Raw genomic sequence first — 115343 nt, 5'->3', positions numbered from 1 at the left:
CGGCACGCTGACCTCCGAGCTGAACAGGCCGACTTTAACAAACTCATGAATTGGATCGCCCCAGTCGCAGCGGTTGAAGTCGATAATTCCCGAGAGCTTGCCGTTGTTCACAATTAAGTTGGCAGGATGAAAGTCATCATGCTGAAAGCAATTCGGTCTATCGTGCATCAGATGCAGATTAGCGTCAATAAAGCTCAGCAGCTGCCACTCCTGCTTAATCGTCGCGGCGCAGCGGGCATAATCCAGTCGATAGCACTGATGTTTTGCCGTCATCCGTTCATTCCAAGTGGCTATCGTATCAGGGGCGTAAATCCGGTGAATTTTGAACAGCTCCCGCCCAGCCTGAACACCGATATCGAATTGCTCCTGCTCCGATATTAGCGGCAGCGCATCCTTAGCCTCATGCCCGTCGATAAACGATACAACCATGTAGCCTAACTCGAGCTCCGGCAGGACGCCTATTTCAATTGGGCGGGAGCAGTTGATCCCCTGCAATTCCATCCGTTTCAGAGCCTCAAAATCGGACCGCTTGTTCGAGCTTACTTCAATCGGGTAGATTCGAAGGATGTACTGCGGCTTCTCTTCGGCATTAAAAATGATATATTTATCGTCATTGGAATAGCCCTTATCAATCTTCTCCATTTTGGAGCACTCAGACAGAGCCGCAATTTGAGATTTAAAATCATCCCATTGCAATGCTCCTTGATTGTTTAGACGTTTATTCAGGCCGTTCATCCTTTAACCTCCGGCGAATGGATTTTCTGGCTGCAATTCAGCAGCTTACACCATTTATTTTGATCAGCAACCTTATATATCCTTTAATTGCTTGTTCTAATAATCAAATATTTCTAAGTATGGTATATTGAAAATAATCACATTAGCGAGGTGAAACCGATGAAATGGGAAGAGATTGCCCATCTTTATCCAAGCCGCTTTGTATTGATAGAAGCAATTAAAGCTAGTTCCAGTAATCAACTCCGCCAAATAGAGGACATGGCGATGATTCAAGACTTCGACAGTCCCCAAGAAGCTTGGCACGGATATAAGGATTTTCATAAGCGATTTCCTTCGCGTGAGCTGTATGTATTCCATACAAGTCGAACAGATGTAGAAATCGTACGAGAATTTTTTTCAGGTGTGAGACAGCGTACTTGAAAATTCGACTTCATCATGGTCTTCCCATTGTGTCCCTCACTCTAACCCATAACAATCAGCTTGTTTCATTGCCCAATGAACTATTCGATACGGGATGTGCTGCGACGATTTTTGACACTGATTTGCTTGCTCAAATTGGCATTCACATCGATTTTATTCAAGGTCGAGCAATACGAATGTATGGGGTTGGAGGTACAAGTGAACTTTGTTATGAACAGATCATTCCTCGTTTGTACATTGATCAGATTCAATTAGACTCATTCCCTATCCAGCTCGGCGCTGTTCAAGACTCTTATGGTTTTGACGGCATACTAGGAATTGACTATATGATAAAAGCCAAGTTCAAAGCAGACTTTGGAACCATGCAGCTATCCTATTCGTAACCACATTTCCTTTGTCATGCTGAACCTGAGGTCACATAAAAAACCGTTCCCTTGGTGGGGAACGGTTTTCCGTTTATAAAACCTATTCGAAGTAAATCGCTTTGCCCGTGCGGGACGATTCGTAAATCGCCTCCAAAATTTCCGAAACAACGAGCGCTTGCTCCGGCGTAACGACCGGCTCGGTGTCGTTGATTACGGCATGAATCCAAGCGCGTGCTTCCAGCTCGCCCGGATCTTCGGACGCGCCTTCGTAGAAGGCAACGCCGCCGCTGCTTAGCTCAATTTCCTTCACGTACAGACGAGCGTTATCCTCGCCGTTGATGCGCAGGCCGCCCTTCATGTCGGCGCCGGCTTTAGTGCCGCTCAGGGAAACCTTTGCTTCGTCAACCTCTAGGGAGTTAAGCGCCCAGCTGGACTCCAGCACGATGGAAGCTCCGTTCTCCATCGTAATCATCGCAAAAGCGGAGTCCTCTACCGTGAACTTAGCCGGGTCCCAAGGGCCCCATGCGTTTGCCGCGTTCTCTTTTTGCGAAAGCTTATGGTACGCGCGTCCGAGTACGGCCTTCGGCTTGTAGTTGTCCATCATCCACAGCGCAAGATCAAGCGCATGCGTGCCGATATCGATGAGCGGTCCGCCGCCTTGTTTGTCTTCATCGAGGAAAACGCCCCAGGTCGGCACGGCGCGGCGGCGAATGGCATGTGCTTTGGCAAAATAAACTTCGCCCAGCTCGTCGCGCACGCAAGCGTCCTTCAGGTAACGCGTATCGCCGCGGAAACGGTTTTGGTAACCGATGGTCAGCTTTTTACCGGTACGTTTAGCCGCTTCCAGCATACGGCGCGCATCTTCAGCCGTTTTGGCCATCGGCTTTTCGCACATGACATGTTTGCCTGCCTCAAGCGCAGCAATCGTAATATCAGCATGGGAGTCGTTCGGCGTACACACATGCACAACCGTAATGGACGGATCGTTCAGCAAATCCTTATAGTTTTCATAAATGGCCGCTTCCGGGGAGCCAAACTTGCCTTTGGCCTCCTCAGCGCGCTCACGAACGATATCGCAAAACGCCGCCATCTCTGCTTCTTGTACTTTAGCCAGGAACGGCATATGTTTGCCATTGGCGATTCCGCCGCAGCCGATAATGCCTACGCGAACTTTAGACATGTGATTTCCTCCCGAATTTTCATATGTGGATACCCATTGGTTTTAGGTCTACGCTTGAAGCGGATAGCTACAAACACTAGAATAAGTATAAGAGAACCGATCGGCTAAAATAAGCTTCTTTCTAGCGCTGCTTTTATGCGATCTTGGTATATGGAGGCCGTCCCATTTGGAAGTTTATAATGAAAAGGTACCTTATGAAAACCCTCTTTTGTCCTTGCGGATTTTTCGGCCGCAGCGTGAACACAATCTGCTGCTCAACTGGCACTACCATCGCGAGCTGGAGCTGCTTTACATTATAAGCGGCAGTTTGGAGGTGCATGTGGAGGAGGAGCGCTTCCACCTGAATGCCGGCGATGTGGCCGTAATTGGTGCCAATCAACTCCATAGAGACCGGTGTTCATCCGAGACATTGGACTATATCGTGCTTCAGTTTGACCTGGAGCAGTTTTTTGATCACAGTACAATGCCGTACATGCGCTTTTTCATGGAAACGAACCATCCGCTCAGCCAGGTTAACTATATCTTTCAGGATTCACCGCTCGTCAAAGAAGAAATCGGCCTGATTAGCAAAGAAATTCTTGAAGAGGCCACGACCAAAAAGCTCGGGTACGAGCTCGCCGTCAATTTATTGCTGAAAAAAATTCTGCTCCTGCTGCTGCGCAACGACACACGCCAAATTTTGACCGACCAGGACGATTTTGACCGTCTGCGGCTGAAGCCGGTGCTGACGTTTGTTGAGCAGCATTTGACCGACCGGATTCAGGTGGAGGAAGTGTGCAAGCTGGCCAACATGAGCTATTATTACTTCGTCAAGTATTTCAAAAAAACAATCGGGTTAAGCTTCACGGAGTATGTAAATTACAGAAAAATTAAATGGGCGGAACGTATTCTGCTGACAAAAGACCTTAGCATTTCGGAGGTTGGCGACCGGATCGGCATGCCGAATATGGCTCATTTTTATAAAATGTTCAAAAAATACAACGACTGCTCCCCGAAGGAATTCCAGAAAAAAATGCTCTCATGGGGACGCAATTAACGATATTAATTAAAAGCCGGACTTTCCATTAGAGGAAGTCCGGCTTTAGTTTTTGCAATTCGGGAGCGGCTTAGCCGGCCCCGATTTTTTTGGGCATGACCAGCTTGTAGCCGACACCGCGGATGGATTCAATACAGACCGAGTTGGCGCCGAGCTCCAGCTTTTTACGCAGGGAGCTGACATGCACGTCCACCGTCCGCTGGCCTCCGATATAATCGAAACCCCACACAACGTTCATTAAATCGTCCCGCGTAATGACCATACCAGGCCTCTGGATCAGATAAAGCAGCACCTCAAATTCCTTCGGCCGTAAAGGAACCTGTTCTCCGGCGAGTATGACCTCGTAACGCTCGGGGTAGATGGAAAGGTCCCCCGCCGTAATCACTTTGTCCTGGGACTCAGCCTGAGTGGGAATGGTATGTCCTGACCGTCTCAGAACGGCGGAAACTCTCGCCAGCAGCTCTGCAACGCCGAACGGCTTCGTAATATAATCATCGGCTCCGTGTTTAAGCCCCTGCACGACCTCTTCCTCCGCCGTGCGTGCCGTCAAAATAATAACTGGCGTTTTGACTCCGTTTTGCCGCAGCTTGCCAAGCACCTCAAAGCCGTTAATTCCCGGCAGCATAATATCCAGCATGATCAGATCGTAGCTGCGCTGGATGGCCGCTTGCAGCCCTTCTCCTCCATGGTCGCAAACAGTCACGTCGTAGCCTTCCTGAGACAAGTTGTAGGAGAGCAGCCTCGAAAGAGTCGGCTCATCCTCTATGACAAGCACTTTGTGCGACATTGCCATTCGACCTCCAGCTTTCGGAAACGGAATTCCGTTTCCATATTCGTAACCGGCAGCAGGCTCGTCCCGCCTGCCGGTCCCGTCCGCATGCAGTGCATGCAGCTTGAACAGATTTATTTTAACATGATGAAACCGTAAACGGGGCAATTACCTTGCAGCTTCTGCCGAATCATGGCTGAATGACCGGCAGCTCCAGCGTAAATACCGTCCCCACGCCAAGCGTGCTGTCTACGGATATCGTTCCTTTGTGCAGCTCAACCAGATGTTTCACGATCGACAAGCCAAGCCCGGTGCCTCCGCTGATTCTTGATCTGGCTTTGTCTACCCGGTAAAAACGCTCAAAAATGCGCGGCAGGTCCTTCTTCGGAATGCCGATCCCAGTATCGCTGATGCGGATGCGTACAATCTCGACTCCATCCTCACGGAGCGCAACCGCCGCCGCTATGGATACATGGCCGCCTTCCGGCGTGTAGTTGATGCCGTTTTGCAGCAAATTTACGATAATTTGGCGCAGCCGGTCCTCATCCGCCTCCAAAAACAGCCCGCCCGGTATCGAGGCTTCCAGCGAGATGGATTTTTTGGCCGCCTCCTGATCCATAACGGCAATGGAACGATTCAGGAACGCGGACAGATCGACCGGGGACATCTGCAGCGGCACCCGCCGCGACTCCACCTTGGACAGCTCCAGAATATCGCCGATTAGCCGGTTAAGGCGTTCGCTCTCATCATAAATAATTTGCATAAACTGCTGCGACATGACCGGATCATGCACCGCTCCGCCAAGCAGCGTCTCGGCAAAACCTTTAATGGCCGTCACAGGCGTTTTCAACTCATGGGACACATTCGCCACAAACTCGCTGCGCATCCTCTCCAGCCTGCGGATCGCCGATACGTCCTGCAGCACGAGCAGCACGCCGCCGTAACTGCCGTCGCTCTGATATACCGGCACTAGGTTCAGCTCCAGCAGCCGCTCTTCCGGAAAATAAAACGTGATCTCTTCATGCAGCGGCTCCTGCTTGTCCAGCGCCTGCTGGATGAGCTGGGACAGCTCATACTGCTGTTTGGCCTCGCTGAAATGCCGTCCGACCATCTCGCGGTGCTCAAAGCCAAGCACTTCCTCCGCCCGCCGGTTAAGCAGCACCATGCGCCCTTCCGGGCTGATCATGACAACCCCGCTGGTCATATTGTCGAGGACGCTGTACAGCTGCGTTTCGTTTTGCTGAATGCGGTTCATCTGCACCTGAAGCCCTTCAGCCATCGAATTGACCGCTGCACCAAGATCGCCGATCTCATCCCGGCTGCGGATGTCGACGCGCACCGTGTAATCCATCGCTTTAATTCGCCGCGCAGCCCGCGTTATTTGCTCCAGAGGCCGGGTAAGTCCAAGCGCAACCCTATAGCTGACCGCTGCCGCAAGCAGGAACAACAGGAGCAGACCGGCGATTAACACCGTCCATAACTTGTTCACGCTGCCTTCGACGGAAGCAAGGCTGTACGAAAGGCGAATCAGATCGGAGTCGGATGACGCCGGACTCGCGGCCATCGCGACATAGAGCATATTTTGCCGGATCGTATCGCTGTACCGGATCGCTCTGCCCGTGCCTTCCGATTTGGCCTGTTTAACCTCGGACCGGTCCAGATGATTGTCCATTGAGTTCGGATCGGAATCCGAATCTCCCAGCACCTTGCCGTCCTTGCGGATAAACGTGACCCTCGCTCCGGTAAGCTCTTTTAGCTTGTTGGCTTGCTCCTGGAAATAAGTCATCGCTTCGCCCTCGCCGGGAAATTTCCACTGCAAATGGGCGTTGATGACCTGCATCTCGCGCAGCATGCTCTCCTCGAGCGCGGCGATATGGTTGTCTTTGTACGTTTTGCCCATTATGAGTCCGGCTGCCGTTACTGACAAACCAATCATAACGATCATAATCCAGGTCAAGCGAACTCGAAAACGCTTCATGCCGGCATCTCCCCGCTGTCTAATGCAATCTCCACTTATCGTACATCCAGCCTATTTGGGGCGCCATACGTGTATTGTAAACTTTATGTAAAATTTCATTCGCTTCTAGCGGAAAATCAGTGCCGGAACCCGGCAAATCCAAGCCTTAAAGCCCGTACCATTCTCTATGACTCTTCATACTTTGCTTATAAGCATTAGGAGGGATCATGATGAAATATGGGATGGTTTTAATTTTATTCATTTTGTTAGTTACGATTCTGCAAAGCTTACAATCAGAGCTATTCCGCTCTATTGGAAATTCCAACAGCAGTTCCAGCAATTCTGCCGTATATTTTATTGTAAATGGAACCGATTTCCTTAATCTTGTTTACGACAAGTCCGTTCCTAGCGGTCTTACGCCCAATAATGGCGCCGTTGTCATCCCCCCTGTAAGCTCGAACATACTGGACTTATCGAAATATCCCGGAGTAACTTTTACGGTAAGATATAATGCGTTTTACCTTGACGGTTCTCCGGCAGGAGCTCTCGAGTTTGCTTTAGCGAACGAATCTAGATTTGTAGATGTTAAACAGTATCCCCCGTTTACTTGGCCCGTAGTGGGCTCCTATTACCTAACGCTCTATATGGTGGTTCCTCGGTTTGGGGCGTAGCATTGGTTCTTAGCGTTACTGCTGCGGCATTCTTGCCTTCCACATTGCGGAAGACAGCGCAAACACCCTCAATCCTACAATTGAGGGTGCGCTTGCTTGCCGTTTGCCGCAGCGGCATTGGTTCACCGATTATTTGGCATCCTGAGCTAGAGCCCAAACCCGAAAGGAAACTCCTCCGACAGAGCCATCGGCAGCTTGCCGCTCGGCTTCAACTCGCCGGTCAGCGCCTTGGCGACAGAACGGAGCGCAAGCGGACGGGATTCATATACCGCCAAGAAAGCTTGCACCTGCGGATAAAGATTAATGTCCAGCGGATTGCGAATGGACACGGCGATGGTTTTTTCCGGCGCAAGCTTCATCAGCTGTTCCGCAGCCTGCCGCTCGAGCGGCTGCTTCGACGCGTCGTAGCTGACAAATACGATGCGGTCGTACTGCTCCAATCCGTCAAAAAGGCCGTCGCCGGTCATGGACCGCTCCTCGACGTTTGGCAGCTTTTTGGACAGCCATGTGCCAAGGGTTCCGTCGCTTGAGAGCATCTCATCCGCTACCGAAATGGCCTTGATTTCCGGCCAAATGACCAGCGTGCGTCCATCGGCAGACAACGGCAGCAGGCCGCCTTCATTTTTAACCAGCGTTACGGAAGCTTCGCTCCAGCGCTCAGCCGCTGCCTGATGCTCCGGCGTAGCGAGGCGCAGCGCCGTCTCTTCCCATGGAAGCAGCGGCTCGCCAGCGCTCAGCTTCGCTTTAAGCGCAAGAATGCGCTCCAGCGATTCGTTCAGCCGCTCTTCCGTAAGCCGGCCCTCTTCGACCGCCTTTGTTACGGCATCCAGCGCAGCCAGCTGCTTTTCAAACGTATGGCTGACCAGCACCAGATCCGCTCCGGCCGCAATCGCTTTAACCGCGCCTTCCGCCGGTCCGTAATACCGGTCAATGGCATCCATTTCCAAACAGTCGGTCACAATAACACGGTCGTATCCAAGCTCTCCGCGCAGCAGCCCTGTCAGCACCGGCTCGGACAGCGTGGACGGAACTCCGCTTGCATCAAGAGCCGGCAGGCAAATATGCGCCGTCATAATAACGTCTGTACCTGCGGCGATTGCAGCTTTAAACGGCGGCAGCTCAATCTCCTCAAGACGTTTGAGGTCATGCGCAACAACGGGCAGCTCATGATGGGAATCGACGCTTGTATCGCCATGGCCCGGAAAATGTTTGACTGTAGCCGCAACACCAGCGGACTGATAACCCTGCACGGCTGCAGCGCCAAGCTCCGACACCAGCTCCGGCCGGTCTCCGAAGGAACGCACGTTGATGACCGGATTATCCGGGTTGTTGTTGACGTCCAGACAAGGAGCAAAGTTCAAATTAACGCCTAACAGCCGCAGCTCCGTACCGGAAACACGCGCCGTCTCATAAGCCGCGTCCCGCGAACCCGTTGCGCCAAGCGCCATATTACCCGGCATGAGCGTCACGCCGTCCACGATACGGGCGACCATGCCGCCCTCCTGGTCGATGCTGACGAGCAGCGGCGGACGTCCCGCCTTGGCTGCCGCCTCATGCAAACGGCTGGACAAGTCATGAACCTGGCGGGCATTTTCTATGTTGCGTGAAAAATAAATCACTCCGCCTAAGCCGTGATTATCGATCATCGTTAAAAACTCTGTTGAAGGCAGTTTATCTTGAAAACCGAATACAAACAGCTGAGCGGCCTTTTCTTTCAAAGACCAGTTCGCGTATACGTCCCGGTAGGTAGTGTTTTTGCTCGTCGACATGTTGTTATGTCCGCCCCTCGTCACAAAATAACAAAAGAATAACAGAATTGTAGCAGCACCTAAAGCCGGAATCCAGAATTTGATTCGGAATCGTCGTTTCCTCTAGCAAATCAAGCGATTTCAGCGAACACTGACCTTCATTTTGTTAGGTAACCATCCCACTAACTCGGATTTTGTTAGGTTATCTATCCTAAAATCAAACCGTTGAGTTCAGCTCACCGAGCTGCTGAAGTCGGGTACGGAAATCAGTCGGATTTTCACCGGTATACTTCATGAACACCTTCGTAAAATATCGACGTTCCGAATATCCGATTTCCTTGGAGATTTGAGCGACGCTTTTACTTGTGTTCTGTAACAGCTGCTTCGCTTTTTCCATTCTCTGGCGCGTCACATACTCAATGAACGTCTCGCCGTAGGTTTGCTTAAACAGCAGACTGAAATACGAGGTGCTTAACCCGGCTCGGGTAGCCGCCTCCTCCACGCCAATGTCGCGAAACAGATTGCGGTCAAGGTACGATTTGGCCTCCGCCATCGTCCGTTCGGACTGTTTCTTTTTGTCGCTCGAACCTGCCATTCCCGCGTCAGCCGTTTGACGGATCACGCTCAGCAAGTCCTTGGCGCTGATCCGGCGATCGAGCTTGCGCCATAACGCTTCCTCTTGTTCCTTGCGAAGAAGCTGCATCTCCTTCATCTCCCGCATCAAATGCAGAGCGAAATAATGAAGCACCGGCTTGATCCTCCCCAGCTCGGGAGTTCCGAGAGCCTGCAGCCTTGCCGACAGCAGCTTCATCTCCTCATTTACATCCTGCGCATGCCCGTGCTTCAGCGCTTCGAGTATCCGCTCCGAGCCAGACCATATGACCTCATGAGAATCGTTATGAAGGGAGCTTTCTTTCGCAAAAAAGCGAATTTGTTCCGCCTCTGGATCTAGCTGCATGGAGCGGTGGACGCGTTTATACGCGGTAGACAGCCCTTTTATATCAACAAGCTCGCCCCATACCCCAGCATGCAAGTCAAGCTTTACATGACTGCGGACCTCTCCGAGCAGCTTTTCGATCCACATCCTAATCTCGTCCCGGTCAAAGCGGCGGCCCTCCTTCATCTCGGCCAACAGGCACCATTCTCCGTCCCGCATCTGAATGACAGCATGGCGAAGCCCTGTTTTTCGGGCGGATTCCCGCACAACATTGGCCACTGCAAAATTCCACAACTTACGCTCCTTGTCGCTCCATTCTCTCCAGTCCTTGGCCTCTTCGGCTCCGGCATCCATATCCAGAACGAGCAGCAAATAGGAGCAGGCAGCACGGTCTTGTTCGTCATCCGCCATCAGCCAATGGTTATGGGAGACATCCGTATAGTCCTTCAAAACGTCGAACAGAACTTTTTCATTCGCTATATCAAGCACGGCATTCAGCTTCACACGCTCGTCCTGCTGCTGCCGCTGCCTGGTGCGGCGGCTGTTCATTACCCGGGCAATAACGCCGGTCAGCTCATCGTACGGAATCGGCTTTAACATATAATCCTGAACTCCATATTGAATTGCCGTTCTGGTGTAACTGAAATCCTGATATCCAGATAACATAATAATATCAATATCCAGCTTCAGCTCACGAATTGTTTTGACCAGCGTCATGCCGTCCATGACCGGCATCCGAATGTCGCAGAGCAGCAAATCCACTTCGCCGCCCTGCAGCAGCTCCAGCGCCTCGCGCCCGTTTTTGGCTGTTGCCCCCACCTCCAGGCCTAACATTTCCCAAGGTATGACCTTTTCCAAATTGCGCGTAATATGCGGCTCGTCGTCCACAATCATCACTTTGCCGGTCATTTGAGCTCCCCCTTATTGCGCGGTATCGTGCAGCGGATCATCGTACCCTCACCAGGATTGCTGCATATCATCAAGCCGTAATGGACTCCGTAATGAATGCTCAGCCGGTCCGCGACATTTCGCAGGCCAAGCCCGCTGTGCTCTCCGTCTTCCATCGGGCTCCAGCGCTCATCCTTTTTGCCCTCGGCGATGCGCAGCAGCGTCAGCCCGTCCATGCCGATGCCGTTATCCTCCACGGTCAATACAATCCGGGACGGCAGCGCCTCGACACGGATCCGAATGACACCTGGCCTGTCCAAGCCGTCAAAGCCATGCTGGATGCTGTTTTCAACGAGCGGCTGCAGCGTAAGCTTCAAAATTCTGTGCTCCAACACTGCCTCGTCCACCTCCAGCTGGTAGGAAAACAGATCTTCGAACCGGTATTTTTGGATATCCAAATAACTGCGGACATGCTCCAGCTCCTCGTACACCGTTATTTCTTCCTTCTGGTGCATGCTTGTCCGGAGCAGCCGGCTTAACCGGCGGACCATCTGCATGATTTTGGCGCCTTCGTTCTGTGCGGCCAGCGCATTGATCGATTCCAGCGTATTAAACAGGAAATGCGGCTTTATCTGCGCCTGCATCAGCATCATTTCCGCCCGCTGTTTACGAATCTGCTCCTCGCGCACCTCGTTCAACAGCTTGCCTAACCGCTCCGTCATGCTGTTAAAGCTGTTGGCGAGCAGCACCGTCTCGTCCTTGCCATGAACCGGAACACGAATATCGAGCAATCCCTGCTCCACAAGCCGCATTTTGCGGACGACCCGGATGATTGATTTGGCGACGCGGTTTACAAAAAAAACGTTGAACAAAATGGCGGATAACAGGCATATTCCGGTAATGAGACTGACCCACTTCATAAACGCAACGTTTTCGCTCATTAAGGAGCTCCATGGCTTGGCGGAAACGAGCATCCAGTCATTGATGCCTAACCAATAACAGGACACAAGGCTGTCCGTCTGCAAAAAGTCTGCCCGTCCGCTGATGTAAGGCTGGCCGGGTTGCGCATGGGCAAAGGTTTCGCCGCTAAGGCTAAGCCCGTCCATTTCCTTCTCGCTGTCCAGCAGAACAAGCCCTTCGCGGTTGATCATATAATATCTCGTTCCGTCCGGAACGCTGCCCAGAAAATCACTCAATATCTCATCCACGCCAGACGACTTGAACTGAGTGACCATCAGTCCGAGGTCGTTGAGGCTTTCGAGGTCTTTAACCAGCCGCAGCTGTGTGAACAGCGCAAATTCATTGCCCGTCAGCTCCTGCTGCTCATACGGCCCGATCCAGAGCGGCTTGGCATTTCGGCTAACCGCCTCCGTGTAAGCGGCTTGCTGCTGCAGCTTTTCATAGCTGAGCGGCTTGAACGAGGTCGGATCGTTGCGCGTCGAGCGAAATAGCGTGCCGTTGTTGGCATAAAGCGCAATATAACTGATGGCCGGATTTTGAAACAGCAGCGGGCCCATTTCCTTTTCGGCCAGTCCGATCGTAATGAGCGAGCCCGCTCCTTCGCTGGGAACGGCATTGATTTTGAGCGTCCGCTGCACAACGGAGCTGGTCAGATTGGCATCCGTAAGCCGGTCCATCTCGTCAAAAAAATTCGTGATGTTTCGGCCGACGGCATTCATCGTCAGTTCGGTTTGTTCGTTGTACTTCTTTTCGATCACGTTTTCGTAGTACAAAAAGGACACCACGCCCGATGCGGCTACCGGCACAACGATAAACAGAATGAAAGCGAGCAGCAGCTTCGGTCTTAAATTCACGGCTCTATTCGGCTCCTCTCTCGTTCTCCCACTGCGCATCCCGGTCCGCTGCTGCGGGCTCGCTGTCCTGAAGCTGCTGCAAGCGCTGCACGATCTGCTCCGCTGTCTTAACCCCGCCGATCAGCTGCTGAAGACCGATGCCGATTTCCGCATTGATCCGAGGCGAAAAGATGGAATCAAAAGCCGGAAAGGAACGGGTGGCATTGCCCGCCACTTGAAGCACCTCGGAAATAAGCGGGTCGATGCCGGTGTAGTCGCTAAGCTTCATGGACGGCAGTGTTTTATCCTCAAGTAAAATCCGCTTTTGCACATTCTCGTTAAAAAAATTCCGTATAAACCGCTCCACCATGCCCTGCTGCTCCGTGCTTAGATCGGAAGAGAAGCCAAAACCGTTGGAATAACCGGCATTCAGCGCTCCCTGATCTCCTTTTCCGCCTGGAACGGACGGAAAGCTGAAATAACCGATCTGATGCCGATATTGACCTGCTTCATCTCCGGTCAAACCCGCCAAATCCCAGGTGCCGGTAAACAGCATCGCCGCTTTTCCGCTGAGCAAATCCTTCAACTGCTGTTTCTCCTCCTGCCCTAGCGCATCCTGCGGAAAATATCCCTTTTCCACCAGCTCCGCATAGGCCCGAAAGCCGGCTAAAATATCAGGGTCGCTCCACTTCGCCGTTCCCGAGACAATGAGGCGCAGCTTGTCCGTGCCCGCGTAACGGTCCATAATCGTATTCCACATCATACCGGCCAGCCACGGGTCCTTCGCAGACAAGGCAAACGGACTGTAACCGGCCTGCTTGATCTTCTCGGAAACGTTCATCAGCTGCTCCCAGGTTACCGGTATGCCAAGGCCCAAATCCCGAAAGATCTGCTTATTATAAAAAACCGCTTCGCTGTAACCCCCGAAAGGCAAGCCGTACACCCGGCCGTCTACCGTAAACTCATCAAGGCTGTGGAATTTCCCGTCGATTCCAAGCTTATGGATGATTGGCGTCAAATCAAGCAGCCGTCCCGCCTTCACATACAGCTTGATGTCCGATCCGCCAAATATTTCGAATATATCCGGTGTCGAGCCGGTTGCCATCTCCGCTTTCAGCTTCTGATCCCGGTTAATGATCTCGTCGATGCCCTCCAGCTGAAACTTCAGCTGCGGATTGTCCCGCTCGGTTTGATTCAGCACATCCTGCAAAATGCCAAGCCGCGCCTTGGCCGATTGCTTGATCTGGGTATGCCGGATCGTAAGCGTGACATGGCTCATTGTATTCTCCGTTTCTCCCCGGTTTTGCCCGTCTTCCTGTTGTGTGCCGCTTCCACAGCTGGCTGCAGTTATGGCGGCAGTCAGCGCAAGCAGCGCGGACAGGCTTTTTTTGCCCAATTGTGCGACCCCCTTGTCTGGCAGCTTCTGCTATTCTTTTATTATAGACAAACCCTTTGCCGCTTACAGGTTGAAAAATAAACTGTCAAGGGATAGATTTCTCTTGTTTTGTCGCATCAAAAAACCGGCCTCCTGTAAAGGAAGCCGGCTGCTGTAATCTCACCGGTTATTGTCGGCGCATGCGGCTCGCCGCTTGAGACACCGCATCGTAAAACAACTGCCATTCCGGCGGCCTTTCGGAGCCGCTCGCTTGCAGATCTGCCTCGCTGCTTGGCACGTTCGCAGGAGTCGGCGCTGCTGCGGCGGAGTCTCGCGGTTCCGCATCCCTTTTATCCGGATCGGCTGCAGGTTTATCCGCTACTGCCGGCGTTGCTTTCCCCTTATCCGCCTCGCTCGTTCTCTCCATGCCAAACCTCCTTTGCCCTGCGGTTGGTCATTTAACTGTCCAGCCATTCCCGCCGCAGGGTGAAAATCTCCCGCAGCTCATCGTTGGACAGCTCTGTGATCCACTGTTCCGTCTGGCTTACGACCTGATCGTTCAGCGACTGCTTCCGCTCAATCATTTCGTGAATCCGCTCCTCCAGCGTACCGAGCGTTACGAACTTGTGCACCTGAACCTGTCTGCGCTGGCCGATGCGGAACGCCCGGTCGGTTGCCTGGTTTTCCACAGCGGGGTTCCACCAACGGTCAAAATGGAACACATGGTTCGCTTCCGTCAGATTGAGACCCGTTCCGCCCGCCTTGAGCGACAGGACAAACGCGCCGTGAGGCTGGCTAGGATCTTGGAATGCAGCAATCATTTCGTCGCGCTTCGCTTTTGGAACGCCGCCGTGCAAATATGGCACCGGCAAGCCCATCTTTACCTGCAATGCGCTTTGCAACGCCTTGCCCATATCAACAAATTGCGTAAAAATAAGCGCGCGTTCACCCTCGGCGGCAATTTCCTCGCACATTTCCAGCAGCCGAAGCAGCTTTGCCGAACGGTCCGGAGTCCATAGTCCGCTCTCCCGCTCCTCGCCAAGCAGCAGGGCAGGATGATCGCATACCTGTTTAAGCCGTGTAATCGAGGCAAGGATAAGGCCGCGCCGCTGCATTGGTCCTAACGTATCGAGCTTCTCCAGCAGATCCGATACGATGCCCTCGTAAAGCGCTCCTTGCTCAGCCGTAAGCGTTACATAAACCTGGCCTTCGTTTTTCTCCGGCAGCGACAGCTGAATGGCCGGGTCTTTTTTGAGGCGGCGAAGCATGAACGGCTTGATCCGGCGCTGAAGCGAGGCGATTTTATCCGTGTTGCGCTCTTTTTCAATCGGCAGGATAACGGCGCGACGGAATTCAGGCAGCGTCCCCAGATAGCCCGGATTTGTAAAATCGTAAATCGACCACAGCTCGCTGAGCCGGTTTTCCATCGGCGTGCCGGTAAGCGCAATACGGTGCCTGCTGCGCAGATTGCGGATCGCCGAGGACTGCTTCGTGTAGATGTTTTTGATATTTTGCGCTTCGTCCAAGCAAAGGCTTTCCCATTCAAGAGCGCCCAGCTCTTCTTCGTCCAAAGCCGCAAGCGCATAAGACGTGATGATCAGATCCGCCCCTTCGGCAAATTCCCGAAACGCCCTTTCCCCTCTGGCGCGGCGGGGGCCGTAATGAAGCCTGACGTCCAGCCCCGGCGCGAACCGCTGCAGCTCCTTTTCCCAGTTGCCGATGACCGAGGTCGGACAGACGAGCAGTGACGGCTGGCCTTCGGAGATTCCGCCTGCCTCTTTAATAAACAGCAGGTAAACCGTGAACTGGATCGTTTTGCCCAAACCCATGTCGTCCGCCAGCGTGGCTCCAAGCCCGAAGCGGCGCAGAAATGCGAGCCAGGAAACGCCCTGCAGCTGGTAGGGGCGCAGTTCTCCCCTAAAGGTTGACGGCACCTGCACAAGCGGCAGCTCAGCCGTGTTTTGCAGCTGGTTCATCAGCTGCTGCAAATGCCCGTTCAGCTCTACTTCAGCCTTCAGCAGCTCTTCGCCGTCCTCGGCTTCATCCGAGAGCGTAATGCCGCCCTGCAGATGCATTTGCATAATCTCCTGGAAGCTGAGTCCTTTGCGGCCGCCGTTTTTTTTCATCCAGCTCTTGATACGCGAAATATCCTCAGGATGCAGATGCACCCATTCCCCGTCGATTTTGATCAGCCGTTTATTTTGAGCGGCAAGCTCCATGAATTCTTCCTCGGTCAAATCCGCGCCGCCCAGGGCAAGCTTCCAATCGAATTGCACGATTTGCGATAAGCCGAACATCGGCTGTTCCGCCGAGCCCGCAGCCGAACGAAGCTTCGCCTTGAGCCGGACTCTTCGTTTCCGCACGTTTTCCCACCAGCCGGGAAGCAGCACAATCGCACCCGCGTCAAGCAGCTTCAGACTTGCCTGCTCCAGAAACTGCCAGGCCTCCTCGTCTGCCAGCTGCCGCTTGACAGTCTCGCCGTCTGGCTCAACCCAATCCGGCAGCGCCTGTTTCCATTTGCGTTCTTCCCGCTCCAACCGTTCCTCCAAGAGAGCCAGCCAATCCTCCGGGAGCCGCAGCACCGAACCCGCAGCCGGACGCCAGCTGCCGGGGCGGCTGCCCCGGTCAAGCGGAATCCACCCGTCCTCGCCGGAGCGTCCGCGCAAAGCAGCCCGCAGTGACCAGACCCCGCTCTCATCCGGTTCGGCCAGCTGCAGGGCAATTCGGAACGGGAACGTATCCTGTTTGAGGCCAATTCCGATATACCAGTCCTCTTCATCCGGCGATCGGCGCTCCAGCGCAGGTCCGATCGAGCGCTCCAGCGCAGACCAAGCCGCTCTAATATCGGCATTTGCAGCAAGCAGCGCCTCTACAGATGCGCTTAGCCACTCGTTCATCCAGAGCTCAATGTCGGAGGCGGCATCCTTAAAGCGCCATTTGCGGTCGCCATCCTTCCAGCCCGACCAATCCGGCTCGAAGCTCCCCTCCGTCAGAGCATTCATGATTCGCTGTGCTCCGCTTAGAAGCTTCGCTGCGGATTCCGCCCATTCAACCGCCAGCATCCGCACCGGCTGCGGAGAACACAAATAATCCAGCGCCAGCAGCGGCTCAATCAGCATTTTACGCCCTTTGCCAGGCTCCTCTGCATCGGTATACTCTATGTCGCTTCCGAACCAGGATGGCTCATGCCAGGCAAACAGCAGGTCGCGGAGCCGAGCCTCCAGCTCGCCCGCATCCTCGGTCCAAAGCGTAATTCCGGCTCCGTTCCAGCTTCCTTCCACTACGATCGGTTTTGCTGCAGAAAATCCCTTCATCATCTCAAAAGCGTTCCTTTCCGCAATTCTTCCTGGAAGGCTCTCATCCGCTGATACTTGATAACCGTCCGCTCCAAATAGTTGTTCCACGCTTCGGTCCGTTTTTCTGCTCCGTATAATTTCTCCAGCTTTTTCAGCTGCTTGACCGCCATCCGGTAGCTTTGCCGGTTGCGAAGCGCAATCCAGCCCTCAATAGCCTGATGATAAAGCGGAATGAGCACGGAAGGAGCCCGCTTGGCAATCAGCCTCATATCGGCCGGGTCAAGCTCATCTGGCCTGAGTCCCATTGCCAGCTGCAGATCCGCCCATTCTTCAAAACCGCCCTTCTCCAGAAGCAGATCAGCCAGCTCCATATAGGAATAGGGCAATTTATCCATCATATACCGCTGCCATGCCGGATTATTCCGCTGGGCCAAATCCGCTTCCCGGCAAAGCCCGAGAAACGGCTGCAGCAGTCCTCCGCGTTTGCCGTCGGCAATCGCATACAAATAGTCCATCCAAACCTCAAAATGGTCCCAATCGCCGGATTTTAAACGCTGACGGGCATAATCAAGCGCAAGATCAGAAGCATTCTCAGGAGGAATCTGGCGCAGCCGCTCAACCGCTTTGCGGTCCTCCCCATGAGCCGCATCCAAATAAGCAAGCGCAGCTAGCGGAAAATGACGTTCACGCCCGGCCGGCTCCTGTTCCTGGGCTTTGCTCTGCGGCTCAGTCTGTTCATCCGCTCCTGTTGTCAGAAGATCAGCGGCCGTGAGCTTCGTTTCCAGCTCCAACCGCTCCGCTCTGCGCCACTCGTCATTGCCCAGCAGCACTGCCGCAAGCCCGAAATACAGCTGATTCCAACGAAACAGCCTCGAGTCCTTCTTTCCCGCTTGGCTCCGCAAATAGTCGGTCAGCTCCGCCTGCCAGGCCAGTGAGGCTTCGTCCGTAGGCGATGGGTCCAGCTGAGCGGCAAGCGTATAATAATGCTCAATCCATGGCTCCGCCATCCGGGTAAAGCTCATTTCCTGATAATAACGGCTGAAGGCGTCCGACAGCTTGAGCGCACGCTCAGCCTGCTCCAGTATGAACAAAATCGCGTACATCCAGTGATAATGCTGGAGCGGCTTGGGCCAGTCTCTCGCTGAGCCCTTGAGTGCGGACAACACCGGCTGCAGCGGATGCAAGGTATGACGGCAGCCTTGCCAGGTGTGGCCGTATTTCCGTTCCATCCAGGCCATCCACTCCTGCGGAGAGTCGCTTTCCGTAAGGCCGGAAGCAGAAACCGCAGCTGCGGCCGGCTGGTCCTGCTGTAGTTTTTCAATCCGGCTGACGGTCACCGGCCCGGCTCCGGTCAGTCTTTCCATCGCACGCTCCGGTTTACCGCCCGACTGCTTTATTGCAGCAAAGTACATGGCCGCCATATGTTTGCACCAGCCGTTGTACGGGCAGCTGCAATCATTGTCGTCAAATTTTAGGCCAAGCCTGACTTTGTAGGGTTTATTTCCCGTTACAACGCCAATGAGCAGCGATCCCGCCATCTGTACGGGAGAAACGTTGTCCCGCGCGGCATAGTCCCAGCCGCGCTGGATGATTTCTTTACGCGTATAATCGCTGATTTTCCGCTCCAGCTCGTTCAGAAAAGATTCCGAGATCCCGTCCGCTCCCATTGCTGTCCTCCGCTTCTCTGTTTCGGCATTCTTACCATTATACCAAAAAACACGGCAAGCGGACTCGTGCAGGGTGAATTAATACAAATGAAGCTGAGGAACGCAAGGCAGAACAAAAAAACCAGCTTCGCTTTGATGCGCATGCCGGCTTTTCTGGGATAAACATATCGGAACCATTCTGAATGAGCTATAAAGACCTTAAACGCATCTTAGAAAGCAGCGCCCAGCGCCGTTCCTGGCGTCTTTTGTATTTGGGCAGCATCCGGTACAGGCGCAATCCTTCCTCAAACGCTTGTTTGGCCTCTCCGCTGCGCTCCAAGTCCTTCAGCAGCAGTCCCATTCGATAATAACCTTCGCAGGAAGAAGATTGAATTTGGGAAAAGGTCTCGAGATGGCGAAGCGCCGCCGCTTTGTCACGGTCTGCTTTCAGAGCAGCCAACCGGAGATGGGGCTGTCCGTATTTGACGCGCGGATTTAGCTCAAGCGCTTTTTCAATTGCAGCCTCTCCTTCTTGGGGCTTGCCGGAGTAAAGCAGACTCGTCCCGTAGTCATCCCAAAATTCAGCTGATTCCTCCATCACGCCGGACTCTTTAAGCGGCTCCAGCGTTTGCAGCGCGATATTAAAGTTTTTGCGCTCTAATAGCAGTCTCGCCAGCTCCATACGCGAGCCGCTGTTGCTCGGATTGGCATCCAGCTCCCGGCGCAGCGCGGCGATACGATTCCTTCTGCGGATCGGCTTTGTCACGCTTGGCGTCAGCCCAACGAACCGCCGGTCAAGCAAATAAATAACAATCAATATTACTAACAGCGCAATAAACGGATTGCCGAGCAGCGCCCATAACAACCCGAATAAAAGCACGAGCCTCACGGAACCAGCTCCTTTCTTTAACGGCATCAATCATCTAATCATAGCATGATTAACCCTCCTAATAAAAGGAATTATTGGAAGCTGTCCAACCTTATTCGCCCATATTCCATTTTTCTGCGCCCAAATCGGAAATTGACCGCACCCCTTGGGGGAGCGATTCATAATATAAGTTGACTGTATCCCTTAACCTTGTTGTAACCCACAAAAACCCGTGCAAGGAGGGGTGACGAATTGAAAGGCTCTGACCACAAAAATAAATTTTTGCTGACTCACCGGGAGCGTGAAGTTTTCGAGCTTTTAGTCCAGGACAAAACCACACGAGATATTGCGGGCCAACTGTTCATAAGCGAAAAAACAGTCAGGAATCACATATCTAACGTTATGCAGAAACTTAATGTAAAAGGCCGCTCGCAAGCCGTAGTTGAACTGATTAAGCTTGGAGAGCTGACGATTTAGTTCGGATAGCGCTCTTGATAAACCTTCCTGTACCGAATGCGCCTGGCGTATTCGGCGGGGAGGTTTTTTAATGGGAAGGAAAAGAACTGCGGGGCTTTTTGCACGGAAGATCCTCTGCATTCAGGTCAGCTGCCGGAGTCCGCGCCTCTTTCTTTTGAATATAAATACATAGAACAACACTCATAGTAGTAGGAGGGAAGCGGTATGGGCCATATAACGGGTACCAGCAATGATCAGGGTTCCAATATCGGAGTGATCTTAGTTTTGTTTCTATTGCTCATAATCGTTAAATGTCCTTTTTATGTCATTCAACCCGTTGATGAATCTTATTCCCTAACGGCTAATCCTGGATTTTATATTACCAATAACACGAGCAATATCCGGTTAAACGTCACCCTTCTCACAGACAGCGCGTCTCCCCCGACCCCCACCTCTATTCTGATTCCAAATGGCGGAGAGAACCGAATCGAGTTGTCGGGTCAGCTTTCACTAGGAAAGACGTTAAGAGGTTCGGTCAGATATAACGCAGCTTTATCGAACAGCTATATTTCAATTGGCAACCTTTCATTCACGCTTGAGCAAACACTCACAAAGGTTGGCTACGACACCTACTTATTTTCCTCCATCACCGGCATTTCTTCTACGGCTCCGGTCCGTTGGAACACGACCTCCACTCGCTTGACGATTGTAGATGCTTAAACAAAAAAACGGCAGGTTCCGCTCATGAGCGGAACCTGCCACAAAGACTCTACTGGGAGGAACACAGATGAAAGCTGATCAGACGGCTATGATATTGATTTTATTTATTTTACTCGTTCTTGTTACTTGTTTTCAGCACATTCCCTTGTCCAACAAATCCGGAGTTGCCAGCTTGCAGTTGACTACGGGCTTCGACATTGTGAATATAAGCAGCATCACTCTATTTGTTAATTCCCTCCAAGGAGATGCCGGATATCCTACCCCTTCCAGCATTCTTTATTCAGAAGAAGGAAAAAATACAAATCATTTCGAGCTGAACATTAAAATATGGCAGTCTACCTCCGCCGATGTCGAATACATTGGAGCTGCCGGCGCAAAACTTTCATTCAAGATGAGCAACCCGTCTTCCTTTACAGTCCGGAATGCCCGTTTCACCGATGTAGCAACCTCCGGACCGATTAGGACGGTACAATACGGGTCCAAATACCTGCTCATTAGTGATATCTAAAAATACGTGCATGAAAAAAAACGCAGATCCCGCTCAAGGGCGGAACCTGCCTGAGTAGGCCATTTCGGCCTGACACTGGATTCTTCACTTCACCGCTCCAGCCACAAGTCCCGAGACAATATGGCGCTGAGCGAAAATGTATACAAGCAAAACAGGAACAATCGTAAACATAAGCCCTGCGAACAGTGGCCCCCACTCCGTTTTGTACTGCATCTCCACCTGCATAGCGGCAAGGCCGATCGGCAAAGTATAACGGGTTGGATCGTTGACAAGTATAGTCCCGACGATATACTCGTTCCAAATGTCCAGTACGTTGATGATACCCACGCTGATTAATCCAGAACGGGAGAGCGGCAGCATGACGCGGAAAAAGGTGCCGAAGTATCCCGCGCCGTCGATAGCGGCAGCTTCCTCCAGCTCTTTCGGCAGCGAACGGAAAAACCCGATGAGCACAAATATTCCGAACGCCAGCGAGTTGGATGCATAAACGAGGATGAGACCGAGCGGATTGTTGGTCAGTCCCAAATCATTGATCAGGAAAAAGAGCGGAATTAGCGCCAGGCTGAATGGCACCATCATCGACGAAATATAGATTAGATATAAAACCCGGCTGCCCAGAAACTTGTAACGGGCAAGCGTATATGCCGTCATTGAGGCCAATACAAGGCCAAGCAGGGTCGCCCCCGCCGTAACAAGAATGGAATTGCCAAAGTATTTTCCGAAATTATAGTTGTTCCATACATAACTGAAGTTGGCCCATTGAAGCGGCAGCTCCGGCAGCGCCCATGGCATATTGAAGTAAAACTGCTGATTATCCTTCAGAGCATCCGTGAACGTCCATATAAGCGGATAAATAACTGAGACGCCCCATAAAATGAGCAATGCCATAAAGACGGATTTGATTACCGGATGTACCGTGCGTTGCACCATTCCGCTTCTCCCCTTTCAATTAAGCTTGTACTTTAGCTGACTTCCACGTGTTCCTTGCGCAGAAGCCATTGCAGGAGAAGCGTGGTGACGAGCGAGGTGGTCAAAATCGCTATGCCGATGGAGGCGCCGTAGCCAAAATGCGCCTGTCTGAATGCCTGCTGGTACAAATACGAGCCCATAACCTGAGTCGAATTGTCCGGCCCTCCGGCCGTCATAATCGTCACGATGACAAACGAACCGTTTAGCGTGGTCATCATGATGTTGATGACGGAAATTTTCATCTGCTCCCAGACGAGCGGCATCGTAATATGCCTGAACTGATGCCATTGCCCTGCACCCTCTATATTGGCGGCTTCATAAAGCGACTCCGGAATATTCGTAATTGCGGCAATAAGCAAAATCATATAAAAGCCGATGCCGGCCCAGATCGTAGGGGGCAATAGCATCCAAATCGTATAGCTTTCAAAGCCGAGCCAGTTAATCGTGACCGGCTCTTTTGTGAACAGCGACAGAAATCCGTTCAGAAACCCGATCTGCGGATTGTAGATAAATCCCCACAAAACACCGATGACGACAACGGACAATACATTCGGAATGAAAAAGATCGAGCGGAAAAACGCGGCTCCCCGGATACGCAGCCGTGTCAGCGCAACGGCGAAAAACGTGGCGATGATCATGATGCCGATTACTTTGCCCGCGACCAGGAAATAATCGTTGCCGATGGCCGTCAGCATGATCGGGTCCTGAAGCAGATCCTTGAAGTTTTGCAGCCCTACAAAGTCTTTGTTTTGCGACATGCCGGACCAGTCGTAAAAGGAATTGTACAGCGCCTGCAGGATCGGATAGATCGTAAACAGGCCAAAGTATACAAAGGTCGGAACGATAAACGCCGCTATAAACAGCTTGCGCTGCAGATTGGCTCCTCCCAGCTTCATGTCAAGCTCACCGCCCTTAAGTTGTGCTATCGAAAAGCATCCCCGGAAGCGTCCGCCCCCGGGGATGTTTCTTGACCGGTTTTGTATAGGTTCGAAGCTGCTTACTTGTTTACCTTCTCAACAACCTTCACGACGCGGTCAACCCAGCCTTGAGGATCGATTTTGCCGATCGTTAATGCAACCGTAGCATCCTGCATCGCTTTGTCTACGTCCTGATTAAACGTTACCGTAGGCACAACGACCGTTGTATCCGCCGTCAAGTAAGCCGCGGCTTGTTTAACGAAGTCTGGCGCGCTGGAGCTGCTGATATCGCCCTTGATGTTGGAAGGCGCGCCGCTTAGCTCGGCAAATTTGGATGCTTGCTTGACGGAGAAAATGAACTGCAGGAACGCTTTAGCCGCTTCTTTGTTTTTCGCGTTTTTGGCGATGGCCACCGTTGCGGTCGACGTATTGGCGACGACTTTATCGCCCGCTTTTTGCGTAACGGAAGGAATAAAGCCGAATTTGAAGTCAGCCGGAACGTCCTTGCTCATCTCATTAGGCAGCCACAGGCCGTTTGGAATGTAGGCGTCTTTGTTTTGCAGGAATAACATCTGGGAATCCGTATGATTAATTGATGCAGACGCTTTGTCGATAAATCCTTTGTCTCGCAGCTCGACAACTTTGTTCAGCGCGTCCAGCACCACTGGCGATTTGAACGCTTCCACCTGGCTGTTGCCCATATCCTGCAGCAGCTTGTAGTCGTTGCCGTTTGCCGATACGATCGCCGGGAACAGGAAGGAGCTGTTGATGTAGTAAGGGTATTTGCCCGTATGAATGAACGGGGTTGTTCCGGCCGCTTTGATTGCTTCGGAGGAGCTCATGAACGTATCCCAGTCCGTCGGCTCCGTCCAGCCGTTTTTCTCGAACAACGCTTTATTGTAGAAAATGCCCCATGAGTTCAGAACCAGCGGGATGTTATACATTTTCCCGTCATATTGAGGCGGCTGTTGGGCTAACAGATCGAGAATTTTAACGCCGTCAACGTTTGTCGCCGTCTGCATCCATTCCGTCAGATCCTCCAGCTGGCCGTCCTCCGCCATTTGGCGGTCGTTCAGCTCCGGTCCGTCGATGTATACAAAATCAGGCGGGTTGCCCGCGATCCATTTCGGTTTGTTTTGAGTGTTAATTTGAGGACCGGCCTCTTCTTTGATGTTCAGATCGGGATTGGCCGTTTTGAAATCGGCGATAACCTGTTTCCACCATTTGTCGCCGTATCCGCCGACGAAATACTGAATCGTAAAGTCACCTGTCAGTTTTGACTCGCTGCCGCTATCCGGTTGAGTGTTTTCCGCTGCCGTATTCGATGCCGCGCTTGGAGCCGGTTCGTTAGCCGCATTGTTGCTGCCGCCTCCGTTATTGCCTCCGCAACCTGCCAATACAGCCAAGGACATTGCAATTGCCAACGCGCCTGCTGCTGTCTTTTTTACGGTAAACGTCATCTGGCATAACCCTCCCTTTCATTTCTCGTCCGAAGTCCGGATTGGACTGTATCCCTGCACCGGCCCGGCTTCTAGTTGTATCTTAATCGGAATCTCGAATCGTCTCTATGGAATATCTTCCATAAAATCTTTAGAATTTTATGATTTAATCAAAACATCCGGCCTCGCTTCGAGACCGGATGTCGGTGCAATCGGTACGTTAATTTCGCTACCGGTATCTGTTATCCGCGCCCTCCGCTACCGATTGAAGCTCATCCAGAGCCTTTTGCGGCGAGTAACGCCCCTCCAGCACCGCGCTTCCCAGGCTTCGCGCCGCATCGATTACAATGCCCCAACGCTCCTGCTCCACCGGGAAAAAGTGAGCCTCGGACAAATCGGTCAGGTCGGCTTGAATACCCGGATAATTGACGGCTAAAGTAAGCTCACCGGTACGCGTCACCGGCAAAAAGCCTTCGTTTAAGACCATTTGGGTATAATAGCTGTCCTCATACAGAAATTCGATGAAGGAAGCGATTGCTTTCGGGTCGCTGTGTGCGGTTTTAAACGAAACGAGCACATCCTGTACGCCAAAATGGAGCGGCGGCATGCCGTCCTTAACCGGGATCGGACTTCTGCCCCACTCCAGGTCCGGAAACTCCCGAACTGCAAAAGAACTAAAAAAATTGCCGGAAATCAACATGCCGAGCGTTCCCTCACCGACAAAACGCTGTTTGTCTTCGCGGGTCGTCATCCAAGGCTCTTCGTCGGTGAAATTGGCTTCATACATGAATTTGAGCATTTCCAGCCCTTCTACGTTAGCAGGCTGATTGATCGCCCATCGCCCGTCCTTCAGCCAGCCTCCGCCCGCCCCAAAGAAAAAATAGCTCAGATAGCCGGCAATATCGTCATCCGACATTCCAATGCCAAAGCCGTTTGCCTGAGTCTCGCTGCCGATTCGGGCCGCCGTCTGTTTCAGCTCCGACCAAGTGGCGGGCGGCGCTTGCACTCCTGCCTGTTGAAACAGCTTTTTGTTGTAGTAAAGGCTGCGGACGGACGCCACATAGGGAATGGCGTACTGCTTCTCCCCAATGCGGTCCAGCTTCACCAAATACGGCTGCAAATTGCTTCGGAAGGAGACGGGAAGCAGCTCTTCGAAATCGTTCAACAGACCTTGCTCGACCAGATGGGAATAGTTGTACACATTGAGCAGATCGGGAGGATCGTTCTGGGCCAGCATATTGGTATAGATGCCGTCCATAATGTCCCACCCGACAACCTGAAGCTCAACATTTATCGTTGGATTTCTCGATTCGAATTCACGTACCAGCTTTTCCAGCATCGGCTTGGTGAGAGGACTGTACTCCGCTGCCACAAATTTGATCAGCGAGCCTGGAGGGCTGTCAATTGGCGGAGCGTCCGCCGGCAGGGAGCAGCCGCTTGTCACCGCCAATAATAGAAATCCCGCCAAAGCTACCGTTCTTCTTTTCGAGGCTGTCAGCCCGATGGCAAACCTCATCGCCGCTCCTCCTCTCCTTGATGATGGTTAATACACAAACGGGAAGAGCAGCTTTTGATGTTCCGGCTCATACATATTCGCCGTTGTCACGGTTGTGGAGGGGATGTCCACCATTTCAGACACCTTGCGGCCGTCGATAAGAGCATCTGCCGTCTGCACGCCCAAAAAACCCATGTTAAACGGATTTTGCACGATCAGCGCATGCATCTGTCCTCGCTCCAGCAGTTGAATTTCCGGAATCGAGCTGTCGAAGCCAATCAGCTTGACGCTATGCGTAAGCCCGACCTCCGCTAGCGCTCTTGCCGCGCCGCTGACGCCAACATCAGTAAGCGCGATAACGCCGGTTATATCGGGATAGGCGATCGTGAGCGATTTTACCGTCCAGTAAGCCTGCTCCTCCGAGCCGCCGACATGATACAATCCCAGATTGAACGCTTTGCCTGGAGCGAGCACCTCCTGCACTCCTTGGGCTCTTTGGCTGGAAACGACGGAGATTTTATCGTTGGTAATCAACGCGTAAACAGGTTTTTTAAGCTGCCCCGGCCCAAGACGGTTCGCCGCCTGGCGCCCTTCCTCGATATGATCGCTGGAAACATAGCTGTCGAAGGCATTTTCCAGCAGCGGGGTGTCCAATATGACAAGCTTGATTCCGTTCCTGCGGCATTCCGCAAGCTCTTGCTTCAAGCTGTCTTCCCAAATCGGGGACAGCACAATAGCGGCCGGTTTCCGGGCAATCGCCTTTTTCAGCAGCTTGCGCTGCGCCTCGGGGTCCTCCTTGCCGAGCGGTCCGTACAATTCAAGCGGAACGTTTAGTTCCTTTGCAGCGGACAGAGCTCCTGAGTGAACGGTTTGCCAGTAGGAATTGTTGATGTCATTGGTTTTCATAATGAGCGCAATTCCGCGTTTTGCAGAGTCCGGTTCATCCTCCCGGAGCCCCGACCAGACGACCAGCATAACCATAAGGAGCAGCAGCAGCGGCAGCCACAGCTTTTTGCTTCCCATGTTCCACATCCCTCGTTTCCTTTAGCGGACTTTCGGAATTTTGATCGTCACCGTTGTGCCTTCGCCCAGCTCGCTCTCCATGGAGACGCCGTAAGCCGGTCCGAACGTCAGACTGATCCGCTCGTTCACATTGCTTACTCCGATGTGATCGCGGCCGTCATTGTCCCGTGCGGCTGAGCTCATCAGAAGCTGAAGCGCTTCCTCGCTCATCCCTTGTCCGTTGTCGGAGACGCGGAACAGAATATGATCCTCGGACTGCTCCGCCGTAATCGTAATCATGCCGCTTTCGGGCAGGTTTTTGATGCCATGATAAATGGCGTTTTCCACGAAAGGCTGCAGCAAAATACGCGGCGTCCGATAGAGATGCAGCTCGCGCGGAATATCAATACGGTAATCCAGCTTGTCCCGGTAGCGCATTTTTTGAATTTGCAAATAACTTGCAATATGCTCCTGCTCAATGCGGATGGACACCAGCTCGTCGTCCTTGGCAATGCTTGCCCGGAACAGCTTCGCCAGCGCCGAGGTCATCCGCACAACCTCTTCGTGTTTTTGCTGCTCCGCCATCCATATGATCGAGTCGAGCGTGTTATAAAGAAAATGAGGATTTATTTGCGATTGCAGCAGCCGCAGCTCCGTGCGCCGCTTCGTTTCTTCGGTTTGAATCCGCTCGTCCATCAGCCGCTGAGTCTGACCGACCATCATATTAAATGCCCGTCCCAGCTGGCCGATTTCACTCGTTTTCTCCACTTCGGCCCTGACCTGGAAATTGCCCCGTTCGACCTGCCGCATAACCGATTGCAGTCTGCGGATCGGCCTCGTTATGCGGTGGGTGAGCAGAAAAGAAATGAGGATGGTCACCGCAAGCGCGGCAGCCGCCCAAAGCAGGAACGAATTCCGCATCTGATCGCGATTGGCAATCAGCTCGTTCTGATAAGCAACGCCGACGATTTTCCAGCCGAAATTGCTATCCTGAACGGAATAGATTTTTTTGCTGTCCCCGTCCTCAACAACAAAGCTGTTTTCCCCGCTCGACATCACCCTGCCGATCGGCTCCGTGCGCAAATTGCTGTATAACAGCTGCTGCTGGGGATGATACACAACGTTTCCCTGACCGTCGACGATAAACACATAACCTTTGGATCCAAGCTTGACCCCTCGGCAAATTTCGTTAATTACGTTAAGTTTAAGATTGACGAGCGCGATGCCCTGTCCCGATAAGCTGCTGCTGTTTTTGAGCTCCCGGCTGAGCGACACGACCCACTGGTAGTCCCCCTCGACAACATTTTGCACATGCGGAGACGAAATGAAGGACTTGCCGCCGGCCAAAGTCGCCCCCTGGTACCATTCCTGATCTTCAAGCTGCACATTTGGATTCAGAATCATCTGTTTGCGGTCGGATACGTTGCGCCCGTTATACCCAAACACCATAATGGACGCGATATCCTTGCGCATATACATCAGTGACTGGAACAGGCTGGAGATGTTTTTTTCGTAGGTGTGAACCTCTTCCCGGCTTATGAAAGGATTGTCTGAAATATAATATTTGACGTCCTTGCTGGTGAAAATAAGGAGCGAGATGTTTTCCATGCTGTCTATGTAGGACTGGATATTTTGGCCGACCTGTTGAATAACCTCTTCCATATAATCTTCCGAATTCGTGAGCACCGCATCTTCGGACAGGCTGTAGCTAATCCAGCTTGTCACACCGATCGCGATCAGAATGAGGATGGAAAAGGCAACTGAGATCCAGCCATGAATCGTGTTCAACCCATTAAATCGGCGCCGCAGCCATGCAAGAAGGCCGACCCCGCCGCGTCTCATCGGTTATCCTTCGTTTGCAGCTCGCGATATTCGCGCATCGTCTGGCCGACATGTTTTTTGAAGCACAGACTGAAATAGTTGGGGTCGCTGTAGCCGACTCGAGCGGCAATTTCGTAAAATTTCAGCGAGGTATCTTCAAGCAGCTCCTTCGCCTTGGTCATCCGGTAACGGGTTAAATATTCGACAAACGTCTCGCCAGTTTCCTGTTTGAACATTTGACTGAAATAGCTGGTGCTCATCATCACGTAGCGGCAAATATCCTGCAAGGATATGCGCTCCTCCGCGTAATTTTCTTCTATGTACAGCAAAGCCCTTCCGATCTGGCTGCGGTTCAGCCGGTTGCGGTGGTCAGCTGCCGCAAGTCCAGCGGCTGAGGCGACGCCGGATAACCAATCGCCGACCTCGTCCAGCGTTCCAAGCCGGTACACCTCGGTAAACAGCACCGGACTTCCGCTTTCCAATCCGCCATCGCCAACGCCAATTTCCTGCATAATGCTCATCATCTGCACGAGCGCCTTTTGGATTTCCAGCTGGCAAGCCTGAAGCGGCGCGCGGGACTGCCTCAAGCGCTCCACAAATCGGCCGATCAGCTCCGTAATTTCAGGAGAGGCTCCCGATCTGAGCGCAGCGCCAAACGAACGGCTCCATTCCTCTCCCATGGCAGGCGTTGAAGCAAAGGCGCCTTCTAAATCGATAATGCTGAGCACGCGGTTTTTGCCGTACTGAAATCGGTAATCGAGCGCTGTTGAAGCGCTGCGGTAACCGTCCGGAAGCTCCTCCATCGTTTCGGCCGTCCTGCCGATTCCGGCTGTCACCGTATAACCAAGATAACGTTCGATTCCGTAACGCGCTTCCTCCGCGATTCGGGCCGCCCGCTCGTGCAGCAGCTCAGCCGGGCCCCCGCTAAAAATGGCCGCAATCCGGTCCTCGCGAGTGCGGAATACCGCGCCGTGCTCGCGCTGCACAATTTCCTCAATAATGTTGTAGCCTGCAAAACGCAGCAGCTCCCGGTCCGGCTCGGCATCGGAACGAAGCGTATTGTCGTCGTAATCGAACAGAGCTACAAGCAGCGGAGCCTCCAGCCGCGGCAGGCCAAAATAATCAAGCCGCTCGTTCGCCGCCTTTGCTCCCGCGCCGTGTACGGCAAGCCGCTCCAGAAACCTTTCCCGCAGCAGCGGGAGGCTTTGGTTGAGCTGGCTTCGCAACCGGCTGAGATCTTCCTTTTGCCGCTTCTCCTCATCCATTTGTGCGCGGACCCGGTCAAGCAGCTCTCTCGTTTCAAACGCGGTAATCGGCTTGAGAATAAAGTCATGCACCTTGAGGCGCAGCGCCTGCTGGGCGTAATCGAATTGGTCGTAACCTGTGACAATAATAATTTTAATGTAGGGAAATTGATCGGCGATTCTGGCGGCAAGCTCGAGCCCGTCGATATGCGGCATATTGATGTCTGTAATGACCAGATCCGGCTTTAATTGCTGAACCGCTTCCAGCGCTTCGCGGCCGTTCGTACAGTCGCCGATCAGCTCAAAGCCGTGGCGGTTCCAGTCAATTGTATTCATCAGGCCTTCGCGGAAGACGGCTTCATCATCGGCAATAATGAGCTTGTACATGCTGCTGCCTCCTGGCGAAAAATTAGATTGGTACCGCTTTCGGCCCATATGTCATTCATACTGATAGCACTTGCTGTTTTTGTCAATGATAAGGGGGATGGCGGGCTTATTGCTCAGAAGCATTATACGAAAAAGGAAATTCCGCTGCGCCCAAAGGCCGGCCCTCCGATCGCTGTTGACCTCGGATTCCTCTGAATTTGTACCGCTTAAGCGGTGGGATTCCGACGTCAAAGGCGAACGCTGCCGCTTCTACGGGCTCGACCTTTGGGCTCCGCTCCACCTTTTTCGTATAATGAAGACAGCAAAAAGCCGCCTGCTGGGAGGCGGCTTTTTGGATAAGCTTGTGCGCTAGCGCAAAGCTTATTCATAAACAGAGTAATGATAAATACTCCGGTAGCTTACTTAAAAATGTGAGCGTCGCGGCCGCTCAGTTTTTTGGCCATACCGTTGCTGCCATCGTCAACATTCGGGAAAATACGGTCAACCATGGCGTTAAATTCAGCCATGTAAGTTTGAATGGAATTGCCTTGGTTAGCATCGTTGTGGTATCCCTGCATCCGGCTTACAAATTCAGGATTCGAAGACACAAACACTTTATCCACGCCCGGCATAGCCTTGCGGACTACATCGGCTACTTGAGCTTTGAACTGAGAATTCAGCTCCCGGTCCATGTAAATATTGTTGTTGTCGGACAAACCGTTCTCCAATTTTCCGCGGTTGTTTGTAGCGTCGCTGGTGCCGTATGAATTATAACCGTTGGAATAGGATTTGTAGCCGTTATTGTTCGAACGGTCCGCCATCCCGTTATCCAGCATATCGTTCATACCGCGTTCAAGAGATTTTAAACCTTTGTTCACACCTTCGCCAACCCGGTTCATTCCGCGTTCGACCGTGTTTCCGGCCCGGTTAAGGCCGCGCTCAACACCGGTTTCCAGGCGATTGACGCCACGGTTCATGTCTGCTTCCAGACGGTTGACGCCGCTGTCCATGCGGTTATAGGTCCGGCTTTTCATCGAGCTGTTGCCGACGCCCATCCTTCCCGTATCCGATGCGCTCATGCCTGAGCGGGTGCTCTCAACAATGCTGTTCCCTTTAAGGCCGACCGCAACGTATGCATTGTCGTTCGTCGTCATGACGTAGGCATCACGGACGCCAGGGATTTTTTTGATGGAAGTCGCGATATGGCCGTCCGATTGAAGACGATAATTTTTATGATTGCCGATAATGTTGTTTCCGTTAAGCTGAGTGCCGTTTTTACGATGCATTTCATTCATGTTGTCGTCGGCAAAACGTTTATCCAGCAAACGGTAATTGCCGACATTGTTGTTGCGGATATTTTTGTTGCCAAGCTCGCCATGGTTTGCTCCGCATCCTGCAAGGGCCGTAGTCAGAACAACACTGGCAGCAAGCACTTTCCAGGGATGTTTCATTCAAAAACCTCCATGTAATGAGCGTCCGCTCCACTGCGGGATACGGCTCTTTTAGCTTCACCATGGCGGTATCGGGTTATCCCGGACAAAGCTTGGCAAACGAGCAAAGTTTGCCCCTTATCCCAATGGCGCGATGAGGAACTCGAACTCGTGATTTTGATCGGATGGAATACGGAATTCAGCATGTACCGGAGCGCCCCAGCTGTCGTCTCCGCCGACGCCAAGCTGTTTGCCGGCGACAGTTACGACGGTGTAATGAACGTCGGGCAGCTCCCATGAATGCGTCGCGTTTTCGAGCTCCATCGCCGTATACGGGGAAATATTGCATTCCACCGGTTCGGCGGACGAGCGGATCTGGAACCCGCGTCCCTGTTCGTCTTTTACCGCAACACGGCGTACGCCAGTCCGGTTGCCCGATTCCTGCGGCACGAGATAACGCGAAGGCAGCTCCATCACCGCACGGCTGAACTTGCCAAGGCGAGCTCCATGCAGGCGATCCGAGTAATTCTCCTCTGGACCCATCGCATACCATTCCGTTTGGCCGTAATCGGCATAGGTTTTGAAAGACAGAGCCACAATCGGCAGATCCGGCAGCCCTTCCGCTCCTTTGTAGGCTGCATGCACCTGTATGCTTCCGTCGGCGCGGACCGTGTAGGCTGCGCTAAGCTCTACCCCCGGAACGGTGCTGAATTCGTACCGGTACGTAATGCGGAACTGATTCGGCTCTACAGACGTTTCCCGTCCCAGGCAGCGGCGTGCCATGCTGGCGCCAAGCCATACACCGTGCGTGAAGGCGTATCCCGTTCCTTTATCATTGTCGGTCGCGGCCCGCCAAAACAGCGGCTGCGGCGGCTCAGCAATAAGTTCGCGGCCTCCGTAACGGAGCGATACGAGCGTATTTTTCTGCTTGGAAAAAAGAACTTCCCAGCCGTCGCCGAATACGCCATAATGCACATCGCCTTCAACAACGCGAAGCTGGCCTGCCGGGAGAAGCTGCGCTTCCTTCGCTTCTACATTGTACACAGTCTGTCCAAAAGCAACCTCATGTCCCGCATCCGCCCACAATTCCGCCCGCTTCAGCACAAGCGCCGCTTCGATAACGTATTCGCCTGGAGCCTGCTCGCCATTCGGCAGCTGAATCGGCACTTCGTCTTCAGCGCCAGCCGGAACGGACAGCTCTGTTTTTCCGGAATAAAGCAGCTCGCCTTCAAGGAGCAAACGATAATGCAGCTCCAAATGATCTGTGCCGGCGAACAGGCTGGCGTTACGGACGGTAACCGATGTTTTGCCGGGCTGGAGCTTGTAATTTTGATACAGGAACTTAACCTCCTGCATCTTCGGAGTCACGCTGCCGTCGGCATGCACGATGCCGTTGCCGCAAAAGCTGTAGTCCGTCGGCCGGTCTTCAAAATCGCCGCCGTAAGCTAAATATTCCTTGCCGTAGCGGTCCTTGCGTATAAGCGCCTGATCGATGTAGTCCCAAATAAAACCGCCTTGGTACATCGGATATTTATCTTCAAGCTCGGTATACTTATGCATACCGCCGATGGAATTGCCCATCGCATGCATATACTCGCAGCTGATGTAAGGCTTGTCGGGATTCCCGTTCAAATAAACCTCGATATCCGCCGGTTTGGCATACATGCGGCTTTCCATATCGCTTGTCCCATTATAAGTCCGGTCGTGGAAGACGCCTTCATAGTGTACAAGGCGGCTGGAATCGCGCTCGCGGAAATAATTCGAAACATTGAACAGCACCTTGCCGCCATGAGACTCGTTGCCGCATGACCAAATAACAATCGAAGGATGGTTTTTGTCCCGCTCCAGCATCGATATGGCGCGATCCATGACAATGTCCTGCCAGTTTTCGCGGCTGCCGGGCAAAATCCACGGTTCGCCTACTGCACCGGCCCAATGCCAGGAGCCGTGCGTCTCCAGATTCATCTCATCAATGACGTATAGGCCGTATTCGTCGCAAAGCTCATACCATAACGTCTGGTTCGGATAATGCGAGGTGCGGACCGCGTTGAGATTGTTTTGCTTCATTATTTTTACGTCGCGAATCATATCCTCACGGCCGATTGCCCGCCCGGTGCGGCTGTTGAATTCATGACGGTTAACGCCTTTGAATACGATCCGTTTGCCGTTCACCAGCATTAGCTTGTCTTTCATTTCGAAGCGGCGGAAGCCAGGCTTCTGCGTTATTGCCTCAACCAGCTCACCCGACGCGTTGTATACGGAGATCAGCAACCGGTACAAATACGGCTGCTCTGCGCTCCACGGCTGTACCTCTCCAGCGTCAAGCACAGCAGATACAGCTTCGCCCGACAGCTCCAAACGGCCGCTTTCCGTTACCGTATTCCCGTTTGCATCACTCAGTGTGAGCCGTGCATATGCACCCTCCAGCTTATCGGACGGATCCATTTTCAGCTCTGCGCGAAGCGATCCTAGACGGTAGCTGTCGTCAAGCTCTGCCCGAACGAATAAGTCGCGGATATGAATTTCCGGTACTGTATACAGATAAACCTCGCGGAAAATGCCGGAGAAACGCCAAAAATCCTGATCCTCCAGCCAGCTGCCGGTGCTGCGCTGATACACCTCTACAGCAAGACGGTTTTCGCCGCTGCGGATATATGGCGTCAGATCAAATTCCGAAGGCGTAAAGCTGTCCTCGCCGTAACCGACAAACTCTCCGTTCAACCATACGTAGAAAGCGGATTCAACACCTTGAAAAGAAATATAAACAGGCTTGCCGTCCATATTGGCCGGGAGCTCAAAACGTTTCACATAACTGCCAACCGGGTTATGTTCCGGGAGCTGCGGAGGCCGCGCGCTGTCCACGCCATCCCATGGATACATCGTATTGACGTATTGCGGTTTGCCCCAGCCCTGCAGCTGGATATGGCCTGGCACCTGAATAAGCCCCCAGCCCGAAGTATTGAACTCTTGCTTATAAAAAGCCTCTGGCCGCGAGCCTGGATTGTCCGAATAGTGAAAGCTCCAGCTCCCGTTTAAGCTATGTCTCAATCTCATTGGAGCGCCTGTCTCCGCTTCCTCAATCGTCTCGTAGTAACGATGGTCGGAATGCGCGTCCAGCCGGTTCACTTTATAAATGGACGGATCAGAAAGCCAGTCTAGCAAAGGAGTGTGAACGGTCATTTATACATCTGCTCCTCTTACAATGAAATGGGTTTCAACAAACATAAGGTTCGTTTCCATCGTAGGCAGTTCGGCGTCAAAATACAACCTTTATTTTTTAACAAACTCTTGATTGGCTTGACGGCTAAGAGGCGGAAGAGTATGCTTGATAAAAAAATTAGAACCAGGTACTAATACCAGATAACAAGGAGGTTATTCTATGAGCGTATCACACCACAACGGCGGAGCTAAATTCCAAACCTCAGCGGTGATAACAGCAATTGGAGCTTATGTCCCTCAGCGCATTCTGACTAATGCCGATCTGGAACAAATGGTCGATACAAATGACGAATGGATCGTGCAGCGAACGGGCATCCGGGAAAGAAGAATTGCAGCGGAGGGCGAGTTTACGAGCGACCTTTGTTTTGCCGCCGTGCGGAATATGATGCAGCGTTACGAGGTCACGGTTGAGGATGCAGACTATATTCTCGTCGCAACAGCGACACCGGACACGTTTTTTCCGCAAATGGCGGCGCGCGTGCAGGCGGAGTTTGGCATCCGTGCAGCAGGAGCGGCGGATATTGCGGCTGCCTGCGCCGGTTATGTTACTGCGCTGCAGATGGCGGGCGGTCTGATTGCATCCGGGGCATTCCGCAAAATTCTCGTGATCGGCGCCGAGACGCTTTCGAAAATAACGGACTACACCGACCGCACGACCTGCATTCTGTTTGGCGACGGCGCTGGCGCTGCTCTTGTAGAAGCAGGAGCTGAGGGCAGCTCTCCTTCCTGGCTGAGCGCCTTTGCCGCTACGGACGGCTCCGAGGGACATCAGCTGTATCGTTCCAGCCTGGCGGACCGAATCGGCGGCCACCCGATCGATCCGAGCGGCAAGCTTGTCCAGAACGGGCGCGCCGTCTACCGCTGGGCGATCAGTAAGGTTCCCGACAGCATCAACAGCTTCCTGGAGACATCAGGGGTAACGCCTGCGGAGGTGGACTGGTTCGCTCCGCATAACCCGAACATGCGCATACTGGAAGTCGTCAGCGAAAAAACGGGCATTCCGCTCCAGCGTACCGTCACAACTTTGGCCCATACCGGCAATACCTCAGCTGCGTCCATTCCAATTGCTTTAAGCGAAGCGGTGCTGGACGGTCGTCTGCGCGCCGGACACTTAGTGCTTCTGCATGGCTTCGGCGGCGGGCTGACTCAATCGGGATTGCTGCTGCGGTGGGCTATTTAACAGCGGCTGGCGTTCGGCTGCGGGCTAATAAAAAAGTGGGCTAGCGGCCTCCGGCACTTGTCTCTGCCGGCGGAGAAGCGATTTTCATATTATAGGGAAGTGAGCTTTTCCGAACAAAACGAGGTGAATGCCGGATATGCTGCCGAAAGTTACGGTTGTCATACCGTTTTACAATTGTCCTTACATTGCGAGTGCAATTGAAAGTGCGCTCAACCAGACCTATCCCAACATTGAAATCATCGTAGTTGACGACGGTTCTACGAAAAACCAGCAGCTGATCAAGCCGTACCGGTCCAAAATCAATTACTTGAGCAAAGCGAACGGCGGCACCGCCAGCGCGCTTAACTACGGCATGCAATGTGCCACCGGCCAATACGTGACCTGGCTTAGCTCCGATGATCTGTTTACTCCCGATAAGGTGGAGAAGCAGGTCCGTTATATGGAGCAGAAGCAAGCTCAGTTCAGCTTCACGGACTTTCATTTGATTGACGAAAATGGAGTCATTACGCAGACATGCGCAACGATGAAGTTTGCGACAGAAAAAGCTTTTGTCGCCGCTATGCAGGACTACTGCCCCGTCAACGGCTGCACGGTCATGATGCTGCGCCATCTGATTCAGTCGCTCGGCTGGTTTAATCCCAGCCTTCCGTTCACGCATGATTACGACTTATGGGTGCGGACCACCTTAAACGGCGTCGGCATGCATTATATTAACGAGCCGCTGACGCTGTACCGGCGCCATTCCGAAATGGGAACGATCAAACATACTTCCCGCATCTGGCCCGAATTTGAATCGGTCCGCGCCTATTATCGGCCCAAGCTGCGGGCGAAGCTCGCCCACATGCGGGATTGAGGCTTTCACTCTTAACGCAAAGGGCGTTTGAGCGAGTGCAAATCTTCCTCTGCTTGAGCCATGCACTGCGATAGAAGGCTTATTGCATCCTCGATCCCTTTGTTATACAGGTACGGGGCAAGCTGGGTAATCAGATGGTCAAGCAAGCCTTCTGCGGCAATCGAGCCTATGTTCAGATCCAATTCATGGTTAGCGTAGTCCTGTAAGCTTTCCGCAACAATTTGTTTCTGCTCCAAAGGAATTTTAATCGGAATCATGCTTTGCCTCCTCTAATTTGGGGATAGTATAACCATATCATAATCGGACCTCGCTGAGGCCGCCCCTGCTTGGATTGCCTGAGGCAAATCACATGGGCGGCCTTTGCCGCGCAGGGAAATGCAGAAAAGGATTAGCGCCTATTATGCCGAACTACCGATAAACAGGTTTAATATTGAAAGGAGACTTTACATATGACAGACAAGCTAGAGCCCATTTTGGATCAACTGACTTCGATTCGGAGCTTTACCTTGAAACAATTGGAGGGGTTAAACGAGGAGCAAGCCGACCTCATCCCTTCCGGCTTCCGCAACTCCATCCGCTGGAATGCCGGGCATATTTACGCCGTGCTGGAGCGTTTTGCCCTTCAGTCTCCCCAATTGCCGATGCTGCTGCCGGACGGCTTCAAGGCGCAATTTGAGTTTGGCACTTCGCCAGCGGACTGGCAGGAGACGCCGCGTGTTCCTTCTTTGCCAGAGCTAAAGGAGCTGCTGTCCGAGCAGCCGGAGCGGCTTAGAACAGCGCTGGACGGCAGACTGGACGAGCCCGTCCCTCCTTATACGACGTCAACCGGCATTACGCTATCAACACCGAGACAATTTTTGACGCTGGGCCTGTATCACGAAGGCATGCATTTCAGCGTAATCAAGCTGTACCGCCGTCTGCTCGGCTGTTAGCCGTCTGTCCGGCAGCAGCATTTCAAATCAGGCTGACTCCAGCCTCATGCGATAAGATGATTGATGAAGGGAGAAGTTGAAATGAACTATCGGATTGAAAAAAGAGACGCCTTCTCCATTGCCGGTGCGTCCATCGTTGTAAGCTGTGAAAACGGCGAAAATTTTCGGCGCATTCCGCAGTTTTGGCAGGAGAGCGGACCTAACGGCACGATTGACCGGGTGCTTGGCTTTAATCCCGGCGCTCCATTAATCGGAGCCTGTACCGATTTCAAAATGGTTCCCGACTCCGCGTCCGACAAGGAAGGAGGCACGCTCTTACGCTACATGATCGCAGTAGAAGCTCCCTCCGGAACGATTGCCGAGCCGTATGAGCATAATGGAGCCGAATACGTCGAGCGTGAGGTTCCGGCCTCCACCTGGGCGGTATTCACCGCAGTCGGCCCTCTGCCGGAATCCATCCAATCCGTTACCCTACGCATTTACTCCGAATGGTTCCCTTCTACAGGGTACGAGCATGCGGGCGGGCCGGAGCTTGAGATCTATCTGAATGACGGAAGCTCTGGCGGAGACGTAATTAGCGAGGTCTGGGTTCCAATCAAGATGAGCGAATAGAACTCCAGCGATCATAAAGTCATCAAGGCAAAATAACTTGTTGACAAAAAGAATCCCATCCTAATGCGGATGGGTTAGATTTCTTAGAATTTAAGATATTGTGTTGCTTTTTTCCACCAATAAAGTTATATTCTCATTATGAGGCTCTGTCTTCTCCGAACGCTTAAGTTCCACTTAGGCCATTGACGTAGGAGAGATGGGGCCGCTATTTTTTTGTTTTTTTGAGTATTCAGGCATTATTCTAAATTCACTGGGAATAAAGAGCCAATGACGATACGGATGATTCCATCTATCAGCAAGATCAGTTATGCCTGTCGAAACTCCGACGTTAAATCCTGGATAAATTCCCCGTATTCTAGAGTTAATATATTTGTATAACTTTTCTTTCGCAATGGTTTTCTTTCCCCTAAGTCTTTGCCCTTCTGGTTTAACTAAATGAAGATTATTAAGCTTGAAATACATTGACCCCAGAACTATGTCCATTAATTGCATAATCTCGTGATTATGAGACCTGACCTCTGTTACGTCTTCTTTATTAATCTTTATATTCGCCATACTAAAATCCCTGGTATTAGGGATATTCGTAATAAAATCTTTAAAATCAGAGGCCTTTTGTTTTGAAACTGGTAGTTCATCGAAATATATTCTGAGTTTCACTGGGAGAAAGGAGTTAGGATTACAGTATTTCAGTCCAAAGGCATGTTTAAAAAATTGATAATAAAGTAATTCATACTCTTTAGCCCTTTGATCTAAAGAAAGGTTGGTAGGTTGTCGGTAGTTTTGAGTGAACATGATACGAATTTTTACAATATCTTGTTCAATCAAAGTAAAGAAATAATCCATTAAGGCAATGTATTTTTCCAAATAATTTAGAGTTACCTTGCCCCATTTAACTTCTCCCAAACAGTTTAGTTCACTTTTCAACGCTTTTATCGATTCGGTTACTTTATCAATGTCTGTGGATCTGATGAGTGCACCACCATAGAAGTTGCCAAAATACGCTCCCTCGTCGTTTGACTCATCCATGTAGATTGTGTATTCCATAGTATACCGTCCCCCCTTTCTTATCCTAATTACCGAAATCCATTTTATCTAAACTCAGGGCTCTTTATATGAAGCTTAATGTATCTTACTCGTTATTGGCAATATCAGGTTGAAAAGTATTGAATTTTACACATATTGTTCATCAAAAAGAGCGATGAGCCACTCAATGCCATCTCATTTATCTTAAACTATATACAAATCTGCACCCCTTTTATATCGCTGTTTGGCTGTCTAATTAATAATCCAGTGAACTAACTTGAACTATTGAAACATTATTGTTATGGCTTACTAAATTCAAATACATCAAACGCCGCCGGGCGATGTCCCGGCGGCGTTTGATGTATTTTATAGCAGACCAAAGGAATGCAATCGCTTCGGAAAAACTTAACCGGCTCCTCGAGCCTCCGCCCCTCGTTTACGCCTCCCCGTAGCCAGAAACACTCCTGCCAAAATAACCGCCAGGCCAGCCAGCAGGTTCCAATGGATGGCCTCATCCAGCAGAAAGTATCCCCATATAATTGCGCTGGCCGGTACCAAATAGGTTACCATGGTCGCAAATTCGGGACTGCCCTTCTGGATCATGTAATAGAACAGAACATACGCGATGCCGGAACCGAAAGCTCCGAGACCGATCAGCGCCCCGGCAAAAGCATAAACACCGCCCGTTGGAACATCGATTTGCAGCCCGTCCATCAGGACGGCGGGAATAAGGCTGAGAACCGTCGCACAGAGCAGCGTGCCAAACGTAGACTGATACAGGCTCAAGCTGGACAGCCGTTTAGACAGCTGGGAGCCGATGCCGTAACACAACGTCGCTGCGAGCATACAGACAAAACCAAGCCCGTCTACAGTAATAAAGGTTGCCGGGTTCACGCCTAATAAGATCATCATGCCGACCAGAGAAAGCAGCATCCCTGCCCACTGCCTTCGTCCAGCCGTCACATGGAAAAACAGCGTTCCGACTACGATGGTCCAGAGCGGAGTTGTTGCATTTAAGACCGACGCAACTCCGCTGGTTATTCGCGTTTCGCTGAAAGCTATGAGCGCCCACGGCACGGCTGTATTAAAAGCCGCCATGACAAGCACCGGCAGCCATGGTATATCCCGCAAGCCGAACGGCTTGCGAAAAATCAACATGATTAAGCTAATCGTCAACAGCCCCGTTGCTCCGCGCAGGAATGCGATCGTCCACGGACCGGACGACTCCAGCAGCAGCTTGATAAAAAAGAAAGACCCGCCCCAAATCAAGCTGAGCAAAATCAACGCCATATACAATCGTTTAGCCATTTCAAAAACACCTTTCATACAACAGCCCCGAACCATCACGGCCCGGGGCAATTGTAGGCTATCGCTTAGGAAAAGAACGTCCACGAATCGAACCATTTCAGGAAGGTGTCCGCATACTCTCTGCTGATTGTCAGCCCGGTTAATACCGGATAGAACATGACGAGCAGCAGCGCAGCCAAGCCGAGATACCCCCATGTAACCGCCTTTGCCCTCTGTCTGCCGAAGCGGTCCGGCAGCTCCATAAGCACATAAACGATGCACAAAATCAGAAACGGTACGGTCGCATAATAGTGGTAAATAAACGTCAGCCGCGGAATGCCGACCCAAGGCAAATACTGCGACAGCAGCCCGATGCTGACAATTTGCATGGCGCGGTGTTTTTTGCGCAGCGCCGCTGCAAATGCCGCAATCGCACAAGGGATGCCCGCCCACCAGATGAGCGGATTGCCCAGACTCATGATGCTGGCGATTTGACCTTGCTCAAGCCCGGAGCCGCCATAGTACCAGATCGGACGGCGAATGATCGGCCATTCCCACCAGGTGGATGAGAACGGATGCGTAGCGACCAGCTTGGAATGGTAATCGTACATGAACTTCTGGAATTTGACCACGTTGATCAATCCGTGGCCTGGCCCCGGAACGAGCATGAACGGGATATAGGTCAGCACATAGATGACCGCAGGGACGCCGACGAAAAACAGGAAGCCTGCTCCGATCATGAGCAGCGGAACCCGCTTTTCGCCCGTCTCGTTTGCGTTCGCGTTCTGCGACGATTTCCAGCGGCGGTACATCGACCAGAAGAACAGCACGGCCAGCCCTGCGCCGGAGTATACGCCGACCCATTTGACCGAAGCCCCAAGCCCGAAAAAGACACCGGACAGCATAAACGGCAGCAGCACGCGACTCAGAGCCGTCCCGGGTTTATTGCGCTGGACAAACCGGTTCATAAAGTGGTAACTCATGATGATAAACAGCACTGCGTAGGTGTCCACCGTGCCGATCCTCGACTGGACAAGCGGCATGAAGTCCAGCAGGATAAGTCCGGCCGCCAGCAGTCCCGCCTTGCGGGAGCGGAACAGCCCGCGCGCCAGAGCATACATCGCCGGAATAAGCAGAATGCCCGCTATGCCCCCCATTACCCTCCAGCCAAACGGATTCATCCCGAAGATGGAGATGCCCGCCATAATGATGACTTTGCCGAGCGGCGGATGAGTCGTTTCGTACGGCTCAATCCGGTAAAGATGCTCAAAGGCGGTGCGCGCATGATAAATTTCATCAAAATACATGCTGTTGCGGTAAGACGGCTGAGCCGGGACAAGCTTCTGCTCATCGAACAGCGTGGAGCCGGAGCTGTCTTCAAAAGCCATCGTGCGGCCCTCCGCATCAATAACACCCGCTTCATAGAGCGTTACGCCCGGCGTTCCGGTAATACGCACCGCTTTGATAAGCTGGCCGTCCACACCGACGGATTTCCACTGGAACACGGTGCCGCCGTCGAGCTTTTGCTCCGCCGGAGCGCCAAAATTCACGCCATCCGCTGACAAGGAAACGTTCACTGTGCCGGAGCCGATGCCCGCGTAAAGCATAATATGGTCTACAGGCTTGGCCTCTCCCTGCAGCTGCACCGTCACTTCCCGGTTTTGCCCGTCAGGCAGCCAAGGCGTAACAGGCGCTTTGGCATCGCCGAGCTGCCAGAACATCATCACGGCATAAACGGCGGCCAGCAGCAGGACAGGCAGCCATTCCTTGCGCTTCGGCACAGAAGAAATCTCATCTTCATAATCAGCCGGCTCCGTGTCGGAGCTGCCCGGGCGATTCCCTTCTGCCGCTCTGGCGCCAGCTCCCTCAGGCGCAGGGTCCGGCAGCCGCCAGCGGCCGTCTGCCGTGAGTGCCAGCGAGCCTAACGTTCCGCCCCGCAGCAGCTGCCAGACGATGAACAGCGTCAGCGCTCCGGCTGCGAGCTGCAGCGCCGATACACTCACCATCAGGCTGTCGCCGTTGGCGCGGTAAAAGTTCTGCTCGATGGCATCCTTCAGCACCGGAGCGGTATTCGCCAGCACCGTCAGCGTCAGTCCGCCGTACAGCGCCAGCAGCCTTTTGCTGCCGGAAACGAGGAACGCGGCCAGCGCAAACGCAAGGGCGGGATAAAGATACCGCTCATGCATGCCGGTTTTGAGCAGGAAAACGAACAGCGCTCCGGCAAAGGCAGCCAAATACATGCCCTCGCGGCCCTTTTTCCAGCAAATTAAACCCATAACCGCCAGCGCGACAATCGCACCGACGTTGCCCCAGGTCGACAAAGACAATCCAAGCCATGTTTTCGCCGTATCAATGCCGTTCAGACCGAATAGCCCGTACACATTAAACGCATTAAGCGTTGCGTAGGGATAGGACTGGAACATCGCCTGATAGTGATGCACAATCCATAACGGCTCGCGACCAACGGCAAATGGCAGCAGCATTATCAGCGCTGTGGCAATGCCCGCGCCGGCCGCCTTCAGCCAATCGGATAACCGGCGAGTGCGCAGCAGCGCAAACAGCAGCAGCGGCAGGAACAGCACCGCCTGAGGTTTCACAAGCACCGCAACAGCCAGCCAGGCTGCCGCCGGCGCGTACTTGCCGCCGGAAAGAGAGCGTACGGCAAGCAGGACAAGCAGCGTCATGACGGAATCGACCTGCGCCCAGAGCGCTGAGTCAAGCCAGATCGCCGGACTGAATACGTACAGCGCGGCAAAAAAGACGCTGAGCCGCGTTCCGAAGCGGCTGCGGGCCAGATCGTACAGCAGCCAAGCGGTGATAAGATCGGCAATCAGCGCAGGCAGCTTGACCAGAATAATCGCTGCGCCGCTGCCGTAGGCCAGGCCAAACACGCTTTTGAGCATGCCCAGCACCCATAGGACATAGATGTAGCCCGGCGGATAATCCGCAAAAACGTCATCGCTGAAAAAGCCGTTCAAGCCTACCGAATAGGCGCGGTCCGCCCAGATCGCGAAGTCTGGAAAATCGACCGGATGCCCCTGCATCGTCGGCGCCAGCGCAAGCCGCAGCAGCAGCCCCGCTCCAAGCACAATCCAAAGAGTGCGGCGGGATGAACCGATTTCCTGCATACGCAGCGAGTTGGCCCATCCGCCAGCAGCCTGCTTGGAGTAGAGCGCGCTCCAGGCCATCCATAACAAGCCAAGGAACAAAATTCCGCTCAGCACGGAGAACGGGATCAGAAAACCGGGAGCTTTCGGAGCGCCTGTTTCTTCGCCTCCGCCAGCAGGCGGCGCGGATGCAGGATCAAAGGAGATCACCTTTGCTCCTTCGGGCGCTTCCGCAGCTTCCATCAGCGATACATTTGCAAACTCTCCCGTGCCGGTTGCCTCGCTTCCGTATCCTCCAACACGAAGCAAAACGTCCAGCTCCGTCTGTGAAGCGCCCGTCTTTCCGTACACCTCCACCGTCTGCCAGGAACCCGCAGTATCATAGAGGGAGTCGGACGTCTCCATAACGCCAAGCACGGAAAGATTGACGCCGGTTCCGCCCGCAGGCACATCGGAAGCCCGGACGAGAGCGCTCAGCTTGTACAGCTTGTCCGGCTCAACGGCGGCGCGCTGCAGCCAGCGCGCATCATTGGGCTGCGCATTGCTCACGCGGACAAAGCTGGCCGGATCCCCTCCGCTGCCTTTTTCCACGGACCACTTTGTTACAGCCTCGTCCAGACGGTAACCATCCTTGCTCCATCCCTCCGGGAGCCCGTCCTTGACCGATGCAAAGCTGCCGTTTCCGAGCAGCTCTCCCGCCGCATACACGGGCTGGCGGCCCGTCAGCACCGATACCGCTAGAAGCACAAGCGCTAGAGCAATTGTGATGTACCTAAGCTTCAACTCGTTCTACCTTCCTCTCATGGCGGCATAGCTAGTTAAAGATTAGCATATCCTGCATGCTGCTGGAAATGTTCGGTTTTAGGGATTTTCTTTGATTTTTATAATACGCGTAAAAAGCCGGGCCCCTCTGAGCGAGGAGCCCGGCTTGATGCACGAATAAAATTGACTTTCCTTCTATTATGGAAGAACGGTGAAGCTGAACATTTGCGACCACTCGTTTGCGTCCGTGCTTTGCACGAGAATCGCTCCGTCTGAACCGTTGCCCGCATTGCCGAGCACTTTGCCGCTATAGCGGTTAATGAGCTTGTAATAGCCGCCGCCTGCCGGCAAAATGCTGAACTGCTGGCTCGTTGACGTGCTTGGCGTGTACTGGATTACCTGCGTGCCGTCAGCAGTAGAGGCGCTGAGCGACAGATTCAGGTTGCTATTTACATTGCGGATGTTGTAGTAACCGCCGCCAACGGAGATGAACTTCCAGGATTGGCCTGCCGCTCCGCTGTACGTGCGCTGCTCCATCTTGGCGTTATTCGCCGTCGAGCCGCCAACGATGCCCAGAGCTTTGCCCGGCCAGCGGATCGAGATGGAATAGGTTTTTGTTTCATCAACCGGGCTTGGCGCTGTCGTCCACGTACCAGCCGCAGCGTCCAGCTGCCATGCGCCATAGCCGTTAATCGTCGGTTTATCATTGGCGTCGAAGGACAGCGGATACCACTGATTGCGCCCGATTCCCGTGCTGCCGCCAAAGTTGTTCCAACGGTCTCCCATGTACACGTAAGCCGTTCCGGACGTGCCTTCCACCGGAAGCACCTGGTCGATTTGCGTATCGAAGGAGTTGCCGGAGCTCGGGCTTGTGCCGGCCAGCTGCTCTACATTCGACCACGTTCCGGTCAGGCTAGTCGTTGTATAGTAGTAGGTTTGGCTGGAGCCCCAGCCGTTTGTCGCTGAAGCCATCATGATATACTTTGAGCCGTACTTGAACAGCGTTGTCGCTTCTTTATGCGGAGAGCCGGAAACGAAGGTTTTTGTGTTCGCTGCAAGGCTCAAGTAATTGGAGGAAAGCTTGGTGATTTGCAGGCCGCTGTTGTAGCTTACCGGGAAATAGTCGATCGTGAAGGTAATGTAAGTGCTGCCGTCGGCATCCGTGAAAATGGAGCCCAAATCGCCCATGCTGTAACCGCTTGGCTTAGCGACAAAATTGTCGAACGTGAACGGTCCTGCAGCGCTGCTGCTTGTGAAAAACGCCAGCTTGTTCCGGCCGTTGCCGTCTGAATTGTTCCACTCGATCAGCATGACGTATTTGGAGGTGGAGCTGTTGTAAGCAACTACGGGACGGCCAATCCATTGTGATTCCGTAAATTGCGTCGTCGTCGTATCTCCGATCGCATTCAGCTTCGGATTAATCGTGCTGAAGTCAACGACTGAATTCGGATTCGAGCTATTGGTCTGTTTCGTCCAGTTTTTCAGGTCGGTGGACGTATACAGCTTGACTCGTTTCGAGCCGGAGACGGAATAGTCCATGCCGTACCAGTAGTACGTTCCGTCTTTTTTCATCACAAAACCGCCCTGATTCCAAATCACGTTGCCGTCGGTATCGTTCCAGTTGGAATTGTTCACGATGTCTACCGGAGCCGCCAAAGCAGGAGTTACGAATAGCGCTGTAATCGCCATAATGAAAGCGGTTACCAAAGTGATAATTTTTGTAGGCAGCGTAAAGCCGACCGTTCTTGTCATAATGAGCTGACACCTCTTCGTTCGTATTTTTAAATAGCCGATTACTCCATGCCTTCGTTTTGCTAATTGCCCCCTTTCGACTCTTTGTTAAGCGCTTTCATAAGCTGAGCATAGAGTATCACATTTGCCCTTGACGCATGGACCCAATTAAGGCAGCACAGTAAAGCTGAAGTTTTGCGACCATTGATTCGTGTCCGTCTCCTGTACGATAATCGCGCCCTCAGCGCCGTTTCCCGTGTTGCCGAGCACCTTTCCGCTGCCCCGGTTAACCAGCTTGAAGTATCCTCCGCCTACAGGCACAATGCTGAATTGCTGGCTCGTCGACGTGCTTGCCGCATACTGCGACACCTGCGCGTTTTCTGCTGTGGAGGCCCCAAGCGTCAAGTTCAGTCCGCTGTTCACGTTACGGATGTTGTAATAACCGCCGCCTGCATCGATAAATTTCCACGATTGTCCTGCCGCCCCGCTGTAAGCGCGCTGCTCCAGCTTGGCATAGTTGGCCGTTGAACCGGCTACGATGCCTAAAGCTTTTCCAGGCCAGCGGTTGGAGATGGAGTAGGTTTTAGTCACGTCCACAACGGGCGGAGCAGGGGTAGCGCTCCATGTTCCCGCCGCTGCATCCAGAATCCAGCTGGCATGACCGTTAATCGTCGGTGCGCCGTTGCTGTCAAATGTAAGCGGATACCATTGATTGCGGCCTATGCCCGTGCTGCCAGCAAAACGTCCGTTCCAGCGGTCGCCGAAATAAATGTAAGAGGTGCCTGACGTGCCTTCAACAGTTAATACCTGGTCAACCTGCGTATCGAACGAGTTGCCTGAATAAGGACTTGTTGCGCAAACGTAAGGGTTAGCCCAGGTTCCGTTCAGACTGGTAGCAGAATAACACCAGGTTTGGCTGGAGCTCCAGCCGTTGGTCGTCGAAGCCAGCATAATGTACTTGGAGCCCCGTTTGAACAAGGCAGTAGCTTCTTTGTACGGACCGGTAGAAACGAAGGTTTTGGTCACCTCGGCGATGTCCATGTAATTCGAGGTTAGCTTGCTGATTTGCAGCCCGCCGTTGGTGTAGGTGTGATCGATCGTGTACGTAATGTAGGTGCTGCCGTCCGAATCGGTAAAGATCGTCCCGAGGTCGCCCATTTTGTAGCCGCCCGGCATAGCGATGTATTTCTGATATTGGAACGGTCCCTGCGGTGTATCACTCGTGAAAAAGGTAAGCTTTCCGCGGCCGTTGCCATCTCCGTTGCCCCATTCAATAAGCATGACATATTTGGAGGTTTGGCTGTTGTACGCGACGACCGGACGTCCGACCCATTGCGTTTCAGCAAAGCGCCCTGTCGTCGTATCGCCGATTGCGTCAAGCTTAGCATTAATGGTGCTGAAATCAACGATCGAGTCAGGAGTCGTTGCGTTTGTCTGTTTCGTCCAGTTTTTCAGATCAGTGGACGTGTACAGATTTACTTTTTTCGTATTGGGAATTTCATAGTTCATGCCGTACCAGTAATAGGTGCCGTCCTTCTTAAACGTAAACCCGCCTTGTGCCCAGATCGGATTGCCGGACGTATCGTACCAGTCCGCATTGTTCACAATCGTTTCGGGAGCGGCTTCAGCCGAACGTGCGGCAACGAGCATAGACAATACAATCAAGAAACCGGTTACTAAATAAAAAGCGTTCTTCCGGAATTGGTTTGAAACGGTCATTTTGTCACTCCTATGCATCATGAGATTTTGTTTAATATCCATGAAACCGGTTACGAAAATGGCCGTACCTGACTTTCGTTTACTTCAACTACACCTCTTTCACTTCAAGCTGCTCTCTCTCTGCAGATGCAACAACTATTCTCCTTATTGCCTTTCCATGCATCCCCCCTGCCGCCAACTTAAAAATAGAGCGTTTTCACTCAAAGATTACCACAATAAGCTAAAATTGAACAATGCCTTTCCGTCGAATTATAAAAAATTTACTAGTTCTTCACTGGCGACTTTGTTGCATAAAACCGGCCTTTCCTGGGGAACCCCGAAAAGGCCGGTTTTATGCATTGATTTTACGATTAAAGCGCCGTGAAGCTGAAGTTTTGCGACCATTCGTTAGCGTCGGCTTCCTGGACGATAATAGCTCCGTCCGCGCCGCTGCCTGCATTGCCGAGCACCTTGCCGCTCGCGCGGTTAACCAGCTTGAAGTAACCTCCGCCTACCGCCACAATGCTGAATTGCTGGCTCGTTGACGTGCTTGGCGTATACTGGGTTACTTGCGCTCCGTTTTGAGTAGAACCGCCAAGCGTCAAATTCAAACCGCTGGTCACGTTGCGGATGTTATAGTAACCGCCGCCCGCATCGATGAACTTCCACGATTGTCCTGCCGCTCCCGAATATGTGCGCTGCTCCAGCTTGGCGCTGTTGGCGGCAGATCCGCCTACAATTCCAAGTGCTTTTCCAGGCCAGCGGTTGGAGATGGAATACGTTTTTGTAATGTCTACTGGAGCCGATGTGCTCCACGTTCCTGCTGCAGCATCCAGCGTCCATTGCGCATAACCGTTAATGACCGGCTTTCCGTTTGCATCAAATGTAAGCGGATACCATTGGTTGCGACCAACAGCCGTGCTGCCGCCAAAACGCCCGTTCCAGCGGTCGCCGAAGTAAATATACGAGGTGCCGGAAGAGCCTTCAATTGTCAGTACTTGGTCAACCTGAGTGTCAAACGAGTTGCTCGAGGACGGGCTCGTTCCGCAATAGGACGGCGCCGCCCATGTTCCGGACAGGCTCGTTGCCGAATAACACCAGCTCTGGCTGGACGTCCATCCGTTTGTTGTGGAAGCAATCATAATATACTCGGACCCGCGTTTGAACAGCGTTGTCGCTTCCTTGTAAGGGCCGGTCGATTGCAGCGTTTTTGTTACTTCGGCGATGCCCGTGTAATCCGAGGTCAGCTTGCTGATTTGAATGCCGGAGTTATACCACGCCGGATTGTAGTCAATTGTATACGTAATGTAAGTGCTTCCATCTGTATCCGTGAAAACAGAGCCAAGATCGCCCATGTTATAACCGCCCGGCATGGCGATGAATTTCTCATACGTAAACGGTCCCGCTGCAGTGCTGCTCGTGAACACCGCCATTTTATTGCGACCGTTTCCGTCTCCATTGCCCCATTCAATTAAGATGACAAATTTTGAGGTAGCGCTGTTATAAGCGGCTAACGGACGGCCAATCCACTGAGTTGGCGCATAACGAGTTGTCGTCGTATCTCCAATTGCGTCCAGCTTTGTATTGATGCTGCCAAAATCAACCACCGAATCCGGGTTAACCGAGTTCTCTTGCTTCGTCCAGTTTTTCAGGTCCGTGGACGTGTACAGATTTACTTTTTTCGTATTGGGAACCTCATAGTTCATGCCGTACCAATAATATGTGTTGTCCTTTTTCATCATAAAGCCGCCTTGAGCCCAAATCGCGTTGCCATTGGTATCGTACCAGTCAGAGTTATTAACGATGTTGACCGGAGCCGCTTTAGCGGACTGAGCAAAAAGGAGCATCGACACCAAAACGATGAAACCGGTTACTAAAATGGCCAGGCTTTTAGGATATTGTGTACGCTGTATGGATATCATTCTCATTACACCTCTTTTAGATATTTATAATGGTAATAATTTATTTCTATAATTAAAAAGCCGACTGCTTCTTAGCCCTACCACCGCCCTTCAAAGCTTGTATATAAGCGCTTTCATATGAATAAAATATCGAATCTTGTCGAAAATTGCGGCTAGGTTTCTACTTTATCACATCAAAAAATTAATTGGCAAGAGGTAAAATCAAGATTTTATCAATATCAAAATAGTTCTATGACGTTTTGTGAATTAATAAAATCCGATTGCATCGCGTATTCTAACGGTTAGCTAATGCAGATTGGAAAGGAGCTGAACGTTGTGGATACTGCTGTGCTTCTCGAATATTTATGGGTGCTGGTCGTTCTGATCGGCCTTGAAGGCATACTTGCCGCCGACAATGCGCTTGTCATCTCCATCATGGTCAAACATCTGCCGGAAAAAGAACGCAAAAAGGCGCTGTTTTACGGGCTTGCCGGAGCGTTTGTATTTCGATTTGCCTCGCTGTTCATCATTTCCTTCTTGGCGGATGTTTGGTATGTACAAGCAATCGGCGCGGCATATCTGCTGTACATTGCGATTAGCCATATGGCAAAACGGCTGTTCGTCAAACAGAAAAAACATAAACAAGAAGCGGAGAAAAAACAGGAAAACTTTTGGGTCACTGTGCTAAAAGTAGAGCTTGCCGATCTTGCCTTTGCTATCGACGCGATTCTGGCCGCAGTTGCGCTGGCCATTACCCTTCCGGCCACGACGCTGCCGCGCATCGGCGGCCTGGACGGCGGACATTTTTCGGTCATTCTCGCCGGCGGCGTAATTGGCCTTGTTATTATGCGTTTTGCCGCTTCTTATTTTGGCCGGCTGCTGGAAAGGCGCCCCGGCCTGGAAACGGCGGCATTTGCCATCGTTGGCTGGGTTGGCATTAAGCTGGCCGTTTATACGTTGTCCCACCCGGACGTTGGCGTGTTTGCCAAAACGTTCCCCAAAAGCGCCGGCTGGAAAATTACGTTCTGGGGCGTTTTGATTCTCATCGCTCTGTGCGGCTGGTTTCTTTCGAAGGAAAAAACAAATCCGCAAAGCGGTGCGGAGCCCGGCACCGTATAAACGACAAATAGGCGGCTCTGGATCATGTCCAGGCCGCTTTTATGCTGTTGCTGAAGCCGGAATTAATGGCCGTTCCGGCAATCGTCCAGCGTATCCTGCACCGACTGGCGCAGCGAATAAACCGGCTGCCAGCCGAGCGCCAGCAGCGCGGAAGTGTCCGCAGCGGCAGGCGACGGCGCGCCGCTTGAACCGATTTCCAGCAGCAGCAGCGTTGCAGCAAGCTCCCCGTACATGGCTGCGAGCTCGCCAAGCTCCGTCATTCGCCCGCTGGCCATTGCGTAACTTTGACCAGCCATTCCGCGCTCCAGCAGTAAGCCGTATGCACGCATGGCATCCCGCACATCCAGAAAATCACGGGACTCCGTAGCGGAGGATAAGCGAAAAGCCGGAGGCTGCGGCGTTCCAAGCGCTGCCGCCTGCTCGCAGTCCGACGTATATCGCGCCAGCAGCCGGTTCAATCCGGCGGAGGGGCCGGGCCCGATGAGATTGGACGGCACCGCAACGATTACGTCAAGGCCGTACAGGGCATGCCAGCTGAGAGCAGCAGCTGCCTGCAACGATTTGCTGAGGCTGTACGGATGGGCAGGCCGGGGGACTTCGCCCTCCTGCAGGGAGACGCCGAGCATTGACCCGGCAACGACGATGCGGCAGGCGTGATCCGACATGCGAACCGCTTCCAGCAAACGCAGCGTCCCCATCAGATTTACCTCCATATAACCGGAAGGGTCGGCCCATGACGGCCCCGCCGTATTTAATCCGGCTAAATGCAGTACAGCGTCGGGCCGCGTCTGCGCGATCGTCTGGCGAATGCCGCCGCTGTCGGACAGGTCAATCGGCTCGATATGAACGAGACCGGATTCACAAGCGTCTCCGAACCATGCCGGCGCTCCGCCAGGTTTAGACCAGAATGGCTGGCTGCCCGGCCGTACGCCCGCGATGACCTGCCAGCCTTCCGACACAAAATAGGTGACGGCATGGCTGCCGCAAAAGCCGTTTGCTCCCGTCACGAGCAGCCGGCGGGCTGCTGCGCGGCCTGCACTCGGCTCTGCGTGTTTGTTCATGACTCCCCCGCCTTTCTCCAGCCGGAGCTAGCTCCGTCCCCATGCCGCCAGCTCGCGCACCATATCCGGGATGCTTGGAGCTTTATAATCCCAGTCGCTCCGCACAGCGCTTAGCGTACGGTCTATCGCCGGTTCGTGCGCAGGCACAATCGTAATATCATCCCGATTGTAGGCTTCCTTGAACCAGTCCAGCATTTCCAGCTTGCTTGCCGGCGCTTCCGCGAGCAGATGCACCAGTCCGCCAACGTCCGGTTTGCCCGCTGCATACTCCACCGCTTTGGCCAGCTCCAGCGTTGTTACGCCATTCCAATAAACGCGGCTGTAACCGGATACCTCGCCGCTTTGAGCGAGAAACCATTTTAACAGGCCAATCCCTTTGGGACTGCTGTCAGGCCCGATTATTGAGGTGCGAATTGTCAGATGCCGCGGATCCCGAACCTCGCCAAGCGCCTTGGACCGGGCATACACCGAAACGCCGTCCGGCCTGTCTTCCTCTGTATAACCGCCCCTGTCGCCCAAAAACACGCAATCGGAGCTGATATGAATCAGCCTCGCCCCGTTCTCGCCTGCGGCAAAAGCGAGCCAATGCGGCAGCAAGCCGTTCAGCGTATACGCCTCAAGCGGATGCTGCTCCGCGTCCTGGTTCAGCTTGCCGACGCAGTTCACGATCAGTTCCGGCTTCACCTGCTCCACCAGCGTAAGCACCGCCTCCAGATCGGAGGCGTCGAGCGGCAGGGAATCGTCCCTGCCGTCGCGCGTAGTCCAAACCAGCTCGAAGCCCTTGCGGCCGCGAAAATAGCCTACTAACATCGAGCCGGCCATACCGCCTCCTCCAAGGATGAGCAGCTTCATTTCAGAAAGCCGCCCCTTTGCAGCATCGCCCGGATCTGCTCTTGATCCATCAGATTTTCGCTGGAGCAGAAGCTGTCGAACGCCACCTCGTCATACGAGCTGTAATGCTGTTTCAACCCGGGAATATCGAGCGGAGGCAGAATAACGAGATATTCTTTATCATATATGACCGTGCTCTTGCTTTCGAACTCGGTCAGCAAAATTTCATGCAGCTTTTCGCCGGGACGGATGCCCGTTTCAATTACTTCGGCTTTTATGCCGATGTCTTCCATCAGCACCTCTGCAAGGTCCTCGATCCGGCAGGTCGGCATGGTCATGACGAATATTTCGCCGCCAAGGCTCTCCTCCGATGCTTTGAACAGCAGCGAAATCGCATCCTGCAGCGTCAGGAAAAAACGCGTCATGCCGCGGTCGGTAAGCCGCACCTGGCCTTTTGTTTTAATCTGATTCGTAAACAGATGAATGACGCTGCCGTTAGTGCCGAGCACATTGCCGCCGCGCACGCAGACAAACTTGGTGTCCGTATTCAGCAGGTTGGCGTATACGATAAGCTTTTCGCCGATGGCTTTGGTCATGCCGTAAAAATTCGACGGGTTCGCCGCTTTGTCCGTAGAGATATAAATGACTCGTTTTACCTTATTCGTTGTGGATGCCTCGATGACATTTTGCGTGCCAAGCACATTGGTTTTCAACGCTTCATAAGGATGCTCCTCGCACACCGGCACATGTTTGAGCGCCGCCAGATGAAAGACATAATCCACACCATGCGTCGCTTTGGTCAATGCGTCCAAATCGCGGATGTCGCCGATGCGGAACGTGAGACGGGGGTCCTCAAACATCCGGCTCATCGAAACCTGAGCCGACTCGCTGCGCGAGAAAACAATAATTTCCTTTGGATTTTGCGGCAGCAGCTGTCGTACCAGCTCATATCCCCATGAACCGGTTCCTCCCGTGACGAGGATCCGAGAATTTTCAAACATTCCATTTCCCTCCAAGCAAAAATTTCACTACGATGTCTGAAACGTCTGTCGCCTCGTAGCCTGCCGGAATACTCCAGCTTGCGGGCAAAGCCGTCATAACGTCAACGGCCGCCGCGATATTGTCTGCCTTCAAGCCGCTTACGGCATTGCTGCCGCAATCGACCGTCTCAGGCCTTTCCGTCGTATTGCGGATCGTGACGGTCGGCACGCCGAGCAGGCAGCATTCCTCCTGCACCGTGCCGCTGTCGCTGACCGCGCACCAGGCGCTGCGTTCAAGCGCCACGAAGTCAAAAAAGCCGAAGGGCTCGTGAAATTCCACCAGCGGATGCGGCTTGACGCCTGTTCCGCCGCTGTCGATGCGTGATCTGGTGCGCGGATGAATGCTGCAGATCAGCCTTTTTCCATGCCGCTCCGCAATCCGGTTCAGCCCTTCCAAAATGCCGTCTAAATGCAGCGGCACGTCAACGTTTTCCGCCCGGTGCGTCGTTACCAGCAAGTACTCCCCCGCCTGCAGTCCGAGCCGGTTCAGAATATCGCTGGCATCGATCCGGCTGCGGTAAAAGCTCATGACCTCATAGATCGGGTTGCCGGTGCGCACGATGCGGTTTGCAGGAAAACCTTCGCGCAGCAGATTGTTTTTGCTGTATTCCGTGTACGGCATGTTGATGGTCGAGACCGCATCGATAATGCGCCGGTTTTTCTCTTCCGGCACCGTCAGGTCGTAACAGCGGTTGCCGGCCTCCATATGAACAACGGGAATGCCCATCCGCTCGGCGACGATGGCGCATAAAGCGCTGTTCGTATCGCCGAGCAGCAGCACGACATGCGGGCGCTCTTCCTTGAGCAGCCGCTCCATCTCGCCGAACATGCCCGAGAGCTGTCCGCCAAGCGAATGGCTGCCCCCGGCCATAATATGATCCGGCTTGCGCACGCCCATCTCCTGAAAAAACACATCGTTCAGCGAAGCGGTGTAATTTTGTCCGGTATGCACGAGAATGTGCCGGTCGGCAAGCCGGTCCAGCTTGCCGATGATGAGGCTGAGCCGGATGATCTCCGGCCTCGTGCCAAGCACAGTCATCACCCGCATAGGTCATCTCCGCCTTTCTCTATGTTTGCCTTAAAACCCGGCGTTTACCTTCTGCTGCGGCCCTTGCTGCGGCCTGGCGGTTTGGCCGCCGGGCGGGCCCGGCTGGCCGAACGCCGCCGCTTCGCGGCTCCGCCAGCGCCTCCGCCGGGCCTGCCGCCTCCCGCGCGGCGGCCCGCTCTTCGCGCGGCAGGCGCCCGCCGGCCCGGCGAAGCCTGGCGCCGAGCGGCCCGGCCCCGCGCGCCTGCTCCGCCGCTTCGCCTGCGCCGGGCCGGGGCGCCGGCGGCGCTGCCCGCTTCCGCGGCGAGCGGCTCAGCTCGCTCGAAGAGCGCCAGCACGCTCTGCGGCAGCGGATGCTCCTTCGCAGCGCCCAAGCCAGCCGCGATCCGCTCGCGCCGGCTGCGCAGCTTCCGCAGCTTCCAGCCGCGCAGCTCGTAGCGGGCCTTGCCGCCGCTGCCGTATACGAAGCGGGGCTTCGGCTCGCCGGCCAGCCCCAGCCTCTCCAGGCTGGCGGCCAGGCGCTGGCGGTACGCCTCCCGGCCGAACAAACTTCGGGCGGCTTCCCCATTGCGGCCGCCGATCGCCAGACGCAGCGGCGGGTTCAGGCTGAGTCGGCTGACCCGCTCCGCCAGACCGGCGCTATCATGCGGCTGCAGCAGCCATTCCGCATTGCCGGTCGCGTGCATAATTTCCTCCAGGCCGCCGGAGGAATACGCTACGACCGCTTTTCCAAACAGCATCCCTTCCAGCGCCGTCATGCCAAATCCCTCTTCAATCAGACTCGGCACAACGAGAATATCCATGGCGGGATAAATCGCGGCAACATTCCGTTCAAACGGAAGCCAGCGAAAGCGGCTCTCCAGTCCGGCGGCTGCCGTCCGGCTTCTGCACCGCTCGTAATATTCCGGAAGAACCGGATTGCCAACAACGGCAAATACCGTTTCAGGACTCGTTGCAGCCGTTAGTTGAGCCATATCCAGAAATTGGTCCACGCCTTTGTTCTCATATAGATGAGAGGCGATAAAACCGACGAGGCAGCTGTTTTCCGATAAACCAAGCTGGGCTCTGCGGCTGCTTCGGCTAACCTCCCAAGCTGCGGGGTTCAGCTCGGCCGCATCGATTCCGGGATAAAGTACCTCGGCTTTTGCTTCCAGCAAAGGGCGAATCCGCCTTACCGGAGCCAGCGTTGAGGAGGAGATGCCGATAACGCGGTCCGCGTACTGCTCAATCAGCGATAGCGTGTGTTTTGTGCCTTCCGCCGTCCTCATCGTTTCCGTCAGGCACCACACAACCGGTATTCCAAGCCGGCTTGCGGCAACCGCCGGCAAGGGATGAACGCAAGTATTCACCCAAACCGCATCTGGCCGAAGCTCAGCCAGCAGCCGGTACAGCGTCAGCATCCCATAACCCCGCATGCCGGCTTCCACCTCGCGGCGTATCGTCGGCAATCCCTGATACATGGAGTAAAAAATCGGCACATTCCCCGCCGCTCTCACCTCAATGCCCGCTGCGGCCGCCCGTTCGGACAACATGCCATGCTCTGGAACGACTAGCACGCAGCTCGCCATGGCGGATAGCTCGATGACCGTTGCGAGCAGCAGCTTTTCGGCGCCGGTTATCGCTTCAGGGCTTCCGATATGCGAGAAAAACAGCAGTTTCGGTCTGAAATTCATCTCAGCGCCTTCCTTTCTGCCAGGCCGAATCTGCCATCCGTCAGCTGAGCCGTGAAGGAAACATGACGGTAAGCATGTCGGTCAAGCGGTGACCGTAGGTATGTTCTCTCATCGTCCGGTACATTCCGCGCAGCGCTATTTCCTGGCGTTGCTCCTCATGGGCCAGATAATAGTCGATTTTGTCGATCAGCTCCCTCGCGGAAGCGAACGTATCCAGATCAACGCCCGGTTTATAAAACCGGGGCAGATCGTTGCGGATGTCGGTCAGCTGCAGCGTTCCGCAAGCGGATATTTCAAACGTGCGGGGATTCGGGGAAACCGCCGTCAGGCCGGCGCTGTTGTAGTTGAAGGAGTGATCATCATGAGCGCGGTGCATGTTAATGACGATTTTAGCGCCGTTGTACGTGGCTGCCGTTTCCGCTGGTCCCATCCATTTGCCGGAGCGAATCTGGGATTTCAGCCGTTTGTAGTCCCGCAGACGATCCCACCATAAGCCCGAAATAAACACGCTGCGTTTCAAAAGATAGGGGGTAATCTCGTTAAAAAACTCCACGCGCTTATGATAGGCGGAGCCGATAAAACAAACCTCCCGGCGCTTTGCCAGCTCGGGATTGCGCGGCCGGAATTCTGCGGGATTAACTCCCAGCGGCAAGTAATGCGCATTGGCGCAGCCCATGCTTTGGTAAAGCTCGACCGCGTTTTTTTCCAGCGTGAACACATAGTCATAATGAGGGGCCAGAACCTTTGTAATGTCGGAGTAGTAGGGATCGTCAGTGAACCAGATCGCCGTCGGAATTCCAAGCGCCCGGATCGCATCCACCTGCTCTACCGGAAACTGCAGCCCATCCAGCACGATTACGGCATCGGGACGGAGCGACTTTGCCTGCTGAACAACCGGCTGATGCGTGTCAGTCATGCTTAGTTGCGCCGTCATGGAACGAAGCGTCCCGGAAATAGCTGCGTCAAGAGGCGAATACGGGTATCCCTTTGCTGTAGCCACAAACAGGACATGGATCGGAAATACCGGCGGCTTAAACGCCGACTTATCCAGCCCGACTTGGCATTTGCCGTACCATCGCCCATGCTCTAAGCCGGCATTAAACCCCGCTTGACGGCTTCTCTGCACATCCCTGGCCGGCAGCATGGCGCCGCGCCGTCCCGCAGTTTCCTTAGCGCTGCCTGTTCGGCGCACTTTGCCGCGCAAATTAACCGCCAATGTAAGCCCTCCTTCTCAGGTTCATCCGATTCCGGCTTCGCGCACAAGCGCCCCACTACAAACCAAGCTGATTCAGCAGCGCTCCCACTCGGCTGACGAAGGTATGCTCCCGCATCGTTCTCAGCATGCCGCGCACTGCGATCGCTCTCCGCTCATGCTCGTTTTCCAGAAAATAGTTGATTTTGGACACCAGATCCAATGGCGTTTGGAAGGTGACAAGCTCGCGGCCAGGCGTGAAATACCGGGGAAGATCATCTCTCACATCTGTCATCTGCAGCGTGCCGCATGCGGCAATTTCGTACGTACGCGGGTTGATGGAAGCGCCGCGCAGACCGGCATCATTGTGGTTATCGAGACCGGGATTCGTCGTGCGATGGACATTCAGCACAATTTTGGCCCCGTTATAAAAGTTGACCGTCTCTTCCACCGGCATAAAGCCTTGGCGAATCCAGCGTTTGTACCGTTTGAACTGCCTCAGCCTCTGCCATTCCCCGCCCGCAATGACAACACGGCGTCCTTCAAGCGACGGCAGCACTTTGTTGAATAGAGCGATCCGGTTCCAGAAGCCCTGCCCGACAAAACAGATGTCGCTGCGGTACTCTCGTTCCACCTGTTTTGCTTTGAACAGCGCCGGGTTTACCCCAAGCGGCATGTAGCTGACGTTAGCCGCGCCAAGACTTCGGTAAAAGTCCACTGCCTCCAGCTCATGCGTGAAAATATGATCGTACACAAGAGCAAGCTGTTTCGTTTCCCGCGAAAAATAGGGATCGTCGGCAAACCAGATTGCCGTGCGGATTCCCATTGCCCGGATCGCGGAAATTTGGGCCGCTTGATTGTCCGGGAATACGTGCAGGCCGTTCATGACGAGCACCAGATCCGGCCTCATTTCGGCAGCAGCAGCCTCCATACCGGACGGGTGCACCTGATGAACGGTTCCGGCATGCTGCTGGAGCGCATCCATCACTCCCTGATCAATGGCCGGAAAACCTTGCGGCACATACAGGATACGGAGCTCGCGTTTAGCGACAATAGGCTGCGCAACCGTTGCGGCCGCGCTTTGACAGGCTCCATCCCTTACCCCGTCGGCCCATCCTTCTGCGTAACTAGCCTCCAGACTGGACTTCGGTTTGATAGACCTCTGCCTTGCCATGCCACATGTCTCCTCTCTTCCTCATCCACTGTATTCCTCTGCTGCCGCGCCATTGTGGTCTCTTGTCCGTTGCAGCTCAAAAATGGCGAATGACCAGCCTTCCAAATCTATGGATGAATCAGCTGACAGCCCAATCCATGTTTAGCGGAGAAAATGCATCAAGGCTGAGTCTCGTATGCGAACTGAAGACCTTCCTCGTAGCCTTGCACAAAACCGATCTGATACCCTTCGGAATAGGCTTGCTGAAAGCCGCCCTCGAAGCCGGATCCCTTGGTCTTGCGGGCAGCCGACCGAGCCGTCGTTCTCGCTGCCCCCGCTGTCTTTCCGGCAGCTCCTCTCGCCAATGCTCCTGGTTTGCCTGCGGCTGCTCTGCTCTTCTGTCCAGGCTTTCCGGCTTCAAGTCTTTTGACTGGCTTCACGGACGAAGCCTTGTTTGCTGCGCGAGCGGCCGCAGCTCTGCCGCCTGCCCTGGCTGCCGGTTTGCCTGCGCTTTTTGGCGCTGAACGCTGTGGCTTTGCTGATTTTGCCATCGCTGTTCCTCCTTATCGATTCGAGCCGATTGCTTCACAAGCGCTGCTGCAGCTTTGGCGGCGGAATGATCGGCAAACCGGCAGGCAGGCCGATCTCGTCCTCTTCCGTTAAACTGCGTGCTGGAGCTTTACCGTCCAGCGCCCATCCTTCGATAGCCCGCCGGTTCAGGAAGCGCCGCAGCCGGCCGCGCTCCACGTAAGCCGGTGCTCCGTCCGGCAGCAGCACCAGCTCAGGCGGCTTGCTGCAGCTAAGGTGTTCGGTGCTTTTCGCTTCGGCAGCTGTTTCGTCTGTTTGCACGGTAATTGCTTCGGGTGTATCCGGCAGCGGCTGCGCTGCGGCATCCCCGTGCCAGCGCAGGGCGGCATGCTCCGCCTGCACCGGCTCCGGCGATATCGGCAACCGGCGCAGCAGCGGCATCGCCAGCCGTACTGCTGGCAGAGGCCAACTGCCCACGATTCGCCAACGCCTGCCGTTCTCCAGCCACCATATCGTGCCGTCGGCTCCTTCCGCTGCGACGCCGCCGGGATACAGCTGCAGCTCGCTGCCGGCGTTTGATTCCTCCTGCCGGGAAAATTCGTCGTACGCCAGATTTTCCGCATGCTCCCATTTGGCATAAAAATATCTCCGGCTGCCCAGCACGAATTCCTCCAAGCGGCGGCCAAAGCTGCGAGTACCGCTGCTTCCGTACTGATGAATAAACGCATCCCCGGCGATAATCAGCCGCTGCCCTTGCAGCCTCGCTCTAAGCCCATAATCGCCGTCCCCATAATCGCCGTCCCCATAATGGCCGCTGGCAAATTCCTCATCAAAATACCCGATTTCCTCCATCAGCTCCCGGCGCATCAGCATGCAGAACCCCATCAGCCGGTCCGTTTCACGCCAGCTGCCGGGGTTGGGCAGGTTACGCTTTGCCGACCATTGCCGCATTGCGGCAATCGTCCGGTAAGGAGCCCGCACCTGCTGCGGACCGCTAACAAGATTGGTGACAGGTCCGACGATTCCGGCATCAGGAACCCGCTCCAGGCAAGCCGTCATGTTGTCCAGCCAACCGGCCGTAACGAGCGTATCGTTATGGAGCAGCAGAAGCCGTTTGCCGCGTGCCATCATCATGCCGCGGTTCACAGCCCCGGCTAACCCCATATTTTGCTCCAGAACACGCCAGCGCAGCTTGCCGAAGCCCAGTTTGCCCGACAGCCCGGCAAGCATTTGCCCCGTCCCGTCCTGCGATCGGTTGTCAACAACGATAATTTCAAAGGGCTCCGGCGTATGCTCAAGGATGCTTTGAATGCACTGGTATAAGTAAACGCGCTTGTTGTATGTGGGAATAATAATGCTTGTGCCCGGCCAAGGCGTTCCGAATGATTGGCGGCCGGCCTCCATGCCTTGCTCAAAACCGTCCCGCCTGCCCTTCTGGCGCTGGAGCTCCGCCTCGCTCCTGACCGGCTTGTTCTCCTTTGCAGTTCTCATGTATCTGCCTCATTTCCGGCGGAAGCCCGTTTTTTCATCCAGCCTGCGGCCTCGTGCAGCGAGTCAAATGTTCCCGCATCCATCCACCAACCGGATAACCGTCTGTAAAAGAGCTTCGAGCGACAGGCGTATACGTTGTTCACATCGGTGATTTCCAGCTCTCCACGGCCGGAAGGGACCGTATCGGCGACGATATCAAACACGCTGCCGTCATAAAAATAGATGCCTGTCACGCAGAAGGACGTTGCCGGATAACAAGGCTTCTCTTCGATCCGCATGATTTTTCCGTCCTCCAGCACAGGCACTCCGTAGCGGTGCGGATCGGGCACCTCCTTAAGCAGCACCATCGCCGTCCCTGTATCCTGGGCCAGATGCGCCTCGACAAAGGGACGAAGCGGCTCCTCCAGCAAATTGTCGCCCAACAGCAGGATGAACTTCTCATCCTTGCCGATATAAGGCTTCGCCAGCTCAAGCGCCTGCGCAATGCCTCCCGCCTGCTCTTGAATCAGATAAGCGATGCGAACCCCATGCTGCCCCCCGCCGCCCAAATAGTCGATGAACAAGCCCGCAGACTGCCTTCCCGTGACGAGCAAAATATCATCCGCGCCAGCTTCGGCCAGCGTCTGGACGGCGTAATGAATCATCGGAAAGTTATGAACCGGCAGCATATGTTTGTTCATCAGATTCGTCAGCGGACGAAGCCTCGTGCCGTTTCCTCCCGCGAGCAAAATAGCTTTCACGTTCATCTCACTCCTTTGGCTTTAGGGATTCTATTGCATAGTGGCCGCTGCCAGCCGGTTACGGCTTTGATCGGGGTAACTTTGCCGCGGAGTTCTGGCGGAGCTGTAGATTGCCTGCAAGTAGCACAGCTGAGGGGAATTCTCTGCGATAGACGGCGTGCGGGTCTGTACCGGAATGGCTATTCCTCCGCTTGTAAGGAAGGCGGCAAGCGCGTGGGGAGGCGAAGCAAGCTTTTGTCCTGCAAGCAGCCGGAGCGCCGCTCCGTTTAAGGCAAACGGCGCTCTTTCAAACGAAACGCTCAAGCGCTTCTCTCCGCCGAGCGACCAATGCAGGAAAGCGTTCAGCCTTGTGCTCGCGCTCCAGCGGGCGAAAGGCATTTGGCAGGCGCGGTCATCCGGCAGCGCCGCTGCCGGAAAGCCGGGTCCTGCTGCTCTCAGCGCAGTATGGAGCATCGCGATTCCTTCCGGCTCCTGTGCCGCATCCGCATCGGCCACAAGCAGTGCAGCCGGGTTCATTCCGGCCGCAGCAGCAGCGCCAGCCGCCCGCGCAGCCGCTGCTCCCCCGCCGGATAGCTTTATCCGAAAGACGGGCTGTTCGGTTATATCGCCTACCTCAGCTAACCAAAAAGGCTGCTCATTCCGTTCAACCTCAGCGGATTCGACGGTTAACCAGCCGTCCAGCTCCTCCATTCCGTTGAGCGGATCTCCGTACAACACAAGCACAAGCCTGCGGCAGCCAAGCGCAGCAAATGCCGCTGCCCTTTGTTCCAGCACTTCCTTGCTGGAACCCGTCAATACAGCTGCGCATTGTTCCGGGAACGGCTGGCTTGGAGGACTATGAACGGGGACAGTCTGGGGCATCCGCCGATTTTCGGCCTTCTGTCCTTTGAATGACTGCCGATCCTTTTTGCCGATTGAGCGGGCCGGTTTGGCTTGTTGTTTATTCATTCGCTCTTGTTTCCGTTTGGTTGGGTTAATACGCGGCGCCTTGGCGTCGGCCTGTCGGCTGCGCGCTGCCGGCTTCTGAGCCGATTCGGGCAACGAGGATGGGCTGCGTTCCGAGGCTGGCCCAGCCGTTTGCCCTTTACTGGAGCCCGCCGGTTTGGCAGGCATTCGTTTTGCCGCCGATTCCGCTTTGTTTAAATCGAATCTGCCCTTACCCCTGGCAGGAACACGGCCATTCTGCTGAAGAAGCAACATTCGGTAACCGCCCTTTCCTCAAAATCGCATCATATGCAGCGTTAAAAACCGGCTGGTCATTCGTCTTGTTCCGTCGGCTCTGCTGGATCCGGGTCTTCTAACACCTTGGATGTATCAAGTTCATCTGATTCCTCGGGCTCACCAGTTCCCTCAAGCTCACTGAGCTCCTCATGTTCACTCAGCTCCTCAAGTTCACTCAGCTCCTCAAGCTCACTGAGCTCATCAAGGTCCTCAGGCTCACTCAGCTCCTCCATTTCATCCGCATCAAGCGGCTCCTGCTCTTCCAGTCCGGCAGTTTGAGCATGGGCAATTGCCTCCGAATAACCGCTTACGACAACAAGCTCTCCATTTTGCACCAGTGGGCCGGAATACGAAGGCGCTCCTCTCCAGGCGGCTGCCAGCCCTTGTTCGCCAAGCCAATAAGCGGCCTCCAGATGATCGCCGGTTATGAGGCGGTGAAGCGGATTTCTCCGCTCCCGCTCCCGCCTTGGACGGTTGGTGCTGCCAACGTTGACATAAGCGACGCGGGAAACAACCATGTCTAACACGATTGCCTTGGCTTGGGCCAGCGGGGGCACGGCCAACGTCTCTAAACCGACCCGCTCCGCTGCTGCGCGCGACATCGCATTCGGAATGGCCGTAAGCGAAGCGCCCAGAAGATCGTCGCGGCCCATCATCGTATTCAGCGCGTGTTTGGCAAGCACGACAGGATGGACTTGGCTCACGCTGACCGGACCGGAATAATCGTTCAATGCGATATCAACCTTGCCGCTGAGAATGGCATCTACAAACGGGCGGAGCCGGGCAGCGGGGACGATAATGTCCCCGTCGAGGAACAGCAGCACATTGCCTCTTGCCGCGCGCGCGCCGACGCTGCGCCCAACGTCATGTCCTAATGCATGCGCGCAGTGAATGACCCTCGCCCCCATGCGCGCCGCAATTTGCGCCGATCCATCGGTAGAACCGTTGGCTACGACGATCAATTCCGTGTGCGGATGGACAAGCCGCGCTTGCTTCAGCACACCGGCAATCGTTCTTCTTTCGTTCATGACCGGAACGATGACCGATACAACAGGAGCGTGACCCGGCTGCAGAAGCGCTGTCCCCGCTCCTTTGCTTCGGCTGCGGGAGACAGGCCGGACCGCCGGCTTTTTCCGGGCTTTTTTCAGGGAAGGATGTTTGCCTTTCTGGCGTGGCCGTGACTCTCTCATCGTCTCACCTCTTGCTAGCCAGCTTATGAGAATCGGGTACAGGTGGAAACGGCTATTGTACACGTTGGACATATGCCTTATGGATTAAAAAAGTCCCTCAACGCCAAAAAGGCCGCGCCGCCATCCGGAAGATGACAATGCAGCCTCTTTATGAAGCAGAGCTATATGCGGAGAAGTTATCCCGTCAGACCGGCAGCCGGGGCTCAGTGTGCGGGGCGTCCTGCGGCAATCCAATCCAGCCTGCCTTTGGAATTGCCCTCCTCCTGCGTTCGAATGAGCGTCACAACCGCTTCGGCGCCAAGCTTCGCGCGCACGACGGCATGGCAGAACGGCACATCCATGGAACAAGCCAGCGAATAACCGGCATCCTGAAAAGGCTTCTCCAGCCGAATGATCACATCCACACGGCTGCGGTCCTTGAAATCAAACGGAACGGCTCCATGCTGCAGCTCATGCCCCGCCTGCTTCAGCTTGCTGCCCCCGGCAAAGGTGGTACGCTGCAACGAGGGACGCTCCTTGACGGCAGCGGCCGAACCTCCCCGTTTGGCCGCTGCAAAATAACTTCCGTACAAACTCTCGCCAATGCGCTCTTCTTGAATGTCCTCAGGCCATGCTGCTTCTTTGCCCGCATCGGATGATCCTGCTTCTGAAACCTGCTCGTGAGGCATCATCCGCACGGACGGAGCCGTCCTTATTTTGAGCGAAGGGCTGTACCGGATTTCATTCAGCTCCTGTGTTTCCTCATGCTTCGGCTCGCCGCCGAAAGCAGCACGCTCCCGCGCCTTTTGCTCCTCTGCTTCAAAGTCTGCGTTCAGGGCATCCGTCGGCGCATTGTGCTCCATCACGTTTGAAAAGCCGTGCAGCTTCACCTTGCGGATTGCGCCCGGCTTTTGGGAGGGAGCTGGAACAAGAACCGGTTCGTTAGGCGCGGGACCGTCCAGCCAATCAAGCTCGGAATAATTCGGATTGTCGACCTGAAATCCTTTGAATGGTTTTTTGTCCTTGCCAATGGATTCATTTTTGCTTTTGGCAACTGGAGCTCCGCTTGGAACAAAAGGTTTGTTCGGTTTGGCCGTTTTTCCATTCGTTTTCATGGACCATGCTCCTTCATCGAGGCTATTAGAACTATTCTATGCGAATCCTCTGCCTCAAAATTCCAGAACTTGAACATATAGACGATGAACGGCCTATCTTTTGGTCCAGCGGTTGTTGTATAAACCTTCCACGGTTAAAACGGCCAGGCCGCTGTCAGGCTGAGTCTGTCCGGCTTCCTGCTGCGGAAACGGATAAAAACAGAACTCGTCTCCGTCTTTCCAGTTGATTCCTCCTCCGCCTGCATACGACGATTCATAGGTAACTCCATTAAGCTCCGCCTTCATTCTAGCTGTCGTTTCCGTAGAGAAAGCCGTGCCGTCAAAAATATGCCGGTTTCCGCTCGCCAGCTCCGCCCCCTTCAAGGAATAGCTGCCATAGGAGCGGAAGCAGATGAGATAATGTTCCCCGTGCTTAACAAAAGAACCGATGGAAATGGAGCGGGTAGAATCCCGATATAGCTCTTTGCCAATGTTCTCGTCCAGGTTGTCCAAATTGACCGTTACCGAATAGGAACCTGCAATCGGAGCGCCTTGATTCACATATCTTTTGGTATTATTGACGATAGCGCTCATTCCGTCCATCCATATGCCGGCCAGCCCGCTCCAGAACAGAGCAGCGACGCCAGTAAGCAACAGAAGCAGCAGAGCGCCAACAGCCCTTCGGTTTCTGTCCCTTGGACTCAGACTTCTAGGTGAACCTGAACGGAAACTCATGGCATCAGCCCCCCGGACTTTTTCCTCATTTAAAAGATTAGACTCCGGGTTGAGGGAATTGTTTCCAATTCAGCTTCATTTCTCCATGCTGCATGCCATAACGCGCCGGTTCCCCCTCCAAGCGGACCCGAGGAACGAATCGCCGCAAGGGTAAACGCCTTCGCCTGCCGCGCCGCCTCCTTCATCTCCAGCCCCCGGCCAAGAAAAGCCGCAAGCGCCGAAGCCGTCGTACAGCCCGTGCCATGCGTATGGCGCGTCGGGATACGAGGCGCGGAAAAGCGCTCCGGACAGTCCGGCGCGTCCGCGCTCAGCAAAAGATCGACCGCGTCGCTGCTGCCGGGCAAATGCCCCCCTTTAAGCAGAACGTGACGGCAGCCGAATCGAAGCAGCTCCCTTGCCGCCGCCTCCATGCCGGCTGCCGTATGAAGCTCGTGTTCCTCCCAGCCGAGCAGCGCGCTCGCCTCCGGCAAATTCGGCGTAATGACATCCGCCAGCGGAATCATGACGCGCCGCAGCGCGTCCACCGCCTGCTCCTCCAACAGCCTCGAGCCGTGTTTGGATATCATGACGGGATCAACAACAAGGTTGGACACGCCCCTTTGCTTCAGCCCTCTCCCAACGGTTTCAATCAGCTCAGGCGAAAAAAGCATGCCCGTTTTCACGGAGTCGGCTCCGATATCGTCCAGAACGGAATCGAGCTGCTGTTCAACCGCTTCGGCAGACAGCGGATAGACTCCCTGCACGCCAATTGTGTTTTGAGCCGTAACAGCCGTGAGCACGCTCATTCCGAACACGCCAAGCTCCTGGAACGTTTTGAGATCGGCTTGAATGCCAGCGCCGCCGCCAGAGTCGGAACCTGCAATGGTAAGCACGCGCTTAACCGGCAGCAGGCTGCCGCTGCGCCCCGGCGCAGGTATCATCCATTTGCTCATCTTCCATCCCTCCCCCGCTGTGCTGCCGCTGCCAGCCCTGCTGCGGAAAGCTCCGGCACAACAGCTGGGGCTGCTGCCGGGACGGCTGCGCCAGCGGAAGAGCTGCGGAACCGTTCCGGACGAAATGCTCTCAGCAGCGGAAGCTGCTTCTCCTCCAGCAAAGCCAGCACCGCTGCTGCCGTAGCCGGAGCTAGTAAAATTCCATTCCGGTAATGCCCGGCTGCAAAAATAACTTGAGGATAGCCGTCCAGCCGGCCGATAAGCGGTCTTCCGTCACGGGTTGCCGGACGCAGTCCCGCCCAGCTCAGCTTAGGCTTCATGTCCGCCAGCATCGGGAACGCCCGCGCGCTCCAGCGCTCCAGCCGGCCGATGCCTTTAGCGGTCACATCTGAGCAAAATCCGGCTACGTCCTCGGAAGCTCCGCATACGAGCCTCATGCCGGATTTGGCCACCCAGTACGCCTGGCTGGAAAAAACCATATGCCGCACAAGGCCGTCCGGTACTTCGTAGGAGCATATTTGGCCCCGGATCGGGTGAACGGTAGCAGGCAGTCCAAACAGCTGCTCAAACTCGCCGGTCCATGCTCCGGTCCCGATGACCAGATGGTCAGCCTCGTAACTTTCTCCGTTTTCAGTCGTCAGCCTAACCGGACTGCCGCCGCCTCCATGCGGCCGCAGCTCCAGCGAGGCAAGTCCGCCGGTGCAGCCGTCAAGGCGCACACCTAACTGCCGGCATGCCTGCTCCAGCGCGGCGGCAAGCCGCGGCGCGTCAACATGCGCTTCCGCCGGCGTGAAAATTCCGCCTGCCGCGCCTGCGGCCAGCTTAGGCTCCAGCCTCGCGATCTCAGCAGCGCTCAACAGCTCGCCCCCGCTGCCTGCCGCTTGCTGCCAGCGAAGCCTTGATTGCAGAGGCAGCAGGTCAGCCTCATGGAAAACGACGCCAACACTGCCCGTTCGGCGCAGTCCGACATCCGCTCCGCTAAGCTCCTCGATGCGGCTTGCCCACTCCGGGTAGCGGTTCAGGCTGTCCTGGCACAACTGAAAAAAGGCGTCGGGCTGCTCCGGGTTTTCTGAATACGGCGCCAGCATTCCCGCCGCAGCTCCGGTCGCCTGGCCGCCAAAGGAGCCGCGCTCCACAACGGCTACCTCCCGCTCCCCAGTCCGGGCTGCCTCAAGCGCGCACGCAAGCCCGATAATGCCCCCGCCGAGAATGAGCACCCGCTCCTTCATGAACTCGCTCCCAAGCCTGCAGCATCCGGCGCAAAGGTGAACAGCTTGCCCGCCTCCGCGCTGCTCGCGGAAGCATAAGGCAGCTCCGGGATTCGGCCGGCAAGCCGCGCCAGCCGTCCCGCCCGAATCGCCAGCGCCATCGCTTCGGCCATCGCAACGGGATCCCCGGCTTTGGCTACCGGCGTGTTAGCCAGCACGGCCGCTGCGCCGAGCTCCATGGCCTGTACCGCATCTTTAGCAGAGCCGAGTCCGGCGTCAACAATGACCGGCACGTTCAGCTGCTCTGCGATCAGGCCCAAATTATACGGGTTAAGGATGCCTAGACCGGTGCCGATCGGCGCTCCTCCCGGCATGACAGCTGATGCTCCTGCCTCTGCCAAATACCTGCACAGAATCGGATCGTCGGACGTGTAGGGCAGGACGGTAAAACCTTCCTTGACCAGCCGTTCCGTCGCTTTTAACGTCTCGACCGGGTCCGGCAGCAGCGTGCGGGCATCCGCGCTGATCTCTACCTTGATCCAGTCTCCCAGGCCCGCTGCGCGCGCCAGTCTGGCAATTCGGACCGCTTCGTCGGCATTGCTCGCTCCCGATGTATTCGGCAGGTAAGTAAGCCGCTCTTCAGGCAAATGCTGCAAGATGGAGTCATCCGCAACCTCGTCCAGATTAACTCTGCGCACGGCGAATGTAATGACCTCCGCTCCGCTCGCCTGCAGCGCCTGCAGCATGACAGCCGGACTAGGGAAGCGGCCCGTCCCCAGGAAAAAACGCGAGGTGAGCGTTTTGCCTCCGACGGTCCAGCTGTCCCCCGTATTGGCGCCGGTTGTCCCGTCTGAACGATTCCCGCTGCTTCCGTCATCGTTCGGACGGCCTGAGCCGCCCCGTATAACTTCATTCACATCCAGTCTCATACCATCTCAGCCTCCTCCAACAAAATGCACCAGCTCAACCGTCATGCCGCTTCTCAGCATCGTTTCTCCCCAGCCCTCGCGGGGGATAATGGAGCCGTCCGCTTCCGCGACGATTCGTCTGCCAGCCAAACCGTTCTCCTCGACAAGCTGTTTCAGCGTTGCAGCCTGTGTACGATGCCTGGTTCCGTTCAGCATGATGTCCGCGCCTGCGGATGTTTGTATCATTGATTTCAACTTGCGGCAAACGGATGCGGGATCGTCGCTGCCGACGATAGCGGAAACCGCGCACAGTCTCGTCGCCCCTGCGTTCAGCACTTCCTGGGCATTGCCCGTATGAATGCCGCCGATTGCGACCCATGGAATACGAACATGCCGCGCCGCCTGCCGCACGTAATCCAACGTAACTGCCTTGCGCCCCGGCTTCGTGCCAGTCGGAAAAACCGGGCCGACGCCGATATAATCCGCTCCCGCGTCCTCGGCCGCCAGCGCCTGCTCCAGGCTGTGCGTGCTGATCCCGATGATGCGGTCCGGTCCAAGCAGCTCGCGGACTTCCGAAAACCCGGTATCGTCCTGTCCGATATGTACGCCGTCCGCTTCAGCCTCCAGAGCCAGCCGAGGATAGTCGTTCACGATAAACGGCACGCCAAACTCACGGGTAAGCCGTCTAAGCAGACGGGCCTTCTCCAGCAGCTCTGGCTCCTTCGCCGTTTTATCTCGCAGCTGCACGATGTCCGCGCCGCCGTGCAGCGCTTCGCGCATCACATCCTCCAGCGTTCTGCCGGGATGGTAGTTCTCGCCCGTAATAACGTAAAGCTTAAAATCCAGCTTGCTCATGCTTGCCCCTCCTAAAAATCGCTAGCTCAAATAAATCTCGCAACGGCGAATCGCTTCACCGGGATCGCTTGTGCCCTGAACGAGCGCTCTCCCGTCGGGAAAAACAACGAAGCGCCCCTCGTTATCCGGCAGCTCCGCGCGCAGCAAATAGGGATTTTGAATGACCGTGCAGCCAAGCTGCTCCAGCCTGCTCCGGTACATGCCGGGATTTCCGGTTCGCTGCAGCTCAACCTGTACCGTATCCCGGCCGCAAAGCACGGCTGTTGTTTTGGAAACGGCAAGAGCGGCATCAGCCGCTTTGGAGACAGGTGCTGCCGCACTCATCGTTTGCGTCATCGCTTGATTAACGTCACCCGCTATCGCCGCGGCGCTGCACAACCGGCAGCCGGCCGACGAAGCCGGCAGCCGGTGCTCCCGCATCGCAAACGGCCAGACGGCTGCGCTGACCAGCGTGCGCCGAAGCTCCCCGCGATTGCCGCTGAGCCACTTGATTGCCTCTGCCGACTGCAGCGCGGCAATCATCTCCACCGCCGGCGATAGCATGCCGATTGTGTCGCATGTATCGCCGCTCTCCTGCTCCTCCTCGCCGCCGAACAGGCAGCGCAAACAGCAGGTGCTGCCCGGCACAAGCGCCGCGCTCATTCCAGCCGCCCCGGCAACGCCGCCATAGATAAATGGCACACCGTTCCGAAAACACCAATCGTTTAAATGAAGCCTGACTGCCGCGTTGTCCGTCCCGTCTAGAACCAAATCGCAGCCCGCTGCCGCCGCTTCCAGCGCGCCAGGCGCGGTAAGGTCGGCGACGATCGCCTCCGTCCGCACCGAGCTGGCGATGCGGCTCAGCTTATCCGCCGCCGCCGCCGCTTTGGGCAGGCTTAGCCTGGCGTCATCCTCGTCGAACAGCATTTGCCGCTGCAGATTGCTCCACTCGACGTAATCACGGTCAGCCAGCCGGATTTCTCCGACTCCGGCCCGCGCCATATGCTGCGCCAGCGAAGCGCCAAGCGAACCGACTCCGGCAATCAGCACGCGAGACCGCATTAGCTTCAGCTGGCCCGTTTCACCAATTGGCGTAAAACGCATTTGCCGCGAATACCGCTCGCGCTGCTCCGCATCAAGCATAAATTTTGCCGCCGCTAGCCTTGAACGCATCCGCTTGCTGCTGCATGCCGGCCTCAATCGCTTCCTTCGTGTCCAAGCCTTCACGCTCCGCATAATCGCGGATATCCTGCGTGATGCGCATGCTGCAGAACTTCGGCCCGCACATGGAGCAGAAGTGAGCGGTTTTGGCTCCCTCGGCCGGCAGCGTTTCGTCGTGATAACTCATCGCCCGCTCCGGATCAAGCGACAGATGGAACTGGTCGCGCCAGCGGAACTCAAAGCGCGCCTTGGAAAGCGCATCGTCGCGCAGTCTCGCGCGCGGATGCCCTTTTGCCAGATCGGCCGCATGAGCGGCGATTTTGTACGTGATGACGCCTTCCTTCACATCCTCTTTGTTCGGCAGGCCAAGATGCTCCTTCGGGGTCACGTAACAAAGCATCGCCGTGCCGAACCAGCCGATCATTGCCGCTCCGATCGCGCTCGTAATATGATCGTAGCCCGGCGCGATGTCCGTCGTCAGCGGTCCCAGCGTGTAAAACGGCGCCTCGTCGCACACTGCCAGCTGGCGGTCCATATTCTCTTTGATGAGATGCATCGGTACATGGCCCGGACCTTCGATCATGACCTGCACATCATGCTTCCAGGCGATTTTTGTCAGCTCGCCCAGCGTGTCGAGCTCTGCGAATTGCGCCTCGTCGTTAGCGTCTGCAATTGACCCCGGACGCAGCCCGTCGCCAAGTGAAAAGCTGACGTCGTAGGCTTTCATAATCTCGCAGATTTCCTCAAAATGCGTGTACAGGAAATTCTCCCTGTGATGCGCCAGACACCAGGCCGCCATAATAGAGCCGCCCCGGCTGACGATTCCAGTCACCCTTTTAGCCGTCAGCGGCACATAACGCAGCAGCACTCCGGCATGGATGGTGAAGTAGTCAACGCCCTGCTCCGCCTGTTCAATTAACGTATCGCGGAACACTTCCCAGCTGAGATCCTCCGCTTTACCGTTTACCTTTTCGAGAGCTTGATAGATCGGCACCGTGCCGACAGGAACCGGGGAGTTGCGGACGATCCATTCGCGGGTAGTATGAATGTTTTTGCCCGTGGACAGATCCATAATCGTATCGGCTCCCCAACGGGTCGCCCACGTCATTTTTTCTACCTCTTCCTCGATTGAGGATGCCACTGCGGAGTTGCCGATGTTCGCGTTAATTTTCACGTGAAAATTCCGCCCGATAATCATCGGCTCGATTTCGGGGTGGTTGATGTTAGCGGGAATAATGGCACGGCCGGCTGCAATCTCGCTGCGGACAAAATCCGGCTCCATACCCTCGCGAATCGCGATGAATTCCATTTCCGGCGTGACGATGCCCTTACGGGCGTAATGCAGCTGGGTTACGTTGCCGCCCTGCTTGGCGCGCAGCGGCTTCCGGCCGTTTGACGGAAAAATTTCCGCTCCTTTTTCTGCAGCTCTTTCAGCGGAAACAAAACCGTTGTCCTCTGGACGCACCTCGCGGCCGTCGTAGCTTTCGACATCTCCGCGCCCGGTAATCCACTCCTCACGAAGCGCCGGCAAACCGCGGCGGATATCGGCCTCATAGCTTTCATCCGTATAAGGACCGCTGGAATCGTACACCCGGACGGGCTCATTCGGCACCTGTTGCCCGCGCACATCGCTGTCCGAAAGTGCAATTTCTCGTACCGGCACGCGGACTCCCGCAGTTCCACCGTCTATATACACCTTGCGGCTGCCCGGAAGGGGCTTTGTCATAATCGCCATAAATAAAAAACCTCCTCGCAGATTCTGAACGATATCCGCTAGGAGGTGCTGACGAAAGAAAAGGGAACGGTTGAATTTGTATGCTGCTGCCTCGTACCCGCACGCATCCTCGGGAATGATCCCGAATCGCCTGAGATTGCGGCAATCAACCTTTCCGTTTCACGGAAACGATTAAGGCAGCAGCGCTGCGATTTGCTTCTTCCTGTCAAGCGCAAGGCGCAAAAAAGCCGCCTCCGGACAGGAAGCGGCAAACGGCGCAGGCATACCAAACCAAAGCACCGTTCAACCACTTTCCTACGCTGGCATAACCCAGATCAGGTTCAAAGGGACCAAAGCTTCGCTTTATCTCAGCCCTTGCGGGCGCCCCTAGTGGATATCATTGGTTCTGACTATACGCTTTTTGAGAGATTATTGTCAACCGGCTTTACAAACCATTTCCTTTATCCGGGCAATCTATTGTAAAAATCATTCTTATTTCTCCTTCACCCTGTATTTGACAAATTAATTGAAACTGCTCATCATAACGATAGGTTACAAGAAAGAGGGATCGTTTTGATAAAATCCTCATTGTATCGCATGATGCTCTCCTATCTTTTGATTTTTATTAGCATAACCTTTTTTCTAATCGCCTTGCTCGTTCTGAACAATATCGTGATGCACAAAAAGGAATTAACGAGAACAAACCATCAATTCACTTTAAACGTTATGAATAAACTTGATGACGAGCTGCGCAAGCTGGATGAATCCGTCGTGAACGACCTCATGTTTAACTCTGTTTTCGGAGAATTTTTTAGAACCGGCTCCAATGAAAACGCTTTATTGAACTATAAGATTTCCCAAGCACTGAACCAGCTCATGAAAGATCATCCGTCTATTTATTCCATCTACCTAGTCAGATTCTCCAACGACTATATTTTTGGAACGGATGGGATGGGGCAGCTTTCCAGCTATCCTGATTTGCCCTTTATCATCAAGCAATGGCCGCATAATCCATCACTGTCTCGCTGGTCAACGAAGCGCTGTTACACTCCGTCCAGCCAACAGGCATGCCAAGAGGTTGTGTCCATGACAGTGAAATATCCGCTAGGTTACGGTCCCAAAGGGCTGGCCATTGTGAATATACCGGTTCACACTTTGATGAATTTTATAGAAGACTTTAACGACTTTTCCGCATTGAAATATTCCTATTTTCAAATTACGGATCAAAATCGACAGAGCCTGTTTGCTACTGCCGATTCCGCAACAATATCAGCAAAGGCCTCCCGGCAATCTTCCGTTTATACCTCTCCGTATTCAGGCTGGACGATGGAGAACGGGGATATCAAAAGGGGCTGGCTCAATTCACTAAGCACAGTGAATCAAGCATGGGCCTATGCCGCGCTTGGCGTCACTATGGCAGGCGTGTGGCTCATTTTATTTTTGACCCGGCGGACTTACAGGCCAATTCAGCAGATTTTATTGAGAATCCGGTCATTCGCCGTGTCGAGATCAACCAGCGTGCTTGGGGAGAGCAACGAGTTTCGCTTTATTGAATCCGTTATTGAATCCGTAGTGGAGCAATCCGACGACTATAAAAAGCGGGTTGAGGAAAGCATTCCCGAGAAACGCCGGCTATTTTTCTATGAATTGATGGAAGGGACAAGACCGATCACTGCCGACGCGTGGGAAAAGGCCAGGGAGCAGCTGAAACTGCCTTCGCTGCATGGGCGGCAGACCGCAGTCATCGTGGAGATTGACGGCTTTGCTTCCTTTGAGGAACAATTCAGTGATACCGATCAGAAGCTGTTAATCTTTTCGCTGACGAACGTATGGAAGGAAATGAGCTCGGAGGCCGATCTCGCCTTCCTGCACGAATGGATTTCTCCGTCAAAACTCTCCATTCTCCTGATGCATGCCAAGCGAATCCGTCATACCGATGTCATTGAAATGCTGGAGAGATTTCGGTCATGGACCGAAATGCATCTCCCGTTCACGATTACAGTCGCAGTCGGAGATGATATCGAGGATATCGCTTCCGTTCATGAGTCCAATAAGGAAGCGCTCAAGGCGCTGGAATACAAGATGGCGGACGGGGCCAACCGGATTTTATTATTCAGCGAAATATCCGATCGAAGAGACAAGGATCTTTATCAATATCTGCATACAATCCGCTCCATCATACAGCAGCTTGTCATGCACGAGGACTGGGAGTCGCCCTTTGCGAGTTTTGATCGTGAAATTCGATCGACCAGGCCTTCACGCGAGACGATTATACAGCTGGTGCGATTTTTTCAATTTCAATTGCAGCGCTCTTTGGATGAGCTCGCCGACAATTACAGCGACAATATCGACCTGTCCTTTGCTGACGATTTAGCCAAGCTGGATTCGCTTGATAAGTTATTGGACATGGTTAAAAAGCATCTTTCCGCCATTCGGCAGCAGCTGGAGATGATTCGCAGGGAGAGAAAAAACTTTGGACTGCTTCATACGATAAGGCTGCACATCGACGAGCACTTTAAAGATCCTGATCTCTCCTTGGATTATCTTGCCGACCGGTTCGAAATCGGCGTGAAAAATTTGAGTAAATTATTTAAAGAAGAATTCGGAGAGAACTTCATCGATTACGTCACCCGGCTGCGAATCCAGCATGCAATGGAATTGCTGGCTGCAACCAGCCTCCCGGTTCAAGAAATTGCGACGACTGTCGCCTACTCCAGCTCCGTCACCTTTGGGAGGGTATTTAAGCGGCTTACCGGCACGACTCCTAGCGCCTTTCGCGAATCGCGCCTGACGGATTAAATGGAGGGCTGTGCCTCGCTTAAGGGCGTCAAACAGCCGTCAAGAGCAAATACAGTTAAGGGGGCTGTCCCTGGCCGCATAGCGCGACCATTGGGACAGCCCCTTCTTCAGTTAAGCTATGCTCGTTCCTCTTGCCAATTGTTTACCTGCAGAATAATCCGCTTCTGCCCGCGAAATACGGTCACATCAAACGGTTCGCCTTCACCAACCCCTCCAAACGCTGCAAACAAATCGTCTACAGTATCCACCTGGCTCCCATTCAGTTCAAGGATAACATCCGCTATTTGAAAGCCGCGCTCATTTTGCCAGCTTCCCCAGGGAATTGTCTCAAGCAGTACGCCTGTCTCCTCCGGCAGGCCGGATGCGGATACCTCGCCAAGCCCCACAATGTTTTTCACCTTGCAACGATCCCAGCGCGAATGCTGCGGGAGACGTCCCGATTCGCTTTGATGTTCCCCGATGTTCGGCAGCTTCGGCGTTTTTGCCCGTTCCTTGAGACGGGCTGAACGGACGCCGAATTCATCCATAGGGAAGTTCACAAAGCCGAGAGCCAGCGCCGGAGACCCCTCGCGTACCCGGTAGTCGCCATGATCCGGGTCAACAAACAGCGCATCCGCCGCAATAGAGCGTTCGTCGCGTCCGCTCATCGCTGCTAACGGCGCAGCATGCGACGGTTCCCTTTCCGCCGAGTGCAGCAGATTGTCGTCGCATTCGCTGCCCCAAGGCTGCGGGACGCGAATTGGCGCGTACTCGGTAAAGATAATATTGCGCCGGAAAATGTCGCGGCTCCCTTTAAACCAAACATGCGGGTGGAAGCTGTTGTTGACTGTCACATTGTTCTCGCAGCGCCGGTAAAAGCCCTCTCGCAGCTTGATTCCCCCTGCCAGGCACAGGTTGTTATAAATCTCGTACCAGCTCGATCCGTCGTCCAGATCGATATCCCAGCCGTAATCGCAGCGCCACCGGTTGTTGCGGATGACGATCGGCCGGACCATGTCCAGAATCGGCAGCCGATCACGCTCGGCCTGCTCATCCGCATTGATGGAATCCATGTCTACGTCATCGAGCAGCCAGTAGCGGTCTCTCCCCCATGAATTGAAGGAGCCGTGGTCTCCCGTTTCGAGCACGGTCTCGAACACATCGCAGTGTTCAATAAGATGCCCGCCAAATGTGCCTTCCGAAATGTTAATGCCGGCCCGCGGCACCTCATAGATGCTGCAGCTGCGGACGGTAATATCCATCGCCATCGAAATTTGAACAGGCGCAGATTGTTTTTCCACTCTTCCCACTCTAGTAATCAGGCAATCCTCGACAAGACATTGCGCAGGGTACTGGTCCGATTGCGGACCTGGCGTCATATCGATGTCTGCCTTCCTCTGCCGCTCATAGTATTCAAATAGCGGATTCCTTACGCTATCCGGCCGCCCTACAAAAGCAATCCCGTTTGAGCCAATGTCCTCCAGAAGACATCCGATAACGCTAGCTTGCCGGTTGTATCCGTCAACAAATACGGCGTTGCCGCCAAGCTTCGTAAAGGTGCAATCCCGTATGGAGCAGTGCTCCGTCCCCTGCAAAAGCACCGCGCCGCCTCTATAAACGGTCCAATCGCTTCGCAGCAGCGGTTCACGGTTTAACATGAAGGTGCGGGATGTCATCGTAAACGTAAATCCTCTCACCGTCAGATGGCGGGCACTTGCCCCCGGAAGCCCCTTCATTTCCAGCAGATGGCTCAAATGGGCACCCTTTGTCTCCGCCTTCGCAAGATCCGTGCCCGGTAAAGGAAACACGTACAAAATTCCTGTCTCCCGGTCGCAATACCATTCCCCAGGCGCATCCAACTCCTCGAAAATATTTTCGACGTAGCGGAATTCCTCATGAATGCCCATTTGCCGGTTATTCTGCCAGCCACCCTCCAGCTGAAGCTCGGTGGTCCGGTCATTTTCTGCGATCCGATACCAGTAATCTCCCCACAAATGGCTGTGCATGGCATGCACGTATCCGCCTTGCGGCCGCTTCCAGCGTGCAGCCCTCTCCTTGCTGATGGAGTCAGCGGCATACCCGTTCATGATGCGGATCTCTTCATCAAAGTCGGGATACCGGGCCATATGGTATAACTTGCCGTCCACATAAAGCTGGTCCAGGTCAACGCCGTCAGGCAGCTTGGCCTGCATAATCCCGTCGCGGAAAGGCTCCCAGCTAAGCTGCAGCCCGGCAGCGCCGCTAAGCACCGCGGGCTCGTCTCCGTATGACTCGTATACAACCGGCGCGGCTTCCGAACCGGAGTCCTCCGCTCCGAAGCGAAGCGGCTCGCTCAGATCGTAAATGCCTCCGGCAACTTTAACGGTTACCGCTTTACCAGCCGAGGAAGCTTCCCTCGCTGACCTTTGAGCTCGCCCAATTGAAGCGTATGGCTGCTCCTTCGTACCTGCCGCTTCGTCCGAGCCGTACGGCGAGACGTAAATCTGGATTTCTTCGCTCAACGATTCCGTACCCCTTTCCAGGTAGAAGTTTCCTAGCCGCCGTTGCAGGAATCCCCTCACAGGAAGGGGATTCCGACGCAACTTCTATTTTTTCAACTGCTCATAGCCCTTTTGCAAAATACCCAAATATTCGTCTACTTTCAGCTTGGAATAGGATGCAGCATAGCCGTCCCAGCCGGATTCGATATTCTGGTCACCTGTAATAAAGCGGACCGTATTCTCCTCCATATATTTTTTAATGTCAGTCTGCAGCTGCGCAAGTCGGTCCTGGTCATCCGGGAGCAGCGGCAGTGCGGGCGGCAGCCCTTCTTTTGGCGTGTACGGTTCATAATTGTCCTTCGTATCTCTATACAGCCTGTATTCGTATGCCTCCGGCGAGAAAACATCCTCCGGCGCGACGAAAGAGACGCGCATTTCATTGGTGAGGCCGACTTGGCCCATACCGTGCCAAGTCAGATTTTGGATTTTGGTATCGGTGACCAATTCCGGATTCAGCAAATATTTAGCGGGTTTGCCTTCAAAATCTTTTGCCCCCTCCGGCGGCTTGCTCCAGAATTGGCCTTCCGTTCCAAACGTTGCCCGCAGCGTGCCTTCTTCGGTCATCAAATAATCAAACATTTTGATCGCGGCGATAGCCTGCTCATTTGTGGCCTTCTTCGTGATAGAAAACCCGCCTGTATTAAAACCGGAAGGGAAATAACCCGTCGTCCGCAGTCCGCCCGGTCCCTCTAGCGGAGAAAGCGCTACGTAATTTTTATAAAACGGAGAATCCAGCGTAGCTCCCATCGCCACATGCCCCGCCGTAAATGCGCCCACCCGGTCAGCGGAATTAATGAGCTGGCTCATACTGTCCAGATTTTGCGTGAACGCCGCCGCATCTATCAACTTCTCTTTGTAAAGCTGATTAAGATATTCAAGAGCTTGTTTATATTCCGGCTTGTCACCGACAAACGTTACCTTGCCGTTCTGAGTAACGGTGAAGTCGGTCCTATTGTTCAGGATGAATGGATTGACGAGGAAGCCATAAAGCTCGCCGTTCCAAGTGCCGACCGCCCCTGTGAGCGGAATCTCATCTTCCTTCCCGTTTCCATTCGGATCCTGCGTCTTGAATGCCTTTAGCACCGCATAAAACTCCTCGGTCGTTTTAGGCAATTGGAGTCCGAGCTTATCCAGCCAGGCTTTGTTGATCCATAGTTTCTGAGAATACGAACAATGAAAACACTCGCCGAGCTGGCTAAGCGCATAGATTTTTCCATCTGCCGCCGTGACGCCGTTTTTGTAACGCTCATTCGTTTCCATTGCCTTCTTCACATTGGGAGCATATTGATTGATCAAATCGTCCAGAGGAATCAGCGCGCCCGACTGGCTGTATTTGTATTGCTCCGCAGGCGTAAATGTGCTCCACATTACTTCCGGATAATCGCCAGTGGACATGAGCAGGTTTTTCTTCTGCTCGACATCCTGGCCGCCAGGAACGGTCATCCAGTCGATGTTAATTTTTTGGCGGTCCTCCAGATAGGCCGTAAATTCATTGGTCTCGATATTTTCAATCCGGTTATCAGGCATCGCGAACATTTTAAACCGGACCGAAGCCTCTGCTCCTTCAGCCCCCTCCGTCTTTCCTTCTTGCCCGGAAGCATTTTCGCCTCCGCTATTTCCGTTATTGCTGCAGGCAGACAGGATGACGATAAACGCCATAAAAACAGACAGCACGACGAACCGGAATAGTTTGCTCAAGCTTGACTCCTCCTCATAATTAAATCTCTGCAAAACTTGAGTGTCCGCTTAACCTTTCAGAGAACCAATCATGATGCCTTTGATAAAAAACCTTTGCACAAACGGATATAAAATCAGCACCGGTGCGCTCGCGACCACAATCAGCGAGTACTTCAGCAGCGTCGACAGGCCTTGAGCCTGAATCATCTGCTGGGCGTCTCTCATCATCTCGGGATCGACCTGATTCATGACAAGAATGCTTCGAAGCACCAACTGAAGCGGGAATAACTTGGAATCGTTCAGATAGATTAAAGCGTCAAAATAACTGTTCCACATGCCGACCGCGTACATGAGTCCCATAACGGCGATAATCGGCTTGGAGAGCGGAATGACCATTTGCCAGAAAAACCTGAAGTCGCTGCTTCCGTCCATCTCGGCTGCTTCCGAAAGCTCATCCGGTATGGTTGTCTGAAAAAAGGTTCGCGCAATAATAACCTGCCATACAGAGATTGCCCCCGGGATGATCATTGCCCAGCGGGTATCAAGCATTCCAAAGTATTTGACCGTCAAATACATAGGGATGAGCCCGCCTCCGATGACAAGGGTCACCGCTAAATAGAACATAATGGGGCCTCTGCCTACCAGATCTCTTCGAGACAACGGGTAAGCAAGCAAAAGGGATAAAACCAAGCTGACCATCGTTCCTGCAACCGTGTAAAACAGTGAATTGCCAAAACCCGCCAGCAGCTTTGGACTTTGCAGAATTGCCTTGTAGGCAACGAGCGTAGGATCAACCGGCAGCAGCCATACCTTGCCTGAAATAACGGCGGACGGGGCGCTAAAGGATGCGCTTACAATATAAATCAGAGGATAGGAAACAACTATGGTGACAAGAGATAAGATGAAGTAAATGGACCCAACAAACAATCTGTCGGTCAAAGGTTCGCGTATGGGCGTTCTGCGTTCGGCATTCCGCCGGATGGAAACCCGCTGGAGCATGGTGTAACCCCCTTAGAACAGACTGTTATTGGATATTTTGCGCGCTGCGTAGTTAACGGACAGTATCAGAATCATATTGACCAAAGAGTTGAATAATCCAACGGCTGTCGAATAGCTGTAGTTGGCGGACAAGAGGCCAACCTTGTACACATAGGTGGGTATAACTTCCGATACGCTGGTATTCATCGGATTTTGCATCAGGAAAATCTTTTCGAAGCCGATGCTCATGATGCTTCCCGCTCCAAGAATCAATAAGATAGTAATCGTTGGCATTATCCATGGAAGATCGATGTGCCGGATTTTCTGCAGCCGGGTAGCGCCGTCCATACGGGCGGCCTCATAGGATTCGGGATTGACACCGGCAAGCGCGGCAATATAAATAATTGCGCTGTAGCCCGCTGTCTGCCAAATATCCGAAAGAATATAGATCGGCCTAAAAAACTGGCTCTCTCCCATGAAATTGATCGGCTCCATTCCGAGCTTCACCAGAAGAGGATTAACAAATCCGGTATGGGGCGAAAGCAGAAACATTAACATCGAAACCACAACAACCGTCGAGATGAAGTATGGAGCATAAGTAACCATCTGCACGATCTTTTTGAAGCCTTGGCTGCGAATTTCATTCAGCATGATCGCTAAAAGGATCGGTACAGGGAACGAGCATATCAGCGTAAATAAACTAATTAAAATCGTATTTCGAATCGTATTCAGCGCTTCCGGCGAATCGAAAAACTGTTTGAAATATTTGAATCCTATCCAATCGCTACCGAACAGCCCTCGTTCAAACGAGTAATCCTGGAAAGCAATCACATTGCCAAACATCGGCACATACTTAAATGCGGTTATATGCAATAGCGGAATGATCATAAACAGATAAAGCTGCCACCGTTTTCTGAAGCTCTTTTTAAACAAACGAACTGTCTTCGCTGCCGTCATGCATGCAATTCCTCCTTTGCCTTTGCCCGAGTGATATGAGCTTATCTGCACGTCCGGCTCCGTTCAATAAGCTTCTTTCTTCCGATATGCCGTATTCTACAAGCCGCGCTGCTAAAGGGATCTGAGCGCATAAATAAGCCTGCCGCGAATTCGCGGCAGGCTGCAATCCATGTTATCTGTTCGATGAATCATAAGCTCTTTGAGTCAGCTCCACGTAATAGTTGACATTGAGCTTATTGAATCCAGCCATGTACTCTGCCCAGTCATCGTCCAGATTTTTGGCGCCAAGTACAAACTGCACCGTTTGATCATTCAAATAGTTCCCGATTTCATTGCGCAGCAATTCGACCTGCTGCAGCTCCTCCGTGGTGAACGGCAAATTCGGCGGAATGAACTGGTCGGGCCGATATGGCTCGTATTTAGTTTTCGTTTCATAATAAAGACGATATTCGTAGTTCCGAGGGTCAAGCGGATCTCCTTCAACGGCAAACGACTCGCGAAGGCGATTCGTCATGGCTACCTGTCCGGAATTCCACCAGCTGTCACGAATACGATTGGTATAATAAGCCGGCAACAATCTGTACTTCGCCGGATTCCCGTTAAAATCAAGCGAGGCTGCAGCCTTCTCCCAAACCTCCCCCTCCTTGCCGTAGGTAGCCAGCATGGTTCCCTCTTCCGTGTACAAAAAATCAATGATTCGAATGATTGCCTCGGCCTGCTCCGGCGTCGCCTTGTCCGTGATCACAAAGCCTCCGCTGCCAAATTTATGCGGCTTGAAGCCGGTTGTCCTTTTGCCGGCAGGCCCAATAAGAGGCGGTAACACTTCGTACTCCCTGTATAGCGGAGACGTTAATGGAATTACCGCTCCTGCATGATTTGCAACAAACGCGCCGACCCTTGCGGGACTGCCGTTTGTCCGCTCCGTGAAGGTATTTACGCTTTGCGCAAAAATATTAGGATCAATCAGACCCTCTTCGTAAAGCTTCCTCAAATAGCGAAGACCTTGCCGGTATTCCGGACTGTTGCCGATAAAGCTCACCTTGCCGTTTTGAACCTGAAGAAAATTCTCTCCGTCATAATAGACAAATGCGTTCATTAAATATCCCATCATATTGCCGACATACATGGCCGAGCTGCCGCTTAGCGGAATTTCATCGGCTGCGCCGTTGCCATTGGGATCCAGCTTTTTAAAAGCGGTCAACGTACGGTACAATTCTTCGTATGTACGCGGAGCCGGTAAATCCAGCTTATCCAGCCACATTTTGTTCATCCATATTTTCTGCGGGTAGGAGCAATGAAAACACTCATCAATGGTTGGAATAAAATAAATTTTCCCGTTAGGCGACGCTGCAGCTTTCCGCAATTCCTCATTGTTTTGAAAAGCCTTTTTCACGTTCGGCGCGAATTGCTCAATGAGTTCGTTCAGCGGCAGAAGCGTGCCGTTTTGCCCCAATTGAAATTGTTCGTACTTGGAGAATGAGGTCATAAATATTTCCGGGTAGTCACTCCCCGCCAAGAGAAGCATTTTTCTTTTTTCCGAGGCTGCGCCGCCTGGTACGGACATCCACTCCAAATCAACCTTAAACTTCTCTTCTACCATTCCCGTAAACCAGTTGTCCTCAAACGATTTCTTTTCCCCAAAATCGGTTGCAAAAATATGCAGTTTTTTCGCGGCAGTTTCCGGCTCCGTATAGCCGTTTTGGTCTTGTGATATCCGCCATACAATCAAAATGAGTGCTACTGCGGCGAGAAGAATCACGCAGCTGCGGATAGGATTTATACGGATTCGCTTCATTTTCAGCAGCCTCCCAAACAGGATAACAACATCTAATCTCTAGCAAGACTGTAAGAATTATAACACTCGCCGTCAATTCCAATTAAATCCTCAAATCTGAATCCGATTTTTGTGAAACTCTTATACCCGGTTTAGCTGGAAAATCCGCTATTGTCTGAATGGTCAAACTAGACTAAGCATAGTGCTGAAGCTCATGCCAAAAAACCGTCTCCGATTACGGAGCGGCTTTATGGCATTGCATTATAAAATTTGCTGCTTACTAGCTCTTTCGGGAAAGCTTAACCGTCTTCACCTCAAACGGCCCAAATTCAAGCTCCATCGCATCTCCCGTTACATCCAGCGGCTCCAGCTTTTGCTCCAGCAGATCGGCATTCCATGCTGCCGCGACCGGGAAACCGGCCTGCAGCTTCGTTTGCAGACGAGTGCCCGCCGTTTCGTACAGGCGAACGACGATATCCCCGTCATCCTCCGCACGCTTCACGGCTTCAATCATCACATTTGGATGTCCGGCAAGCAGGAAGGAGCTTTCCGGCTGCGAGCTTTCGGCTGCTGCGGAGGCGGATTCGTTTTCCACGCTAATACCGCTATCCCCTTCGTATACACGCAGCGGCACGTTCAGCTCATACCCCCGGCGGTAAACGCCGGCTTCCACATGATTGCCCGCATGCGGATACAGCGAATACGTAAACGAGTGCTCCGCGCGGTCAGCTTCAGGATCAGGCCAGGAGGGGCTGCGCAGCAGATTGAGATCCAGCTCGCCGCCCTCGGCGCGATGCCCGTACTTGCTGTCGTTCAGCAGCGCCACGCCGTAATCCGGCTCCGACAAGTCCACATAATGATGAGCGCAAATTTCGTCCTTGGCGTAATCCCACATCGTGTTGCGATGCGTCGGGCGTTTCAGATAACCGAACTGAATTTCACAGCTTGCGGAATCCGTGCGAACGTTCAGCGGGAACGAGGTACGCAGCATTTTGCCCGATTCCTTCCAGTCCACTTCCGTTTCAAAGTCAATCCGGCGGCTTCCCTCCGTAAGCTCTACCCGCTGCGCCAGCATCGACTCTCCGAACCAGTAACGCATAATAAATCCGGCTTTTGGTCCATCCTGGAATGGTATCAGATCCGCAAGCTCCAGCTTCATACCTCCCGTAGCCCGGTAATCCTGCCGGAAGTCCCACGCATCGCCTTCATCGGCGTAAATGCGCAGAGCATTGGCAGCCTGACCCGGCTGCACAATTTCGCGTCCATGCTCTTTATCCACAATCGATTCAATGGAACCGTCCGGTGAAAAAACGACCTTCAACAGGCTGTTCTCAATGATTCGCTGCTCTGCCGAAGCTTTAAGCTGCGGAAATTCCACGCCATCCGTCCCCGTAGTCGAGTCCGATACATCGGAATACCCCATCGCCGGGATACGAACATGCTTCCAGCCCCCGTCCAGCTTCAGCCATTCCTCACGCTCCCATGGAAGCGAGTTGAACACAGCCGTGCCGGATATGCCGCCGCCGCGCGCAACTGACAAATATGCACTCCCGATCAGACTCTCCGTCTGCTCCAGCAGCGTTGCGTAACGCTCCAGCGACTCGTCGTACACCCGTTTGATCGACGATCCCGGCAAAATATCATGGAACTGATAGAGCAGAACTTCCTTCCATATCGTCTCCAGCTGCTCCGCCGGATAGGGGCTGCCGTCAGCCATTTCCGCCAGTACGGCGGCAAATTCCAGCTCGCGCAGCGCTTTTTCCAGCTTGCGGTTGTATTTCTTGTTCCGCCCTTGGCTCGTCAGCGTGCCTTGGTGCTTCTCCAAATAAAGCTCGCCCCGCCAAGCTTCGTATCGGTCGGTCCCTTCCGCCAGCCGCTCAAAAAACCGGTGAGACGGCTCCTGCTCCACCGGCGCCAGTCCAAGCAGATTTTGTTCGCGGGCCAGCCGCTCCAAATGCTCCTCGCCAGGACCTCCGCCGCCGTCGCCGATGCCAAACAGCATCAGGGCGCGGTCAGAAACGCCCTTGTCCAGATATTCATGCTCGGCTTTTGCAAGAGAGCGAGGAGCAGCCGGACTATTGTACGTATCCTCCGGCGGCATATGCGTCAGCACCTGCGAGCCGTCGATGCCCTCCCACATGAACGTGTGATGAGGATGTTTGTTGTAGGAGCTCCAGCTCAGCTTTTGCGTCATCATGTAATCAACGCCGGCTTTTTTGAGCAGCTGCGGCAGGCTCGCCGTGTAGCCGAACACATCCGGCATCCAGAGCGATTTCATCTCCTGTCCAAACTCCTGCTGAAAATACCGCTTCCCGTACAAAAGCTGGCGGACAAGCGACTCGCCGCCCGGCACGTTTGTATCGGACTCAACCCACATCGCGCCTTGCGGCTCCCAGCGGCCTTCCTGCACACGCTCCTTGATACGGCTGTACAGCTTCGGATAATGGGTTTTCATCCAATCGTACAGCTGCGGCTGGCTCGCGCCAAATACATAATCCGGGTAGCGCTCCATCATGTGCAGTACAGTCGAAAATGTGCGCGCGCCTTTACGAATCGTCTCGCGGATCGGCCACAGCCAAGCCAAGTCGATATGGGCATGTCCAACAGCGCTAATCGTTAATACGGAATCGCCTCCGCGTTTGGCAAGCTGCTGAGCGAGCATGCGGCGGACTTCCGCCAGCTTCTCCTCCGTAGAATTCGCCAGCAGCAGCGAAGCATCATAAAGCGTGTGCAAAATACGCTCCTTGCGGGCCGAGCCTTCCGGCAGATGCTCCGCCGTTTCCAGCAGCACCTCAAAATCATAATATAGCTTCCGAATCTCTTCACGGCATATCGCAATGACGGCTTCCTTCAGCGTGCCGCTCCGGTAATGGCCGAACAGGTCGTTGCAGCCCGCATCGCCCCAAAGATTGATTTCCTCCGAGCCGGTTGAGCTTTCGCTAACCGGAACAACTCTTTTGCCTGGAAGGCCAAGCGAATAATCAAATTCAGAATTAATGTTGGTCAGCCCTTGAGCCGGCGATCCTTCTTCATCAACGAGGCACACCTCGCCGTTTACGTCGATGAGCAGCACAACCTTTTCTCCTTTAGCCTGCTCCGGCACAACTCCTTTAAAGTGAAACCAGGCGCAATCCCAAAGCTCGCCCCATTTATCGCCGTTCTGCAGCGTTAGAGGCCGTCCCGACATACGGTCCGCATATGTAACCGGCTCTTTTGTAACCCAAGCCGAAACTTCCAAATTGGCAATAGGCTCGTATATTTTTGCTTGCAGGCGCTCCAGCACCGATTTAAGACGATCCAGCTTTATGACCTCGTAAGGCATAATATTCTCTCCTTTGGCTCATTCGTTGTAACTTAAACGTTCCTAGTTGATCTAACTATAATATATGTATTGTATATGTTCAATATATTATAATATGAGTTTGGTATTCACTCTGCGTTGGACTATGATGGATAAATAGAAGAGAATTGTAGAATTGGAGCTGGTTCAAGTGAGTGACAATCAAGTCTCTAAGGCGGAAAAATCGGCGCTGTACGACAAAAATACCCGCATCTCTCTTCCGGGATATGATGCCATGTTCAGTATTATTCAATCCTATTTTCGCATGCAGCTCGACGGGCGGGATGCTTCGCTGCTTGTTGTCGGAGCTGGCACGGGCAATGAACTGGCAGCCTGGGGACCATCCAATCCGGGATGGACGTTTGCGGGGGTTGACCCTTCCGAAGAGATGATCGGGCTGGCGCAGTATAAAGCGGAACAGCTGAACCTAACTGACCGCGTAAAGCTTTTTCACGGAACGGTGGAGGATTTGCCTTTGGAAGAGGCAAAGTTTGACGCGGCCAGCTGTTTGCTGGTGCTTCACTTTGTCCAGGATATGGATGAAAAGCTGGAGCTGCTGCGAAACGTAAAGGCTCGGCTCAAGCCAGGCGCGCCCTTTGCCGTCGTTTGCGGATGCGGCGAGAGCGACAGCGGCGAGATGCAAACCAAGCTGAATATTTGGAAAAGCTTTCGTTTAGATAACGGAATTCCGAAGTCAAAGGTGGATGAGCTGGATGAGCGGATTAAGGATCTGTCCCTTTTGACGGAGGAGGAGATCAAGAGTCAATTGACTGAAGCCGGCTTCACGCATCCAACCCGGTTTTTCTCGTCCGCAATTATGACGGGCTGGATCTGCCATGCAGAGCAGTAGGCAATATGCTTAAAAAATGACTAAAGCCCAGAGCCGTTTGCTCTGAGCTTTTTTTGCTCGTTTCCGTTATCGCGGCGGTCCCGAAGTGTGTCTTACGACAAGCTCCGGCTCAAGGAGCTGTTTGACGCAGCCGTAGTCCTTCCCCTCGCTGTTGATTATTTCCAACAAGCGCTCACCGGCCCGCTTGCCCATCTCGAATTCAAACTGCCGGATATGGGTGAATTGCCCCATTCCCTCCACAATCGAGGTTGGATCATCAAAGCTGACAATCGACACATCCTCCGGCACGTTCAGTCCCGCACTTTCCGCTAGCTGGCTCATTCGGACAGCAAGATAGCCGTTCAGCGTAATATAAGCACTGGCTGCGCGGCTGCGCAGAATACTATACAGCGGATGAGCTTCCGCATCATCCAGACTGTCAATACTAAAACCCGTTACGATATGAGCCGGGTTAATGAGCGCCTCTTTTTGCTTTAGCGCGTTCATGTACCCTTCTATTCGCTCCTGCACCGTGACGGTTTGCAGCGGCGAATCGGAGCAAAGCGCAATCTCGCGATGCCCCAGCTCCCAAAGGTAGTTCACCGCCAGCTCCATACCTTTGCGGCCGTCAGCGGCGATAAAGTTTGTTTCCACTCCGGGCAAATAACGATCCAGCAGCACAAACGGATATCCGGCAAATTTCATCGCCAAAATCTCCTCGTTGTACTGCTCCTCGTCCACAGGAAAAATAAGCAGTCCTTCCGCACCAATTCCCTGCAGCGCAGCGATGGCTTCCTTTTCATGCTCCAGCACTCCGCCGGAAAAAAGAACCGCCAGCCTGCGGCCTTTAGCCTCAATGGCTTTACGCGCTCCCTCCACAAGCCGGGTTGCAAAATAATCCCCGATGGATGGAATGACCATGCCGATTAAACCTGCCTGTTTGACGCCGCTTCCGCTGCTGGATGTGGACAGGGAAGCAGCTAAACGCGGCTCGGCTGTGCCTGTCGTCTCCGCATTCCGGACTGATCCGCTTACAAAGCTGCCCCGCCCCGGCACTCTTGTAATTAGACCTTCGTTTGCCAGTCCTTTCAGCGCATTGACAACCGTAATTTTGCTGACGTTGAATTCGTCCATGAGCTGCCGGTCCGTCGGAATCCGGTCGCCCTCGGCCAGTTCTTCGGAAGCGATCAAGTCGCGAATATGCTCTTGAATTTTCTGATATAAAGGCGTACGATCCATTGAACTCATGGGGTATCTCCAGTTCCCGTTCATTTTATATCTATAATAAGTTTTCTGGTTCGCACGCACAACTATTGGAGATGAATAAGGCAGACAAGCTAGTCAAGAATTGATTTACCCCGGAAACCGGCAATAGCTATATATGCTGGCGACGTATTGCTTAATGTGCTCATACCTCCCACGCCCGGAGTCCCTTCTACTTGAAAGGTCATCTCGCCGAGCAATGCAGGCGGAAAGCTCGTTTCTGAGGCGTAATAAACACGGTAGGTCAGTGTTGCAATCGTTATATTAAACCCGTCTAATCTTAAGGTGAGGTTTTTATCGGACTCTCCAGGCAGCAGATTGCGTTTATCGGGAACATTCAGCGGCCCGGATTTGGAAAAAAAGCGAAGTCTATATAAGCTAGAATCGTTGTTAATCCAAAAATCCAACGTGGATAGATTGGAAGGATCATGATCTTCTTTGGGGCTAAAACAAATGATGCTTGTCACGATAACGAGCAAAATAAACAAAACTAAAGTGATAGCAGCGTTGGAATACGAGCTGATTTGTGAAAATTCATCCCTCATTCTATTACCTCCATACTTCGTCTTCTACATTATTCTATGGCCGAAAAATAGAATTGGAGCGGGCTAACGCCCTTGCCTTTTGCCTTGCTCCAGCTGTTTTTTGGCTCACGGACTTGTTTTTTCAACAGATTGTTCCGGGTGTTGTCTCCATTAGTCATGGACCTCCACGTCATCCGATCCTTGTTTGTATACTGTGGCTGGCGAAGTATTCCCTACCACTCTAGTGAATACTAAACCGGGTATTCCTTCCACTTGGATGGTTATATCCCCAAGCATTTCTGGCGGTATATTCGTGTCCGAAACGCTGTATACGCGGTAAGTGATCGTGGAGATCTGTTCTTCAATACCGTCAAACGTTAAATAGAGAATATCTGAATCGCCTGGATAGAGGAACCTTTTGGAACGAATCAACTTACCTGTACGCGAGGAGAAACGAAGCCAATATTTTGTTGATAAGTTAGTTAAAGTGAATTCAAATGTGTATTGAGTTGAAACATTTCTATTTTTATCAGGTTTATAGCAAAAAAAGCTTGTCACGATAACGAGCAAAATAAACAAAACCAAAGTGATCCCAATGCTGGAATATGCGCTAATCTGCGCAAATTCATGCTCCATCTTAATTCCTCCCCAATTTTTCTGCTAAATTATTCTATGACTAAAAATAGAATTGGACCGGCAAATGGAATTCAATTTAACCTATTAAAAAAGAGGGTCGTTTGGACCCTCCCTCTGCCTATATCTATTGCTAGAGTTCTATTCAAAACGCACATTAGCATCGCTACTTTTATAAGCGAACTCCTACAAAATCGCGATCCAGTACAATATTCCCGATCTGTGGAACATTATCAAAAGTACCAAAGTGGTTGATGACTACGTTGGAAGCGGAAGAAAGAAAAATGATGATTTCGTATCGTTCAGCAACGTCAATAAGCGAGGTATTAAAGGAACGAAACGAGTTGGACGGTATAATGTCGCTAATGTTGCCAATCGTTTCAGGGTTATCGGAATCCCAACTAATGATTAACACATTTACAGATATCTCCGAGTCGCCGCGATTCATAATATCAACGTTAGCCGTATCCGTGCTTGGGTTCTTTTTGAGCACTCCTGTGCTGCGGATTAAGGAACGTCCTTGCCTTGTTCCAGCCGTTTTTTGGCTCATCCTTACTTGCTTTTTCAAAAGATTGTTCAATTTCAGTTGCATCGTGCCGCTTGTTGCTTGTTTTTTGATCGGGCGTTTTAATTGCTTTTTCGCCGGTGCTTTGGACTTCATTTATTCATCTCCTATTACGCGGGAATTCTATTTTATATGTGATAGAACTTGAAGTTGATTGTGCGTTTAACCGATAGCAGGAAAGCGGATATTGTCCCTCCTTTCAATCTCAATCAGTCGTAAATCGCTTTGTTCCGCAAAGTTACCGATACCGAACTAGCTGGGGAGGTATTGCGCAAAACACTTATGACCCCCAAACCGGGAGTCCCTTCTAACTGAAAGCTTATTTCACCAAGTAATGTTGGCGTTGGGCTTAAATCAGCTACATAATAAACGCGGTAAGATACAGTGGCAATCTGTAAATTAACTCCGTTTAATCTTAAAGTTAACAAGTCAAAGTCGCCGGGAAAAAGAGAACGCCGCTCGGGAATATTCATTGGCCCTGATTTGGAATACCAGCGAAGTCTGTACAATCTCGACTCATTGGAAAGCCCGAAATCCAGCGTGGATTGAATGGAAGAATCATTATCTTCATCAGGTTTATAGCAAAAAATGCTTGTTACGATAACGAGCAAAATAAACAAAACCAAAGTGATTCCAATGTTGGTATACGCGCTAATTTGCGCAATCTCATGCTCCATCCTAGTTCCTCCAATACTTTATCTGCTGAAATATTCTATGAATGAGAACTAGAATTGGACCCACCCTCTGCCTATATCCATAGCTGGACATTATCTGAGGTTCCAAAATGGTTAAAACTACGTTGGAAGCGGAAGAGAGAATAAAAATGATTCGTACCCTTCGGCAACGTCAATAAGCAGCAGGCCAAGGAACCGTTGCAAAAAGCAAAAAAGCGAGTTATGAGGACCCTCCTGTTAGTTTGAGTCAGTCTAAAATGTATTCACTTTTCAATCCATTTGATAACGTTCTGGCTGGCGAAGTATTACGCAATAATTTTATCAATCCCAAGGCGGGAGTCCCTTCTAACTGATAACTTATTTCTCCGAGCATAGATGGCGGTGTGCTTTTATCCGCATTATAGTAAACGCGGTAAGTGATCGTGCCAACTTGTTGTTCAAAACCGTTAAATCTTAATTTGAGAACTTCCTTCTCACCAGGATAAAGATTTAATTCCGGAAAATTTATTTGACCTGTACGTGTATAGAAACGGAGCCTATACAAGGTGGATGCGTTATAAAGTCCAAAATCATATGTCGATTGAATCGAAACATCTCTTTCTCCTTTTTCATCAGGGATGTAGCAAAAAATGCTCGTAACGATAGCTAGCAGAATAAATAAAACCAAAATGATACCAACGTTGGAATAAGAGCTAATATGCGTAAACTCATTGATCAAACTATTACCTCCAATTTATTATCTGCTGGAATATCCTAACTTCATATTTCATATAGAGCCATTCCTCTGGAAGAATAACCGATTGCAGCAAGCGGCGAAGTATTTTTTATCGTTCTAATGTAGCCAAAAATAAGATCCCACTCCACTTGAAAAGTGACTTCTCCAAGTGAAGCCGGCGGCACGTTTGTATCTGAAATGCTAAAGACCCGGTAAGTGACGGTCGCAACCGTTATTTCCGTGACAGCAGACCTTAACACAAGAATCTCTAAGCCGCCGGGCAAAAGGTTCGAACTCGGTATATTTAATGGCCCTGTTCGCGTATAAAAGCGAAGTCTATACTGTTTTGATAAATTCTTCAGCTCGTACTCAAACGTGCTTTGATTTAACGATTCTTCTTCGTCTTGTTTAATCCAAGAGATACCTGTAACGACAACAAGCAATATAAACAAAACTAGAATTAACCCCATAGTTGCATATGCGCTGATCTGCATCACTGCATTATGCATTGTAAACTCCCTCCAATTCTCCGTCTGTTAAGCTATTCTATGAACGCTGACTAGAATTGGCCCCGGCTAAAAAACATTCAAATTCACGATCCCCAAACTAAAAAGGAGGAGCCGCTGCTCATTTATGTTCCACTGAAAATGGTGACTCGACATGTGTGGGAGTACAGCAAGGAGCGTGTAAGTTTAAACCGGTTGAGCAAGTCGGAGCAAAGGCTTCACCAGAAACGAAACTGGGCGAAGCTTCGCGGATGCCAAACAGCTCCAAGACTTTCGCTATTGCCGGTATTCGGCAGGAGGGTGAACAGCAACTCGATTAGGTGGAAACACAAGAGCTCTTACCGGGGAAGTGTTTCGTAAAACTCTTATTAATCCAAATCCAGGTACTCCCTCTAGTTGAAAGGTGATTTCCCCAAGTATTACGGGTGGCGTACTCCTATCATAGTCGTCGTAAACCCGGTAGGTGATAGTCGCCACTTTTTGTTCATAGCCATCAAATTGGAATGTGATAAATTCAGAAAAAAAAGGATAGATATATCTGCTTGGCAAAGGTATCTGGCCTGTACGGGTATAAAATCGAAGCCGATAAGCTGGTGAGGCAAAAGTAGATCCGTTATATATTTCAAAAGTTAATGTTGAATTTATTGAAGTCTCACCGTCTTCATCGGGCCTAAAATAAAATACTTTTGTAACAATAACAAGCAGGATAAACAATACTAGAATTACACCTAAATTAGATTGCGTGCTAATCTGTACCTCTCCATCATTCATATCATTTCCTCCAATTTTTCATCAATTTGAAATATTCTATGCTTGCAACATAGATTTTGATTTGGGTTAACAACCAGATGGTTGTTTCTCCAAGTGAAGCCGGTGGCACGTTTTTGTCCAAAATGGATTAGACTCGCTATGTGACGGCCGCATCCACGCTATCCGTAACGGAACCTTAATACGATAATGCACCACCCCAATACGAAAAAAAGCGAGTCCGTTTGGACCCACTCTCGGATTCTATTATTTAATGCTCAGATGCCCCGCTATCCATTCCATCACCGGCTGGCCTACCGGTTCTAGCCAAGCAGAATCCCGAACATGCACCACTCTGATTCGGCTGTTGAAAATGGAAAATATCCCGCAATCGCCACTATTCCTCCAACAGCTTCAGCCAGCGCTCCGCAGCAGCCCGCCAAGTGAAATGCTCCTCGGCGCGGCTGCGGCTGCGGCGGCCCATTTCCTCACGCAACGATGGATTGCGCAGCAGATCGAGCAGCCTGTCGCCAAGCTCGTCATACATCCGAGCGGGATTTACGAGATAGCCGGTTTCATGTTCCAGAATGATTTCCTTCATTCCGCCAGCCCGGGAAGCGACAACCGGAATTCCGCAGGACATCGCCTCTACGTTTACGAGCCCAAACGCTTCTCTCGCGCCGGAAGGAACGGCGGCAATGTCGGCCGCGACAAACCAGTCCGGCACTTCGGGATACGGCACATACGGCACGAAGCGAACATGCTCCGGGTATTTGCATCCAAGACGCGTCAGCATTTGGCTGTACTTGCTCGACTGGTGCGAACCGTAGTAAGGGCTGCCTACAATAACGAGTAAAATCGACGGATGATCGCGAATTAGCCAAGGCATAACGGCCAGCAGATGATGCACGCCTTTTAAAGGAATGAGACGGCCCATAAACAGCACGACATCACGCCCCTGCCAGCCTCTGCTTATACGCAAGTTCTCTCTCCGGCTCTCTCCATCCGGATCCCAGCGCGATACGAAACGTTCCGTATCCACTCCAATATGGACAACGCGCAGTTTAGGAGCTACCTCCGGCACGCGGCGAATGACCTCATCCCGCAGAAATTCGCTGTTCACGATAATTTTCTCGGACCGCTTGAAGCTTGCCCTCAGCCGCTCCCGGCTGATCGCATCCCTGCCAATAAAGGAGGAGGAGTGCAGATTCAGCCAAATTCTCGTACCGGGATGGCGCCTGCCAAGCGTCAGCACGTAGCCGGGCCGGTTCTCCACCTCAATCAGATCGGGAGCGAACAGGCTTATCGAGCGGCTCACCTGGTTAATGTACGCCCCTTTGTCCCCGGCGGGATAGCGCAGACAAGGCACTCCCTCAATTTGGCCAACCGGCCCAAAGCCTTTAGCTGTTCGTCCGTAAATGACCGGATTGACGGCATGGGCAGTAAGAGGCATGATCTTTTCCACCACCCGTTCGACCGAACTGCTCCCCGCAGAAGGAATCGGAAACGATCCCGGTGTTACGATTGCCACCTTAAGCTTTGCCACTTCACCGCTCTCCTTGCTTTCTAAAACTCCGATTTATTTGCTTCATCAGCATATTCCGCAGCCTTTCCCGTTGTCACGGACAGATGCCAAGTTCACTATTTGGTTAATGAAAGCAGCGGCAGGTGAATATATACCCATGAGTATAATTATAGCTCCTGAAGGAGGAGACTCTATGCAAGCAAATAGAAACGGCATGACCGCAGCTCCAGCGTGGCTTCCAATGATCAATACCGTTGGTTTTATAGTTATGATCGCCATGAATGCGTTAGCCCAGTTCCTGCCTCTGGCAGGCAAAACAACGGGTGAGCTGTCGGATCGTTATCCCGTACTGCTAACGCCTCCAGGCTATGTTTTTTCGATTTGGAGCGTCATTTACATTTTGCTGGCAGGGTATATCATCTATGGTTGGACGCGCGCCGGGGCGGTCAATCCGTCTGCGGGCCGGATCGGCCTGCTGTTTGCCTCCAGCGCGCTGCTTAATTCCGCCTGGATTGCCGTTTGGCATTATGAGCTTTTGGCTCTAAGCGTTCTGGTCATGCTAGCTTTGCTTGCAGTGCTAATCGTTATATACAGCCGCGTCCAGCAGAACCGGGGAACCGGTGCATCTGCGGGCGAAACTTTGCTCGTGCAGCTGCCGTTTAGTCTGTATTTAGGCTGGATAACAGTAGCAACGCTCGTAAATATCACGGTATACCTCTACGATCTCGGCTGGGACGGATTCGGCTGGGGAGACCGCGCTTGGCTGCTGATCGGAATTGCCGTGGCGGCAGCAGTTGGTATTGCGGTAGGAACCGTATACCGGGAGCCTTTTATCGGCTTGCCCGGAGCATGGGCTCTCAGCGGCGTTGCCATGAAGGCCGGAATTCCGGAAGCGGCCGTGACAGCCGCTTGGCTGTGCGCCGCATTGCTGCTGTTGTCCTGCCTCATCCAGGCTTGGAGACGATGGCGATAGACCGGAATTGATTCTTGCTCTTAAATGTGGCAAACTAGTCGGGATGGCCTATCCCAGCAGGGAACGCTGCTGGAATCAGGCAGCGGCGCGGCCGCGAAAGGACGTGACTTCGGAGGCATGTGGACCTGGTTATTCCGAAATATGACGGAGCTTGGCTCTCGCAAATGGCTGTCCCGCTTGACGGGCTCATTGGCCAAATCCCGAGCCAGCCGGGGCTTCATCCCCCGTTTTGCCCGAACGTACGGAATTCGTACGGAAGAGGCCGAAAAGGCTCTTCACGAATATGCCACGCTTAACGATTTTTTCACCCGGCGCTTGAAGCCCGGCATGCGAATCGTAGACGCCGGCCCCGATACGGCGGCGAGCCCGGTGGACGCGCTTATTACCGGAGCGGGTTATATTCAAGAAGGCACGATGCTTGGCATTAAAGGCCAGGATTATACGGTGGAAGAGCTGCTGAGCGGCTCCCCGCGCACTGGCAATTATCTGAACGGTTATTATGCCGTTCTCTATCTCAGCCCAACCGATTATCATCGCATTCACGTCCCTGTGGACGGCACGATAATTGAGCGGGAGCATCTGCCCGGACGTGTATATCCGGTTAATGAATTTGGCTTAACGCGTATGAAACGTGTGCTGAGCCGCAATGAACGGCTGGTAACTTACATGTCGCACGGCTCCTCCGAGCTGGCGATCGTTAAAGTCGGCGCTCTGAACGTCAGCAGCATCCGATATGTGGAGCCGCAGCGGGATCAGGCAGCAAAGGGCGACGAGCTCGCTTATTTTGAATTCGGTTCTACCGTTGTGCTTCTATTCCAGGACGGCAGCTTTATCCCCCGCGACGATCTGGCCGTCGGGCTGAAAGTCCGCATGGGCGAAACGCTGGGCCGTTTTGTCCGCTAGGGAATGAGCGTTCTGAAATCAACAAGCCTTGAACCGGCGCCACCGCCGGTTCAAGGCTTGTTTTGTGCGTCCAGCCGGTCGCCGCTCTGCTCCGGGCATTAACCGGCTGGATGGCTCTACCCATCCAGCAGTGTGGACCGCCCTGCTCTCCGCCAATACGTGCCAAAATCTTCACCCTCTGCGCGGCTGGCGGCAAATGCGGCGAGCACCGGACGCAGCTCCTGCTCAACAGCATGACGCAGCCCGTCCGCAAGTCCGCTTAAAATTATATTTTGCTGCGTACAGCGGCTCCTCGGCTTGTCCATTCTCCAGGTCCACCGCTTCCCCATCTACCCATATCTCGTGATAAGCGTTCGTTTTGGCGCTCAACCGGTCGGATAGCGCCAGCAGCACCTGAACGTTCTCTTCGGAAAAACGCGGCGTTTCCTACTGAAGCTCTCCCTTAATCGTGCCGCGAAGCTGGTTGCTTTGCTTTTTGATCCCTTCTACCTTCGATTCCTTAGTCTCTTTCTCATCCGGCATCCGCATCCCTCCAATTTTTTGTTCTGAAGCGGTATGCTATGATAAAACAGACCTGTTTATTGCCTTTATTTTCATCAGAACAGCATCAGAAAAAGGTGAGCTTCTTGTGGATGCCTGACCGCGCAAGCGATAAAACGTTATACGAGCAAATTGCCGAGCATCTGGAGCAGCGGATCCGGGTGGGCGAATTCCCGCCGGGCAGCCTGCTCCCATCCGAGAGAAGGCTGGCGGAGCAGTTCGGCGTCAACCGCAGCACAGTCGTGCTCGCTTTTGCCGAGCTGCGCTCGCTGGGGCTGATCGAAAGCCGCAGCGGCAGCGGGACAATGGTTAGCCGCCCGGAGGAAGGAGCGATCCGCCGGCATTCGCCGGATTGGGGCCGTTTTGCCGACGACAGCAGCTTTGTTCGCAATCCGGCGATGTTTCGAAAGGTGCGCGAGGCTCTCCAGCAAATCCCCGGTCTTATCGATATGGCCAGCGGCGAGCTGTCCGCCGATCTCATGCCGACACGCGAAATCGTCGACATCATGAGCCGGAGCAGCACGCTATCCTACTTGGGTTATGACAATCCCCAAGGTTATCCGCCTTTGCGCGAGGCGCTTGTCCGTTATCTCCAGCGACTTGGCATTCATACGACGGATACGTCTATCATCATTACATCGGGTTCGCAGCAATCGCTCTATCTGATCCTTCGCTGCCTGCTGTCTCCGGGGGATGCCGTCGCCATCGAGGACCCTTCCTATTGTTACTCGCTCCCTATGTTCAGGACAGCGGGCCTGCGCGTGTTTCGGCTGCCCGTCGACCGTCACGGAGTTAATCCCGGGGACATCCGGCTGCTGCATAAAAAACATCGCATTAAAATGGTTTTTCTCAATCCGAATTTTCAAAATCCGACCGGCGCTTTGCTCTCAAACGAGCGGCGGATTCAGCTGATGGATCTTGCCAGCGAGCTGGCGCTTCCGATTGTGGAGGACGATCCCTACAGCTTGACCGCATTCAACGGCGTTCCGCCTGCTCCGCTCAAAGCGATGGACAAGGCCGGATCGGTCATTTATATCGGCTCCTTTTCCAAAATAGCCGCTTCCGGCCTGCGCATCGGCTGGATGGTCGCGCCCCGCTCTATTGTGGAACAGCTGGCGGATGCAAGGCAGCAGATGGATTTTGGCTTAAGCGTCATTCCGCAGCAGGTTGTAGCGACTTTTCTGGACTCCGCTGGGTTTGAGCCGCATCTGGAGCGGCTCCGGATCGGGCTGCAATTCAAGCGGGATCTGACGGTTGACGCCTTGCGCCATAAGTTTAATGACCGCGCAAGGTTCTGGATTCCTGAGGGCGGTATGCATCTTTGGTGCTCCATCCGTGCTTCTTTCAGCGAAAGCCAGCTGCTGGAGCAGTCGATTCGGGCTGGTTTTGTTTACGTGCCAGGAAGTGTTCACGGCTCGGAGTCGGGCTGTGTACGATTGACTTACGGCCGCGCGGATGCTGCCGACATCGACCGCGGCATTGCTGCGCTTAGGCAAGCGGTTGACCGGGCGGAAGCGGATGAGTGACTTCAAAACAGCCGAGCCGTTGAAACACGTTTAACCGCCTTCTGGGAGAAGGCGGTTAAACGTGCTGCGGTTTATTTTATCCGTAATTAATCAACGAACAAGAGGATTGCGGCTACAAGCAGCATGCCGGCGATATAAATCCAGCTCAGCCTGGCCCATTTTTTCCCTGTTTGTTCCATATATCCCGAATCGGTCTGCCGATTGCTCTTGGATTGTCCAATCATGAAGGTCGCCGCAGCGCCGGCCAGTATTACGATCAATACTAAAATTATCGAGCCCATCCCGGATCCCCCCTCTTTATGAGGCCATTATAATGATAATATCCGCAGCGCACACCATCCAATTTTGACGCGATCGACCCATCCGCTTTGGGAGAAGACCTCGCTGTCGGGCTCAGCCCGCTGCCGCTGCCGTGACGGCCTCCGCCAGCCGCTTCATGCCTTGTTCAATTTCCTGCTCCGTTAAATGGGCAAAGCCGAACAACGCCCCCGGGGTCGATGATGCAGCTCCATTTGTATCAACCCGGTACTTCCTTCCGTCGCTCCAGGCGACGCCATACCGCCGAGCCGTCTCCAGCGTTCTGACATAACTCTCTTCCGAACCGGTCCATTCCGCATATTGATGCAGCCCGGCATGCGCGGGTCGCCAGCGAAACGGCTTGCCGGGCAACTTCTCCAGCCCCCGATGAAGGGCGGCGAGCCTTTTCCGATATTGTCTGCGAACTCTTCCCAAATGGCGCGCGTACCGGCCTTCCTGCAAAAACCGAGCCAGCGCCAGCTGCTCCAGCTGTCCTGAAGCATACGGCTCGTAAAATGTTTTGGCGCGGAGCAGCTTCGGCACGAGCCAGTCTGGAGCTATCGCGTACCCGATACGCAGCCCGCTGTACATCGTTCTTGAGAAGCTGCCGAGATAAACGACTCTCCCGCTCCGGTCCATCGACTTGAGCGGCTCCCCGGGCCGCCCCGTATAGCGGAATTCGCCGTCATAATCGTCCTCCAGCAAAATGGCCCCGCGTCTAGCAGCCCAGTCGAGCAGCTCCGAGCGGCGGGACGCCGGGAGCACTGCTCCCGTCGGGAACTGCCGATTCGGCGTTACAGCTGCCAAAGCAGCCTCCCAATCGGACGGCATGATGCCTCTTTCGTCCACTTCGGCATAAAGGATGGAAGCGCCCGTTACGGCGGCCGCTTCGCGGGTGCCGGAATAACCAGGGTTTTCTACGACAACGCAGCTCCTCTCATCTGCCAGCAGCTGCAGCATGAGCGCCAGCCCTTGTTTGGAGCCGCCCGTCACAACGATCTGCTCCGCTGCTGCCGTTATGCCGCGCTCCCTGGACAGCATGGCGGAAATCGCTTCGCGCAGGCGCAGGCTGCCCGCAGCTGGCAACTCCCTGTAACCGTCCTCCAGCGGCCGCTCCAACAGCTCCCTGACGGAGGCATGTAGCGACTGCTTCCACTCCTTGGTCGGAAAAAGGCGGAAGTCGGTCTGGCCGGAGGCGAAAAGCTGCACGGGCGGCGGCTGAAGCGTTCCGATCATAGCGTTATCCGTATCGGCTGCAGAGTGAGAAAACGAGGCGGATCCGGCTGCGCAAAACCGTTCCGAGGCAGCTGCGGACGGGGGGACAGGAGAGGACGAAACCGCTGCGAACCTGGCGGCTCTTGGCACGGACGCAGCTTCCAGGCGGCGGTACCAGCTGCTCATCGCCGCTGGCGGCTCGGCCGGGAGTGACTGTGGAGACGTCTTCCCGTTGCTTTGCCCTCCGTCATAGACGGAGCCAGTACCAGCCCGAAAATATGAAATAAACGTTCCGCTGCCATGCTCCCCCTTCACGTAACCTTCCGCATAAAGCATGTCATAAACGGCGCTGACTGTCCCTCGGGACAGTCCATACAACTCGGATAGCTTACGCGAGCTTGGCAGCCTCTCTCCACTCTGAAGCCTTCCGTTTAAAATCAGCTCTTTGAGCGATTCGTATAACGCTTCCTTTTTTCCTTTCCCCTGCTGCAAATACCGCTCAAAGGACAGGCGGATCTCCATGGAGCGCACCTCCAGGCTTGAGTTCATTTTTTGACAGATGATATAAAGTGGCTTAATGAAATCAAATAAAACTGGATCTTTCTTGATATCCAATTATCCTATAGATTTAAGCACATTACTAGTGAAGTTATCGCTTAACAAGGGGGAAGCCGGCATGAGAAGAATGGAATTTGATATAAGCAGCGACGACGCCGAGCTGCAGCAGTTTTTAAAGGAAATGAGCTTCGGCTTTCTTGCCTCCGTCCGCCCGGACGGCACACCAGGCATTACGCCGCTCAATTTTGTTTACGAGAACGGTCACATCTACTTTCATGGGAGCCGCGCAGGTGAAAAAATTAAAAGTCTGAAAGCGAATCAGGAGGTGTCCTTTTGTGTCGCCCGAGAATTCGCGCTTATTCCTTCCTACTACACCGACCCCGAGCTGGCCTGTCCGGCAACCGCCTTTTTTAAATCGGTGCTGCTGCGCGGAACAGCCGCTCTGGTTGAGGACCCGACCGAAAAAGCAGCTGCGCTGCAAGCGATGATGGTCAAGCTGCAGCCCGAGGGCGGACATCTGCCGATTACAGCCAATGACGAGAAATATAGAGGCAACGTGAAGGGAGTTGCTGTGGTGCGCCTCACTGTGTCAGAGATTAGCGCCAAATTCAAATTCGGCCAAAATCTGAAACAGGATGAGCGCGAGGATCTCGCCGGAAAGCTGGAGCATAGAGGCTGTCCTTTTGATCATGAAACGGCAAGCCTCATGCGCCGTTATGCGCCAATGCCTGAAAATGCAGGAACTGATTCCTCAACCGAATCGTAAACGTGCTGACCATGAAAAAAAGCTCCGCTCCCGATAACGGGAACGGAGCTTGTTGAGTGCGGGCAGCTTAAGCTGTTTGAGCCAGCATACGTTGAATAATTACCGCAGCTTGCGCGCGTGTCGCGAGCTCCTTCGGTCCGAAGGAATCAGCGTCCATGCCATTCAAAATGCCTGCGAGCACAAGTTGAGCGACCGCTTCTTTGGCATAGGCAGCAATTTTTGATTTGTCCTCGAATTTGCTGAGCTCCTTGTTCGTGTCGACTGTTTGCAGCTTGTCGAGATATTTCAGAACATTAGCCATCAGCACTGCCATTTCCTCACGGGAAATGTCTCGGTTTGGTTCGAATTTGCCGTTGCCGCTGCCTTTGACAAGGCCTGCTTTAACCGCGTTAGCGATGGCATCCTCATACCAGGCGCCAGCTTTCACGTCCTTGAAGGAAGACGCAGCTGCCGGATCATTCAGTTCAAGCGCGCGGACAATCATCGTGACAAATTGAGCGCGGGTTACTTCCTCGTAAGGAGCAAACTTGCCGTCCGCCATGCCTTTAATGATTCCTTTAGCCGTCAGCTCTTCAATAGCAGCCTTCGCCCAGGCCAGCTTCGCGATGTCCGTGAATACCGGAGCAGGGCTCGGCGTTGCAGTTGGAGCCGGCGTAACCGTCGGTGCTGGCGTCACTGTAGGCGCCGGCGTTGCCGATGGAGTTGCCGTTGGAGCCGGCGTCGGATTCCAAGGTGTTGGCGTTGCAGTTGGTGCTGGCGTCGGCGACGCTGCAGGAGCCTCCGTCAGATTTGTAATACGACCTTCAACCTTCGCCGTAATTGAACCGCCTTTGAACGTATCTACCACATAGTCGTAGAACACATCCAGATCGATCGGGCCTGCAATCGAGTTTTTGGCATCAAGCAGCACCTTGTAGTTGTCGCCGCCAGCCGCCATGAAGTTGTTCACTACAGCCGTGTATTCTTTGGTGTCCTCAATTGGCGTGCCGTTGGTAAGCGTCAGATTTGCAACGCGCTCCGCGACAGGCTTATACATATGAGCAGTGTACTTCAAGCCGGAAATTTGCAGCGTTTTGATATCCGCTTTGCCGTCTTTCATCCCCCACTGCTGTTCAAGCAAGGTTTTAACCTGTTTGCCGGTCAAGGTCAGCTTCACGAGCGTATTGCCAAACGGTTGGACCTTCGCCAAATCGCCGAATTTCACATTTCCTTTTGGCAGATCGGCGCGGATGCCGCCCGGATTCATAAAGGCAAAATCAGCCGTGCCTTTTCCATCGCCGAAGTCCGCTGTGCGCATAGCGTCCGCAATCAGATTGCCCAGTGCAGCTTCGTTGTTGTAAGCGTCCGTACGGGTAACCGTGCCGTCTGTTGTGCCTACCGGCTGCGTCAGCTCTGGGTGCAGAGCCAGGTATTTATTGATCAGCGCTATCGTATCCGCGTCCGGAGTCACGTTTTCGTGGAAAGTCGTAATAACCTCGGCAGATTTGGATTTAACATCGCCGGTCGTGTGATCGATAACCAGCTTGATGTCTTCATAAGCCGTTCCGTAGGAATAGGCTTGCACAATCAGTTTGCCGTTGATCGTATCGTTTGCAAACGCGTGATCATCGCCTGCAACGATAACGTCTACTGGAGAATCGGCTGGAAGCATTTTGGCAAGCTCAACTGCTTCTCCCGCCGTTGTCACCTTGTCGCCCGACTTCGTCGTTTTGGCAGGATCATGCGCCAGAACGATAATCGTTTCAACGCCTTTAGCCTGGAGCTCAGCCGCGTATTTCTCAACTGCCGCCGCTTCTTCTTCCGCAGAGAGGAAACGTACTCCGGCCGTTCCGGAAGGAGCAACTTTGCTTGGCGTAGATTTTGTGGTCAGACCGATGAACCCGATTTTGACGCCGCCCACTTCTTTGATGACGTAAGGATCAATAAGCGTTTTGTTCGTAGCTTTATCGATTACGTTGGCGTTCACGTAGTCAAAATTAACTCCGCCATGGACAATTTTCGGATTTTTAGGATCAGCGCCGCCGTAAAGCTGAGCTTTCAGCGCGTCAACGCCCTGATCGAATTCATGGTTGCCGAGCGTGCCGACATCGAATTGCATCAGGTTCATCCATTCCAGCGTCGGTTTGTCGCGCTCGAGCGAAGATACCGGAGCCGATGCGCCAACGGAATCGCCGTTGTGGAACAGAAGGCTGTTCTCGTACTGAGCCCGGGCTTTTTTCAGGTACGCGGCCAAAATAGGCGCCGATCCCGCTGTTTTGCCGCTCACGGTCGATTCCGTATCCAGCTGCCCGTGGAAATCGTTGATGCCGAGCAGATGGACTTCCACATCGGAGGTTGCCTTCTCCTGCTCTACTTTCAGACGATCCAGCTTGAACACGCCGAAGCCGGCTGCGTTATTCACTCCGGTATAGCTGATGCCTGCAGGAAGCACGTCTGCTGCGCTCGGAGTTGAAGTGAAGGTAACATTAACGTTGGCTTCAATCGGCTTCAGCGACCAGTTGTTGTCAACGGAAGGATCGATTTGACCTTGAGCAACGATGTAATCCATCAGAATGGCGCGGTTTTCTTCCTGAGAGTCCACCACAAGCTGAGAGCCCTTCACGCCCGGGAAGCTGCCGCCGCCGCTTTGGCGGTAGTTGTTCGTGACAACGATGAAGTCCTGCTCCATATCCAGAGGCTGGCCGTTGTAAGTCAGCTCCGTCACGCGGCTGGAGCCGTTGTTGAGCAGCTTGCCGTTTGGATCGTATTTAGGCGCTTTAGTTATGTCGTACTTGTAATTAACGCCGTCGATGACGTCAAAGTTAAACACCTGAAAGCTAGGGTTGAGCAGCGGCTGAGCCGTCGTTTTGCGGGTGCTGATCGTATTGAACGCGCCGGCGCTCATTTCCAGCCACTCTTTAACGACGGAGCCTTTCACCTTGATTGCTTTCAGCGTGTTGTCATACAGGTACAGGTCGCTGGCGCTGCGAATCGTCAAATCGCCTTGTTTAATATCCGTATATTCTGCCGGGCCGTTGCGGCCTGCCTTGAACGGAGCGCCAACGCTCAGAATCGGCAGTCCTTCATAAACCGTGCCCGCTACGGTTTTTTCTACGAACCATTTCTGAGCGTCCGTTACGATTTCAACCGTAGGATCGTCCTGCACCAGCCCAAAAAAGCTGTTCATCGGCGCGGATGTCTCGCCAAGCTTTTGTCCCGTATAGGCAATCGTAGCGGCATGTTCTGCTGCAGCGAGCTGTTGAACCTTAGGATCCGGATCAACTATAGACACGTTTGCGCCTTTCTCGTTTTTCACGGATATTGGGCGTGTAGATGCTTTGGAGGCATTTTTGTCCACTACCCAGTCGTTTCCGTTCGAAACGAGCTTCAGATCAATCAGGCCAAGGTTGTTGCCGCCAAAGCCGGCTTGAACGGCAGGAGTGCCGTTAATCCGTCCGTTGGCATTGTCCACTTTGGCTTTTGAGTTGTCGTAAGGAGCCTTCGTGTCCGGATCCTTGAAGCTGCCGTCAAGGGCATCTACGGAAGCCGCAGGGAAAATCTTGTGGGAGTGGGAAAACGTTACCGCATCAATGCCCGCAACTTTAGTCAGGGCGTTAATGGCATTTTCCTCGCCTGTTCCCTCGGAAGACGCCGCGTCAAATCCGCTGTGGGCAAGAGCGATGACCACGTCAGCGCCTGCAGCGCGCGCCAATGGAGCATATTTTGCCGCCGTTATGCTGATATCCTCAGCGTAAACTTTGCCTTCGAGATTAACCTTGTCCCATTCCATGATTTGCGGAGTAACAAGGCCGATCACGCCAACTTTAATCTGCTGGTCGTTCCCGTTGGAATCTTTAACGGTTTTATCGATTAGAACATATGGTGTAAATGCGTTTTGGTCATTGCTTTTATCGTTGTCCCCATCCACTTTGTAGATGTTGGCGTTTACATATGGGAAATTGGCTCCCGGCAATCCGTTAAATACGCCTTTCCCGATTGTCCGGTCCAGAAATTCCAAGCCGTAGTTGAATTCATGATTGCCAAATGTCGCTGCGTCGTACCCGAGATAATTCATAACCGCCATCATCGGATGAATGCCGCTTGGATCGGCGAGATTTTTCGAAAATGCGGATTGTTTCGCCATGTACGTTCCCAGCGGAGTTCCTTGAATCAGGTCGCCGTTGTCAAGCAGCAGGCTGTTTGCATTCTCTTCCCGCGCTTTTGCGATCACTGAGGCTGTGCGATCCAGGCCTACCGTAATCGAGGCTGCATTTTTGAAATAATCCCAGCCGTACACGTTTGTATGTACGTCCGTCGTACTCAGAAGCCGAAGATCGATCGTCGCATCCGGCGCCGCCTCCGCCTTTCCGGTAAACAGTACAGCCCCGCCCAGCACCTGCGCCGACAGCACAGCAGCCGCCAATACAGAAGCGGTCGGTTTGTTCCATTGCTGCTTCCATCTCATAATGATATGAGACCTCCCCTTTTTCATTTCGTACTTCGACATTATAACAGTCAAAGTAAAATCGAAAATCATAGAGATCATAAATTATTATCAAAGGTTATGTAAAGAAAAATATTACTGTGTCGAATAATCCTTTATTTAGGACAATAGTCACACGCATGAAATGCATGAAAATACGAAAAAAATCCGATTTACAATTTGAAAGCAAATTAGTTTAATCCTAATTCAATAAGTTACAAAATGACTTGTTTTCAAGCAAAAACAACCTCGAAACGCCCGAAAGCGTTGCAAGGTTGTTCATTGGCCTTTGAAAATTTGTTCACTGGTCATGCATAAACGTTTGCACTCCCTCTAAAACGCGCTGCTCCATTACTACTGTGAACTGCTGTAGCGCTCCGTCGGAGGCCAACGGGAGACGAATTTCCTCTTTTCCTCCCGGTGCTTCCCCGTTCAGGCAAGGTACAGCATCGGCTGACTTAAGCCGGTGAGGGTTTAATACGCGAAGCTCCAGAAGGCCTCCTTCATGGCGGTAGCGCACGGAGTAAGACGGCCAGTCCGCCGGAATACAAGGCCGGACAACAAGCTCGCCGGCCTCGCGGCGGATGCCGAGAATCCATTCCAGACCGGCCTGGTACATCCAGCCGGAGGCTCCCGTGTACCAAGTCCAGCCCGCTTTGCCGCCATAGGTATCCGTTGTATAAACGTCCGCCGCCATGACGTAAGGCTCGCCGCCATAACGCCGCACATCGCCGGACGACTTGGCATGCTCAACCGGATTCAGCAGACGGAAAAGCTCCGCCGCCTTGTCTCCTTCGCCAAGCACGCTCCAGGCCACGATGCTCCAGATAACTCCGTGCGTATACTGAGCGCCGTTCTCCCGCAGTCCTGGCGGGTAGCCCTGAATATATCCGGGGCTCGGCTCCGTTTTATCAAATGGCGGCGTGAGCAGCCGTGCCAGCATGAGGCTGCGGTCAACCAGCTCCCGGTCGAAGGAGCCCATCGCCTTGCGGGCCCGCTCCGGTGAAGCTCCGCCGGAAATGACGGACCAGGATTGGGCGATGGCGTCGATCCGGCACTCCTTGCCGGAGTTTGTGCCGATCCATTCCCCCTCGTCCGTGCAGGCGCGGCGGTACCATTCGCCATCCCAGGCGTGTTCATTTTGAGCCGCGATAATCCGCTCCCTTTCCTTACGGAAGTGAGCTGCCTTGACCTCGTCGCCGAGCTTGTCGCATACCGGAGCGAACTTTTCCAGCACGACGCAGAGAAACCATCCCAGCCAAACGCTTTCGCCCCGGCCTTCGTCGCCGATGGAATTCATGCCGTCGTTCCAGTCGCCAATGCCCATTAGCGGGATGCCGTGCCTGCCCGACGTCAATCCCTTGTCAATGGCGCGGAGGCAGTGCTCATATAACGTTCCCTCGTTGCCGGAAAGCGCCGTCGCTTCATAACGCTCATGCTCTTCCTCGGTCAGAGGGCTGCTCGTTATAAACGGAGCTTTTTCGGAAAATACGTTCCAGTCCCCTGTATGAACCGCATAACGGGCTGAGGCATAAGGGAGCCAGAGCAGATCATCGGTGTATTTCGTCCGGATGCCTTTATGCGTCTCTTCATGCCACCAGTGCTGGACATCGCCTTCCTCGTACTGATGGGAAGCGTTCAGCAGCAGCTGGCGCCGCGTCAGATCCGGGCGGGCATTAAGCAGCGCCAGAGAATCCTGCAGCTGGTCCCGGAAGCCGTAGGCTCCGCCCGCCTGGAAAAAGGCGGTCCGAGCCCAGACGCGGCAGCTGAGCGCCTGATAAAGCAGCCAGCCGTTCAGCATCAGATTCATCTCTTTATCCGGTGTTTCTACCTCGACTTGTCCAAGCAGCTCCTTCCAATGGCTTTCCGCCGCTGGCTGAACCGACCCGCATGCTTCAGCCGAAGCGTACTTGCGGGCCAGCTGGGCTGCCTCAGCCGGTGTCGCGGCCGCTCCAAGCACAACGTACAGCCGCCGTTCCTCACCCGGCTGAAGCGTCATCACCCGGCGCACGGCAGCGCAGCTGTCCGAGGCAGTTCCGTCCCGGCCGCTGAGCCGCTTGTCCATTCCTTCCGGCGCATAAGGACCATGCCCCGGCCCGATGAACTCGCGGCGGTCGCAGGTGAATTCCGCTTCTGTCCGTTCGCCCTGGCCGTCACCGACAACCATCAAAAACGCCGCTGCGTCCCGGAACGTTTCCTGATACGCGTTACGGGCAATGAGCGCCTCCGCTTTAACATCCCATTCCGAGACGATAGCCGACGCGCTGCCTTCGCGGCTGACGCCCAGCACCCATGCAATGTAGGCAGTTGCCGACACCGTACGGACCCGGTCGCTGTCATTGCGGATCGCAAGCTCCGTTACTTTAACGGCATCCTCGGGATGGACGGCGATGCTCGATTGCTGCGTCAGCCCCTCCATCCGGGTAAACAAACGGCTGGAGCCTTTGCCATGCTCGATGCGGAACTCCCTCGAATCGGAAGGAGCGGGCGAAGCGGTCCAATACGTTCCCGTTTGCTCATCGCGAACAAACAGCAGCTCGCCCGGAGCGTCCAGAACGGGATCGTTCGACCAGGGGCTTAGCTTGAATTCGCGGCTGTTGCTCCACCAGGAATAACCGGTTCCCCGTTCCGTGACAAGCGTGCCAAACTTCGGATTTGCCATGACGTTGCTCCACGGCACCGCCAGCGGCTCGCCTGGCCTCAGCCGAACCGCGTAATTTCCCGTATCCGCCGTAAAACCGCCCCATCCGTTGAAAAAGAGCAGCGGTTCCGCTTCCGGCTCAAGCGGCAGGACGGCAAGAGGCGTTTTTTTGCGGCTGCGTGCAGGCCTAGCTGCGTCGGTTGCATCCGCTAAACCCATCTCCAGCTTATCCTCCAGCAATCCGCCGGCAATCGGCATTTCGGCTGCGGCAGCGCGAAATGCCGATTCGATGTTATCGCCTGCTGCAAAGGTTTGCGGTGCTCCCGGCTGCAAGCCGGCAGCCGCCAATTCCTCCGCCCGGACGCGAAGCTGTGCAGCAAGACTCGGCCCGTCAGCCCGCAGCGTTACCCTTGCCGCCGTGTCGAGCAGCACCGCCTGCTCCGCTGTCAGCCGGGAAGAAGCGATAGGATACATGCCTCCGCCGACTGTAAAAGGCGGATAGGAGGCTGCGGCACCAACTGCCTGCTGCAGCGCATCCTGCAGCTCCTGCTGATATCCTTCGCCGCTCTCGTTCAGCAGCACCAGGTCAAAGGCGATGCCCAGCCTTCTCAAATAGCCGTGTCCGTTAATGACCCGGCGCGCAAACGCCATGTCCGATGTGTCGCCGACCCTCATCAGAACGATTGGCAGATCGCCGGAAAGCCCGAGTGCCCACAGCCCCGGCTGGCCGAGCCGGTTGGCCTGCACAGCCGCAGCCCGCTCCTTGGACAGCGGCGGCGTATATAAAATCCGGCCCGCCAGCTGCTGCATGGAGGCGGCTTCAGCAGCGCTCATGCCATGCTGGCGCATCGCAATCGCGCTCAGCGTCCATGCCATTTCTTCAGCGGATTCCCGCTTGCCCGGAGCAAGCAGCTCGCGCAGCAGCTGCAGCGCCTCGCCCCGCGAGGAGGCCATGCCGCTGACCGCAGTCAACGAAGCCCTCTCTCCGGGCTCAAGGCGGATTTTGCGCCTCATCACAAATGCCGGGTCGAGCACGGCTCCGGTGGAGCCGCTCAGCCGCTCTCCTGCGCATCGCGGCGATGCCAGAGAATAGCCGCGCCCGATAAACCGGGCCCGGTCCGTCTCGTACTCCGCCGGTCCAACCGCTTCGGAGCCTGCATGCAGCATATGAACAGCCCATAGCGGCTTCTCCTCCGGCGAGCGCGGACGCCTCCAGGCGAGCAGCGCTCCGCTCGCTTCGTCATGCGACGTTTGCACAAACAGCTTGCTGAACGCAGGATGCGCATCGTCTACGGATGGCGGCGCCAGCGCCAGCTCTAAATACGTGGTTATTTCTAGCAGCCGTGTTTCACTGCTCTCGTTCCGCAGCGTTATGACACGGAGTTCCGCCGGATGCTCCGGCGCAACGAACAGCTCCATTTCCGCTGAAATTCCGTTAACCACTCTTTGAAAAACAGCCTTATCCGGCCGGAACCGGGTCAAATACGGCGCGCCGCCGTCCTCCATATCGCCAACGGGATATAAACTCGGCGACCACACCTTATCTCCGTGCAAATCGCGAATATATACGGCAGGACCGTAGCTGTCTGTCAGCGCATCTTCCTTCCAGCGGGTAAGCGACACGCCTTCGCTGCGGATGAGGCCGCTGCCCGCCGCAGTAACAGCGGAAGTAAACGAGCCGTTCGACAGGACGCATACTTCCGGCGAAGGCGTAACAGGATGGTTGAACTCGCGGCCCTGGTGCGCTTCCTCTGAAGGAGCGGTCCGCGCCGAACCTGACTTTAGAGCCTGCGGCGCGATAACCGCCGCTTTGTCCGGCAGCCGCTCCTGCAAAATAAGCTCCGCCGCTTCCACGCGCGGATCGGCATGGAAGCGGTCCACCATCGTGCGCTCAAGCAGCAGATTGCCCAGCGTCATCAGGCTCATGCCCTGATGATGCGCCATGAAACTGCGCACAACTCTGTATTCGGAGCCGTCCGGCATCCGGGACGGATTGTAGTCCACGGCTTCATAAAAGCCGTATTTTCCTCTGGCCCCCATCTGCTCGTAAAGCTCCAGATTGTCCATCCCTTCGTCCAGATCCCAAGGCAGCGCCATCACCGCCGCATACGGCGCGAGAACAAGCTCCTTGTCGAGGCCGCGCTGAAAGCCAAGCCCCGGCACGCCAAAAGCGCGATATTGATAGTTCATATCGTAATCGAACGCGTAATAGCCCGATTCGGATATGCCGTAAGGCACGCCTTTTTCGCTGGCGTATTGCTTCTGTCTCTCCACGACGGCGCGGTAAGTGCTGTCCCAGAGCGAGCCCTTGTACGTGCGCATGAGCAAAGCTGGCATTAGGTACTCGAACATCGTGCCGGACCAGCTAAGCAGCGCCGGACGCCGCCCGACGCGGGTCAGCCCCCGGCCAAGCTTGAACCAGTGCGAAGCCGGAAGCTGCCCCTGCGCAATCGCCAGAAAGCTTGCCTGCCGGGCTTCGGAAGCAAGCAGATCATACAAAATATCGTCGCGCCTGTTCTGATCCGCATGATAACCAAGCGCCAGCAGCCCGGACTCGCTGTTGTACAAGGGACGGAAGTCCGTTTCCCGCACAAAGGCGTCCAGCCGCTCCAGCAGCCTCGAGCCTACCTCCCGCCAGCTGGAGCCGTCCCCGGTTTCCTGGTCCATATGCTCCATGACCCCTTGGCGGGCGGCTATGAGATAGGCGACCAGATTGCCGGAATCGACAGTAGACACGTACCGCGGGTACAGAGGATTCAGGGTCGTCGTTTCATACCAGTTGAAAAGATGGCCGTTCCAGCGCTCCATCCGCTCCAGCGCGTCCATCGTCCGACTCATCCGCTCCACCATTTCGGCGGTGCCGATGAAGCCAAAATCTCTCGCGGTAACCGTACACGCCAGCATCAAGCCGATGTTCGTCGGCGAGGTGCGGTGAGCCGCTCCCCGGTCCGGCTCCAGCTGCACATTGTCCGGCGGCAGCCAGTTGTCCTGCTCGCCGGCATAGTCGGCGTAATAAGCCCATATGCTGCCCGCAAGCGCCCGCAGCTCTTCCGCCTGTTCCGCCGTAGGCACGGCGTCCTTAACCGCCGGTTTGCCGTTCAAATAAGCAGCCAGAACCGGCGCGGCCAGCCACACTACGGTTAACAGCATGTAAAGGGCTAGCCAGCCGCCGAGCACTGCTGCGCCAAGCGACAAGGCCGGCGGCAGCAGGCTCAGAACCGCGCCCGCTCCGTGAAAAGCAAGCAGCCTTCGGCCGGAGGAGCGGTCCGCATCTGCGGCGGTAGTCCATTCCAGCAAATTTTTGCGGCTGAATCCGGTGCGGTAAAGGGTGCGGACTATCGCGTCGATCATGAGCGCCGTCTGGTGAGGCAGCATGACAATCGTCAGCAGCGATTGCAGCAGCGCCGCTCCGAAGCGGCCGGGATGGCGCAAAATATATACAGGAGCCAGCAGCGATTGCAGAGCCGGCAGAGCGGCTGTAAGCAGCGCGGCCGCAAGCAGCGCCGTTCTTGTACCGGCAGGAAGCACCGGCGAAAGCAGAACAATCAGAAACAAGCCCGGCGGAACAAGGCTCCGCCGCATGTTATCGATAATCTGCCAGCGCGTTATCGCGCCCAGATCAACCGGCCTTGGCGTTCCTGCGCAGTCGCGCACCTGCTTTTTCAGCCAGCAGAGCAGCTGCCAGTCGCCGCGCACCCAGCGATGCAGCCGCAGCTGCCAAGAGTAAAATGTAGCGGGATGCCCGTCCACCAGCTCGATGTCGGACAGCAGCCCGCTGCGCAGAAAGCCGCCTTCCAGCAGATCATGGCTAAGCACTGTGTTGTCGGGAATGCGGCTGCTTAGCAGCTCGCGGAATACTCCGGCGTGAAAGATTCCTTTGCCCGTAAAAATACCTTGTCCTACCCCGTCCTGATAAGGATCGGACACGGCAAACGCATACGGGTCGATACCGGGATTGCCGGCCCATAGCGCCGCCAGTCGGGAGCGGGCGGCGGATTCGCCGCTAATGGCGATTCTCGGCTGTAAAACGGCGTAACCTTCGCTGACTCTTGTGCCGCTGCGGTTAAGCCGAGGCGCGTTATAGGGCAGATGCATCGTGCCCACCATACGCTGCGCGCTGCCAATCGGCAGCTGCGTGTCGGCGTCCAGCGTAATGACATAGGCGATGCGGCTGTAAACAGAGCGATCCGATTCCGCATGTTTGAAGCCCGTGCCGCCCTCGCCGCCGAGCAGCCTGGCAAACTCGACCACTTTGCCGCGTTTGCGCTCCCAGCCCATCCAGACGCCTTCGGACTCGTTCCATACGCGCTCGCGCTGCAGCAGATGAAACGTGCTGCCGCCTTGGCCGCTGTAGGTTTCGTTCAGTTTGCGGATTAACCGTATAGCTTCTTCAACAAGGCCCCGGTCGCCATCCGTTTCCTGCTCGCCAGCATCCGCGAAGTCGCCAAGCAGCGCAAAGTGAAACCGCTCGTCCCGATTGGCCAAATAATGCAGCTCCAGACGTTTGGCCAGCTCCCTCACCTCGTCCGTGCTCGACCAGATGACCGGAATGACAATCATCGTCTCCGCTGCTTCCGGCACTCCGGATGCAAAGTCGTACCGGAGCAGCGGACGGGTCGGCATGGAACGGCCGATCAGGCCATGCAGCAGTGCGACGGCCCATTCGGAGGCAGGCAGCAGCAGCAAAGCTCCCGCAAGCGCCCAGCCCCAGAACGGGAGCGCAGCGCCTGCGCTTCCGGCGACAAACATCAGACCTGCGGCCAGCACAAGGAAAAACAGACCGAGCATGGACAGATAAACGCCTGTCCGCCTGCGCATCAGGCCGCTCTCCGGCAGCCGGCGCGAGCGTACCGCGCTGTTTACCGCGCCCTGCAGCTTATGTCTGCCCTCCGGTTCCAGCAAATAAAACGCAGCGTAGGCGGAGCGGGGAGGAAGCGGCGCTGCGGCCGTCTGTGAATCAGTAGCGCCGCCCCGCCAAACACGCAGCTCCTCTGCGGCCAGCTTGACCGCATACTCGGCGACAAGCTTCTCCGGCAGTCCCAGCCGCGCAGCGAGGCGCGCAGCTGCGGAGCGAAGCGTCGCCCGGCTGACAGAGTCCAGCTGGCTGTACATGCCGCTTTCCTCCGACCGCAGAACACGCTCGGTGAAGCTGAACGCCTCCAGCTCTCTCTCCCAGGCTGTCCGCTCTACTGCTCTTAGGCTGCCGATCAGCCGGCCCGCCTCCATCTGGTAGGAAGCCTGGAGCCGGGTTTCGTAGGCGTTGAGCCTCGCCAGGCTTTCGCTGCCGTTATCAAGACGCAGCAGCAGCCAGCGGCGGACCTCCTCGGAATCATCCGCCCATTCCGAAAGCCGCGACACGAGATGGGCGATGACTGCCCCAGACAGCGCAACATCTCTGCCAGACCGGTCGAGCGCCTCCGTTAATGTAACCGCATTGGGCCGTCCGCCCGGCAAAATCGCGTTTCGCAGCATGCCCTCGACGTTCATGCAGGTGTCATGGCGCTGACGCACTTCGCGGAATACTTCCGACAGCCGCCGAAAAACGCAGCAGCGCAGGGCCAGCGGCAGCGACCATGTTTCCGCCATTGAGAGCACGGATACTTCTTGATACGCATCGATAAACGCGCGGAATGTCTGGAGTGTGTACTGCCCGGAAGCCGCATCCAGGTATCCGTCGCAAATCGCCTCAACGCGCGTATGTCCGGAGCGGCGAATCCAAGGAAGTCTGTTGAGACCACCTTCACGCAGCTCCATTTGGGCGTGATACCCCTGCTCCTCAATGAATTCGGCATGATCGAGCAGCCATTCCGCAGCGGGCTGGGCGCAGCCCGGAGAGCTGGCCAGCCGCAGCTGTTCCGCAAATTCCTGCATGGAACGAAGCTGTCTTGCAAGCGTCTTTCGCTGCCGGCCCGGCGAGCGCCCCCTGGCCGTATCTTGAATCAAGGCCAACTGCCGAGCTGCCTTGACGTAGGATTCCATCGTTGTCATGAGTCCCCCTGGTAGGATGAATTACCGCCTCTTTTTCGCTGTTGGTTGCATTCCGAACAGGAAAAAGGCGTTACCTCATCTAAATATTCCCAAGGATCGTCCAATTTATAAAAAAAAGATCCGGCGGCTACCGGATCTCGGATGGGCTTTTGCCCGTATATTGCTTGAATTGCCTGCTGAAAAAAAAGATATCCCGGTAGCCGAGCGCATCAGCCACCTCCGTTACATTCATCCCGCCGTGCAT

The 115343-nt window shown here is 54.0% G+C and carries 87 protein-coding genes and 1 riboswitch (2 of these 88 cut by a window edge); of the genes, 18 read left to right on the top strand and 69 right to left on the bottom strand.

Annotated elements, in window-relative coordinates; all coding sequences use genetic code 11:
* On the bottom strand, nt 1-735 hold the 5' portion of the coding sequence (locus M3223_RS06110; RefSeq protein ID WP_251560100.1) for an aminoglycoside phosphotransferase family protein. It extends 243 nt beyond the left edge of the window; 735 of the gene's 978 nt are visible here — the first part of the coding sequence; it begins with the start codon at nt 733-735; its stop codon lies off the left edge, out of view.
* Nucleotides 736-894: 159 nt separating this feature from the next.
* On the opposite strand from M3223_RS06110, the gene M3223_RS06105 reads away from it, so the two are divergent.
* The gene (locus M3223_RS06105) at nt 895-1155 is read left to right on the top strand and encodes a hypothetical protein (protein WP_251560099.1); all 261 of its coding nucleotides are present in this window, start codon (nt 895-897) and stop codon (nt 1153-1155) included.
* Entirely contained in the window at nt 1152-1538 is a 387-nt protein-coding gene (locus M3223_RS06100) for a retropepsin-like aspartic protease (protein ID WP_251560098.1), read from the top strand. Before M3223_RS06105 ends, M3223_RS06100 begins: the two co-directional genes overlap by 4 nt.
* Nucleotides 1539-1620: 82 nt before the next feature.
* On the opposite strand, the gene M3223_RS06095 is transcribed toward M3223_RS06100, so the two are convergent.
* Entirely contained in the window at nt 1621-2700 is a 1080-nt protein-coding gene (locus M3223_RS06095; protein ID WP_251560097.1) for a Gfo/Idh/MocA family protein, read from the bottom strand.
* Nucleotides 2701-2866: 166 nt separating this feature from the next.
* Between M3223_RS06095 and M3223_RS06090 the strand changes: the two genes are divergently transcribed.
* Nucleotides 2867-3736 (top strand): helix-turn-helix domain-containing protein, encoded by an 870-nt coding sequence (locus M3223_RS06090; RefSeq protein WP_251560096.1) that lies wholly within the window; start codon nt 2867-2869, stop codon nt 3734-3736.
* A 70-nt stretch (nt 3737-3806) separates the two neighbouring features.
* Here the strand turns inward: M3223_RS06090 and M3223_RS06085 are convergent, their stop codons facing one another.
* Nucleotides 3807-4523, bottom strand: coding sequence for a response regulator transcription factor (locus M3223_RS06085; RefSeq protein WP_251560991.1), 717 nt, complete (start codon nt 4521-4523; stop codon nt 3807-3809).
* A 172-nt stretch (nt 4524-4695) separates the two neighbouring features.
* Nucleotides 4696-6483 carry a two-component system histidine kinase PnpS gene (gene pnpS, locus M3223_RS06080; protein WP_251560094.1) on the bottom strand — a complete coding sequence of 596 codons (1788 nt, stop codon included), beginning with the start codon at nt 6481-6483 and terminating at the stop codon, nt 4696-4698.
* A gap of 209 nt (nt 6484-6692) precedes the next feature.
* Here pnpS and M3223_RS06075 point away from each other — a divergent pair, with 209 nt between their 5' ends.
* On the top strand, nt 6693-7133 hold the full coding sequence (locus M3223_RS06075) for a hypothetical protein (protein WP_251560092.1): 441 nt from the start codon (nt 6693-6695) through the stop codon (nt 7131-7133).
* A gap of 146 nt (nt 7134-7279) precedes the next feature.
* On the opposite strand, the gene M3223_RS06070 is transcribed toward M3223_RS06075, so the two are convergent.
* The 8 genes from M3223_RS06070 to M3223_RS06035 all read right to left on the bottom strand — a co-directional run bounded on the left by M3223_RS06070 (nt 7280) and on the right by M3223_RS06035 (nt 19705).
* Nucleotides 7280-8902 carry a glycoside hydrolase family 3 protein gene (locus M3223_RS06070; protein ID WP_251560090.1) on the bottom strand — a complete coding sequence of 541 codons (1623 nt, stop codon included), beginning with the start codon at nt 8900-8902 and terminating at the stop codon, nt 7280-7282.
* A 196-nt stretch (nt 8903-9098) separates the two neighbouring features.
* Nucleotides 9099-10727 carry a response regulator gene (locus M3223_RS06065; RefSeq protein WP_251560088.1) on the bottom strand — a complete coding sequence of 543 codons (1629 nt, stop codon included), beginning with the start codon at nt 10725-10727 and terminating at the stop codon, nt 9099-9101.
* On the bottom strand, nt 10724-12520 hold the full coding sequence (locus M3223_RS06060; protein WP_251560086.1) for a cache domain-containing sensor histidine kinase: 1797 nt from the start codon (nt 12518-12520) through the stop codon (nt 10724-10726). The genes M3223_RS06065 and M3223_RS06060 overlap by 4 nt, the downstream gene beginning before the upstream one ends.
* A 4-nt stretch (nt 12521-12524) precedes the next feature.
* Nucleotides 12525-13895 carry an extracellular solute-binding protein gene (locus M3223_RS06055; RefSeq protein WP_251560084.1) on the bottom strand — a complete coding sequence of 457 codons (1371 nt, stop codon included), beginning with the start codon at nt 13893-13895 and terminating at the stop codon, nt 12525-12527.
* Between the two features lie 166 nt (nt 13896-14061).
* Nucleotides 14062-14301 (bottom strand): hypothetical protein, encoded by a 240-nt coding sequence (locus M3223_RS06050; RefSeq protein WP_251560081.1) that lies wholly within the window; start codon nt 14299-14301, stop codon nt 14062-14064.
* Between the two features lie 31 nt (nt 14302-14332).
* Complete coding sequence (locus M3223_RS06045; protein ID WP_251560079.1) at nt 14333-17191, bottom strand: DEAD/DEAH box helicase; 2859 nt, start codon at nt 17189-17191, stop codon at nt 14333-14335.
* Nucleotides 17188-18837 (bottom strand): SWIM zinc finger family protein, encoded by a 1650-nt coding sequence (locus M3223_RS06040; protein ID WP_251560077.1) that lies wholly within the window; start codon nt 18835-18837, stop codon nt 17188-17190. Before M3223_RS06040 ends, M3223_RS06045 begins: the two co-directional genes overlap by 4 nt.
* A gap of 187 nt (nt 18838-19024) precedes the next feature.
* The gene (locus tag M3223_RS06035) at nt 19025-19705 is read right to left on the bottom strand and encodes a hypothetical protein (RefSeq protein ID WP_251560075.1); all 681 of its coding nucleotides are present in this window, start codon (nt 19703-19705) and stop codon (nt 19025-19027) included.
* 231 nt (nt 19706-19936) lie between these two features.
* On the opposite strand from M3223_RS06035, the gene M3223_RS06030 reads away from it, so the two are divergent.
* From M3223_RS06030 to M3223_RS06020, 3 genes are all read left to right on the top strand, one after another.
* Nucleotides 19937-20161 carry a helix-turn-helix domain-containing protein gene (locus M3223_RS06030; protein WP_028597779.1) on the top strand — a complete coding sequence of 75 codons (225 nt, stop codon included), beginning with the start codon at nt 19937-19939 and terminating at the stop codon, nt 20159-20161.
* 204 nt (nt 20162-20365) lie between these two features.
* Nucleotides 20366-20860, top strand: coding sequence for a hypothetical protein (locus M3223_RS06025; RefSeq protein ID WP_251560073.1), 495 nt, complete (start codon nt 20366-20368; stop codon nt 20858-20860).
* Nucleotides 20861-20927: 67 nt separating this feature from the next.
* Nucleotides 20928-21368, top strand: coding sequence for a hypothetical protein (locus tag M3223_RS06020; RefSeq protein ID WP_251560071.1), 441 nt, complete (start codon nt 20928-20930; stop codon nt 21366-21368).
* An 84-nt stretch (nt 21369-21452) separates the two neighbouring features.
* Here M3223_RS06020 and M3223_RS06015 read toward each other — a convergent pair whose 3' ends face one another.
* The 9 genes from M3223_RS06015 to M3223_RS05975 all read right to left on the bottom strand — a co-directional run bounded on the left by M3223_RS06015 (nt 21453) and on the right by M3223_RS05975 (nt 35231).
* Complete coding sequence (locus tag M3223_RS06015; RefSeq protein WP_251560069.1) at nt 21453-22298, bottom strand: carbohydrate ABC transporter permease; 846 nt, start codon at nt 22296-22298, stop codon at nt 21453-21455.
* 32 nt (nt 22299-22330) lie between these two features.
* Complete coding sequence (locus M3223_RS06010) at nt 22331-23233, bottom strand: carbohydrate ABC transporter permease (RefSeq protein ID WP_251560067.1); 903 nt, start codon at nt 23231-23233, stop codon at nt 22331-22333.
* Between the two features lie 101 nt (nt 23234-23334).
* Nucleotides 23335-24714 (bottom strand): ABC transporter substrate-binding protein, encoded by a 1380-nt coding sequence (locus M3223_RS06005; RefSeq protein WP_251560065.1) that lies wholly within the window; start codon nt 24712-24714, stop codon nt 23335-23337.
* A gap of 208 nt (nt 24715-24922) precedes the next feature.
* A complete protein-coding gene (locus tag M3223_RS06000; RefSeq protein ID WP_251560063.1) occupies nt 24923-26209 on the bottom strand; it encodes an ABC transporter substrate-binding protein in 1287 nt (428 codons plus the stop codon).
* Nucleotides 26210-26236: 27 nt separating this feature from the next.
* The gene (locus M3223_RS05995) at nt 26237-27211 is read right to left on the bottom strand and encodes a substrate-binding domain-containing protein (RefSeq protein WP_251560060.1); all 975 of its coding nucleotides are present in this window, start codon (nt 27209-27211) and stop codon (nt 26237-26239) included.
* Nucleotides 27212-27232: 21 nt separating this feature from the next.
* A complete protein-coding gene (locus M3223_RS05990; RefSeq protein ID WP_251560058.1) occupies nt 27233-29032 on the bottom strand; it encodes a cache domain-containing sensor histidine kinase in 1800 nt (599 codons plus the stop codon).
* Nucleotides 29029-30642, bottom strand: a complete 1614-nt coding sequence (locus tag M3223_RS05985) for a response regulator transcription factor (RefSeq protein WP_251560056.1) — start codon at nt 30640-30642, stop codon at nt 29029-29031. Before M3223_RS05985 ends, M3223_RS05990 begins: the two co-directional genes overlap by 4 nt.
* A 398-nt stretch (nt 30643-31040) precedes the next feature.
* Nucleotides 31041-32072, bottom strand: a complete 1032-nt coding sequence (locus M3223_RS05980; protein ID WP_251560054.1) for a YhcN/YlaJ family sporulation lipoprotein — start codon at nt 32070-32072, stop codon at nt 31041-31043.
* 117 nt (nt 32073-32189) lie between these two features.
* Nucleotides 32190-35231 carry a glycoside hydrolase family 2 TIM barrel-domain containing protein gene (locus tag M3223_RS05975; protein ID WP_251560052.1) on the bottom strand — a complete coding sequence of 1014 codons (3042 nt, stop codon included), beginning with the start codon at nt 35229-35231 and terminating at the stop codon, nt 32190-32192.
* Between the two features lie 199 nt (nt 35232-35430).
* Here M3223_RS05975 and M3223_RS05970 point away from each other — a divergent pair, with 199 nt between their 5' ends.
* Both M3223_RS05970 and M3223_RS05965 read left to right on the top strand, forming a co-directional pair.
* A complete protein-coding gene (locus tag M3223_RS05970) occupies nt 35431-36450 on the top strand; it encodes a ketoacyl-ACP synthase III (protein ID WP_251560050.1) in 1020 nt (339 codons plus the stop codon).
* Nucleotides 36451-36586: 136 nt separating this feature from the next.
* Nucleotides 36587-37303 (top strand): glycosyltransferase, encoded by a 717-nt coding sequence (locus tag M3223_RS05965; RefSeq protein WP_251560048.1) that lies wholly within the window; start codon nt 36587-36589, stop codon nt 37301-37303.
* An 11-nt stretch (nt 37304-37314) separates the two neighbouring features.
* On the opposite strand, the gene M3223_RS05960 is transcribed toward M3223_RS05965, so the two are convergent.
* Nucleotides 37315-37560, bottom strand: coding sequence for a DUF2164 domain-containing protein (locus tag M3223_RS05960; protein WP_251560047.1), 246 nt, complete (start codon nt 37558-37560; stop codon nt 37315-37317).
* Between the two features lie 192 nt (nt 37561-37752).
* On the opposite strand from M3223_RS05960, the gene M3223_RS05955 reads away from it, so the two are divergent.
* Both M3223_RS05955 and M3223_RS05950 read left to right on the top strand, forming a co-directional pair.
* Nucleotides 37753-38235 carry a DinB family protein gene (locus M3223_RS05955; RefSeq protein WP_251560045.1) on the top strand — a complete coding sequence of 161 codons (483 nt, stop codon included), beginning with the start codon at nt 37753-37755 and terminating at the stop codon, nt 38233-38235.
* Between the two features lie 81 nt (nt 38236-38316).
* On the top strand, nt 38317-38847 hold the full coding sequence (locus tag M3223_RS05950) for a GyrI-like domain-containing protein (RefSeq protein ID WP_251560043.1): 531 nt from the start codon (nt 38317-38319) through the stop codon (nt 38845-38847).
* 174 nt (nt 38848-39021) lie between these two features.
* Here the strand turns inward: M3223_RS05950 and M3223_RS05945 are convergent, their stop codons facing one another.
* The 6 genes from M3223_RS05945 to M3223_RS05920 form a co-directional block, all read right to left on the bottom strand.
* Nucleotides 39022-39891: a DUF3800 domain-containing protein gene (locus tag M3223_RS05945; protein WP_251560041.1), complete on the bottom strand. Its 870-nt coding sequence runs from the start codon at nt 39889-39891 to the stop codon at nt 39022-39024.
* Between the two features lie 384 nt (nt 39892-40275).
* Nucleotides 40276-41178: a DMT family transporter gene (locus M3223_RS05940; RefSeq protein ID WP_251560039.1), complete on the bottom strand. Its 903-nt coding sequence runs from the start codon at nt 41176-41178 to the stop codon at nt 40276-40278.
* A gap of 65 nt (nt 41179-41243) precedes the next feature.
* Nucleotides 41244-45047, bottom strand: coding sequence for a glycosyltransferase family 39 protein (locus M3223_RS05935; protein WP_251560037.1), 3804 nt, complete (start codon nt 45045-45047; stop codon nt 41244-41246).
* A gap of 177 nt (nt 45048-45224) precedes the next feature.
* Nucleotides 45225-46778 (bottom strand): RICIN domain-containing protein, encoded by a 1554-nt coding sequence (locus M3223_RS05930; RefSeq protein ID WP_251560034.1) that lies wholly within the window; start codon nt 46776-46778, stop codon nt 45225-45227.
* Nucleotides 46779-46925: 147 nt separating this feature from the next.
* On the bottom strand, nt 46926-48476 hold the full coding sequence (locus M3223_RS05925; RefSeq protein WP_251560032.1) for an RICIN domain-containing protein: 1551 nt from the start codon (nt 48474-48476) through the stop codon (nt 46926-46928).
* Nucleotides 48477-48826: 350 nt separating this feature from the next.
* The gene (locus tag M3223_RS05920; RefSeq protein ID WP_251560030.1) at nt 48827-50377 is read right to left on the bottom strand and encodes an RICIN domain-containing protein; all 1551 of its coding nucleotides are present in this window, start codon (nt 50375-50377) and stop codon (nt 48827-48829) included.
* A gap of 315 nt (nt 50378-50692) precedes the next feature.
* On the opposite strand from M3223_RS05920, the gene M3223_RS05915 reads away from it, so the two are divergent.
* The gene (locus M3223_RS05915; RefSeq protein WP_251560028.1) at nt 50693-51475 is read left to right on the top strand and encodes a TerC family protein; all 783 of its coding nucleotides are present in this window, start codon (nt 50693-50695) and stop codon (nt 51473-51475) included.
* A 62-nt stretch (nt 51476-51537) separates the two neighbouring features.
* On the opposite strand, the gene M3223_RS05910 is transcribed toward M3223_RS05915, so the two are convergent.
* From M3223_RS05910 to thiC, 20 genes are all read right to left on the bottom strand, one after another.
* A complete protein-coding gene (locus tag M3223_RS05910; protein WP_251560026.1) occupies nt 51538-52536 on the bottom strand; it encodes an NAD-dependent epimerase/dehydratase family protein in 999 nt (332 codons plus the stop codon).
* 27 nt (nt 52537-52563) lie between these two features.
* Entirely contained in the window at nt 52564-53388 is an 825-nt protein-coding gene (locus M3223_RS05905; protein ID WP_251560024.1) for a dTDP-4-dehydrorhamnose reductase family protein, read from the bottom strand.
* The gene (locus tag M3223_RS05900; protein WP_251560022.1) at nt 53385-54368 is read right to left on the bottom strand and encodes a polysaccharide biosynthesis protein; all 984 of its coding nucleotides are present in this window, start codon (nt 54366-54368) and stop codon (nt 53385-53387) included. The genes M3223_RS05905 and M3223_RS05900 overlap by 4 nt, the downstream gene beginning before the upstream one ends.
* Nucleotides 54361-55455 (bottom strand): non-hydrolyzing UDP-N-acetylglucosamine 2-epimerase, encoded by a 1095-nt coding sequence (wecB, locus tag M3223_RS05895; protein ID WP_251560020.1) that lies wholly within the window; start codon nt 55453-55455, stop codon nt 54361-54363. Before wecB ends, M3223_RS05900 begins: the two co-directional genes overlap by 8 nt.
* A 44-nt stretch (nt 55456-55499) precedes the next feature.
* The gene (locus M3223_RS05890; RefSeq protein ID WP_251560017.1) at nt 55500-57125 is read right to left on the bottom strand and encodes a glycosyltransferase family 4 protein; all 1626 of its coding nucleotides are present in this window, start codon (nt 57123-57125) and stop codon (nt 55500-55502) included.
* Between the two features lie 40 nt (nt 57126-57165).
* A complete protein-coding gene (locus tag M3223_RS05885) occupies nt 57166-58341 on the bottom strand; it encodes a CgeB family protein (protein WP_251560016.1) in 1176 nt (391 codons plus the stop codon).
* 55 nt (nt 58342-58396) lie between these two features.
* Nucleotides 58397-59491 (bottom strand): CgeB family protein, encoded by a 1095-nt coding sequence (locus M3223_RS05880; protein WP_251560014.1) that lies wholly within the window; start codon nt 59489-59491, stop codon nt 58397-58399.
* A gap of 158 nt (nt 59492-59649) precedes the next feature.
* A complete protein-coding gene (locus M3223_RS05875) occupies nt 59650-60021 on the bottom strand; it encodes a hypothetical protein (protein WP_251560012.1) in 372 nt (123 codons plus the stop codon).
* A gap of 34 nt (nt 60022-60055) precedes the next feature.
* Nucleotides 60056-61489: a glycosyltransferase family 2 protein gene (locus M3223_RS05870; protein WP_251560010.1), complete on the bottom strand. Its 1434-nt coding sequence runs from the start codon at nt 61487-61489 to the stop codon at nt 60056-60058.
* On the bottom strand, nt 61486-62229 hold the full coding sequence (locus M3223_RS05865; protein ID WP_251560008.1) for a sugar phosphate nucleotidyltransferase: 744 nt from the start codon (nt 62227-62229) through the stop codon (nt 61486-61488). Before M3223_RS05865 ends, M3223_RS05870 begins: the two co-directional genes overlap by 4 nt.
* Before the next feature lie 30 nt (nt 62230-62259).
* Entirely contained in the window at nt 62260-63342 is a 1083-nt protein-coding gene (locus M3223_RS05860; RefSeq protein ID WP_251560006.1) for a hypothetical protein, read from the bottom strand.
* Between the two features lie 143 nt (nt 63343-63485).
* Nucleotides 63486-64640, bottom strand: coding sequence for a glycosyltransferase family 2 protein (locus M3223_RS05855; protein ID WP_251560004.1), 1155 nt, complete (start codon nt 64638-64640; stop codon nt 63486-63488).
* Between the two features lie 203 nt (nt 64641-64843).
* Nucleotides 64844-65734, bottom strand: coding sequence for a WIAG-tail domain (locus M3223_RS05850; protein WP_251560002.1), 891 nt, complete (start codon nt 65732-65734; stop codon nt 64844-64846).
* Between the two features lie 93 nt (nt 65735-65827).
* On the bottom strand, nt 65828-66448 hold the full coding sequence (locus tag M3223_RS05845; protein WP_251560000.1) for a hypothetical protein: 621 nt from the start codon (nt 66446-66448) through the stop codon (nt 65828-65830).
* A 29-nt stretch (nt 66449-66477) separates the two neighbouring features.
* Nucleotides 66478-67380 carry a bifunctional hydroxymethylpyrimidine kinase/phosphomethylpyrimidine kinase gene (gene thiD, locus M3223_RS05840; protein WP_251559998.1) on the bottom strand — a complete coding sequence of 301 codons (903 nt, stop codon included), beginning with the start codon at nt 67378-67380 and terminating at the stop codon, nt 66478-66480.
* Nucleotides 67377-68609: a glycine oxidase ThiO gene (thiO, locus tag M3223_RS05835; RefSeq protein WP_251559996.1), complete on the bottom strand. Its 1233-nt coding sequence runs from the start codon at nt 68607-68609 to the stop codon at nt 67377-67379. Before thiO ends, thiD begins: the two co-directional genes overlap by 4 nt.
* Nucleotides 68606-69517 carry a thiazole synthase gene (locus tag M3223_RS05830; protein ID WP_251559994.1) on the bottom strand — a complete coding sequence of 304 codons (912 nt, stop codon included), beginning with the start codon at nt 69515-69517 and terminating at the stop codon, nt 68606-68608. Before M3223_RS05830 ends, thiO begins: the two co-directional genes overlap by 4 nt.
* 6 nt (nt 69518-69523) lie before the next feature.
* The gene (gene thiE / locus M3223_RS05820; RefSeq protein ID WP_353057670.1) at nt 69524-70351 is read right to left on the bottom strand and encodes a thiamine phosphate synthase; all 828 of its coding nucleotides are present in this window, start codon (nt 70349-70351) and stop codon (nt 69524-69526) included.
* Nucleotides 70352-70372: 21 nt separating this feature from the next.
* Nucleotides 70373-71473, bottom strand: a complete 1101-nt coding sequence (locus M3223_RS05815) for a ThiF family adenylyltransferase (protein ID WP_251559992.1) — start codon at nt 71471-71473, stop codon at nt 70373-70375.
* On the bottom strand, nt 71466-73226 hold the full coding sequence (gene thiC / locus M3223_RS05810) for a phosphomethylpyrimidine synthase ThiC (RefSeq protein WP_251559989.1): 1761 nt from the start codon (nt 73224-73226) through the stop codon (nt 71466-71468). Before thiC ends, M3223_RS05815 begins: the two co-directional genes overlap by 8 nt.
* 274 nt (nt 73227-73500) lie before the next feature.
* Nucleotides 73501-73604, bottom strand: a riboswitch (TPP riboswitch).
* Nucleotides 73605-73778: 174 nt separating this feature from the next.
* Here thiC and M3223_RS05805 point away from each other — a divergent pair.
* Complete coding sequence (locus M3223_RS05805; RefSeq protein WP_251559987.1) at nt 73779-76004, top strand: helix-turn-helix domain-containing protein; 2226 nt, start codon at nt 73779-73781, stop codon at nt 76002-76004.
* Between the two features lie 116 nt (nt 76005-76120).
* On the opposite strand, the gene M3223_RS05800 is transcribed toward M3223_RS05805, so the two are convergent.
* The 6 genes from M3223_RS05800 to M3223_RS05775 all read right to left on the bottom strand — a co-directional run bounded on the left by M3223_RS05800 (nt 76121) and on the right by M3223_RS05775 (nt 87231).
* The gene (locus M3223_RS05800) at nt 76121-78484 is read right to left on the bottom strand and encodes a hypothetical protein (RefSeq protein ID WP_251559985.1); all 2364 of its coding nucleotides are present in this window, start codon (nt 78482-78484) and stop codon (nt 76121-76123) included.
* A gap of 84 nt (nt 78485-78568) precedes the next feature.
* Nucleotides 78569-80221 carry an extracellular solute-binding protein gene (locus tag M3223_RS05795; RefSeq protein WP_251559983.1) on the bottom strand — a complete coding sequence of 551 codons (1653 nt, stop codon included), beginning with the start codon at nt 80219-80221 and terminating at the stop codon, nt 78569-78571.
* 48 nt (nt 80222-80269) lie between these two features.
* Nucleotides 80270-81199: a carbohydrate ABC transporter permease gene (locus M3223_RS05790; protein ID WP_251559981.1), complete on the bottom strand. Its 930-nt coding sequence runs from the start codon at nt 81197-81199 to the stop codon at nt 80270-80272.
* 12 nt (nt 81200-81211) lie between these two features.
* A complete protein-coding gene (locus M3223_RS05785; protein WP_251559979.1) occupies nt 81212-82135 on the bottom strand; it encodes an ABC transporter permease in 924 nt (307 codons plus the stop codon).
* A 172-nt stretch (nt 82136-82307) separates the two neighbouring features.
* Nucleotides 82308-83930, bottom strand: a complete 1623-nt coding sequence (locus tag M3223_RS05780) for an extracellular solute-binding protein (protein ID WP_251559977.1) — start codon at nt 83928-83930, stop codon at nt 82308-82310.
* Between the two features lie 259 nt (nt 83931-84189).
* Entirely contained in the window at nt 84190-87231 is a 3042-nt protein-coding gene (locus M3223_RS05775) for an alpha-mannosidase (RefSeq protein ID WP_251559975.1), read from the bottom strand.
* A 169-nt stretch (nt 87232-87400) separates the two neighbouring features.
* On the opposite strand from M3223_RS05775, the gene M3223_RS05770 reads away from it, so the two are divergent.
* Nucleotides 87401-88099: a class I SAM-dependent methyltransferase gene (locus M3223_RS05770; RefSeq protein ID WP_251559973.1), complete on the top strand. Its 699-nt coding sequence runs from the start codon at nt 87401-87403 to the stop codon at nt 88097-88099.
* A 66-nt stretch (nt 88100-88165) separates the two neighbouring features.
* On the opposite strand, the gene M3223_RS05765 is transcribed toward M3223_RS05770, so the two are convergent.
* The 9 genes from M3223_RS05765 to M3223_RS05720 all read right to left on the bottom strand — a co-directional run bounded on the left by M3223_RS05765 (nt 88166) and on the right by M3223_RS05720 (nt 95251).
* Nucleotides 88166-89326, bottom strand: a complete 1161-nt coding sequence (locus M3223_RS05765; RefSeq protein ID WP_251559971.1) for a GntR family transcriptional regulator — start codon at nt 89324-89326, stop codon at nt 88166-88168.
* Nucleotides 89327-89415: 89 nt separating this feature from the next.
* Complete coding sequence (locus M3223_RS05760) at nt 89416-89886, bottom strand: hypothetical protein (RefSeq protein WP_251559969.1); 471 nt, start codon at nt 89884-89886, stop codon at nt 89416-89418.
* Between the two features lie 150 nt (nt 89887-90036).
* The gene (locus M3223_RS05755; protein WP_251559967.1) at nt 90037-90501 is read right to left on the bottom strand and encodes a hypothetical protein; all 465 of its coding nucleotides are present in this window, start codon (nt 90499-90501) and stop codon (nt 90037-90039) included.
* Between the two features lie 169 nt (nt 90502-90670).
* On the bottom strand, nt 90671-91159 hold the full coding sequence (locus M3223_RS05750) for a hypothetical protein (RefSeq protein ID WP_251559965.1): 489 nt from the start codon (nt 91157-91159) through the stop codon (nt 90671-90673).
* A 113-nt stretch (nt 91160-91272) separates the two neighbouring features.
* Nucleotides 91273-91740: a hypothetical protein gene (locus M3223_RS05745; protein ID WP_251559963.1), complete on the bottom strand. Its 468-nt coding sequence runs from the start codon at nt 91738-91740 to the stop codon at nt 91273-91275.
* Nucleotides 91741-91984: 244 nt separating this feature from the next.
* Entirely contained in the window at nt 91985-92455 is a 471-nt protein-coding gene (locus M3223_RS05740; protein WP_251559961.1) for a hypothetical protein, read from the bottom strand.
* Nucleotides 92456-92496: 41 nt separating this feature from the next.
* Nucleotides 92497-92961, bottom strand: coding sequence for a hypothetical protein (locus M3223_RS05735; protein ID WP_251559958.1), 465 nt, complete (start codon nt 92959-92961; stop codon nt 92497-92499).
* A gap of 273 nt (nt 92962-93234) precedes the next feature.
* A complete protein-coding gene (locus M3223_RS05725) occupies nt 93235-93729 on the bottom strand; it encodes a hypothetical protein (protein WP_251559955.1) in 495 nt (164 codons plus the stop codon).
* Nucleotides 93730-94102: 373 nt separating this feature from the next.
* The gene (locus tag M3223_RS05720; RefSeq protein ID WP_251559953.1) at nt 94103-95251 is read right to left on the bottom strand and encodes a glycosyltransferase family 4 protein; all 1149 of its coding nucleotides are present in this window, start codon (nt 95249-95251) and stop codon (nt 94103-94105) included.
* 172 nt (nt 95252-95423) lie between these two features.
* Between M3223_RS05720 and M3223_RS05715 the strand changes: the two genes are divergently transcribed.
* Nucleotides 95424-96203 carry a tryptophan-rich sensory protein gene (locus M3223_RS05715; protein WP_251559951.1) on the top strand — a complete coding sequence of 260 codons (780 nt, stop codon included), beginning with the start codon at nt 95424-95426 and terminating at the stop codon, nt 96201-96203.
* Between the two features lie 117 nt (nt 96204-96320).
* Nucleotides 96321-97106 carry an archaetidylserine decarboxylase gene (gene asd, locus M3223_RS05710; RefSeq protein WP_251560989.1) on the top strand — a complete coding sequence of 262 codons (786 nt, stop codon included), beginning with the start codon at nt 96321-96323 and terminating at the stop codon, nt 97104-97106.
* 116 nt (nt 97107-97222) lie between these two features.
* On the opposite strand, the gene M3223_RS05705 is transcribed toward asd, so the two are convergent.
* Nucleotides 97223-97411 (bottom strand): hypothetical protein, encoded by a 189-nt coding sequence (locus M3223_RS05705; protein ID WP_251559948.1) that lies wholly within the window; start codon nt 97409-97411, stop codon nt 97223-97225.
* 321 nt (nt 97412-97732) lie between these two features.
* On the opposite strand from M3223_RS05705, the gene M3223_RS05700 reads away from it, so the two are divergent.
* Nucleotides 97733-99172, top strand: coding sequence for a PLP-dependent aminotransferase family protein (locus M3223_RS05700; protein WP_251559945.1), 1440 nt, complete (start codon nt 97733-97735; stop codon nt 99170-99172).
* 86 nt (nt 99173-99258) lie between these two features.
* On the opposite strand, the gene M3223_RS05695 is transcribed toward M3223_RS05700, so the two are convergent.
* Together M3223_RS05695 and M3223_RS05690 are read right to left on the bottom strand one after the other, a co-directional pair.
* Nucleotides 99259-99453: a hypothetical protein gene (locus M3223_RS05695; RefSeq protein WP_251559943.1), complete on the bottom strand. Its 195-nt coding sequence runs from the start codon at nt 99451-99453 to the stop codon at nt 99259-99261.
* Between the two features lie 112 nt (nt 99454-99565).
* Nucleotides 99566-101206, bottom strand: coding sequence for a PLP-dependent aminotransferase family protein (locus M3223_RS05690; RefSeq protein WP_251559941.1), 1641 nt, complete (start codon nt 101204-101206; stop codon nt 99566-99568).
* Nucleotides 101207-101360: 154 nt separating this feature from the next.
* Between M3223_RS05690 and M3223_RS05685 the strand changes: the two genes are divergently transcribed.
* Nucleotides 101361-102008 (top strand): pyridoxamine 5'-phosphate oxidase family protein, encoded by a 648-nt coding sequence (locus M3223_RS05685; protein ID WP_251559939.1) that lies wholly within the window; start codon nt 101361-101363, stop codon nt 102006-102008.
* 67 nt (nt 102009-102075) lie between these two features.
* On the opposite strand, the gene M3223_RS05680 is transcribed toward M3223_RS05685, so the two are convergent.
* From M3223_RS05680 to M3223_RS05670, 3 genes are all read right to left on the bottom strand, one after another.
* Entirely contained in the window at nt 102076-106452 is a 4377-nt protein-coding gene (locus M3223_RS05680) for a bifunctional 2',3'-cyclic-nucleotide 2'-phosphodiesterase/3'-nucleotidase (protein ID WP_251559937.1), read from the bottom strand.
* 319 nt (nt 106453-106771) lie between these two features.
* Nucleotides 106772-115099 (bottom strand): GH36-type glycosyl hydrolase domain-containing protein, encoded by an 8328-nt coding sequence (locus M3223_RS05675; protein WP_251559935.1) that lies wholly within the window; start codon nt 115097-115099, stop codon nt 106772-106774.
* 127 nt (nt 115100-115226) lie between these two features.
* Nucleotides 115227-115343, bottom strand: partial view of a helix-turn-helix domain-containing protein gene (locus M3223_RS05670; protein WP_251559933.1) — the end only. It continues 669 nt past the right edge of the window; 117 of the gene's 786 nt are visible here — the last part of the coding sequence; the start codon falls outside the window, past its right edge; the stop codon is at nt 115227-115229.

This window comes from Paenibacillus pasadenensis (assembly GCF_023715725.1).
Lineage (GTDB): Bacteria > Bacillota > Bacilli > Paenibacillales > Paenibacillaceae > Paenibacillus_O > Paenibacillus_O pasadenensis_A.
This window is presented reverse-complemented; position numbering and strand designations above follow the sequence as displayed.

Excerpts from the sequence above, each read along its gene's own strand:
- M3223_RS06105 (WP_251560099.1), top strand. The coding sequence starts at position 895 with ATGAAATGGGAAGAGATTGCCCATCTTTATCCAAGCCGCTTTGTATTG.
- M3223_RS06095 (WP_251560097.1), bottom strand. The coding sequence starts at position 2,700 with ATGTCTAAAGTTCGCGTAGGCATTATCGGCTGCGGCGGAATCGCCAAT.
- M3223_RS06085 (WP_251560991.1), bottom strand. The coding sequence starts at position 4,523 with ATGTCGCACAAAGTGCTTGTCATAGAGGATGAGCCGACTCTTTCGAGG.
- pnpS (WP_251560094.1), bottom strand. The coding sequence starts at position 6,483 with ATGAAGCGTTTTCGAGTTCGCTTGACCTGGATTATGATCGTTATGATT.
- M3223_RS06075 (WP_251560092.1), top strand. The coding sequence starts at position 6,693 with ATGAAATATGGGATGGTTTTAATTTTATTCATTTTGTTAGTTACGATT.
- M3223_RS06070 (WP_251560090.1), bottom strand. The coding sequence starts at position 8,902 with ATGTCGACGAGCAAAAACACTACCTACCGGGACGTATACGCGAACTGG.
- M3223_RS06065 (WP_251560088.1), bottom strand. The coding sequence starts at position 10,727 with ATGACCGGCAAAGTGATGATTGTGGACGACGAGCCGCATATTACGCGC.
- M3223_RS06050 (WP_251560081.1), bottom strand. The coding sequence starts at position 14,301 with ATGGAGAGAACGAGCGAGGCGGATAAGGGGAAAGCAACGCCGGCAGTA.
- M3223_RS06045 (WP_251560079.1), bottom strand. The coding sequence starts at position 17,191 with ATGATGAAGGGATTTTCTGCAGCAAAACCGATCGTAGTGGAAGGAAGC.
- M3223_RS06040 (WP_251560077.1), bottom strand. The coding sequence starts at position 18,837 with ATGGGAGCGGACGGGATCTCGGAATCTTTTCTGAACGAGCTGGAGCGG.
- M3223_RS06025 (WP_251560073.1), top strand. The coding sequence starts at position 20,366 with ATGGGCCATATAACGGGTACCAGCAATGATCAGGGTTCCAATATCGGA.
- M3223_RS06020 (WP_251560071.1), top strand. The coding sequence starts at position 20,928 with ATGAAAGCTGATCAGACGGCTATGATATTGATTTTATTTATTTTACTC.
- M3223_RS06015 (WP_251560069.1), bottom strand. The coding sequence starts at position 22,298 with ATGGTGCAACGCACGGTACATCCGGTAATCAAATCCGTCTTTATGGCA.
- M3223_RS06010 (WP_251560067.1), bottom strand. The coding sequence starts at position 23,233 with ATGAAGCTGGGAGGAGCCAATCTGCAGCGCAAGCTGTTTATAGCGGCG.
- M3223_RS06005 (WP_251560065.1), bottom strand. The coding sequence starts at position 24,714 with ATGACGTTTACCGTAAAAAAGACAGCAGCAGGCGCGTTGGCAATTGCA.
- M3223_RS06000 (WP_251560063.1), bottom strand. The coding sequence starts at position 26,209 with ATGAGGTTTGCCATCGGGCTGACAGCCTCGAAAAGAAGAACGGTAGCT.
- M3223_RS05995 (WP_251560060.1), bottom strand. The coding sequence starts at position 27,211 with ATGGGAAGCAAAAAGCTGTGGCTGCCGCTGCTGCTGCTCCTTATGGTT.
- M3223_RS05990 (WP_251560058.1), bottom strand. The coding sequence starts at position 29,032 with ATGAGACGCGGCGGGGTCGGCCTTCTTGCATGGCTGCGGCGCCGATTT.
- M3223_RS05985 (WP_251560056.1), bottom strand. The coding sequence starts at position 30,642 with ATGTACAAGCTCATTATTGCCGATGATGAAGCCGTCTTCCGCGAAGGC.
- M3223_RS05980 (WP_251560054.1), bottom strand. The coding sequence starts at position 32,072 with ATGAAACATCCCTGGAAAGTGCTTGCTGCCAGTGTTGTTCTGACTACG.
- M3223_RS05975 (WP_251560052.1), bottom strand. The coding sequence starts at position 35,231 with ATGACCGTTCACACTCCTTTGCTAGACTGGCTTTCTGATCCGTCCATT.
- M3223_RS05970 (WP_251560050.1), top strand. The coding sequence starts at position 35,431 with ATGAGCGTATCACACCACAACGGCGGAGCTAAATTCCAAACCTCAGCG.
- M3223_RS05965 (WP_251560048.1), top strand. The coding sequence starts at position 36,587 with ATGCTGCCGAAAGTTACGGTTGTCATACCGTTTTACAATTGTCCTTAC.
- M3223_RS05960 (WP_251560047.1), bottom strand. The coding sequence starts at position 37,560 with ATGATTCCGATTAAAATTCCTTTGGAGCAGAAACAAATTGTTGCGGAA.
- M3223_RS05955 (WP_251560045.1), top strand. The coding sequence starts at position 37,753 with ATGACAGACAAGCTAGAGCCCATTTTGGATCAACTGACTTCGATTCGG.
- M3223_RS05950 (WP_251560043.1), top strand. The coding sequence starts at position 38,317 with ATGAACTATCGGATTGAAAAAAGAGACGCCTTCTCCATTGCCGGTGCG.
- M3223_RS05945 (WP_251560041.1), bottom strand. The coding sequence starts at position 39,891 with ATGGAATACACAATCTACATGGATGAGTCAAACGACGAGGGAGCGTAT.
- M3223_RS05940 (WP_251560039.1), bottom strand. The coding sequence starts at position 41,178 with ATGGCTAAACGATTGTATATGGCGTTGATTTTGCTCAGCTTGATTTGG.
- M3223_RS05930 (WP_251560034.1), bottom strand. The coding sequence starts at position 46,778 with ATGACAAGAACGGTCGGCTTTACGCTGCCTACAAAAATTATCACTTTG.
- M3223_RS05925 (WP_251560032.1), bottom strand. The coding sequence starts at position 48,476 with ATGACCGTTTCAAACCAATTCCGGAAGAACGCTTTTTATTTAGTAACC.
- M3223_RS05920 (WP_251560030.1), bottom strand. The coding sequence starts at position 50,377 with ATGATATCCATACAGCGTACACAATATCCTAAAAGCCTGGCCATTTTA.
- M3223_RS05910 (WP_251560026.1), bottom strand. The coding sequence starts at position 52,536 with ATGAACAAACACGCAGAGCCGAGTGCAGGCCGCGCAGCAGCCCGCCGG.
- M3223_RS05905 (WP_251560024.1), bottom strand. The coding sequence starts at position 53,388 with ATGAAGCTGCTCATCCTTGGAGGAGGCGGTATGGCCGGCTCGATGTTA.
- M3223_RS05900 (WP_251560022.1), bottom strand. The coding sequence starts at position 54,368 with ATGTTTGAAAATTCTCGGATCCTCGTCACGGGAGGAACCGGTTCATGG.
- wecB (WP_251560020.1), bottom strand. The coding sequence starts at position 55,455 with ATGCGGGTGATGACTGTGCTTGGCACGAGGCCGGAGATCATCCGGCTC.
- M3223_RS05890 (WP_251560017.1), bottom strand. The coding sequence starts at position 57,125 with ATGAATTTCAGACCGAAACTGCTGTTTTTCTCGCATATCGGAAGCCCT.
- M3223_RS05880 (WP_251560014.1), bottom strand. The coding sequence starts at position 59,491 with ATGGCAAGGCAGAGGTCTATCAAACCGAAGTCCAGTCTGGAGGCTAGT.
- M3223_RS05875 (WP_251560012.1), bottom strand. The coding sequence starts at position 60,021 with ATGGCAAAATCAGCAAAGCCACAGCGTTCAGCGCCAAAAAGCGCAGGC.
- M3223_RS05870 (WP_251560010.1), bottom strand. The coding sequence starts at position 61,489 with ATGAGAACTGCAAAGGAGAACAAGCCGGTCAGGAGCGAGGCGGAGCTC.
- M3223_RS05860 (WP_251560006.1), bottom strand. The coding sequence starts at position 63,342 with ATGCCTGCCAAACCGGCGGGCTCCAGTAAAGGGCAAACGGCTGGGCCA.
- M3223_RS05855 (WP_251560004.1), bottom strand. The coding sequence starts at position 64,640 with ATGAGAGAGTCACGGCCACGCCAGAAAGGCAAACATCCTTCCCTGAAA.
- M3223_RS05850 (WP_251560002.1), bottom strand. The coding sequence starts at position 65,734 with ATGAAAACGAATGGAAAAACGGCCAAACCGAACAAACCTTTTGTTCCA.
- M3223_RS05845 (WP_251560000.1), bottom strand. The coding sequence starts at position 66,448 with ATGAGTTTCCGTTCAGGTTCACCTAGAAGTCTGAGTCCAAGGGACAGA.
- thiD (WP_251559998.1), bottom strand. The coding sequence starts at position 67,380 with ATGAGCAAATGGATGATACCTGCGCCGGGGCGCAGCGGCAGCCTGCTG.
- thiO (WP_251559996.1), bottom strand. The coding sequence starts at position 68,609 with ATGAAGGAGCGGGTGCTCATTCTCGGCGGGGGCATTATCGGGCTTGCG.
- M3223_RS05830 (WP_251559994.1), bottom strand. The coding sequence starts at position 69,517 with ATGAGACTGGATGTGAATGAAGTTATACGGGGCGGCTCAGGCCGTCCG.
- thiE (WP_353057670.1), bottom strand. The coding sequence starts at position 70,351 with ATGAGCAAGCTGGATTTTAAGCTTTACGTTATTACGGGCGAGAACTAC.
- M3223_RS05815 (WP_251559992.1), bottom strand. The coding sequence starts at position 71,473 with ATGCTTGATGCGGAGCAGCGCGAGCGGTATTCGCGGCAAATGCGTTTT.
- thiC (WP_251559989.1), bottom strand. The coding sequence starts at position 73,226 with ATGGCGATTATGACAAAGCCCCTTCCGGGCAGCCGCAAGGTGTATATA.
- M3223_RS05790 (WP_251559981.1), bottom strand. The coding sequence starts at position 81,199 with ATGCTCCAGCGGGTTTCCATCCGGCGGAATGCCGAACGCAGAACGCCC.
- M3223_RS05785 (WP_251559979.1), bottom strand. The coding sequence starts at position 82,135 with ATGACGGCAGCGAAGACAGTTCGTTTGTTTAAAAAGAGCTTCAGAAAA.
- M3223_RS05780 (WP_251559977.1), bottom strand. The coding sequence starts at position 83,930 with ATGAAGCGAATCCGTATAAATCCTATCCGCAGCTGCGTGATTCTTCTC.
- M3223_RS05775 (WP_251559975.1), bottom strand. The coding sequence starts at position 87,231 with ATGCCTTACGAGGTCATAAAGCTGGATCGTCTTAAATCGGTGCTGGAG.
- M3223_RS05765 (WP_251559971.1), bottom strand. The coding sequence starts at position 89,326 with ATGAGTTCAATGGATCGTACGCCTTTATATCAGAAAATTCAAGAGCAT.
- M3223_RS05760 (WP_251559969.1), bottom strand. The coding sequence starts at position 89,886 with ATGAGGGATGAATTTTCACAAATCAGCTCGTATTCCAACGCTGCTATC.
- M3223_RS05755 (WP_251559967.1), bottom strand. The coding sequence starts at position 90,501 with ATGGAGCATGAATTTGCGCAGATTAGCGCATATTCCAGCATTGGGATC.
- M3223_RS05750 (WP_251559965.1), bottom strand. The coding sequence starts at position 91,159 with ATGAAGTCCAAAGCACCGGCGAAAAAGCAATTAAAACGCCCGATCAAA.
- M3223_RS05745 (WP_251559963.1), bottom strand. The coding sequence starts at position 91,740 with ATGGAGCATGAGATTGCGCAAATTAGCGCGTATACCAACATTGGAATC.
- M3223_RS05735 (WP_251559958.1), bottom strand. The coding sequence starts at position 92,961 with ATGCATAATGCAGTGATGCAGATCAGCGCATATGCAACTATGGGGTTA.
- M3223_RS05725 (WP_251559955.1), bottom strand. The coding sequence starts at position 93,729 with ATGAATGATGGAGAGGTACAGATTAGCACGCAATCTAATTTAGGTGTA.
- M3223_RS05715 (WP_251559951.1), top strand. The coding sequence starts at position 95,424 with ATGCAAGCAAATAGAAACGGCATGACCGCAGCTCCAGCGTGGCTTCCA.
- asd (WP_251560989.1), top strand. The coding sequence starts at position 96,321 with ATGTGGACCTGGTTATTCCGAAATATGACGGAGCTTGGCTCTCGCAAA.
- M3223_RS05705 (WP_251559948.1), bottom strand. The coding sequence starts at position 97,411 with ATGGACAAGCCGAGGAGCCGCTGTACGCAGCAAAATATAATTTTAAGC.
- M3223_RS05695 (WP_251559943.1), bottom strand. The coding sequence starts at position 99,453 with ATGGGCTCGATAATTTTAGTATTGATCGTAATACTGGCCGGCGCTGCG.
- M3223_RS05690 (WP_251559941.1), bottom strand. The coding sequence starts at position 101,206 with ATGGAGATCCGCCTGTCCTTTGAGCGGTATTTGCAGCAGGGGAAAGGA.
- M3223_RS05685 (WP_251559939.1), top strand. The coding sequence starts at position 101,361 with ATGAGAAGAATGGAATTTGATATAAGCAGCGACGACGCCGAGCTGCAG.
- M3223_RS05680 (WP_251559937.1), bottom strand. The coding sequence starts at position 106,452 with ATGAGATGGAAGCAGCAATGGAACAAACCGACCGCTTCTGTATTGGCG.
- M3223_RS05675 (WP_251559935.1), bottom strand. The coding sequence starts at position 115,099 with ATGACAACGATGGAATCCTACGTCAAGGCAGCTCGGCAGTTGGCCTTG.